Origin of the sequence: Pseudomonas sp. NFX15, from assembly GCF_049132105.1 — a bacterium.
Lineage (GTDB): Bacteria > Pseudomonadota > Gammaproteobacteria > Pseudomonadales > Pseudomonadaceae > Aquipseudomonas.
In genome coordinates this window covers 113881-229223 of record NZ_JAFMPV010000007.1, presented here as the reverse complement: position 1 = coordinate 229223, position 115343 = coordinate 113881, and the positions used below count along the sequence as shown (strand labels likewise).

Genomic DNA, 115343 nt, shown 5'->3' with positions numbered 1-115343 from the left:
CGAGAGCATTGCCGCCGCGCCGATGATCCGCGCCTTGCTGGCGCGTTATCCGGAGCTACCGATCACCGTCACTTGCATGACCCCAACCGGTTCGGAGCGCATTCAGGCCCTGTTCGCCAATGAGCCGCGCATCCAGCACTGCTACCTGCCTTACGACTTGCCTTGCGCCGCCCGGCGCTTTCTTGATCGGGTGCGGCCGATGCTGGCGGTAATCATGGAAACCGAATTGTGGCCCAACCACATCCATCAATGTGCCAAGCGCGGGATTCCCGTGGCGCTGGCCAATGCGCGATTGTCCGAGCGTTCGGCCAGGGGCTACGGGCGCTTTCGCAAGCTGACCCAGCCGATGCTCGCCGAGATGAGTCTGTTCGCGGTGCAGACCGAGACCGAGGCCAGGCGCTTTCTCGATTTGGGCGCGAGGGCGCAGACGGTTGAGGTGACCGGCTCGATCAAGTTTGACCTGACCATCGACCCGCAACTGCTCCAGCGCGCCGTTGAACTGCGCGGACAATGGCAGGCGCAGGAGCGACCGGTGTGGATCGCCGCCAGTACCCACGAAGGCGAAGATGAAGTGGTGCTGGCGGCGCATCGACAGTTGCTGGCCAATCACCCGGATGCCTTGCTGATTCTGGTGCCGCGCCATCCGGAGCGCTTCAACTCGGTGTACGAGCTGTGCCAGCAGCAAGGGTTTGCCACGGTGCGTCGCTCCAGCGCCGAAGCGGTGGACGTCACGACTTCAGTGCTGCTGGGCGACACCATGGGCGAATTGTTGTTTCTCTACGCCTTGGCCGACAGTGCCTTCGTTGGCGGCAGCCTGGTGCCCAATGGCGGGCATAACCTGCTGGAGCCGGCGGCCTTGGGCAAACCGGTGCTGAGCGGACCGCACCTGTTCAACTTCCTCGACATCGCCGCGCAGTTGCGCAGTGCCGGGGCGTTGCAGGAAGTGGAAGATGCCGAAGGGCTGGCGCTGGCGGTGCAGCGGCTGTTCGAACTGCCCCGTGATGCGCAGCGCATGGCCGACGCCGGGTTGAAGGTGATGCGCAGCAATCAGGGGGCGTTGCAGCGGTTGCTGGATGAGTTGGGGCGGTTGATCGAGCGGTAGACCGAGTTGTATTCATTCGCTGGCAAGCCAGCTCCTACAGGATTTGCATATACCTGTAGGCACTGGCTTGCCAGCGAAGCTTTCAGGGTTTAGATCAAGGCCGTGCTTTCAACTGCTCCGCTGCCGCCTCTGCCAAATCCGGTGGCAGGAAGTCCTTGTCCGGGTTGTAGTCAGGCTTGAGCCAGCGGGCCAGGGTCTGCAGGTCACCCGGGTTCAACGTACCGGCCTGTTGTTTCAGGCGCAGGTTGTCGAGGATGTAGTCGTAGCGGGTGTTGTTGTAGTCACGTACCGAGGTGTACAGCTGACGCTGCGCATCGAGCACGTCGACGATATTGCGCGTACCCACCTGGTAGCCGATTTCCGTCGCTTCCACTGCGCTCTGGTTGGAAATGATCGACTGTTTGCGCGCCTGTACCTGCTCGACGTCAGTGTTCACCGCACGGTGCAGGTCGCGGGTGTTTTCCACGACTTGCCGACGCAAGGATTCACGCTGCTGCTCGGTCTGGTCCAGTTGCGAGTACGACTGGCGCACCTGGGAGTTGATCAGGCCGCCGCTGTAGATCGGTATGTTCAGTTGCAGGCCAACGGTCGTTTGCTCGACGTTGCCTCCGTAGGGTTGGCCCAGCGCATTGGGGTTGCTGAAACCCAGTGCATCGTTGTCGCCTTTCTCGTACTTGGCAATCGCATCAACCGTTGGCAAGTGACCGGCCTTACGTTGCTTGAGAGTTTGCTCGGCGGCGCTGACGGCGTAGTTGCTCGCCAACAGGTTGAGGTTCTGCCGGCCTGCTGTTTCGACCCAGGCCTTGGCATCGTTCGGCACCGGCGCCAGGATCGGCAATTTGTGGCTGATGCCCTGGATCGATTTGTACTGCCGGTTGGTCAAGGTGATCAGCGCTTCGAAAGCGTCATCCACCTGGCGCTGCGCAACGATCCGGTTGGCGCGGGCCGTGTCGTAGCTGGCCTGGGATTGCAGCACGTCGGTCTTGTCCGAGAGGCCGACATCGAAGCGCTCCTTGGACTGGTCGAGCTGGCGTTTGAACGCCGCTTCTTCGGCCTTGGTCGAGGCCAGGTTGTCCTGGCTGCGCAGCACGTTGAAATAACTGTTCGCGGTTTGCAGGATCAGGTTCTGCTCGGTCGCCGAGAGTTGCAGGGCGGCCTGTTCGTTGACATCCTTGGCCGCCTGGAACTGGAACCAGCGATCAGCACGGAACAGCGGTTGCGCCAGGGTTGCCTGGTACGAATGCGCATCGCGGTTGGCCGTGCCCGACGGTTGATCAAGCGAGGTGCGGACTTCGGAAACGTTGGCACCACCCGAGAGGTTGGGCAGCAATCCGGCACGAGCCTGGGGGACGACTTCTTTCTGTGCGCCGTATTGGGCGATGGCCGCCGCCAGGTCGGCGTTATTATCCACAGCTTCCTGGTAGACACTGACCAGATCCGTCTTGGTCGATAAGGGCGCTTCTGCTGCCCAGGCCATTCCATTGGTCGCACAAGACACGGCAAGGGCCAGTGAGAGTTTGCGCAGCATAGACGATCCCTAGAATTGATATTACACAGGTAATTTGAGCGCCAAGGCTAAGGCGTTGCTTTTACAGCGTCAATGCGCGGTTAAGCGTAGCGAGTGTAGTTGGGCAATCGGGTGCCAACAATCCCGATACTGCGTGTAATTACGCCATTCATCATGGGGGTGTGAAGCGGGGTTGGCGTTCTTTGCCAGTTGTGTCTAGACTGGCCGGGTTCTTGTCGGGGTGCCTTGCTATGAGGCTGAGATCGAATAATTTCGGATCCCGTTGAACCTGATCAGGTTAGCGCCTGCGTAGGGAACAAGATTTCTCGTCACCCGGCGAGTCCTCTTGTGCTTCGTCCGGGATGTTGTTCGACAATCGAACACCCCTCGAGTACTGAGCACAGCACGGCTGGTTTTCCCCAGCGCCCGTGCGTCCATTCGTTTACAGGTTCGCTCCGACAAAATTCCACTGCCTGGATGCTGTCTGGAGAGCCCGTGATGACCACAAAAGCAAAAATAGCCACCAACTTGAGTGATTCGGCCAAGGTCGACCAACAATCGGTGCAGCCGTTTACCCGCTCGCAAAAAATCTATGTCCAGGGCACCCGCCCCGACATCCTCGTGCCGATGCGCGAAATCAGCCTCGATGTGACGCCGACCGACTTCGGCGGTGAGGTCAACGCACCGGTGGTGGTGTACGACACCTCGGGCCCGTACACCGACCCCAATGTCATCATCGATGTGCGCAAAGGCCTGGCCGACGTACGTTCGCCGTGGATCGAAGCCCGTGGCGATACCGAGCGCCTGAGCGGCCTGAGCTCGAACTTCGGCCAGGAGCGCCTCGCCGATCCGGAACTGACCAAACTGCGTTTCGCCCACGTCAACAACCCGCGCCGCGCCAAGCCGGGTGCCAACGTCAGCCAGATGCACTACGCGCGCCAAGGCATCATCACCGCCGAGATGGAATACGTCGCCATCCGCGAAAACATGAAGCTGGAAGTGGCCCGCGCTGCCGGCCTGCTCGATCAGCAACATGCCGGCCACAGCTTCGGCGCCAGCGTGCCGAAAATCATCACCCCCGAATTCGTCCGTGACGAAATTGCCCGTGGCCGCGCGATCATCCCGGCCAACATCAACCACACTGAACTGGAACCGATGATCATCGGCCGTAACTTCCTGGTGAAGATCAACGGCAACATCGGCAACAGCGCCTTGGGTTCGTCCATCGAAGAAGAAGTGGCGAAACTGACCTGGGGCATTCGCTGGGGTTCGGACACGGTCATGGACCTGTCCACCGGCAAGCACATCCACGAAACCCGCGAGTGGATCATTCGTAATTCGCCGGTGCCGATCGGTACCGTGCCGATCTACCAGGCCCTGGAAAAAGTCGATGGCGTGGCCGAAGACCTGACCTGGGAGCTGTTTCGCGACACGCTGATCGAGCAGGCCGAGCAGGGCGTCGACTACTTCACCATCCACGCCGGCGTGCTGTTGCGCTACGTGCCGATGACCGCCAAGCGCGTGACCGGCATCGTCTCGCGCGGTGGTTCGATCATGGCCAAGTGGTGCCTGGCGCACCACAAGGAAAACTTCCTCTACACCCATTTCGAAGACATCTGCGAAATCATGAAGGCCTACGACGTCAGCTTCTCGCTGGGCGACGGCCTGCGTCCGGGTTCGATTGCCGACGCCAACGACGAAGCGCAGTTCGGCGAACTGGAAACCCTCGGCGAGCTGACCAAGATTGCCTGGAAACACGACGTGCAGTGCATGATCGAAGGCCCGGGCCACGTGCCGATGCAGTTGATCAAAGAGAACATGGACAAGCAGCTCGAATGCTGCGACGAGGCGCCGTTCTACACCCTCGGCCCGCTGACCACTGACATCGCACCGGGCTACGACCACATCACCTCTGGCATCGGTGCGGCGATGATCGGATGGTTCGGGTGCGCCATGCTCTGCTACGTCACGCCCAAGGAACACCTGGGCCTGCCGAACAAGGATGACGTGAAGACCGGGATCATCACCTACAAGATCGCAGCCCATGCCGCCGATCTGGCGAAGGGGCACCCTGGCGCGCAGATCCGCGACAATGCCTTGAGCAAGGCGCGTTTCGAGTTCCGCTGGGAAGACCAGTTCAACCTCGGCCTCGATCCGGACACCGCGCGTTCGTATCACGACGAAACCCTGCCCAAGGATTCGGCCAAGGTCGCGCATTTCTGCTCGATGTGTGGACCGAAATTCTGCTCGATGAAGATCACCCAGGAAGTCCGCGAGTACGCGGCCAACCAACGGATCGAAGCGGTCGACGTGGACGTCGCCCAAGGCATGGCCGAACAGGCTGAGCGCTTCAAGCAGGAAGGCAGCCAGCTGTACCAGAAAGTTTGATGCCATCTGTAGGAGCCGGCTTGCCGGCGATTGCGGCGTCACTGATGCACCGCGTCGCCTTTGATCGCTGGCAAGCCAGCTCCTACAGGACTGTGTAGACCACAACAACAAATGTCCCTCTGAGATAACACCCTTGAGCATTCAACCCAGCACTTACTCTCCCGATATCGCGGTGCCGACCGACAAACGTGTGTTCGGTGGTCGCGATCTGTTTTCCCTGTGGTTTTCCCTCGGCATCGGCCTGATGGTCTTGCAGACCGGCGCATTGCTCGCGCCGGGCCTGGGCTTGTCCGGTTCGTTGCTGGCGATTTTCCTGGGCACGCTGGTCGGCGTGCTGCTGCTGGCCGCCGTTGGCGTGATCGGCAGCGACACCGGCCTGTCGTCGATGGCCGCGCTCAAGCTCAGCCTCGGTGTCAAAGGCGCGAGCCTGCCGGCGGTGCTGAACTTGCTGCAACTGATTGGTTGGGGCTCGTTCGAAATCATCGTCATGCGCGACGCGGCGAGCCTGTTGGGGGCGAAGGCCTTCAGCGAAGGCAGCCTGCTGTCGAATCCGCTGCTCTGGACCCTGGTCTTCGGCGCCCTGGCGACCTTGCTGGCCGTCTCCGGTCCGTTGACGTTCGTACGGCAGATCCTGCGCAAATGGGGCATCTGGCTGCTGCTGGCCGCGTGCATCTGGCTGACCTGGAACCTGTTCGCCAAGGCTGACCTGGCTGCATTGTGGGCCCAGGCCGGTGACGGATCGATGCCGTTCGCCGTGGGCTTCGACATCGCCATTGCCATGCCGCTGTCGTGGTTGCCGCTGATCGCGGACTATTCGCGTTTTGGCAAGCGTGCGAAAAACGTCTTCGGTGGCACCGCTGTCGGGTTCTTCATCGGTAACTTCTGGCTGATGAGCCTGGGCGTGGCCTACACCCTGGCGTTCGCGCCGAGCGGTGAGGTCAATGCCTTGCTGCTGGCGCTGGCCGGTGCCGGTTTGGGGATTCCGCTGCTGCTGATTCTGCTGGATGAATCGGAAAACGCCTTTGCCGATATTCACTCGGCGGCGGTGTCCAGCGCGATTCTGTCGCGTGCCAAGGTCGAACACCTGGCGCTGGCCATCGGCGTCATCTGCACGCTGATCGCCCTGCTGGCGCCGCTGGCTCAGTACCAGAACTTCCTGTTGCTGATCGGTTCGGTGTTCGCGCCGTTGTTCGGGGTGGTGCTGGTGGACCACTTCATCCTGCGCAAGCGCAGCGGCCGGGTGGCCTCGGCCGCATTGCGCTGGCCGGCGTTGCTCGCCTGGCTGGGTGGGGTCAGCACCTATCACTTGCTGGCCAACTTATACCCGGATGTCGGCGCCACCCTGCCGGCGCTAGTCCTGGCAGGGCTGCTGCAACTAGTGCTGGGCCGGGCCTTCAGTGACGGCCGGGAAACAGCTCGGGCCTGAGAATGCCGTTCAGGCGAGGGTAGGGGATCTTCAGTTCGACGTGGCCCAGTGCGTAAGGCGCAATGGTGCTGGTTTCGTACTTGAGGATCACCCCGCCGTAGGTCAGCGCCACGTTCTGGGTTTTCTGGAACGGCCAGCTCTTCACGAACTCCGCTTCCTGATCGAGCTTGGTGCTGATCAGCCAGCTGTTGTGCGCCACCTGCGCGGCTTTCCAGAACGCGTCTTCCTGGCCTGGCAGCAACATGTCCGACAATGTCAGCACTTTATGCTGCTGGCGCGAATAGTTGATGAAACCCCGCCCCGGCGTGCCATGGGCACCGCCGGTGTCCAGGTAGCTGGATAACTCAACGATCACCAAGCCGTCATGCTGCTCGCGTACCTTGGCTTGCAGATAACTGCTGTTGCGTGGGCCGGCGGTGCGCAGGAACTCATCGCGATAGGCTGCCAGGGTCGGCGCGACCGGCGCATCGGGCGAGGTGCGGGTCAATTGCAGCAGGCGTTTTTCGACGATGCCGTCAAGCGCAGGCTCGGCCGGAAAGCGCAGCGTATCGATGTTGACCAGCGGGCAATCCGGGTTGTTGCAACCAGGCTTGAGCTGCTCGGAGGCGTCGCGGGTGGTTTCCAGCGGCGTCCGGTAGTTGGGTTGGAACAGGCTGGCGCAAGCGCCCAGGGTCAGGGCGATAGCGGCCACAGAGGCCATTTTGAAAAGCGACATGGGCGTCCTTTCTGAAAACAGGGGAAGGCAAAAGTACCGGCTTCGACTCTCAACAAAGCAGTCAGTTCGCCACTAAGCTAATTAGAGTGGGTTTCGCCCTCACCGTCTATCCCGCTGACGGTAAAGGGGCTGCATCAAACATCACGGGCGCGTTAGGATGGCGCGAAGTCGAGGCCCAGGAAAAAAACGGCCTTGTTCAGGATATGCAGTCACGAGGATAGTCATGACGGATTTTGCCAACGCCATTCCGACCGCCGTCGATATCGTGCGGCGCGAAAAGTGCTACGAGGGCTTCTACAAACTCGAACGCGTGCACTTGCGCCACGAATTGTTCGCCGGGGGCATGAGCCGCGAGATCAATCGTGAAGTGTTTGTGCGCCATGACGCGGTCTGCATGTTGCCTTATGACCCGCAGCGCGACGAAGTGGTGCTGATCGAGCAGTTTCGTGTTGGCGCCATGGGCAAGACCGACAACCCGTGGCTGATCGAACTGGTCGCTGGTCTGATCGACAAGGAAGAAGTGCCGGAAGCAGTTGCTCACCGCGAGGCGCAGGAGGAAGCTGGGCTGGAAATCGGGGCGCTCTGGCCGATGCTCAAATATTTCCCATCGCCGGGCGGCAGCAACGAGTTCGTCCATTTGTATCTGGGCCGTTGCGACACCACCGGGGCTGGCGGCCTGCATGGGCTGGAGGAAGAGGCAGAAGATATCCGCGTCACGGTCTGGGCGTTCGAAGATGCCCTGCAAGCTGTACGCGACGGACGTATTGCCAACGCGGCGAGCATCATTGCCTTGCAATGGCTGGCTTTGAACCGCGTTGAAGTGAGGGGGTTATGGTCGTAAACAAGCTGCGCGATCGCTATCGGGTCGACCTGGTGGGGCTGCAAGCGTCCTGCGAGGCGAACTACGCGCGCCTGATGCGACTGCTGCCGGACATGCGCAGCGAGCCCGCCGCGCGACGCATCGCCGTGACCCATGGCGACCAGATGCTCGGCGTACTGGCCCTGGAAGTGTTACTGACCTGTCCTTACACCACCACCCTGCAAGTGCGCCAGGAGCACAGCCTGCCTTGGCTGCCGGTGCCGCAACTCGAGGTGCAGGTCTATCACGATGCGCGCATGGCCGAAGTGGTCAGCGCCGAACATGCGCGACGCTTTCGCGGCATCTATCCTTACCCGAACGCCTCGATGCACCAGCCGGACGAAAAGGCCCAGCTGAACATGTTTCTGGGCGAATGGCTGAGCCATTGCCTGGCGCTGGGGCATGAGTACGAAGTAGTACGTTAAATGTGAGGCGTAGTTGTGAACTGCGTCAGGTTCACTGGTTTCCCCTTTCGACCATCCCCCAGCATAATTGCGGCACTTATCCATCCCCGTGATCACGCCCTGGGAGAACGCCTTGCCGAGCGTATCCACATTGTCCACCGCCGATCCGGCGTTGCTGGTGCAACTTTCCGACAGCCACCTGTTCGCCGAGGCGGATGGTGCGCTGCTGGGCATGAATACCCGCGACAGCCTGCAAAGGGTCATCGAGCTGGTGCAGGCGCAACAGCCGCAGATTGACTTGATCCTGGCCACGGGCGATCTGTCGCAGGACGGGACGCTGGAGTCCTACCAGCAATTTCGCGACCAGACGCGCCAGCTCGATGCACCGGCGCGCTGGATCCCCGGCAATCACGATGAACCGCAGATGATGGCCCAAGCAGCGGTGCAGAGCGCTTTGCTCGAGTCGGTGGTGGATATCGGCAACTGGCGAGTCACGTTGCTCGATTCGGCGGTGCCGGGCTCGGTGCCGGGGTATTTGCAGGACGAACAGCTGCAATTGCTCGCCCGTTCGTTGAGCGAGGCGCCGGATCGCCATCATCTGGTGTGTTTCCACCATCATCCGGTGCCCATCGGTTGCGCCTGGATGGAACCGATCGGCTTGCGCAATCCCGAGGCGCTGTTCGCCCTGCTCGACCGTTTCGAACAGGTGCGCGCGGTCTTGTGGGGGCATGTGCACCAGGAAATCGACCAACTGCGCAATGGCGTGCGTTTGCTCGCCTCGCCTTCGACCTGTATCCAGTTCGAGCCAGGCAGCGAAGATTTCAAGGTCGGGGAGCAGGCGCCGGGCTATCGCTGGTTGCGGCTATTGCCGGACGGCGCTCTGGAAACCGGCGTGGAACGCGTCACCGGCTTCAATTTCACCGTGGATTACGGCTCCAACGGCTACTGACCCCCCAAACCCTTGTAGGAGCTGGCTTGCCAGCGAAGAGGCCGTCACATTCAACAAGATTGTTGTTTTGACAGTCCGCCTTCGCTGGCAAGCCAGCTCCTACAGGGTGGTGGTCATTTCCATGGATGCTGGCCCAACACCCCCCGGCACCCTGTAAACTGCGCCTCTTTAGCCGACGCCCAGGGAGCTCAAATGTCCGGTTCGATCCTTTATATCCACGGTTTCAACAGCTCGCCGTTGTCGAAGAAGGCCTGCCAACTGGTCGCGGTGATGGAGCGCATGGGCCTGGGCGAACAATTGCGGGTTCCGGCGTTGCACCATCATCCGCGCCAGGCGATCGCGCAACTGGAGCAGGCGATTGCCGAACTGGGGCGGCCACTGCTGGTCGGCAGCTCACTCGGCGGCTACTATGCCACTCACCTGGCTGAACGCCAGGGCTTGAAAGCCCTGCTGATCAACCCGGCCGTCAGCCCGCACCGGATGTTCGACGGCTATCTGGGGACGCAGAAAAACCTGTATACCGATGAAGCCTGGGAATTGACCCACGACCACGTGGCGGCCCTGGCCGAACTGGAAGTGCCAGCGCCCCGGGATCCGCAGCGTTATCAGGTATGGTTGCAGACCGCTGACGAAACGCTGGACTATCGCCTCGCCCAGCAGTATTACCGGGCCTGTGCCTTGCGTATCCAGGCCGGAGGCGACCATGGTTTCCAGGGGTTTGCCGCACAATTGCCGGCCATGTTGAGTTTTGCCGGCATCGGCGCAGATTTGTATCAGGCAATTGATTTCACGTCTTTGTGATGCATTGCCTGCTTTTATAGCTTTCTCTTTTCACCCAATACTGACGACGAGAACCCATGGCCACTCCCAGCGCTAGCTCTTATAACGCAGACGCCATCGAAGTCCTCTCGGGCCTCGACCCGGTGCGCAAACGCCCCGGCATGTACACCGACACCAGTCGGCCGAACCACCTTGCCCAGGAAGTCATCGACAACAGCGTCGACGAAGCCTTGGCCGGGCATGCCAAGTCGGTGCAGGTGATCCTGCATGCCGACCATTCCCTGGAAGTCAGCGACGATGGCCGTGGCATGCCGGTGGACATTCACCCCGAAGAGGGCGTGTCGGGCGTCGAGCTGATCCTCACCAAGCTCCATGCGGGTGGCAAGTTTTCCAACAAGAACTACCAGTTCTCCGGCGGTTTGCACGGCGTGGGTATTTCCGTGGTCAACGCCTTGTCCAACGAAGTGCGCGTGCGGGTCAAGCGTGACGGCAACGAATACCAGATGACCTTCAAGGATGGCTACAAGGCCTCCGAGCTGGAAATCGTCGGCACTGTCGGCAAGCGCAACACCGGCACCAGCGTATTCTTCGCGCCGGATCCGAAATACTTCGATTCACCGAAATTCTCCATCAGCCGCCTCAAGCACGTGCTCAAGGCCAAGGCTGTGTTGTGCCCGGGGCTGCTGGTCAGCTTCGAAGACAAGGCCTCCGGCGAGAAAGTCGAATGGCATTACGAAGATGGCCTGCGTTCCTACCTGGTCGACGCGGTCAGTGAATTCGAACGCCTGCCGGACGAGCCGTTCTGCGGCAGCCTGGCCGGCAATAAAGAAGCGGTGGATTGGGCACTGCTGTGGCTGCCGGAAGGCGGCGACGCGGTGCAGGAAAGCTACGTCAACCTGATCCCGACCGCTCAGGGCGGCACCCACGTCAACGGTCTGCGTCAGGGCCTGCTGGACGCGATGCGCGAGTTCTGCGAATTCCGCAGCCTATTGCCGCGTGGCGTGAAGCTGGCGCCGGAAGACGTGTGGGAACGCATTGCCTTCGTCCTGTCGATGAAGATGCAGGAGCCACAATTCTCCGGCCAGACCAAGGAACGCCTGTCCTCCCGTGAAGCGGCGGCCTTCGTCTCCGGTGTGGTCAAGGATGCGTTCAGCCTGTGGCTCAACGCCAACCCGGAAACCGGCATGTTGCTGGCGGAACTGGCGATCAACAACGCCGGCCGCCGCCTCAAGGCCAGCAAGAAGGTCGAGCGCAAACGCATTACCCAGGGGCCGGCGCTGCCGGGCAAACTGGCCGACTGTGCCGGGCAGGACCCAATGCGTTCCGAGCTGTTCCTGGTCGAAGGTGATTCCGCCGGCGGCTCGGCCAAGCAGGCGCGAGACAAGGAATTCCAGGCGATCCTGCCGTTGCGCGGCAAGATCCTCAACACCTGGGAAGTTGACGGCAGCGAAGTACTGGCCAGCCAGGAAGTGCACAACATCGCCGTGGCCATCGGTGTCGATCCGGGCGCGGCGGACATGAGCCAGCTGCGCTACGGCAAGATCTGCATCCTCGCCGACGCCGACTCCGACGGCCTGCATATTGCCACTTTGCTGTGTGCGTTATTCGTCCAGCATTTCCGCCCGTTGGTGGATGCCGGTCACGTCTACGTGGCCATGCCGCCGCTGTACCGCATCGACCTGGGCAAGGAAATCTACTACGCCCTCGATGAAGCCGAGCGTGATGGCATCCTCGATCGCCTGGTGGCCGAGAAGAAGCGCGGCAAGCCGCAAGTCACACGATTCAAGGGCCTGGGTGAAATGAACCCGCCGCAACTGCGCGAGACGACCATGGACCCGAACACCCGGCGCCTGGTGCAATTGACCCTGGAAGATTTCGAGGCGACCTCGGAAATGATGGACATGCTGCTGGCGAAAAAACGCGCCGGCGACCGCAAGACCTGGCTCGAATCCAAGGGCAACCTGGCCGAGGTACTGGGCTGATGCGGCTGGGCTTTGCCCTGGCGTGTGGGTTGCTGCTGACATCGCTCACGGTGGTTGCCGAGCCGGTGCCAGAGCTGCGTTTGTTGTCCGAGCACCCTGTCGAGGGCATGCGCGGCGGCAACCTGTCCGGGCTGGCCAGGTGCGGCACCGAGCTGTGGACGGAGTCTGATCGCGACGATGACCAGATCTACCGCCTCGATACCAGCGAAACCGTCTGGCAGGCCGAAACCCTGCACATCGACGTGCCGACGGTGCCGGAAAGCGGATTGCCCTGGGGCCTGAAGTCGCGTGTCTGGGGCGCTTCGTTCGTACGCGGCGGGGATCTGGATTTTGAAGGCATCACTTGCGACGCCGCGGGCAATCGCTACCTGGTCAGCGAGGGTCATGCCGCCGTCTTGCAAGTGCCGCCCACGGGCCCGGCGACCTGGCTGAAAATCACCCCGATGCTGGTGCGTGAGGCGCGTGCCCGTGGTCTGCTTCAGCACTTCAACGCCATTTTCGAAGGGATTGCGGTCAATCCCGCCGGCGATCAGATCTGGCTCGCTGCCGAGCGTCAAGGTCGCGGGTTGCTGATGATCAAGCGCAAGCAGACCGTGTGGGATTGCGACGGAGCCTGCGTGTTGTTGAGCGAGGCCGGTCAGGAAATGCAGCCGCCAGACTTTCCGCACGCCAAGCTTGTTGCCCGGGATTTCTCCGACCTTTCTTTGTACAACGGCAAGTTGTTTACCCTGGAGCGTAACGCCTACCAGATCTGCCGCCGGGACCCGCAGACGGCTGAGGTCGAGCGCTGCTGGTCATACGCGACGGGGCTGTTGAAGGACAAAAATCGCCGTTATCCACAGAACTATGGGCTGGAAGAAGCACTGGTCATCGAAGACGACGGCGCCTTCATTGGCGTCGACAACAACTTTGGCCCGCGCAACGACGGTGAAGTCCGGCCGGTGGTCTGGCGTTTCGCTGCACCGGAAGGTGGCTGGAGCGCCAAACCGTGAAGCAACAAACGCCGGGCCAGCGCATCGGCCGGGTGTTCATGGTGCTGGCCTGGTGCGCGGCGCTGTTTCTGGCCACGCGGTTTTTCGGCCAGTGGGAAGCGCGCCAACAAAATCCGAATGGGGTGGTCAGTTCGCAGCAGGGCGAAGGATTTATTGAAGTGAAACTGGCCAGCAATGTGCAGGGGCATTTTGTCGCCAGCGGCCAGATCAACGGTCAGCCGGTGGACTTCATGCTCGACACCGGGGCGACCGATGTGTCGATCCCGCTGGAGCTGGCCCAGCGCCTGAAGCTCGAAGAAGGATTCGGCGTGACCCTGAGCACGGCCAATGGCCTGAGCCAGGGCTATCGCACCCGTATTGAACGCCTGCAACTGGGCGACATCGTGCTGCACGACGTGCGTGCATTGGTGGCGCCGGGGCTGCATGGCGACCAGGTGTTGCTCGGCATGAGCGCACTGAACAAACTTGAATTTACCCAGCGCGGTGGCACCATGCTGCTGCGCCAGACAACGAACCGATGAGGCCCGCATGAGCGACTCCCTTGATCTCAGCCTGGACGGTGTAGAGCGCCGGTCACTGGCTGACTTCACCGAAAATGCCTACCTCAACTACTCCATGTACGTGATCATGGACCGTGCCTTGCCGCATATCGGCGACGGTCTGAAACCGGTACAGCGGCGTATCATCTACGCCATGAGCGAGCTGGGGTTGGACGCCGATTCCAAGCACAAGAAGTCGGCGCGTACCGTCGGTGACGTGCTCGGTAAATTCCACCCCCACGGCGACTCGGCCTGCTACGAAGCCATGGTGCTGATGGCGCAGCCGTTCAGCTACCGCTACACGCTGGTCGACGGCCAGGGCAACTGGGGTGCGCCGGATGATCCCAAGTCCTTCGCCGCCATGCGTTACACCGAGGCGCGGCTGTCGCGTTATTCCGAAGTGCTGCTCAGCGAACTGGGCCAGGGCACCGCGGATTGGGGCCCGAACTTCGACGGCACCCTGGACGAACCGCTGGTGTTGCCGGCGCGCCTGCCGAACATCCTGCTCAACGGCACCACCGGTATCGCCGTGGGCATGGCCACTGACGTGCCGCCGCACAACCTGCGCGAAGTCGCCACCGCCTGTGTGCGCTTGCTCGACGAGCCGAAAGCCACGGTCGAACAGCTCTGTGAACACATCCAGGGCCCGGACTACCCGACCGAAGCGGAAATCATCACGCCGCGCGCCGACCTGCTGAAAATCTACGAAACCGGTCGTGGTTCGGTGCGCATGCGCGCCGTGTATCACATCGAGGACGGCGACATCATCGTCACCGCGCTGCCGCATCAGGTCTCCGGCGCCAAGGTGCTGGAGCAGATCGCCGCGATGATGCAGGCCAAGCCGTCCAAGGCACCGCAAATTGCCGACCTGCGCGACGAGTCCGACCACGAAAACCCGTGCCGGATCGTGATCATTCCGGGTGCGCGCAAGAACTTCGACCACGATGCGCTGATGCAGCACCTGTTCGCCAGCACTGAGCTGGAGTCGAGCTACCGGGTCAACATCAACATCATCGGCCTGGACGGCAAGCCGCAGCTGAAAAACCTGCGTGCATTGCTGGTCGAGTGGCTGGAATTCCGGGTGCAGACCGTGCGTCGTCGCTTGCAATTTCGCCTCGACAAGGTTGAGCGTCGCCTGCACCTGTTGGACGGTTTGCTGATTGCCTACCTCAACCTGGATGAAGTGATTCACATCATCCGCACCGAGGAGCATCCGAAGGCTGCGCTGATCGAGCGTTTTGCCCTGAGCGAAATCCAGGCCGACTACATCCTCGACACCCGCCTGCGTCAGTTGGCGCGCCTGGAAGAGATGAAGTTGCGGGCCGAGCAGGATGAATTGCTCAAGGAACAAGCCAAGCTGCAAGCCCTGTTGAGCAGCGAAACCAAACTGAAAAAACTGGTGCGCAGCGAACTGATCAAGGACGCCGAGACCTACGGTGATGACCGTCGCTCGCCAATCGTCGAGCGCGCCGAAGCCAAGGCCCTGACCGAACACGATCTGTTGCCGAACGAGAAGGTTACCGTCGTGCTGTCGGAAAAAGGCTGGATCCGCTCCGCCAAAGGCCACGAGATCGATGCCACCGGCCTTTCCTACAAGGCCGGGGACGGTTTCAAGGCGCTGGCCGCCGGACGCTCCAATCAGTTTGCCGTGTTTATCGACTCCACCGGCCGCAGTTATTCGGTGGCCGCTCACACCTTGCCGTCGGCCCGTGGCCAGGGCGAACCGCTGACCGGTCGCCTGACGCCGCCGCCAGGGGCGAGTTTCGAATGCGTGCTGATGCCCGAAGACGATGCGTTGTACGTGATCGCCTCCGACGCCGGCTACGGTTTCGTGGTCAAAGGTGAAGACCTGCAAGCCAAGAACAAGGCAGGCAAGGCGCTGTTGAGCCTGCCGAACAACGCCAAGGTCATGCTGCCGCGCCCGGTGGCCGACCGTGAGCAGAACTGGCTGGCGTCGGTGACCACCGAAGGTCGCCTGTTGATCTTCAAGATCAGCGACCTGCCACAATTAGGTAAGGGCAAAGGCAACAAGATCATCGGGATTCCCGGTGAGCGCGTGGCCAGTCGCGAAGAGTATGTGACGGACATCGCCGTGCTGCCGGACGGTGCAACCCTGGTGTTGCAGGCCGGCAAACGTACCTTGTCACTGAAAGCGGACGACCTCGAACACTACAAGGGCGAACGGGGACGTCGTGGTAACAAATTGCCACGTGGCTTCCAGCGGGTAGATGCGCTGCTCGTCGAAAACCTCAATTAGGCGACTTAGAGGCGCTGATCTACGATTTAACCCGCAGATCGGCGCTTTGGCGCTGGAGTCGGAACGCATATTCACGGATGATATGGCCTTTCAAGCGCCGGCATAGCCGCGCGTTCTTCATATTTATTGAGTATTTTCACTGTGATCAGCCCTTTTGCGATCACCTGGACGGGACGATGACTGCTCTGCGCCTTCCTTTTTTACTTATGCTCGCTGGCGTTCTTGGCCTGGCGGGTTGCAGCGTTCACCAGCCGGTGTCGCTGTATCAACTGGACGCTGGTAGTCCGGTTCAGCCTGCGCAAAGCACAGGCATGGCGGTTTTGTTGGGCCCGGTCACCGTGGCCGATTACCTGCAACGCGAAACCCTGTTGCAGCGTCAGCCGGACGGCAGCCTGCAAGCGGCGACGGACGGTCGTTGGGCGGGTAGCCTTTCGTCGGATATCGATCAATTGCTACTGCGTCAGGTTGCCGGTCATCTGGACAGCCAGCGGGTAGTGTTGGCTCCTGCGACCTTGGGTTTTAACCCGGACGTTCAGGTGTTGCTGACCATCACTCGACTGGATTCGGGTGAAAAACAACCGGCGATCCTCGACGCGCAATGGCGCCTGATCGACCGCCGAGGGCAAGTTCGTGACAACCGCATCATTCATTTGCAGGAACAGCATGCCGGCAACACGGCGGCGCAGGTCCAGGCGCAAGGCGTATTGCTGCAGCGCCTGGCCGAACAGCTGTCGGTAGCCCTCAAGCCGCTGGCCAACCAGCCGCCAATCGCCGAGGCCCCGCGCAAGCAGGCCGCCAAACCGGCCGCGCCGGTGGTCGAGCAGGATAAGCAGCCGAAGATCCCGATGGCTGCGCCGATTCGTACGGATATGGAAGTGTTCCGCTTCTAAGCCGGGATGGATTGCCAACAAAGCCCGCCTTGTGCGGGCTTTGTTGTTTCTGCAGCTGGGAGATCTTCAGGGCCTGTTCTGGCCTCTTCGCTGGCAAGCCAGCTCCTACAGGTTTTGCGTCGTCCACATAATCTGCGTACGACGCGGACACTGTGTGGCTTGCCAGCGAAGGCGTCCGGGCAGGCAACAAAAAAGCCCGCAGACAATTGCTCATCGGCGGGCTTCTTCACATCGGGGTCAAGGCTTACGCCCGACGCTCATGCATCCGCGCCAGTTGCCGCTCCAGCATCGAGGGATACGGTTCCATCAGCCGCTCCACGCAGCACGCACCTTCAGGGCTGGCAATCGGGCGGATCCGCGCACGCTGGCGGATCAACACGTCATCACTGATCTTGCGCTCCACCAGCAGCAGGTTGCGGCTGTGTTGCGACAGGGCCAGGGCGTCCTGTGCAGGGTCGGTCAGCAACAGGTCGATCTGGCTCAGGCCGAACAATTCGTCACCGATGGTCAAGCCCAACTGTAATTGCAGGGTGATGCCGCTGTCCGCGACTTCGATCTGCAACTGGTGGCCCAAGGCTCGCAGCAGCTCGCCACAGCAAATGGCGTTGGTCAGGTAGTCGTCGCCGCTGTCTTCAGTGTGGAATAGCATCAGCGTGCTGCCATCGTTCAGGGTTTCCACTTCGCCTTGATACAGCGAGGCGGCCTGGTCCAGGCAGTCACGATAGCGTTCGAGCAGCTCTTCCAGGCGCGCCCGCGGCAGGCGACGCAGTTGCTCCTGGGAACCCAGTTGCACCGCCAGCACCGCGCTGTGTTGTGGCACGCTCGGCGTGGCCTGGCGAATCGCCGGTTGCGGGTTGCTGGTCAGCGATTCGTCGCGCAGGTCGGCGAACGGGTCTTCGTCATCGTCGTCTTCGACGGTGCTGACGATCTGCCGTGGCGCGGGCTTGAGCGCTGCGACCGGGCGGCTCTCGTCGAAGCTCGGGTCGCGCAGGTTGCGGACTTCGAATTCTGGCTCGTCTTCGACATCGTCGAGTTCCGGCTCAGGCTCCGGCACGGGAGCAGGCTCCGGGGCGAAGTTGGCGTGCAGCTGGCGCGCCAGGTCGCCGATTTCGTCCTGGCGGTCGGTGCCCGGGGTGTACTCGTCGATGTTGCGCAGCCACACCCGCAATTGCAGCAGCGGCGTGGAGAGGTAGCGACCCATGCGCAGGCTCAGGGCCAGGGACAGGGCCAGCAAAATCGCACTCAGGATGCCCATGCTCTGCAGGCTGATGGTCATCGGCTGCTGGAACTGGTCCATGTCCAGGCTGATGCGCAACTGCCCGGCCGTCACGTCCTGGAAGGTAATCTTGCTTTGGTACATGCCCTCGGCTTCGCCCAGCAGCCCGTGTTTCGGGCGCTGGCCGGATTCGGCGAGGATGCGGTTGTCCGGGCTATAGATGGCGGCGTGGGCCACCAGCTTGTTCTTGGTCAGGTTGTTGAGCAGCACGTTGAGGCTGAGGATGTCGTTGGACACCAACAGCTCGGTGGCCGAGGTGGCCGTCTGCGTCGTCAGGCTTTCGCCCAGCGCATCCGCCTGCTCGTGCATGGCCTGCTTGAACTGCAAGCCCATCACACCGGCATAGATGACCAGGGCCAGGGCGACCAGGATCACGTTATGGCTGGCAATGCGCAATGCAATCGGTACACGGCGGTGGCGCAGTGCCCGGAAGATCAGCAGGAAGAAGTTATCGGTTTTTACTGGCGTGGGCCGGTTCACTTGCGCTCGGCTCTTTAGTCCGTGAAGTTGACGCGCAGTATAGCGACAGGCCCTAGACCGTCAAAGCGCTCACGGTGCCCGATGGTCACTGAAAGTGGGTAGAATGCGGTTTTTTTCCACCTGCGGGGGTGCGCCTTGCGCGAAATCGTCCTGATAAACATCACGGGAGTCGACCGTCCGGGTCTGACTGCGGCCATTACCGGCGTTCTGGCCCAGGGTGGTGTGAACATTCTCGACATCGGTCAGGCGGTGATCCACGACACCCTGTCGTTCGGCATCCTGGTTGAAATTCCCGACACCGAGCAAGGCAAGTCCGTGCTCAAGGACATCCTCTTCAAGGGTTACGAGCTCGATCAACAGGTGCGTTTCACGCCGGTGTCCGAGGAGGATTACCAGCAGTGGGTCGGGAATCAGGGCAAAAAACGCCACATCGTGACGTTGTTGACCCGCAAAGTGACCGCCGGGCAATTGCAGGCCGTGAGCTCGATTACCGCTAAATACGGTTTGAACATCGACCACATCGATCGCCTGTCCGGACGCATGCCGCTGGACACCCCGGCCGACAAGGGCAAGGGCTGCATCGAGTTCTCCGTGCGTGGCGAGGCGGCGGATCCGCAGGCGCTGCGGGCCGAATTCCTCAGCGTTGCCCAGGAATTGAACGTCGATATCGCCTTCCAGGAGGATTCACTGTTCCGTCGTAACCGTCGCCTGGCAGTGTTCGACATGGACTCGACGCTGATCGAGGCCGAAGTGATCGACGAATTGGCCAAGGCTGCTGGCGTGGGCGACAAGGTGTCGGAAATCACGGAGCGGGCGATGGCCGGTGAACTCGATTTCCGTGCCAGCTTCAAGGAGCGCCTGGCCTTGCTCAGAGGTCTGGACGTTGGGGTGCTGGACTCCATCGGCGCATCGCTGCGTTTGACCGAAGGCGCCGAAACCCTGTTCGCCGAGCTCAAGCGCCTGGGCTACAAGACCGCAATTTTGTCGGGCGGTTTTACCTACTTTGCCAAGCAATTGCAGGCGAAGCTGGGGATCGACTATGTGTTCGCCAATGAACTGGAAGTGGTCGACGGCAAGGTTACCGGCGTGGCGATCGAGCCGATTGTCGATGCGCAGCGCAAGGCTGATTTGCTGAAGGAGCTGGCACACAAGGAAGGCTTGCGCCTGGAGCAGACCATTGCGGTCGGCGACGGTGCCAATGATTTGCCGATGCTGGCGATTGCCGGGTTGGGCGTGGCATTTCGCGCTAAACCGCTGGTCAAGCAGTCGGCCAAGCAGGCGATTTCGACCCTGGGCCTGGACGGCGTGCTGTACCTGCTGGGCTTGCGCGATCGCGACGGCCAGTTGTAACACGTAAATCTACTGTAGGAGCCGGCTTGCTGGCGATAGCGTCCTCAAAGGCCCCATCGCCAGCAAGCCGGCTCCTACAGGTTTAGCGCAATGGGTTTATGCTTTTGGCGAGCCCATACCCTGGCCCATCTGCACGGCCACACCCGCGGTCATGTCTTCAGCCCACTTCACTTGATCCGGCCCGAACAGCACGACCGCGGTCGAACCCAGCTTGAAGCGACCCAGCTCCGCACCTTTTTCCAGGTGGATCGGTGCACGCGAAGCTTCGTCGTAGCGGAAAGTTTTCAGCTCGCGCTTGGGCGGTGTCACCAGACCGGCCCAGACGGTTTCAATCGAGGCAACGATCATCGCACCCACCAGCACCACGGCCATCGGCCCGCGCTCGGTGTCGAAAATGCACGCCACGCGCTCGTTGCGGGCGAACAGTTCCGGAACGTTTTCCGCGGTGGTCTGGTTGACCGAGAACAGGCGGCCGGGGATATAAACCATTTCGCGCAAGGTGCCGGCCAGCGGCATGTGCACGCGGTGGTAGTCCTTCGGCGACAGGTAGATGGTCGCGAAATCACCGCCCATGAACGGCGCAGCATTCGCCGCATCGCCGCCCAGCAGTTCCAGCACGCTGAAACTGTGGCCCTTGGCCTGGAACACACGACCGTGTTCGATCGGGCCGAGCTGGCTGATCGCGCCGTCGGCCGGGCTGAGGATCGCGCCCGGGGTTTCGTCCAGCGGGCGAGCACCGTCTTTCAAGGCGCGGGTGAAGAACGCATTGAAGTGCTCATAGGCGGTCAGGTCTTCGACCAGTGCCTGTGACATGTCCACTTGATAGCGCTTGGCGAACCATGCGGTGAAGGCATTCTTGAACCAGCGCACACGGCATTCGGCGATGCAGCCGGCCAGTCGTGAAAGAAAATGGTGGGGCAGCAGGTACTGGCTGAGGATAAACAGACGCTTGTTCATTAACTGTCCTTTAAAAACCTTAAATCTCTACGGGCGTGTCGGGGTGGTTGCCCCATTCGCCCCAGGAACCGGCGTAGCCCTTGACCCGCGGATAACCGAGGGACTTGGCCACCAGATAGGTGAAGCCAGACCGATGGTGTGTCTGGCAGTGGGTAATCACTTCTTTGTCTTTGCTGATCCCCAATTGTTCGAGAATCTGCAGCATGTCGGTGCGGATGCGCAGTTGGCGGGCCTGATCCATGCCCGCGGTCCATTCGAAATTGACCGCGCCAGGAATGTGCCCACCCTTGGCTGCCAACACTTTCTGGCCGGAATACTCCAGCGGCCCGCGCGCGTCCCAGATCGCCAGGTCAGCAGCGCCTAGGCGGCTTTGCAGGTATTCGCGGGTGGCCGTGGGTTCGTCATGCAGGGTCAGGTGAACCGGACCACCCACGGCTGGCGGGATCTGGATCGACATCGGCAAACCTTCGGCCAGCCAGGCCGGCAGGCCACCGTCGACGTAGTGGTACTTGTCGTGGCCGATGACATCCAGCAGCCAGATAAAACGCCCGGCCCAACCACCGCCTTCGTCGTCATACACCACGTAAACCGCCTCTGGGTTGTGGCCCAGCTCGCCAAACAGCGCTTCGAGCGCTGCCTGCGGGGGCATCAGCCCTGGCGCGGGTGCCTGGCCGAGCTGCGTGCGTTTCGGGTCGACAAAACGCGCACCCGGAAGGTGCCCTTCGGCGTAGCGGGCGGCACTGGTCAGGTCCACCAGAATCAGTTCGCGGGCGTCGAGGCGAGGGAGCAAGTCGCTCGGCTCGATCACCAGCGGCAAGCCAGAGAAGTCAGACATGTGAGGTCTCCAGAGCACAAAAGGGAGGATTGTAGCGCAGCGTCACTGGCCTCGGGTGCTAAAGCTGTGCAGCGCTTTCTCGATGCACTGCGCGGTTTTGCCGAAGGCTTGCACGGACGTTTCCGAAAAGGCTCCGCCGCCCTGATCGGCCACGACAATCATGATGACCCGACCATTGTTGACCAGTGAGCGCAGCAACAGATGTTCGCCGCTGAACTGCGAACGCAGGCTGTGGGGCAACAAGGCAGAAAACTGCGCATTGTTGGCCGGACTCAGGCGCACTTGCGCCTGTTGCGCGAGCAAACGTTGCAGCACGCTGCTCTGGCTCACGGCAAAATTCAGCCCGGCAGCTTCCTTTGCCAGTCCCGATGTCTGGTGCACCCGCAGGTTGGCATGGGTGCGGTCGGCCATCAGGATCATAACCCGACGCATACCGCAGGCCATCAGGGCATCCCGCGCTGCGATGGTCAGGGACATGGCATTGGAAAAACGGCTGGGCTCGTGAAGCAGTTCGGCGCATTGCTTGCGCCACTTCACCAGGTCGTCGGCGCTGGGCCCTGCGGCTGGCAGCAAACCGGCATGAATGCGGTTCGTGCCCCATGGCCAAAGCAGCGCTTCGGCCGGGTGCCAGAGGTCGGGCATGGCGTGTTGATGGGCGCTGTTGGCGGCTTGTTGGTGCAATTGCTGTTGCAACTCGTCCATCGGCATTTGCAGGTACAGGCCGGTCAAGTACTGCCAGCGCCGACTGTGCGGGCTGTCCCAGGCGTGTTGCGCCGACAGTGCCAGACCGTTGGCCAGCAATACCGTATTGGCCGGCTGATTGAGCCAGCGGCGCAGGGTCGGATCGTCATCCAGGCGGTTCTGCTGGCGCAACGGGTGCGCGTTGTCGCGGGCGATGCGCAGGACTTTCACCAGCTCGCGCTGCTCGGTGAGCAACAGTCGATAACCTTGCTGCACCCAGATCGGCAGGCGCCAGATTTCCACCAGCGCTTGGCCGATGTCGAGCAAGCGCACACCAAACAGTTGCTTTTCGACCTTGCGGGCCGACTCACCTTTATGGATGACCCGCAACTCCCAGTCTTCGAGCAACTTCGGGTGCGTCAGCGCCAATGGCCACAACGGCGACAGAAACAGCAGGCTGCCCCAATGGATGTCCTGCCACAGCCGCGCCAGGCGACTGGCAAAAAAACCGTTGGCCTGTTGCGTGGCGTGCTGGCTGATCATTTGTATCTGCCGCAAGGCTTTGGGAATCTCGGCCTGAGGCATCGCGGGCAATCGCGCCAGCAGTTCTTCGGTGCGTTTGAGTCCGAGGCGATTGATCGCGATCTCGAGGTTTTCCGCAGGCTCGGTCATGACACCATGGGTGTGCCGGTTGGCTTCGCGAATCACGCTCAAGGCCAGGGCCGGGCTGCCTTGCATGAGGTCGGCGATGTCGCGCAGCGAGCTGCGATTATCGCGGATGGCCTTGCAGACCCGGTCGTGGCTGGCTTGCGGGACGGGGAGGCGAACGCCATCGAGAAGCTTGACCCAGCCTTCGAGCGTGGTTGGTTTTGGCGTTGGAACGTTCGTTTCGTTAACCATGGTGGGAGGCGATCATCGTCAACAATACCTGTGCCCGTAGGGGGTCAAATTAGCTTTTCGCCTGAACTGGCTATAGTCTGGCGCAGTTTTGCCGATAAGTAGAAGAAGAGATTTTTTAACTTCCGAATATGACCTTGAACCCGACTCAGTAAGTGCTCTCCTAACCTATGGCTAAAATTATCGGCATCATCGTCGTATTCGCGAGCGTGCTCGGCGGATACGTGCTTTCCCACGGCAAGATTGCCGCCCTGATCCAGCCTTTCGAGGTGATGATTATCGGCGGTGCTGCCCTCGGTGCATTCTTGCAGGCCAACCCCGGCTATATGACGATGCACGTGCTCAAGAAATCCCTGGGCATGTTCAGTTCGCGTTTCAACCACGCCTTCTACCTGGAAGTGCTGGGCCTGATCTACGAGATCCTCAACAAGAGCCGCCGCGAAGGCATGATGGCCATTGAAGGCGACATCGAAGATGCCGCGGCGAGCCCGATCTTTGCCAAGTACCCGACGGTGCTCAAGGACGAGCGCATGACCGCGTTCATCTGCGATTACCTGCGCATCATGTCTTCCGGCAACATGGCGCCCCATGAGCTGGAAGGCCTGTTCGACATGGAACTGTTCAGCCTCAAGGAAGACCTGGAACACCCATCCCACGCGGTCAACGGCATTGCCGACGCCATGCCGGGTTTCGGTATCGTCGCGGCGGTACTGGGTATCGTGGTGACCATGGCTTCGCTGGGTGAAGGCGACCAGAAATCCATCGGCCTGCACGTCGGCGCGGCACTGGTAGGTACCTTCTTCGGTATTCTCGCTGCCTACGGCTTCTTCGGCCCGCTGGCGCATTCCCTGGCCCACGATGCCAAGGAAGAGCTGAACGTCTACGAAGCCATCAAGGCCTCGCTGGTGGCATCGGCTTCCGGCATGCCGCCATCGCTGGCCGTGGAGTTCGGGCGCAAGGTGCTGTACCCGGCGCACCGCCCAAGCTTCGCCGAGCTGGAACAAGCGGTTCGCGGTCGCTAAGCCATGGAAAACAATCAGCCGATAATCATCAAGCGCGTCAAGCGCTACGCCGGCGGGCACCACGGGGGCGCCTGGAAAATTGCCTTCGCGGACTTTGCCACGGCGATGATGGCGTTCTTCCTGGTGTTGTGGCTGCTGTCCACCGCCACGCCGGAGCAGAAGATCGCCATCGCCGGTTACTTCAAGGACCCGATCGGCTTCTCCGAAAGCGGTACGCCGTACATCATCGACCTGGGCGGCACGCCGACCCTGGCACCGGAAAACACCCTCAACCCCGAGGTTAAGTCTCAGCCGCAGCCGGACAAGGTCACGGTCGATACCGATCAGGTCGAAGGCATGGCCGAGCAGGTCGAGAAAGAGCGCCTCGAACTGTTGCTGCAAGAACTGCAAAACAAGGTTGAAGAAAACCCGCAACTGCAGAAGTTCAAGGATCAGATTTCGTTCGAGATCACCCCGGACGGCTTGCGCATCCAAATTATGGACGCGGAAAACCGACCGATGTTCGACTCGGGTTCGGCTCGCTTGAAGCCGTATTTCGAAGACATCCTGCTGGCCATGGCCGACACCATCAAGGCGGTGCCGAACAAGATCAGCATCAGCGGCCACACCGATGCCAAGCCGTACACCGGCACTGGGGACTTCGGTAACTGGGAGCTTTCGGCCAACCGTGCCAACGCCGCACGGCGTGCGCTGGTGGCGGGCAGCTATCCGGAGGCGCAGGTGGCGCGCGTGGTCGGTTATGCCTCGTCGGCGCTGTTCGACCACGAGCACCCGTTCAATCCGGTCAACCGTCGTATCGACATCGTCGTACTGACCAAAAAAGCCCAGCGGGCGATCGAAGGTTCGCAAGGCGCGGAGCCGGCGCCGGACGCACCGCAAGGTTCGACCGCTCCCAACACCGCACCGGCTGCGCCGGCAGATCCGAACGCGTTGCCGGCGGACAGGGAACCACTGCCGGCCCACGAGTTGCGCGAGCGCTTGAACCTGTTCGACGACCCGGCACCGAAACCGGGTGAGCCCGCCAAACCGCCTGAACCACCCAAGCAGTGACCCACAAAAAAGCCGACAGCGATGTCGGCTTTTTTGTGTGCGGTGTCCCGTCCCCTGTAGGCGCCAGCTTGCTGGCGGAGGTCGTCAACGATGACGCGTGCTGACTGGCCCCACGCGGCGAATTCAGATCCTTCGCCGGCAAGCCAGCTCCTACAGAGGTTGGGCTGGGGCGATGTTAGAACCCACGAATGATCCGCGACTTGAGTTCGGCGTGAAAGCGATCCGCATTGGACTTATTGACGCTGCGCGCCGACGCACTACCCGTCACCGACTCCAGCGACATCGAGCGCTTGAGGGTCGATTCATTGCGATAGGCATCGATAAAGAACTCAATATCCCGCTCGCTGGTCAGCTTCGGCCACTTGTCCAGGTACAGCGGCAACTCGGCCGGGCCGGTCTTGAACGAGCAGATGCGCCGGTTGGTGATGGTCGCCTCGCCGATTTCGAAGGGTACCCACCACGACAGCGCGGTTTTCTCCGACACCACCGCCAACAGGTGCGTGCACTCGCTGATGTTGCGGGTGATCACCCCGGTGATGTCGTCGGTGGTCTGGGATTCGGGGTCCAGTACGTCGAGGTAGGTCTTGATGTTGGCCTGCATCAGGCGTGTGTTGATTTTGACGGCGTAGGCGCGGTCCATGTGGCGGTAGCTGATAAACACGGGCATCAGAAGTGTCCCTTGATCGCGAGTTCGCGGTAATAGGCGCCGAGGGCGGTGAGGCGGCAACCGGTGGCGTGGATGGCGGCGTAGTACATGTGTTCGGCGTCCACCGGTTCGATGAGGCTGTGGCGGTTGCACTTTTGCAATTGGGCGAATACCTCGCCGTGTTCCGGGTCGTATTCGGGTTCCGTGGGTTCAAAGCTGGGCGCCAGGGGGTACACCGATTCAGCCTCGGCAAACCATTCGGGGAGTTTGCGCAGGATGTCCTTGGGGATCAGCGGCGACACCTCGCGCAGGGAAATGAACTGCGATACGTTGGTCTTGAACACCGGCCGTTGCTCCCAGGCATCGAGCGCATTGTCGACGAACGAATAGAGGCTACCAGGGGTGATCTTGCCCAGGATGTTTGCCGCGCCGCCGTGCAGGGCCTGGAGCAACAAACCGGTGAACACGCCATGCTGGCCACCCTCCAACGCCGCTTCCTCCTTTTTGCAGGCGGTCAGGATGGTCATGCCTTCGCCGACCACGCTGCCTTCGCTGCGCAAGGCGCGCAATTCGCCGGCCGAACCGCTCTGGCAACAGTCGAGAATGATCACTTTGTTTTTGATCCGGGTGGCTTTGCTCGCCCAGTTGAGGATGTCGCTCAGGCGAATCCCGTCCTTGGCGTTCCGGTAATCCTGCGGGATCAACATGCCTTCATCGGTGTCGTTGTCGAAGCTGCCGTGGCCGGCGAAATACAGCAGCGCGACGTTGCAGTCGCCGCTAAAAAGCTCGCTGATCTGGTTCTCCAGTTTTTCCCGGCCCAGATAGTCCTCGGCGGAGGTCAGTACGATGTTCTTGAAGTTCGGGTCGCCATTGGCGTCGGTCTTCAGCACGGACGCCATGGCCATGGCGTCATTGCAACAACCGCTCAGGCGCGAAACGTGGGTGTAGTCGTTGATGCCGATAAACAGTCCCTTGCGCATGGTTACACCGCCGTGTGCTGGCGAATCGCGCTGATGATGCTGTTGGTGTTCCACGCACATTCGGCGTGTGCAGCGTTGCGTACCACGGTGGAAATGCGTTCTGCGCCGAACGGTTTGATCGCAATGATTACTTTGTCCATGCGCTGGGCAATCTCGATTTCCTTGTTGATCCACTTGCTGTAGGTGGAATACATGCCAGCCATGATCAAAACCGCCGAACACGGGCGGATCTTGTTTTCGATGGCCTCCTCGAGTTGCTTGTCGGTTTTCGCACCGACAATCGGGTTTTCAGGGGGCACCGAAAAATTCTTGTAGGTGAAATCGGGCTTGGCGTTGAGCAGACGCACGAGGTTGTCGTGGGCGTGGGAGTAGTTCCACGAGTGGCTGATGAACAGATGGTAGGTTTGCATGGGTGTCCCTCGATGTCGCTGGAGTGCGAAGAGGGCTTGAACTTAGGCGATTGCAGGGCGGCTACAAGGGGCCGCGGCGGAAAGAGAAATGCCCTACAAGCGAGCGCGATCAACCTTACAGAAAGATCTGACGTTCAAGCCGAGGGAAATCCAGCCGTCGGCCGCGCTGCTGAGGGCAGGGCGGCCGGTTCGTCTGTTTAGTAGCCGTTTTCCGGCAGGCTGGCGATGATCGAGCGGTAGCTGTTCATCCGTTGCTGCTGCACGCGGCCATCTTCAAGGGCCTTGAGCAGGGCGCAACCGGGTTCGCGGTCGTGCTTGCAGTCGCGGAAGCGGCAGGTGCCGAGCAGGTCGTTGAACTCGATGAAGCCGGCTTCGACGTCGGCACGGCTGACGTGGCCCAGGCCAAATTCACGGATACCCGGGGAGTCGATCAGCTCACCGCCGCCGGGGAAGTGAAACAGCCGCGCAGTGGTTGTGGTGTGGGTGCCCTGGCCGGACAGCTCGGACAACGGGCCGACGCGGGTTTCGACATCCGGCAGCAGGCTGTTGACCAGCGACGACTTGCCGACACCGGACTGGCCGACGAACACGCTGATGCGCCCGTCCAGTTGTGCCTGCAATTGTTCCATGCCGTTGCCGTGGTGCGCCGACACTTCCAGCACCGGATAGCCGAGGGTGCGGTAGACCGCGAGCAAGGCATTCAGGGCTGGGGCGTTGTTTTCGTCGATCAGGTCGAATTTGTTCAGCAGCAACAGCGGCTTGATGCCGGCATGCTCGGCTGCGACCAGATAACGGTCGATCAGGTTGGCGTGGGGCTCGGGCAGCGGCGCAAACACGATGACGATCATGTCGACGTTGGCTGCCACCGGCTTGAGCTGGCCGCGACTGTCCGGGCGGCACAGCTCGGTGTTGCGCGGCAATTGCGCCACGATCACGCCGATGCCTTGGTTGCCGGCGCGCCAGACCACCTGATCGCCAGTCACCAGCGCAGGCAGGTTGGCGCGCAGGTGGCAACGAAACACCTGGCCGGCCAGCTCGCCGTCGCGGGCCTCGACCTCGACCTGCACACCGAAGTGCGCGATCACCAGACCGTGCTGTTCCGGGCCCAGATCGCCGCCTTCAAGTGCCTCGACAGCCGAGGACTCGCGTTTGGCGGCGCGGGCAGCGCGTTCGCCCTGAATCTTTTCGATGCGCCAGTTTTGACGACGATTGAGTTGGCGTTTGGCCATGGGTGTTCCGTATAAAGAATGCAGCGATTAGGTAAAACGGCCGCGAGTTTAGCACGCCCGGCCACCGGCCTAGGCTAAACTGCGCAGCATTGCCTAGGAGTCGACACATGCAAAACCCGCAGAACCTGATCTGGATCGACCTGGAAATGACCGGTTTGAACCCGGACACCGACGTCATCATCGAAATGGCCACCATCGTCACCGACAGTGACCTGAACACCCTGGCCGAAGGCCCGGTGATCGCCATCCATCACAGCGACGAGATCCTCGCCGGCATGGACGAGTGGAACACCCGCCAGCACGGCGGTTCCGGCCTGACCCAGCGGGTTCGCGACAGCCGTATCAGCATGGCTCAAGCCGAAGCCGAAACCATCGCCTTCCTGGAGAAGTGGGTGCCGAAGGGCAAGTCGCCGATCTGCGGCAACAGCATCTGCCAGGACCGTCGCTTCCTTTATACCCACATGAAATCACTGGAAAGCTATTTCCACTACCGCAACCTCGACGTGTCCACGCTCAAAGAGCTGGCGGCGCGCTGGGCACCGGACGTGCGCGACAGCTTCAAGAAGGGCAGCACCCACCTGGCGCTGGACGACATTCGCGAGTCGATCGCCGAGCTGCAGCACTACCGCCAGCATTTCATCAAGGCTTGAACCTGAAACACGATCTGTACGAGCTGGCTTGCCAGCGAAGGGGCCCTCGGACACCTTCGCCGGCAAGCCGGCTCCTACAGAGAGCGCGAGCAAGCTCCCTCGTCACAGGTTGTGTCTGCCCTCTTTTGGTGCTCCAGCGAAGTCAGTAGACTGCGCGCCTTTCTGCAAGGACCGCCACCATGCTGCTGATGCTCTACCTGATCGCCATCACCGCCGAAGCCATGACCGGCGCCTTGTCTGCCGGGCGGCGTGGCATGGACTGGTTTGGTGTGGTGCTGATCGCGTGCGTCACGGCGTTGGGCGGCGGGTCGGTACGCGATGTGTTGCTCGGGCACTACCCGCTGACCTGGGTCAAACACCCGGAATACCTGGTGTTGACCACCGCAGCGGCGATGCTCACGGTGTTCACGGCGCGCTGGATGCGGCATTTGCGCTCGTTGTTCCTCGTGCTCGACGCCATGGGCCTGGTGGCCTTTACCCTGATCGGCTGCATCACCGCCCTGGAGATGGGCCACGGCATGTTGGTGGCGTCGGTCAGCGGCGTGATCACCGGGGTGTTCGGCGGCATCCTGCGGGATATTTTCTGCAACGACATTCCGCTGATCTTCCGGCGCGAACTCTACGCCAGCGTGTCGTTTGCGGCGGCCTGGTGCTACATGCTGTGCATCTACCTTCAACTGCCCGGCGAACAGTCGATCCTCATCACCCTGTTCGGTGGTTTTCTCCTGCGGTTGCTGGCCATCCGTTTCCATTGGGAAATGCCCAAGTTTGTCTATAACGACGAACAGTGATTGGTGCTTATCACGGTATGAGGGCGGGCATGCGGTAATTATCTAGCCCTTTATGAGTTGCCGTTCTTCATAAGCTGAAGATTCATTTCGGTTTATAGGCTACTTCCAATGCTTGATGCCCGCTCAGAACATTGCCCCGGTGACAGTCATAAACGATTCATCGAAGACAGAATCCCTGACTGGCTAACGCAGGCGTCGCCCCACCGACGTTTGGCATTACGCCAGGTGGCGGCCGCCCTTCCTGACTGGTACAGAACCGCCTCGGTACAGTCTCACGCCTCCCTCGCTCAAGCCAACAAGCTGGCCTGGCAATCGCAGGCCCGACTGGATCGGGTCTTCGAGCCTCTGGCCAACGTCCGCCGGTTTGCCGAGCCTTTGCTTCACCAGGCGCTGAAAGATCGCTTTGGCATCGATCTGGACGTCACTCGAACTTGCCTGCGGCTTTATCTGCCCACCGGCATTTTGGTTGGCTATCAAGTCAGAACCCTATCGTTGCTTGACGCCGCACTGAACAACTTCGAGCAAAAAGAAACGGCGGCGAATTACTTTGACCATGCCTCCTGTTTTATCAGTGAGCCTGATCCTCGGGGGCACTTCCAGGTGCTGACGCTTAATGGGCAAATAACCATCGATGCCTTTGCGTTGCTGTGCCGTGAGCTGGATATCGGAGGCCAATATTCGCGACAACTGGAAGCCCTGTTGCTGCCGACCGATGCAGTGGCCAAGGCAGGGTTGGAATATCGAGTCAAGAGCAGTCAGAGCGACGCCTTCAGGGTCGCCGTGCTCCTGGCGCGAATGAAAGGGGATATTGGCGCGCAGACTCAGTCAGCACTGTTGAAAATGCTTGATAGCAGCGCAAATCCGGCGCTGCGTTGCTACCAGTTGCAGATCATGACGGCCAGGCTGACCGGCATCATGCTGCTGGCGGGCGACCTGGAGCGTGCGTCCGGAGTCGAGCCGCTGGTGGTCTACATTCCCGACGATCCGCAGCACCCGATCAAGGAGTATCCGTCGACCCTGGCGTTCAAGGCGACATTGACCGAGCAACTGCGCTCACCGGCCTATCAATCGTTCTTTGCGCGGTTTATCGCCCATGGACAGCACGGGCAGTTCTTTACCGCGCTCGACCAGCAGTTGAACGCGATGACGTGGCACTCGGTGCAAGCCGGCGATCCGCAGCCCGCCTGGCGCCGCACGCCGATCGAGCCAACAGCGCTGCGATTTGACGCACAGCGGGTTGAAGGCAATCCATGGCAATGGCTGTACCAGGACAAACTCAACAAAATCCTCAATGACGCCCGCGTCATCGCCGTGCCTACCGCCGATGAAGACCGCCAGTCGCGCTGGGCGCAGTGGGACCGTCTGGAACACGCGGCCTCCGTGGTTTTGCAAGCTGCCGCCCTGCTGGCGATGCCTTTTGTGCCGTTATTGGGCGAGACGATGCTGGCCTACACCCTTTATCAACTGTTGGACGAAACCTTTACCGGGGTCGTCGACTGGGCGGATGGCCAGGTCATCGAGGCGACCGATCATCTGCTGGCTGTTGCCGAAAGCCTGGCGCAGCTGGCCACCCTAGGTGCACTGGGTGTCGCGGCCGGTAAAGTGCTGGCGATGAAGCCTTCGGCATTTGTCGAGGGGCTCAAGCCAGTAGTGCTGGACGATGGTCGCCAGCGCCTGTGGAATCCCGATCTCAAGCCCTATGAGCAACCCGTGGCACTGCCAATCGGGTCCGTGCCTGATGAATCAGGCCTGCATCATCAGGCGGGCAAGACCTTTCTCGTGCTGGAGGGACGTACCTATGAAGTGGGGGCCGACGCTAAAGGCGCGGCTCATCATGTGCGCCACGCGCAACGGCCGAACGCCTACCGGCCACAACTTATCCACAATGGCGTCGGCGCCTGGGCCCATGAGGTCGAGCGGCCGATGGAATGGCGAGGCGCGCAACTTTTTCGACGCATGGGACACACGGTTGCGCAGTTTTCTGACGAGGCGGCGCGACGCATCCTGGCGGTCAGCGGTATCGACGACACGATGTTGCGACACCTGCACGTTCACGCCCGCCGGCCGCCGGCCTTGCTGGAAGACACGATCCGCCGGTTTAAGCTTGATCAGCGCATCCAGGTGTTTCGAGAGCAAATCCTCAGCGCCGATCCGCGCGTCCATGGCACGGCAGACATTCATCTGCAAAAGCGTCTGTTGCACATGCAGCAGGTCAAGCTGCCCGAGGGCCAGGCAGGCGCCGGTCATCCCGTTGAATCCCTGTGGAACGTTCTCGGCGAACGCGAGCAGAAGCGATTGCTCGGCCTGAGCCCCGCACCGGGCGATGCGTTGCCGGCCGTGCATGTCAGAGCCGCATTGCTGCGCAGTCGAATGGCTAGATGGGCAGAGGAGCAGCGGACGTTGCTGTTCACGTCGATGGAGGCGGCGTTCGAATCGGCGGCGGACGCAGAGACGCAGCAGATGCGGCGGATTTTCCCTGAGTTGCCTCGTACCGTGGCGCAAGAGCTATGGCGTGAAGCCAGCACTGGCGAACGACTGCATCTGCGTAACAGGCCCGGCATGCCGCGACGCCTGGCCCAGGAGGCGCTGTTCTATTTGCGCGAACTGCGGCTTAACCGCGCCTGTGAAGGGTTGTACCTGGATACAGTGACCGGCGCGGACACTGACCGCCTGGCGTTGCACATGCTTGAATCGCTCGATGGCTGGATCGCCGATGTTCGCCTGGAGGTACGTGACGGACACTTTGTAGGCCCCCTGCTGGACAGCATCGGCCCGGTCGACGCGCCGATTCGCAAGGTGTTGGTCAAACAACAGGGGCGTTATGAGGCTCATGATGAGCGAGGTGAGCAACTGCATGGGCTCGACGATCTGTTCGGTGCCGCCCTGCACGCACTCCCCCAGGCCCGACGCGAGGCTATTGGCTTGCCCCATGTCGGCCAGGGCCGCGAACTCGAGCAAGCGCTCAGGCGCCAACCGTTGTTGCCTCGAGCTGAACTGAGAGCCTTGTTCGGGCAACCACCGCTGCAACCTGGCAGTCGATCTCCGATGCGGCTCGCGGTAGGCCGGGCGGGTTATCTGTTGGGCGGCGGCGAGCCTGTGCCGACGCAGGCCGGATCCATCACCCAGCGCCTTCGACGGCTGTTTCCCACGCTTGAGGACGAACAACTCGATACCCTGCGCCGGGAGCGATTGGCGACCGATCCATTGCAGGCAGTGGCCCGTCTGGAAAGTGAGTTGCTGACCCTGGTCAATGATCTGGAGGCCTGGGCCGCGGAGGTGCCCACCGTTCATCCGCTGACCGACACGGCCCTGAGCGCGGCCGACATCGCCGAGCAGCGCCGGCGCCGGATGCTGTTTGCGCAAGTCGTTGAGGCGAGTTGGCGCCAGCAGCTGACTGAGCACAATCGTTTCGACACGGGCCGGTTTTTTTCCAGGCTGGACCTGCTTGGTCAACTGCCCAGGCTGACGGGGGATTTCAGCCATGTTTCCGAGTTTTTGCTGATCAATGACAGTCCGTTCCTGCAGGCGGGCGACTTCCTGGAAAGTTTCTCCAATCTGAAATTTCTGACCCTCAGGGGCCTGCGGCTGGACGGGTTTCCTGGCGCTGCATTGCGCATGCGTGAACTGATCAGCCTGAACCTGGAAGGTTGCAATCTGCGGTTGGACGAAGCGACCGTTGAAGGCCTTGCACACATGGAGCAGCTTGAACGGCTCGATCTGGACAACAATCCGTTGGGGGCCACGCCGCATGTGGGGTACATGAAGCGGCTGGAAGAGCTGCGACTGAGGTCGACGGCCCTGAAGTCAGTCCCTGAGGGATTGTTCGATCTGGAAAAACTGCGCTATGCCGACTTGAGCGGTAATGACATCGAGCAACTTCCGGAAGCACTGTTCGACGTTGATGATGCGCGCAACGTCGAATACAACTTTGCTGACAATCCATTGAGTGCGTCGAGCAAACATCGTATTGCCGCATATGATGAAAATTCCAGCCTCGACAGAAAACTGTTGATTCAGATTGAAGTTGAACTCCCGGGTTTTAGTGACGGTGATCCGGAGAGTGGTTCCGACTCTGAAGAGAGTGGCTTTGGCAGTTTCAGCGAAGTGTCTGATGAAGAAGATTGAATCAGCGGAAGATGAAGGGAAACAAAATTAAAGTTAACTGAAATAACGCGAAACAGGTTGTCCGGTGTTTTTTTGGGTAGTTGCTTGAATTGCTCGCCGTCGTCGATTGAAGCGATTCGGTGTATTTGTTATTGGTCGTCAACAACTCGCGCTGTCGAGTTGAATAAAAGTATTGATCAATAACAGGGCGGTTCAATGAACGATATAAAAAAACCAATGGCGGCGGACTATGCAGCCCAAGGGGAAATCAGGGTGTCACGGCTCGAAATGCGGTTTGAAGTTCCCGGGATCGAGTCCAAGAGAATCTTTGCCAATGGCAGGATGCAGGTCCGGGTCTGGGTCATTGTCGTCGCGGTTGACGAGGACGGTACGCCGGTGCCATTGCAGTATTTCCCGGAATTGATCAGCACCCGGCTCGTTCGCTATCAAGATGGCCGGCCATTGGCGCAGGAACCGTATGCGGGCCAGCCGCTGCCGGGTTGGAATGCAAGTTTCATGGAAAATCGATATGCCCATGAGATGCCGGGAGCCACAAATTCGGCGGGAGGATCAGCAGGATCGGCAGGCGTCCCGGTCGAGTTCTGGGTGTCGTCTTCAGACGTTGGGCAATTACAGATTGCTGCGGAGGTGACGGTGCAGGGCAAAGTCTATAGAAGCAATAACACGATCAATCCGGACGGCGCGAAGCTGAATAATAGCGCGGTCATTAGCGCTGAACGGTGCCCCGGCTACAGTCCTGAGTTGTTTTCCTGGAAGTCGCAGGAAGTCTTCGGTGCATGGGGCGGTGCCAGGTTGTTTCGTTATGACCTGGGGTTGTACTCGGGTGGGCAGCAAGTCAAGTTGATTGATTGGGAAACCCATCAGTACGGTGAATCGAGCCGTTGGCCGGTCAAGTTTTGTTATACAGGTATGATCGCGTCGCCCTCGATCGGGCGCTCAAGGTCTTTCACAGGCGTGATGCTGCCCGTACAGGCAACAGAAGTTGATATTATCGGGTTCCGGGTACCTGCCATTCAGGGCGACGGGCAATTGACGGCTTTCAAGGGAATGCCACCGGTGTATGTCCGCAGCCTTGAAGAACCCAGACTCGATCCATTTCGGTTTCAAGTGCTGGACGAATTTGGTAATGCCCATCCTTTGTCATTGATGGTTGATATTCAGAGCAGCGAGTTTCTCTTGGTTAGAGGTTGAGCCGGCCTGTTTGGCGGACTTTATCCTGCCGGAAAGTTATTTATTTATGACATTTGAAAGGAGTTCAAATGACGGCTGCAAAACAGGCAAATATCCACTCCGCAGCGTTCAACTTTGATGAGTTCATGGTCGGGGGCGTCGATCCCCGCACGGGTATTTATACTTGTTCTCTGACGCTGGGCGAGTTGACTTCCGGGAGCATGAACGGCCCCTCACTACCGGTCCGGCTGTTCTTTAGTCCGCTGCAGGGCGAGGACGAAGGCCTGGGGCGGGGCTGGTCGCTGGCATTGACCCGATATGACACGGCCAGCGGCCAGTTGACGCTCTCAGGAGGTGAGCGCTACAAGGCGCGGCAGACCGCCACCCATTTGGTGTTTGACGAACTGAAACTGGAGACGCTCAAAGTACGGCGTCCCGCGCCAGGGCGTTTTGACGTTGTGCATAAAACTGGCCAGCGTGAGGAACTAAGTGTTTACGGCAGCAGCGATCTGGCGGTGCCGACGAAGATCGTTGCCGCCAATGGTGCAGCAATCCTGTTCGACTACACGGCCATCAACGGCGAGCCGGTACTCGCGACGGTACGAGACGTCCATCGGACCTTGCTGAGCATCACTCGCACCGTCGGCCAGGTAACGCTGACCCAGAATCCCGGTACTGCCTGCGAGGCGACCTTCATTCTGAAATTGTCCAACGATGGAGTGTCCTCCATTCGCTTGCCGGAGGGAGGGTTGTGGTCGTTGTCCTACGAACTCATCGGTGGCTTCAACTGCCTGACACACATGACCTCGCCCCTGGGCGCTCGCGAGTTGATCAGCTACCAGAGTGATGGTCACCGTTTTCCACCGGGTGCGCCGGTGCGCGCCATTCCCCAGGTGATTACACACACGCTGTTCCCCGGACAAAAGCAGCCAGCGATCACGACTAACTACCGCTATTCACAAAAGAATTTCCTGGGTTTTGACGACCCCGATATCCGTTGGTCAGACGGCGGTGACACGCTCTATCAGGGGGCGTCCGATTACCAATATGACTCGACCGAAACGCTGATGAACGGGGCCGTCGTGCATCGCTCCATCAAGCGCACCTACAACAAATACCATCTGCTGGTCGCGCAAGTGGCGACGTGCAATCAGAAGGTCACCACGCAATCGATCACCTATCACCTTGAGCCCGGCAAGCGGTTCGAACAGCAGCCAGCGCAGTTTCGCCTGCCAAAGACGCAGACGCTGCGCTATGAAGATCGCAAGACCGGTGCTTTTCGCGAAGAGGTGATCGAGACCGGTTTCGATGCCTGGGGCAATCTGCTCCAGCACGTGGCAGCAGACGGCGTGGTCACCCGGTCGGCGTTTTATCCGGCCGCGGGTGCCGATGGCTGTCCAGCCGACGCATTGGGTTTCGTACGGTTTGAAAAGCACAGAACCGTACTCCCTGCAGCCGGTTTTGCTGACGCCGCGACAACTCAGATGCGATTTCGCTACCGTTCACTCGGGCATGGCGGGGCAGCAGATCACCCTGTCCTCCTTGAACAGAAGACCTGTTACGAGCGGGCGAAGACCGGCGACATCCTGCGTACGCAAACGGACCTGACGTATATCGATCAGCCGACGGATACCCGCCGCCATGGCCTGCCGCAAAAGCAGACCGTCATGTGCAACGGGCAGGCGAGCATCACCGAGTTTCAGTACGTCTTCAGCGATGCGACTCTTTCCCTGCAAACCATTCAGACAGGGTTTGACGGCACCCACAAAACTTCGACTCTTACACTGTCGACGCTCAACGGTTTGAAGTTGGCGGAGCACACGGAGGATGAAGGCAAAGTCGAATACGCCTACGACCGGCTCGGTCGCCTGTTGAGTGAAACGGTCGCAGCCGGAACGCCTTTTGCGGTCACGCGCAGCACGCAATACCAGTTGCCAAAAGTGGGCGGCGCGCCGGCGGCGACGTTGTCTACCGACGTCAACGGCGTACAGCAGAGGACCTGCTACGACGGTCTCGGCCGGGTCATCACCCTCGAAGAGCAGGAAGCCGATCAGGCAGCCCCGGGTGAATTGCGCCAGGTATTTGCCGCCCGCTACGACAGGCTCGGGCAATTGACCGATGAAACCGTGACCGACTGGTGGCCCGGGCAGACACGGGTGCTCAACACCCGTTTCGCGTTCGATGACTGGGGTCGGCTCAACGCCACGCTCTACCCCGACGGCCGCCAGGAACGCTGTGACTACGATCCGGTCAGTCGCCAGGAAACGAACCACCAGCAAGGCATGGGCAAGTCGGTCACCACCTACAACGTCTTTGGCAAGCCGGCCAGTGTTGAGGTGTTCGATCGCGGTGGGCAACCCCAAGGCAAGCACCTGTATGACTACGATGGCCTGGGCCGCAGTGTCGCGCAGACTGACCCGGTCGGTAACCGCACGACCTACGAATATGACGTCTTCAATCGCCTGACCCGAAGCGTTCTGCCCGATGGGCATGCGGTACAGACCGATTACGCCGCACATAGCGATCAGTCACTGCCCATTGAAGTCAGTGTGGCGGGGCGCAGTCTGGGGCAGCAACGCTTCGATGGCCTAGGGCGCCTGGTGCAGAGCCAGTGTGGCGGGCGGGTGACCGAAGCCGGCTACGAGGCCGGTTTAAGCCAGCCAGCATGGAAGCGCATGCCCGCTGGCGAGCGCATCGAATTTCAGTATGAGCAGCCGTTGGGTGGCCGCGTGACGCAGCGCAAGGCCACGGGGTTGCTGGCCAGCTACGAATATCACCCACAGCTCGGCGAGTTGACCAAGTGTGTCGAGCAGCAGCGCGAAGTCCGACTTGAGTACTTCCTGTCCGGGCGCCTCAAGCGCGAGGTCGTGAAGGTGGGGGGCAGTGAAAAGAGCCTTTCTTACACCTATAGCCAGCTCGGCCGGCCGCTTGGTTTTATCGATGCACTCGGTGATGAGCACAAGACTGAATACGACGCGGTCGGGCGCCCGCAATCCTTCGATCAGCCCGCGCTAAAGGCTGCATTCGCCTACAACGCCTTGGGGCAACTGGCAACCATCGATGCGAAAGCCAGCGATGGTCTGGGTTCGATGATCACCCGCCTGGCCTACGATGATCTGGGGCGTGAGGTCGAGCGTACATTTGAAATGGGCGCTGGCATTACACAGACGCTGACATCGAGTTACACCCTGGCCGGCAAACTGGCACAAAGAACCCTCAAACAGGGGGATGAAATACTGCGCAGCGAACAGTTCACCTACGATGCGCGTGGCCGGCTCAAGACATTCGTCTGCACCGGCACACAACGTCCGCGGGATAGCCTGGGCAATGAAATCATCCAGCAGACCTACGTATTTGACGCGTTCGACAACATCGTGTCCCTGGAAACCGACTTTCCAGGCGGGCGCAATCTCGCCTCATTCGATTTCAGCGCCAGTGACCCGACCCAATTGACGGGCATTAACAACAGTCATCCGGATTACCCAGCGCCCGTCGTGCTGCAATACGACGCCAATGGTCATTTGATTGTCGACGAACAAGCGCGCCGCCTCACCTACGATGCGTTGGGCCGCTTGACCCAAGTGGCGAGTGCCACCGGCACGGTGCAGCGCCGGTTTCACTACGATGCACGGGACCAGTTGGTGGAGTTGTCGCAGCCATCCGGCGCGGCGATCCAGCGTTTCTACCGGGCGGGGTGGGCAATCAACGAAATCTGCGGTCCAAACGCCAGCACTTCACTGCGTCAGAACGACCTGCTGCTGGGTCAGGATCGCAAGGGCGAAGCAGCCGGTGTCCGGCTGCTGGGCACCGATCAGCAACAGACCGCGTTGACCGAAGTGCTGGACGGGCAGCATCGCCATCTCGCCTACAGCCCTTACGGCCATCGCCCCGCGGAAGGCGGTCTGTTCAGTCTGTTGCGCTTCGCGGGCGAGCCCTTCGACCCGCTGACCGGTTTGTACCTGCTGGGTAATGGTTATCGGGCCTACAGCCCAGCGCTGATGCGCTTTGTCAGCCCCGACTCGCTGAGCCCGTTCGGTGCCGGCGGCTTGAACCCCTATGCCTACTGTGCGGGCGACCCGATCAACCGCGTGGACCCGACCGGGCACATTTGGCAATCGGTGCTGGGGATCGCCTTGTCGGTCGCCGGCCTGGCCCTCAGCGTGGTCACACTGGGCGCGGCGACGCCCTTGGCGTTGTTGAGTATTTCGTTCGCCGCCGCCTCTACCGCGTTAGCGATTTCTGCAATGGCTGTGGACGAACTCGCACCCGACTCGGGGATCGGTGATGCGCTGGGTTGGGCGAGCGTGGTCACGGGTGGATTGGCGGCGGCCAGCGGATTGGGTGCTGCGGGCAGTAGCGCGGTCAAGGCCGGCAACCGACTCGCCGGGGCCTATAAGGCGGGGTTGAGCAGCGATCCGAAAGCGGCAGCCAAGGCCATGGCCAGCGGGATGGGCAAGGCCAGGAAAGCCTCGGGCATCGTCAAGGGCAAGGGCGCCAAAAAGGCCGCGAAAGCCGCCCAGGCGGGTGAGAGCGGTCCGAGTACGCCGGCCCGCTGGACGCGTACCGGTGTCGGCGATGAAACCATCCCGTCAGACCTGAAAGCGGCGTACCGGGGCGAGTGGGAGAAATTCAAGGACGGTCTGGACCAAGGGCTGCACCCCAAGCAAGCGGCGGAGTTGATGGATGACCCGTTTTTCAAGAAGCTCGGTGGCGCGAGCAATCAATGGACGGTACGTATCGGTGGCAAGGACCGGGTTTCCTTTTCGATCCACGACCGCAGTCATCAAGTGGAGATCCTGCAAATCGGCGGGCATCCCTGAGCAGGGCGGCGCTGGTTACAGCGGCGTGGCCTGTCGTTCGGCATGTTGGCGCAACGCCCACTCGACATGCTCCCTGACCAGCGCCGACGGATAATCGCGCCGCGCCTTCAACGCTTCCAGCACCGGGATCGTTGAAGGCGCATTCCCCAATCCCACGGCCAGATTGCGCAACCAGTTTTCATAGCCGGTCCGGCGCAGCGGTGAGCCTTCGGTGCTACTGAGAAACCTCTCTTCATCCCACAAAAACAATTGCGCCAGCCCGGCGTTGTCCAGGTTATGACGCGGCTTGAAGTCATTTTCTCCAGACGGACGGGCGAAACGGTTCCAAGGACAGACGATTTGACAGTCATCGCAACCAAACACCCGATTGCCGATCAGGGGCCGCAGGTCTTCGGGGATCGCGCCCTTGAGTTCGATGGTCAGGTACGAAATACAGCGCCGCGCGTCCAGTACATAGGGGCCGACGAAGGCATTGGTCGGGCAGATGTCGAGGCACGCACTGCAACGGCCGCAATGTTCGGTGGCGTGGGGTGGGTCGACCGGTAGCGGCAAGTCGACGAACAGCTCGGCGAGGAAGAAATAACTGCCGGCCTTGCGGTTCAGGACCAGGGTGTTCTTGCCGATCCAGCCCAGACCGGCCTGTTCGGCGATGGCTTTTTCCAGCACGGGTGCGCTGTCGACGAAGGCGCGGTAGCCAAACGGGCCGATTTCAGCCTGAATCTTTTCTGCCAGTTGCTGCACGCGCTTGCGGATCAGCTTGTGGTAATCACGGCCCAGGGCATACCGCGAGACGTAGGCTTTTTCCGGTTGGGCGAGCACTTTGGCCATCTGCGTATCGCCGGACAGGTAGTCCATGCGCAGGGAAACCACGCGCAACGTGCCGGGCACCAGTTCTTCCGGGTGTGAGCGTTTGCTGCCGTGGGCGCCCATGTAGTCCATTTCGCCGTGGTAGCCGGCGGCGAGCCAGCGCTCCAGGTGCTGCTCATGCTCGGCCAGGTCGAGGCCGCTGATGCCGACTTGCTGGAAGCCCAGCTCGCGGCCCCAATCCTTGATGGATTGGGCGAGGGCGGGGAGGTCTGTAGGAATAGCAGGCATGAGGCGAGAGAAACCGGAACTGAGGTGCGTATAATTCTGCCAGACATCGGAGCCCAAAGACGCATGCCGCACACTAAAGATGAATTACCCGACGCGCTGTACAGCGCCGCGCAAGTGCGGGCACTCGATGCGAGCCTGATCCCGGCCGGTACGCCGGGCTTCGAATTGATGCAGCGCGCGGCGCGGGCGACCTGGCGGGCGCTGGTGCGGCAATGGCCCACCGCGAATGAACTGAGCGTGCTGGCCGGGCATGGCAACAATGCTGGCGACGGCTATCTGGTGGCCACGTTGGCCCAGCGTGCCGGCTGGACGGTTCGGGTGCTGACGGTAGGGGATCTGCAACGCTTGCAGGGAGACGCTGCGTTGGCCCACGCCGAGGCGCTCTCTGAAAACGTACTCATCGAACCGTGGACAGCACAATCGGGATTGCGCGGCGTGGTGCTGGATGCTTTGCTCGGCACCGGCCTGAGCGGCGAGGTGCGTGAGCCGTATGCCGGCGCCATCGCGGCGATCAATGCCAGCGGGCTGCCGGTCGCAGCGGTGGATATCCCTTCGGGGCTGTGCGCCGACACCGGTCGTATCCTCGGTCAGGCGGTACGGGCCGACCTGACGGTGACGTTCATCGGTTTGAAGCTGGGGTTGTTCACCGGCGAGGCGGCCAATGTAGTGGGCGAGTTGCTGTTCAATGACCTGCAGGCCGACCCTCAGTTGATAGAGGGCGCCGCGTTCACCGCTCGTCGCTTGAACGCTGCCAACCTGCCGCGTCCAGCGGCGCGGGCACCGGCTTCCCACAAGGGTCAATTTGGTCACGTATTGCTGATCGGCGGCGATCGCGGGTTGGGTGGCGCGATCCTGTTGAGCGCGCAAAGTGCGCTGCGCAGTGGGGCTGGCATGGTCTCGGTGGCGACCCGCAGCGAGCACGTGCCCGCCGCGCTGGCACGAATCCCCGAGGCGATGGTGCTGGGTGTGTCGTCGGCCAATCAGCTGATGGGTTTGCTGCAAAAGGTTTCCGTGTTGGTGGTCGGCCCGGGGCTGGGGCAGGCGGGTTGGGGGCGCAGCCTTTTATCGGCCGCCGCCAATGCTCCATTGCCGCAAGTCTGGGACGCCGACGCGCTGAATCTGTTGGCCGAAGAGCGCGTGAGTTTGCCCAGCGATTGCGTGATCACCCCGCATCCTGGCGAAGCGGCGCGCTTGCTTGGAATGAGTACAGCGCAGGTTCAGGCCGATCGACCGGCAGCGGCTCATGCATTGAGTCGTAAGTATTCGGCGGTCGTGGTACTCAAGGGCGCCGGCAGCCTGATCGCCAGCCCCGACGGGCGGCTGGCTGTCTGTCATCAGGGGCACCCGGCGATGGCCACCGCAGGGCTGGGCGATGTGCTGGCCGGGCTGGTCGGCGCGCTGCTTGCCCAAGACATGGCGTCATACGACGCGGCCTGCCTGGCGGTCTGGCTGCACGCCAATGCCGGGGCGCAACAAGGTAAATTCGGCCGTGGACTGGCGGCCAGTGATCTGATTCCAGCCATTCGTCAGTTGTTGGAGGAGCAAGCACCGTGTCTGAAGTAACCCTGTACCTGGCCGACGAGCAGGCCATGACCGACTTTGGCGCACGCATTGCCTGCATTACCCAGGGCCACGGCCTGATCTTCCTGGAGGGCAACCTCGGGATGGGCAAGACCACGTTGTCGCGGGGTATCATTCGCGGCCTGGGCCATGTCGGGGCGGTCAAGAGTCCGACGTTCACCCTCGTCGAGCCCTATGAAATCGGCGCTATCCGCGCCTTTCACTTCGACCTGTACCGCCTGGTCGACCCGGAAGAGCTGGAGTTTCTCGGCATTCGCGACTACTTCGAAGACGATGCCTTGTGCCTGATCGAATGGCCGGGCAAAGGTGCAGGCTTTTTGCCAAAGCCGGACCTGACCATTACCATTAGCCCGCATAACAGCGGTCGTTCGCTGAAAATTTTGCCTCAGGGCTCGCGTGGCGAGGCCTGGAGTGCCGCTTTGGCATTGGAATCCAAATAGATGATGGGGTTAGGTATGCGCTTTCGCGCGTTGGTGGCTGCCGTAGGGGTGTTGTTTTTGGCGGTGACCGTCGACGCCGTGGCCGATACGAAGGTCAACAGCGTTCGCCTGTGGCGGGCGCCGGACAACACACGACTGGTGTTTGACCTGACAGGCCCGGTGCAACACAGCGTCTTTACCCTGACGGCTCCGGATCGCCTGGTGATCGACATCAACGGTGCGACCCTCGGCGCACCGCTCAACGTCAACACCTCGAACACGCCTATTACCGCCATGCGCTCGGCGCAACGCACGCCGACCGACCTGAGGGTGGTCATCGACCTTAAAAAGGCCGTTACCCCGAAAAGCTTCTCCCTGGCGCCCAACGCCCAATACGGCAACCGACTGGTGGTCGACCTGTTCGACAACGCGGCAGATGCCGCACCGCCGCCAACGCCTGCGCCTTCGGTTGCCACGGTGCCGGCGGTGCCTGTCACGCCTGCGGAGCCGGCGATCAAGCTACCTCCGGCCCCGGCCGGCAAGCGCGACATCATTGTCGTGATCGACGCCGGTCACGGTGGCGAAGACCCTGGGGCCTCAGGCTCCCGTGGTCAGCGCGAGAAAGACGTGGTGCTGGCGATCGCCCGTGAACTGCAGCGGCAGGTCAACGGCATGAAAGGCTTCCGCGCTGAACTGACCCGTACCGGCGACTACTTCATTCCGCTGCGCGGCCGTACCGAAATCGCCCGCAAGAAAGGCGCCGACCTGTTTGTCTCGATTCACGCTGACGCCGCGCCGTCCGCTGCTGCGTTTGGGGCGTCGGTATTCGCCCTGTCCGATCGTGGTGCCACTTCGGAAACCGCCCGTTGGCTGGCCGACAGTGAAAACCGTTCCGACCTGATCGGCGGTGCCGGCAACGTCAGCCTCGATGACAAGGACCGTATGCTCGCCGGTGTGTTACTGGACCTGTCGATGACCGCGTCGTTGACCTCCAGCCTGAACGTTGGCCAGAAGGTGCTGAGCAACATCGGTCGGGTCACGCCACTGCACAAGCAGCGGGTGGAACAGGCCGGGTTCATGGTGCTGAAGTCGCCGGACATTCCGTCGATCCTGGTGGAAACCGGCTTCATTTCCAACGCCAACGAGGCTTCCAAGCTCGCCGCGTCGAGCCATCAGCAGGCGTTGGCGCGTTCGATCAGCAGCGGTGTGCGCCAGTTCTTCCAGCAAAACCCGCCGCCGGGCACCTACATCGCCTGGCTGCGCGACTCCGGCAAAATCGTCCAGGGCCCACGTGACCACCGCGTCAGTCCGGGTGAAACGCTGGCCATGATCGCCGTGCGCTACCAGGTGTCGCCAGCGACCCTGCGCAGTGTCAACAAGCTGTCGAGCGATGAGCTTAAGGTCGGTCAGCACCTGACCATTCCGGGCACTGAACTGGCGGCCAAGGAATGAATCAGGTCGTGAACAACGGCGCTCGTATCGAACTGCTCAGCCCGCGCCTGGCGAACCAGATCGCGGCAGGCGAGGTGGTCGAGCGCCCGGCTTCGGTGATCAAGGAACTGTTGGAAAACAGCCTCGACTCCGGCGCCAAACGCATCGACGTCGATGTCGAGCAGGGTGGTGTCAAGCTGCTGCGGGTGCGCGACGACGGTAGTGGGATTTCTGCCGATGACCTGCCGTTGGCCCTGGCCCGTCACGCCACCAGCAAGATCCGCAACCTGGAAGACCTCGAACAGGTCATGAGCCTGGGCTTTCGCGGTGAAGCGCTGGCATCGATCAGCTCCGTCGCGCGGCTGACCCTGACTTCCCGCACCCGCGACGCCGATCAGGCCTGGCAGGTCGAGACTGAAGGCCGGGACATGGCGCCCCGCGTACAGCCTGCCGCGCATCCGGTGGGGACATCGGTTGAAGTGCGTGACCTGTTCTTCAATACCCCGGCGCGACGCAAGTTCCTCAAGACTGAAAAAACCGAATTCGATCACCTGCAGGAAGTGATCCGGCGCCTGGCCCTGGCGCGTTTCGATGTGGCGTTCCATTTGCGCCACAACGGCAAGACCATCCTCAGCCTGCATGAGGCCCATGATGATGCGGCCCGCGCACGGCGAGTGGCGGCGATCTGCGGGCCGGGCTTCCTCGAGCAGGCGCTGCCAATCGAGATCGAACGCAATGGCCTGCACCTGTGGGGCTGGGTCGGGTTGCCGACCTTCAACCGCAGCCAGGCGGATTTGCAGTATTTCTTCGTCAATGGCCGTGCGGTGCGCGACAAACTGGTGGCCCACGCGGTGCGCCAGGCCTATCGCGACGTGCTGTTCAACGGACGGCATCCGACCTTCGTGCTGTTTTTTGAAGTCGACCCGACCGGCGTCGATGTGAACGTGCACCCAACCAAGCACGAAGTGCGCTTCCGTGAGGGGCGCATGGTTCACGACTTCCTGTATGGCACCTTGCACCGGGCCTTGGGCGATGTGCGCCCGGACGATCATCTGGCGGCGCCGGTGGCCACGGCCATCGTCCGGCCCAGCGGGCTCGAAGCCGGTGAATTCGGCCCCCAGGGCGAAATGCGCCTGGCCGCCAATGCGCTGCTGGAGCAGCCTCAGGCTCAGCCTTCGTTCAATGCACCGGCCGGTTCGGGTGCTGGCGCGGGTTATCAGTATCAGTACACACCGCGTCCGCAGTCCGCTGTCCCGGCTGCCGAAGCGCAGGCCGCCTATCGCGAGTTTTTTGCGCCACTGCCCGAAGCCAATGCCAGTGCGCTGCCGGCCGGGCAGGACGACATCCCGCCACTGGGTTACGCACTGGCACAACTCAAGGGCATCTACATCCTTTCGGAAAACGCCCAGGGCCTGGTGCTGGTGGACATGCACGCCGCCCACGAGCGGATCATGTACGAGCGCTTGAAGGTGGCAATGGCCAACGAAGGCTTGAGCGGCCAGCCATTGCTGGTGCCCGAGACCTTGGCCCTCAGTCAGCGCGAGGCCGATTGCGCCGAGGAGCATGTCGCGTGGTTCCAGCGACTGGGCTTCGAATTGCAGCGCCTGGGCCCGGAAACCCTGGCCATCCGGCAGATTCCGGCGCTGCTCAAGCAGGCTGAAGCCAACCGGCTGGTGGGCGACGTGCTCGCTGACCTGATGGAGTACGGCACCAGCGACCGCATCCAGGCGCACCTGAACGAATTGCTCGGAACCATGGCCTGCCACGGTGCGGTACGGGCGAACCGGCGTCTGGCCCTGCCGGAAATGAACGGTCTGCTGCGCGACATGGAAAACACCGAGCGCAGCGGTCAATGCAACCATGGCCGACCGACCTGGACCCAGCTGGGCCTGGACGATCTGGACAAACTGTTCTTGCGCGGTCGTTGATGAGTCAGCTCCCCCCTGCGATTTTCCTGATGGGCCCGACCGCCGCCGGCAAGACCGACCTGGCCATCGAACTCACCAAGGTCCTGCCTTGTGAGCTGATCAGCGTCGACTCGGCGCTCGTCTACCGCGGCATGGACATCGGCACCGCCAAACCTTCGAAAGAGTTGCTGGCGCAGCATCCGCATCGCCTGATCGATATTCTCGACCCTGCCGAGAGTTATTCGGCTGCGGATTTCCGCCGTGACGCCCTGCAAGCCATGGCCGAGATCACCGCACGCGGAAAAATTCCGTTGCTGGTGGGCGGCACAATGCTCTATTACAAGGCTTTGACGGACGGCCTGGCCGACATGCCGGCGGCCGATCCGGATGTGCGTGCGCAAATCGAAGAAGAGGCTGCACGCCTTGGCTGGCAAGCCTTGCACGACCAATTGGCGACCATCGACCCGGTTTCCGCGGCGCGGATTCATCCGAACGACCCGCAGCGTTTGAGTCGGGCACTGGAAGTTTATCGTGTCAGCGGTCAGAGCATGACCGCCCTGCGTTTGCAACAAAGTGCGCAAAGTACTGAAGCAGCCGCTTCGGGACAGCAACAATTGCCCTATACTGTCGCGAACTTGGCCATTGCCCCGGCAAATCGTCAGGTACTTCACGAGAGAATTAAACAAAGATTCACTTTAATGTTGGAACAGGGATTCATTGACGAGGTCGTAGCCCTGCGTAATAGAGGTGACCTGCATGCCGGGATGCCGTCTATACGTGCAGTAGGCTACCGCCAAGTCTGGGATCACCTGGATGGCAAGCTGACGTCAGCCGAGATGCAGGAGCGTGGAATCATTGCCACGCGCCAATTGGCGAAACGCCAGTTCACCTGGCTGCGCAGCTGGACTGATCTGCATTGGCTGGACAGTCTCGATTGCGACAATCTGCCACGCGCCTTGAAATACCTTGGGACCATCTCCATATTGAGGTGAGTCCTTGCAATTGCCGTCTATCCTTGGGGGTGTGGCGGCTAAAGCCATCTGAATTACCTATTTTTTATATTGAATCCTTAAAGGAGTGCGGCACATGTCAAAAGGGCATTCGCTACAAGACCCTTACTTGAATACTTTACGTAAAGAGAAAGTTGGGGTGTCCATCTACCTGGTCAACGGTATCAAACTGCAAGGCACGATCGAGTCGTTCGACCAGTTCGTCATCCTGCTGAAAAACACCGTAAGCCAAATGGTCTACAAGCACGCTATCTCGACAGTGGTACCGGTTCGTCCAATTCGTCTGCCTAGCGCAACCGAATCCGAAGCGGGTGACACTGAGCCAGGTAACGCCTGATAGGAGTCTCCTTTGTTCTTTGAGCGCCACGGTGGTGGTGAGCGAGTCATCCTCGTTCACTTGGATGGACAGGACCCTGAGGCGCGCGAAGATCCGCAGGAGTTTCAGGAGTTGGCTAATTCGGCTGGCGCCGAGACCGTCGCGTTTTTTAACGTGCCGCGTCATCGGCCAACCGCCAAATTCCTGATTGGTAGCGGCAAGGTCGAGGAACTTCGCGACCTGGTCCACACCGAAGAAGCCGATCTGGTGATCTTCAATCACGTCCTCACACCCAGTCAGGAACGTAACCTCGAACGTGTTTTCGAGTGTCGCGTGATCGACCGTACCGGTCTGATTCTCGATATTTTCGCCCAGCGCGCCCGTACTCATGAAGGCAAGCTCCAGGTAGAACTGGCCCAGCTTGACCACATGAGCACCCGGCTGGTTCGCGGCTGGACTCACCTTGAGCGCCAAGGCGGCGGCATCGGCATGCGTGGCCCGGGTGAAACCCAGCTCGAAACCGACCGGCGCCTGCTGCGGGTTCGTTTGCGCCAGATCAAGGGTCGCCTGGAAAAGGTGCGCAGCCAGCGCGAGCAGTCGCGACGCGGCCGCTCGCGTGCGGATATCCCTACCGTGTCTCTGGTGGGGTACACCAACGCCGGTAAATCCACGCTGTTCAATAACGTGACCAAGTCCGACGTGTACGCCGCTGACCAGCTGTTTGCCACGCTGGACCCGACCCTGCGCCGTCTGGAACTGGACGACCTGGGGCCGATTGTCCTGGCCGACACCGTGGGTTTCATTCGCCATTTGCCGCACAAGCTGGTCGAAGCATTCCGGTCTACGCTCGAAGAGTCGAGCAACTCCGACCTGCTGCTGCACGTGATCGATGCGGCCGAACCGGATCGGATGTTGCAAATCGAGCAGGTGATGGTCGTGCTGGGCGAGATCGGGGCCCAGGACTTGCCGATCCTCGAGGTCTATAACAAACTCGATTTGCTTGAAGGCGTTGAGCCACAAATCCAGCGCGACGAAAACGGCAAGCCTCAACGGGTCTGGCTTTCGGCGCGTGATGGCAGTGGTCTGGAATTGCTTGAGCAAGCTATTGCGGAGTTGTTGGGCAGTGAGTTGTTTGTCGGTACGCTGCGCCTGCCTCAACGCTTTGCGCGTCTGCGTGCGCAGTTTTTCGAGCTGGGCGCGGTACAGAAAGAAGAATACGACGAAGAAGGTGTCAGCTTGCTGGCCGTTCGATTGCCGCGCTCGGAGCTCAATCGACTGGTCAGCCGTGAGGGCGTTGTGCCGACGGAGTTCATCGAGCAACACACTTTGCAATAAAAGCCTGAGAAAGCGGTTGTGTCGTGGTGACAGGCATTCTGTAGCATTGGCCGGCGCGCCGTGGGTGCGTCTTTGCTTTATCAGATGGAGAGCGCTATGGCTTGGAATGAGCCGGGTGGCAACTCGAATAATCAGGATCCTTGGGGTGGCAAGCGCCGTAACAACGGCGACCGCAAGGGACCACCAGATCTCGACGAGGCCTTCCGAAAGCTGCAGGAAAGCCTGAACGGTTTGTTCGGTGGTGGTAAGAAACGCGGTGGTGATGACGGCGGTGGTCCGGGCAAGAGTGGCGGCTTTGGCGGCCTGCTCGGCATTGGCCTGGTCGTGCTGGCTGCCGTATGGCTGTACAGCGCGGTCTACGTGGTCGACGAGCAGGAGCAAGCCGTGGTGCTGCGCTTCGGCAAGTACTACGAAACCGTGGGTCCTGGCCTGAATATCTACTTCCCGCCGATCGACAAGAAGTACATGGAAAACGTCACGCGTGAGCGTGCCTACACCAAGCAGGGCCAGATGCTGACCGAAGACGAGAACATCGTCGAAGTGCCCCTGACCGTGCAGTACAAGATCAGCAACCTGCAGGACTTCGTGCTGAGCGTCGATCAGCCGGAAATCAGCCTGCAACACGCGACCGACAGCGCCTTGCGCCATGTGGTGGGTTCCACCGCGATGGACCAGGTGTTGACCGAAGGTCGTGAATTGATGGCCAGCGAAATCAAGGAGCGCCTGCAACGCTTCATGGACACCTATCGCACCGGTATCACCGTCACCCAGGTCAACGTTCAGAGCGCAGCGGCACCGCGTGAAGTCCAGGAAGCCTTCGATGACGTGATCCGTGCCCGTGAAGATGAGCAGCGTTCGCGCAACCAGGCTGAAACCTATGCCAACGGCGTCGTGCCGGAAGCCCGTGGTCAGGCCCAGCGCATCCTCGAGGATGCCAATGGTTACCGTGACGAGACCGTCTCGCGCGCCAAGGGTGAGGCCGATCGCTTCACCAAGTTGGTCGCCGAGTATCGCAAGGCCCCTGAAGTCACCCGCCAGCGTCTGTACCTGGACACCATGCAGGAAGTCTTCAGCAATACCAGCAAGGTACTCGTGACCGGAAACAAGAACGGCCAGAGCAACCTGCTGTACCTGCCTCTGGACAAGATGATCGACAGTGGTCGCAGCACCAGCACTCCGGTGACCAGCGCGGCAGCTACCAGCAATGAAGCGAATGCGCGTGCGGCAGCTGATCTGCAGCAACAGCAAGCACGTACCAGGGAGAGTCGCTGATGAGCAATAAATCGCTGATCGCCCTTATTGTCGGCGTCGTCGTGGCGATCGCTGCCTGGAACTGCTTCTACATCGTGGCTCAGACCGAGCGTGCGGTGTTGCTGCAGTTCGGTCGCGTGGTCCAGGCCGATGTTCAGCCAGGTCTGCACGTGAAGGTGCCTTACGTTAACCAGGTGCGTAAATTCGACGCCCGCCTGATGACGCTGGATGCACCGACACAACGCTTCCTGACGCTGGAAAAGAAAGCCGTCATGGTCGATGCCTACGCCAAGTGGCGCGTGAAGGACGCCGAGCGTTTCTACACCGCGACCTCCGGCCTCAAGCAGATCGCCGACGAGCGTCTGTCCCGTCGTCTGGAATCGGGCCTGCGCGACCAGTTCGGTAAGCGCACCCTGCACGAAGTGGTGTCCGGTGAGCGCGATGCGCTGATGGCCGACATCACGGCTTCGCTGAACAAGATGGCCGAGAAAGAACTGGGCATCGAAGTCGTCGATGTCCGGGTCAAGACCATCGACCTGCCAAAAGAAGTAAACCGCAGCGTGTTCGAACGTATGAGCACCGAGCGTGAGCGTGAAGCTCGCGAGCACCGCGCCAAGGGTAACGAACTGGCTGAAGGCATCCGTGCCGACGCCGATCGTCAACGCCGCGTGCTGCTGGCTGAAGCCTATCGTGAATCCGAAGAGATTCGCGGTGACGGCGACGCCCAGGCCGCTGCGATCTACTCCAAGGCCTACGGTCAGGATCAGGAGTTCTACGCGTTCTACCGTAGCCTGCGTGCCTACCGTGAAAGCTTCGCGAACAAATCCGACGTCATGGTCCTCGACCCAAGCAGCGACTTCTTCCACTACCTGGAAAAAGCCAAGCCTTGATACGACGTTGACCTGAATCACTCCGCCGGGCGGCTAAAAGCGCTGGCGGGGTGATCCTTTGGGAAAACGTGTGTATGATGCGGCAGCCGGGAAATTCCCGGCTTTTTTGCGTCTGCACGTTTGATTGCTGTTTCAAGCAGATGCCGGGCCGATTGGCCTGACAGGTTTTTCGAGGAAAGTGGTTGGCGAAGCCGGAAAAGGCTTTTCGCTTCGTCGCTCATGCGCGGGGTTTGTGCATGGGCCGATCATTTTCTGCTTCACTCAAGGCTCGCCGACAGGCTGGCTGCCCGGAGATAGGGGAAGGCGTAATGGCAACGGTAGACCGCTGGCTTCTGCCAGATGGCATCGAAGAAGTACTGCCACCTGAAGCGGCGCGTATTGAAGTCGCGCGTCGTCAGGTGTTGGATCTGTTCCAGAGCTGGGGTTACGAGTTTGTCGTGACTCCCCATATCGAGTACCTGGAATCCCTGCTGACCGGCGCGGGCCAGGACCTGGATTTGCGCACCTTCAAGGTCATCGACCCGCAATCGGGTCGGCAGATGGGGTTTCGCGCAGACATCACGCCACAAGTAGCCCGCATCGATGCGCACACCCTGCGCCGCGAAGGCCCGAGCCGCCTGTGCTACGCCGGTAGCGTGCTGCATGCCCAGCCTCGCGCCTTGTCGTCCTCGCGCAGCCCGATCCAGTTGGGCGCCGAGTTGTACGGCGACGCCAGCCCGAGCAGCGACGTCGAAGTCATCAGCCTGATGCTGGCCATGCTGCAACTGGCCGATGTGCCGGATGTGCACATGGACCTCGGCCATGTCGGTATCTATCGCGGCCTGGCCCGCGCCGCCGGTTTGTCCGGTGAAGTCGAGCAGCAGTTGTTCGATGCGTTGCAACGCAAGGCCATCGACGAGGTCATTACCTTGACCGAAGGCCTGCCGGCCGATCTGTCGGGCATGCTGCGCGCATTGGTCGATTTGTGTGGTGGCCGCGAAGTGCTGGCCGCAGCCCGTGATCGCCTGGCCAAGGCGCCGGCCCCGGTCCTGGCGGCACTGGACGATTTGCTGGCGATTGCCGAGCGACTGTCCGTGCGCTTCCCGGATCTGCCGCTGTATTTTGACCTCGGCGAGTTGCGTGGCTACCACTACCACACCGGCGTGGTGTTCGCGGTGTTCGTGCCGGGTGTAGGCCAGTCCATTGCCCAGGGCGGTCGTTACGACGACATCGGCGCCGACTTCGGTCGTGCGCGCCCGGCAACCGGTTTCTCTACCGATTTGAAAACCCTGGTGACCCTGGGGCGTGCTGAAATCGAGCTACCGTCTGGCGGTATCTGGATGCCTGACAGTACGGATGCGGCACTCTGGCAGCAGGTTTGCCAGTTGCGCAGTGAGGGTCAGCGTGTCGTTCAGGCGTTGCCTGGACAGCCATTGGCCGCCGCCCGTGAAGCGGACTGCGACCGGCAATTGATCCAGCAGAACGGGCTTTGGCAAGTATCGCCACTGGCTTCTTGAGTTTTCCTGCCGGCTGCCGCCGGCACCAAGTTTGCGCGAATGAGGACAAGTGTTATGGGTAAGAATGTCGTAGTCCTGGGCACCCAATGGGGTGATGAGGGCAAAGGCAAGATCGTTGATCTGCTGACCGAACATGCTGCCGCCGTAGTGCGCTACCAGGGTGGCCACAACGCGGGTCACACCCTGGTGATCGACGGCGAAAAAACTGTCTTGCACCTGATCCCCTCGGGCGTGCTGCGCGAAGGCGTGCAGTGCCTGATCGGTAATGGCGTAGTGGTTGCACCTGACGCCCTGTTGCGCGAGATCACCAAGCTGGAAGAGAAAGGCGTGCCGGTGCGCGAGCGCCTGCGCATCAGCCCTTCCTGCCCGCTGATCCTGTCCTTCCACGTCGCGCTGGACCAGGCCCGTGAAAAGGCCCGTGGCGAGCTGAAGATCGGTACTACCGGTCGCGGTATCGGCCCGGCCTACGAAGACAAGGTCGCACGTCGTGGCCTGCGTGTTGGCGACCTGCTCAACATGCCGCGCTTTGAAGACAAGCTGCGTGAACTGGTGGACTACCACAACTTCATGCTGGTGGGTTACTACAAAGAGCCAGCCATTGAATTCGACAAGACCCTGTCCGAGTGCAAGGAATACGCTGAGCTGCTAAAGCCGCTGATGCTGGACGTGACTGCCGAGCTGCACGACCTGCGTCGCGCTGGCAAGGACATCATGTTCGAAGGCGCCCAGGGTTCGCTGCTGGACATCGACCACGGCACCTACCCGTACGTGACCAGCTCCAACACCACCGCTGGCGGCGTTGCGACCGGTTCGGGCGTAGGCCCTATGTTCCTGGACTACATCCTGGGCATCACCAAGGCCTACACCACGCGTGTAGGTTCGGGTCCATTCCCGACTGAGCTGTTCGACGAAGTCGGTGCGCACCTGGCCAAACAAGGTCACGAGTTCGGCGCCACGACCGGCCGTGCTCGTCGTTGCGGCTGGTTCGACGCTGTTATCCTGCGTCGCGCTATCGATGTGAACAGCATCTCGGGCATCTGCCTGACCAAGCTGGACGTACTCGACGGTCTGGAAACCATCAACATCTGCGTCGGCTACAAGGATGCACAAGGCAATGCTGTTGCGCCGACTGACGCTGATAGCTACGTGGGCCTACAGCCTGTGTACGAAGAAGTGCCAGGCTGGACCGAGTCGACCGTGGGCGCCAAAACCCTGGAAGAGCTGCCGGCCAACGCCCGTGCTTACATCAAGCGCGTTGAAGAGCTGATCGGCGCGCCGATCGACATTATTTCGACGGGCCCGGACCGCAACGAAACCATCGTACTGCGCCATCCGTTTGCTTGATAAGCTGTTGATGTAAAACACAAAGGCCCCTTATTTGGGGCCTTTGTCGTTTATGCCTGCTGAACGGCATGACCTTTGCTGTAAATATCCCGAAAAGAGTGCCATCAATTTAATGGCGTCAAAGTAGAGGGATTCACAGTGTCGGCCGTTCTCTCACTGTTACAAAGCCGTTTGTTGCGGCCCGTGTTCGTTACCCTTGGTATCGCCCTTTTGGTGCAGGTGCTGGTGGCTGTTGCCCTGACCCGGAGCACAGTGACCGCGCTGGAAGCCGATCTGGGCACGCGACTGGGGGCGGACAGTCAAAAACTTTCCGCTGAGCTTGAGCAAGCCGGGCGCGAAGTCACGTCCAGCCTGGACAACCTCTCCAGCAGTACCCGTCAGCGCCTGACGGCCGGTTTGTCCTCGCGACTCGAGGAAGAGCAGGCGCAATTGCGTGCGACGCTGGAAAAGGACCTGAAGGACTCTGCCAGCGACATGGCACAGCTCCTGGCCTCGGTCGCGCCGCGCGCCATGTGGGACAACGACGTGCCGACGCTTTCCGAGTTTGCTCGCCGGGCCCAGCGCAATCCGAATGTGCTGTTCGTGGTGTATGACGACGCCACCGGCCAGCACCTGACGCGCTACCTCAACCGGGAAAACCCGATCAACAAGGCGTTGCTGGAAAAAGGCCAGGGCGAACGTGCGCTGGACAAGGTGCTCGATGCTGCGAAGAACGATCCGTCGGTCTTCTACATCGAGGCCTCGATCAACCCCAACGGGGTGGAAATCGGCAAGGTGCTGATGGGCGTCTCGACCGCTTCGGTAGAGGCCGACCTCGCTGCGCTCGACAAGCGCTTCTCGGCATTGATTGCCAGCAGCGATCAGTTGGTCGGCGACAGCCTCAAGGGTGCGGCTGCCGACAGTGCTTCGGCGATGCGTTCGCGCTTGCAGTCAGCCCAGGCCACGGCGGCAGAAATGAAAGCCAACACCACCAGTACGGTGCAGGAAGCGGCGGCGACTTTGCGCTGGCGCATCGGCGTCTGCCTGGCGGTGGTGGGATTTGGTGTGCTGCTGTTGCTGGCGGTGGTGCTCGGTCGCCGGGTGGTCAATCGCCTGAAAATGCTGATTGTTGCCATGGATGACCTGGCGGCGGGCGAGGGTGATCTGACCAAGCGTGTGCAGATCAACAGCAAGGACGAAATCGGCGACATGGCCTCCGCGGTCAATCGCTTTGTCGATAAGTTGCAACCGATCGTGCGTGAGGCGGGCGATGTGGCCCAGCGTACCGGTGTCGAGATTGGTGCCATGACCCTGCGCAACGCCGGTGCGGATGCAGCAGCGGGGATGCAGCGCGACGAAGTGGCGGAGAGCCTGCGTGCGCTCTCGCAAATGGCTGATGAGGCGCAGTCGGAAAGCCACGCCATGCAGGCGGCGTTGAAACAAGTCGTGGACATTCGCCAGGCCACCGATGAGAACACCCGGACCTCGGCGAAAGTCGGCAGCCTGATCGAAGAGCTGGCGGGGCAGGTCAACACCGGTGCGCAGGTGATCGAGCGCCTCGCGCAGCAAAGTGAACAGATTGAAGTGGTGTTGACGGTGATTCACGGGATCGCCGAGCAGACCAACCTGTTGGCGCTGAATGCTGCCATCGAGGCCGCGCGTGCCGGTGAGACCGGGCGCGGCTTCGCGGTGGTGGCAGATGAAGTGCGGGCATTGGCGAGCAAGACGCAGAGTTCCACTGGCGACATTCAGGCGCACATCGTGGCCTTGCAGCAAGGTGCGCGTGAGGCGGTGGCGGCGATTGGCCAGGCCGGGCGCCAGGCGAACGAAGGCTTGCTGGTGTTGCGTGACAGTGCGCGGTTGCAGCAGTCGGTGCAGGCCTCGGTCGAGCAGGTTCATGCGGCGATTGGTTTGGCCACTCAGGCCGCGGCGCATCAGGCTCAAGGTGCGCAGGCCGTGCGTGGGCGGGTGCAGACCATTCATGCCCAGGCCGAGAAGGCTGCGCAAGCGGTCGTTGAAACCACGGCCAGCGGCAAGGTGCTTGATGGCCTGGCGGCGCAGTTGAAGGCGAGCCTGGGGCAGTTCAGGGCTTGACCTGTTGTCAGTGCCAGCCCCTTCGCGAGCGGGCTCGCTCCTACTATTGAGCAATCACTGTGTGGGAGCCTGCTCGCGAAAGCGGTCTTAACGGCTCAAGTACATCCGTGTTGTCAGCAAATAGACCGGCAACCCCGACACCAGAATCAGCAACGCCGCATAAGGCGCCGCCGCCGCAAACTCGACATTGGCGGTATGCGCCCAGACTTCCGTCGCCAAGGTGTTCAGCCCGGTCGGGCTCAGCAGCAGCGTGGCGGTCAGTTCCTTCATCGCATCCAGAAACACCAGCGCAAAAGCCGCGCCCAACGCCGGGAAAATTATCGGCAGGGTCACTCGGCAAAAAGCACTGAATGACGATGCGCCCAGCGTGCGCGCCGCTTCCTCTAGCTGCGGCGCGGCCTTGTTCAGGGCTGTGCGGATTGGCGCCTGAGCCAGCGGCAAAAAAAGCAAGGCATAGGCGATCAGCAGAAGTGCGGACGTCTGATAGAGCATCGGCACGTAGTGCAGGGCGAAGTACACCAGCGTCAGGGCAATCACCAGCCCCGGCAGGGCATGCAGCAGATACGGCAAGCGCTCGGCCCAGATCGCCAATTGACCTTTGTAGCGCACGACCACCAGGCCGACCGGCACCGCCAGCACCAGGCACAACGCCGCGCCGCCCAGGGACAACGCAAGGGAGGACAGCAGTGCCTCGCCGATGGTCGCTACGGGAAAGGCGGCCGACGAGCCCACCACCAGCCAGTAGACCAGCATGCCCAGTGGAATCCCGCTGCCAATGATGGCCAGCAGCAGGCAGTAAAGTTGTCCCGCTACTGCCCACGGTCCCAAATGAACCTGTTCCGCCTGTCGTGCAGCGCCTTGGCCGGTGCGCACGTGTCGACCTTTGCCACGCACGCGCAATTCCAGCCACAGCAGCGTCAGGCACAGCATCAGTAGCACGGCCGAAAGCATCGCTGCATTGGCGTTGCTGAACTCCAGTTCGAACTGCTGGTAGATCGCCGTGGTAAAGGTTTGCAGGCCGATGATCGACAGGGCGCCGAACTCCACCAGCATGTGCAAGGCGATCAGTAGCGAGCCCGCCAGCAGCGAGGGCCAGAGCAGCGGAAGGGTGACGCGAAAAAACACGCCCCAGCGATTTTGCCCCAGCGTTCGGGCCGATTCTTCCAGCGAAGGATCGAGATTGCGCAGGGTCGCTGCTACCGGCAGAAAAATCAGCGGGTACTTCGACAGGCTCATCACCAGGATCGCCCCGCCAAGCCCTTCGAAATGCGCGCTGAGGGAAACCCAGGTGAAACTGCTGACGAATGCCGGTACGGCAAACGGCAGGCACAGGATCACGCCCCAAATCCGCCGCCCCGCCAGCTGACTACGTTCGAGCAGCCATGCCAGTGACAGGCCGATCACGCCGCAGGTAAAGGTAACACCCAGCATCAACGCAAGCGTGTTACGCAGCAGGCCAAACACATAGGGCCGCCACAACAGGTGCAGGGCTTCGGCCCAGCCTGCCTGCCAGGCTTTGAGACCGACATAGGCCAGCGGCAGGAGGCTGAGGACGACCAGCAGCAATACCGGCAACACCAGTCCAATCGGTGGACGCTTGCGGCGGGGAGCGGTATTGCTGCGCAAGTTGGTTGCAGAAAGCGACGCGCTCATCAGTTCAAGCCAACGTCACGTTCCAGGTCCAGGGCTTCGTCGGCATTGCCGAGGTCGGCTGGCGTCACGTTGGGCGCCTGCAATTCGCTGAAGGGCTTGAGGCCGCGATCAGATTCCATGCCTTTGTGCAGCGGGTATTCGGCGGTGGTCTGGGTGATCACGCGTTGGCCTTCCTCGCTGGCCATAAAGGCGAGCAATTGCTGGGCTTCTTTGGGGTGTTTGCTGGATTTCAGGACCGCTGCGCTGGACACGGTAATGAGCCCGCCAACATCGCCATCGGTGAAGTAGTGCAGCTTCGAATCGAGCTGGCCTTTTTCGCGTTGCAGGGCGAACCAGTAGTAGTTGTTGACCAGCACGGTGGCGACCTCGCCGTTCTCCACCGCTTTCAACGCAACCATGTTGTTGCTGTAGGTCTTGCCGAAGGCGCGAAGGCCCGTCAGCCATTCTTCGGCAGCGTCCCTGCCGTGGACCTTGATGATCGCCACGGCCTGTTCCTGGAAGGCGCCGCTGGTCGGCACGAACCCGACCTTGCCTTGCCATGCCGGGTTGGAGAATTCCATCACCGACTTCGGCAGGTCTTTTTCATCGACCAGTTTTGGGTTGTAGGCGACAACGCGTACCCGGGCGGTTACGCCAATCCAGGTACCGTTGCTGGCGACGTATTCCTTGGGCAGAACCGCTTGCGTGGTGTCATCGGTCTTGGCGAGCAGGCCTTGTTCACCGAGTTTGTTCAGCGGTGGCGACTCTTCGGTGTAGATGACGTCGGCGGGGGAGCGATCGCCCTCTTCGACGATCTGGCTGGCGAGCTGGTTGCTGCTGCCCTTGCGCACATTGACGTGGATACCGGTCCTGGCTTCGAAGGCTTTGGCGACGGCGTCGCCGACTTCCTTGTGTTGGCCGTTGTAGAGGGTCAGCGCAACCGGATCGGCGGCTTGGGTGAGGGGAGTGGCGAGTGCCAGGCCGAGCAGGGTAATGGTCAGACCGCGGCGCAGGGTATTTCGAAACATCATTCGCAGGGTTCCTCACTGTCGCATTGCAAAAACTTGCAACAATGATAAACGATATTGTTTCTCAAACGCGCGTTGCGATGTTGAAGGACGCTTGATAGGTGCGGCGAGCGGAGAGCTTTTGTGGCGAGGGGGCTTGCCCCCGTTGGGTCGCGAAGCGGCCTCAGCGCAAACTTCGCCACACCGCATTTGCCGGGTTTACGACTGCTTCGCAGCCGAACGGGGGCAAGCCCCCTCGCCACATGAATGGTGTTGTTTCGGTTTTTAAATATCAGAAACGCAAAAACCCGCTTTCGCGGGTTTTCGTGAAATCCAAGGTCGCAACCTTGAATTTGAATTGGTGCCCAGAAGAAGACTCGAACTTCCACGACCTTGCGGTCACCAGCACCTGAAGCTGGCGTGTCTACCAATTTCACCATCTGGGCATTCATCGCAAGCGTTGCCGCTGTTGATGTGGCGCACTATACGGAGAGCGTTTTGATCTGTAAACCCCTGATTTTAAAATTAATAAAACCTGGCCTTCAGAATGCAAAAACCCGCTTTCGCGGGTTTTTGTGTGAGCCTTGAAATTGATCTAATCTCAAGCTCGAAATTGGTGCCCAGAAGAAGACTCGAACTTCCACGACCTTGCGGTCACCAGCACCTGAAGCTGGCGTGTCTACCAATTTCACCATCTGGGCAGTATCGACATGCGTCTGCGTCGTCGATGGCGCGCACTATACGGAGCGTCTTTTTAACTGTAAACCCCCGTAATCAAAAAAACCTGGAAAATTTCGCCAGCGGTCTGCAAAACAGCTTTTTGGTATCGATACAGGGCTTTAGACAGGTCGTCTTAGCCTGAAATTTCCCGTTTCATTACGCCTATGCCAAACTAACCCGCATATAGACAAGGTGAAAACTCTCTAATGGCCGATTGGCAGTCCCTCGATCCCGAGGCCGCTCGTGAAGCGGAAAAATATGAAAACCCTATTCCTAGCCGCGAACTGATCCTTCAGCACCTTGCTGATAGAGGTTCGCCTGCTAACCGCGAGCAGCTGGTCGAAGAGTTTGGTCTGACCACAGAAGACCAGATCGAAGCCCTGCGCCGCCGCCTGCGCGCCATGGAGCGCGATGCTCAGCTTATTTACACTCGTCGCGGCACATACGCGCCGGTGGACAAGCTCGATCTGATCCTGGGCCGCATCAGCGGTCACCGCGATGGCTTCGGCTTCCTGGTTCCCGACGACGGCAGTGACGACCTGTTCATGAGCCCGGCGCAAATGCGCCTGGTGTTCGATGGCGACCGTGCCCTGGCGCGGGTTTCCGGCCTGGACCGTCGCGGTCGTCGCGAAGGCATGATCGTCGAAGTGGTGTCCCGCGCTCACGAAACCATCGTTGGCCGTTACTTCGAAGAAGGCGGCATCGGCTTTGTGGTTGCCGACAATCCGAAGATTCAGCAAGAAGTGCTGGTGACGCCGGGCCGTAACGCCAACGCGCAGGTCGGACAGTTCGTCGAAGTGAAGATCACTCACTGGCCGACGCCACGCTTCCAGCCGCAAGGCGACGTGGTTGAAGTGGTGGGCAACTACATGGCGCCGGGCATGGAAATCGACGTTGCCCTGCGTACCTACGACATTCCTCACGTCTGGCCGGACGCCGTGCTCAAGGAAGCCGGCAAGCTCAAGCCGGAAGTCGAAGAGAAAGACAAAGAGAAACGCATCGACCTGCGCCATCTGCCGTTCGTCACCATTGACGGCGAAGATGCCCGCGACTTCGACGATGCGGTGTACTGCGAAGCCCGTCCGGGCAAGCTGCGCCTGTTCTCCGGCGGCTGGAAGCTGTACGTGGCGATTGCCGACGTGTCCAGCTACGTGAAACTCGGTTCGGCGCTGGACGCCGAAGCCCAGGTGCGCGGCAACTCGGTGTACTTCCCTGAGCGCGTGATCCCGATGCTGCCTGAGCAGTTGTCCAACGGTCTGTGCTCGCTGAACCCGCAAGTCGACCGTCTGGCCATGGTTTGCGAGATGACCATCTCCAAATCCGGCGAAATGACCGACTACTGCTTCTACGAAGCGGTGATCCACTCCCATGCTCGCCTGACCTACAACAAGGTCAGCGCGATGCTGGAAACGCCGAAAGCCACCGAAGGGCGCAAGCTGCGCGGTGAATACACCGACGTGGTGCCGCACCTCAAACAACTGTACTCGCTGTACAAGGTGTTGCTGGCGGCGCGTCACGTCCGTGGCGCGATCGATTTCGAAACCCAGGAAACCCGGATCATCTTCGGTTCCGAGCGCAAGATCGCCGAGATCCGGCCGACCGTGCGCAACGACGCGCACAAGCTGATCGAGGAATGCATGCTGGCGGCCAACGTGGCCACCGCCGAATTCCTGAAGAAGCACGAGATTCCTGCGCTGTACCGCGTTCACGATGGCCCGCCACCGGAGCGCCTGGAAAAACTGCGTGCCTTCCTCGGTGAGCTTGGCCTGTCCCTGCACAAAGGCAAGGATGGTCCGTCGCCGAAGGACTACCAGGCCCTGCTGGCCGGTATCAAGGATCGCCCGGATTTCCACCTGATCCAGACCGTCATGCTGCGCTCGTTGAGCCAAGCGGTTTATAGCGCCGATAACCAGGGCCACTTCGGCCTGAACTACGAAGCCTATACCCACTTCACCTCGCCGATCCGCCGCTACCCGGACTTGCTCACGCACCGCGCCATCCGCAGCGTGATCCATTCGAAGCAGAACACCCCGCACGTTCGCCGTGCCGGTGCGATGACCATTCCGAAGGCGCGCATCTATCCGTACGACGAAGCGGCCCTGGAGCAACTCGGCGAGCAATGCTCGATGAGCGAGCGCCGTGCCGACGAAGCGACCCGCGACGTTGTGAACTGGCTCAAGTGCGAGTTCATGAAGGATCGCGTCGGTGAGTCGTTCCCGGGTGTGATCACCGCCGTGACCGGTTTTGGCCTGTTCGTCGAACTGACCGATATCTACGTCGAAGGCCTGGTGCACGTCACCGCGCTGCCGGGCGATTACTACCACTTCGATCCTGTGCACCACCGCCTCGCCGGTGAACGTACCGGTCGCAGCTTCCGCCTGGGCGACACCGTGGAAGTGCGGGTCATGCGCGTCGACCTCGACGAACGCAAGATCGACTTCGAGATGGCCGAAAAAACCATCAGCGCGCCGATTGGTCGCAAAAAGCGCGGTGCAGATAGCGCGGCACCTGCCGCGAAAGTCGAAGCGGAGCCGGCCCCGGCGAAAACCGGTCGTCGTCCTGCCAAAGAGAAGGCTGGCGCTGTAGAGGCTTACCGTCCGAGCGACGCCGCGGCGAAAAATGCCGAAGTGCGCAAAAGTCGTGAAATGAAACAGGCGTTGCTCGCCGGTGCCAAAAGCGGCGGTAAAGCGGCGTCTGGGGGAAAGACCAGTCGGTCGGCGCCTGAAAAGGCCGTCGGCGGCAAGCCAGCCAAACCGAGCAAACATCGTAAAGGCCCGCCAAAAGCGGGCTCCGCTCCAGCTGCCAAAAGCGGCGGGGCGCGTAAACCGAAGGCCAAGTCATGAGTCAGTTGGAAAAGATCTACGGCGTACATGCCGTAGAAGCGCTGTTGCGTCATCACCCGAAACGCGTCAAGCAGATCTGGCTGGCCGAAGGCCGCAATGATCCGCGGGTCCAGACGCTGATTGAGCTGGCCAACGAAAACCGCGTCCAGGTCGGTCAGGCCGAGCGTCGTGAAATGGACGCCTGGGTTGAAGGCGTGCACCAAGGCGTGGTGGCGGACGTGAGTCCGAGCCAGGTCTGGGGCGAGGCAATGCTCGACGAGCTGCTCGATCGCACCGACGGTGCACCGCTGTTGCTGGTGCTCGACGGCGTGACCGATCCGCACAACCTTGGTGCCTGCCTGCGTTCTGCCGATGCGGCAGGTGCGCTGGCGGTGATCGTGCCGAAGGACAAGTCGGCCACGTTGACGCCGGTTGTACGAAAAATCGCCTGCGGTGCGGCGGAAGTGATTCCGTTGGTTGCTGTGACCAACCTGGCGCGCACCCTGGAAAAACTCCAGCAGCGCGGCTTGTGGGTGGTCGGTACGGCCGGTGAAGCTGAAGTCAGCCTGTATGACCAAGACCTGACCGGCCCGACGATCCTGATCATGGGCGCCGAAGGCAAGGGCATGCGTCGCCTGACCCGCGAGCATTGCGACTACCTGGTCAATCTGCCGATGGCCGGTAGCGTCAGCAGTCTCAACGTGTCCGTGGCGACGGGCGTGTGCCTGTTCGAAGCGCAGCGCCAGCGCAGCGTCAAAGCCAAGGCTGCTGCCAAGAAGTCCTGATCAGCGCACGAGCCAATGTAGGCGCTGGCAAGCCAGCTCCCACAGCGTTTTGTGGTGTGGCATAAGTTGGTGGTTGTTCAAATAATCACCAATTACCTTGCGCCCCCCAGTTCCCTTCTCTACAATTGCGCCCCTTGCTGTGATGGCAGGCACCCACGTGTCTAGCGTCCGCAAGTCCATAAGTGTCATTCACTCCTTGTCTGACCGCTTTTGAGCGGCAGGCTACAACCCGTAAGGAGCATTCATGCGTCATTACGAAATCATCTTTTTGGTCCACCCGGATCAAAGCGAGCAAGTCGGCGGCATGGTTGAGCGTTACACCAAGCTGATCGAAGAAGACGGCGGCAAAATCCACCGTCTGGAAGATTGGGGCCGTCGTCAACTGGCCTACGCAATCAACAATGTTCACAAGGCTCACTACGTGATGCTGAACGTTGAGTGCACTGGCAAGGCCCTGGCCGAGCTGGAAGACAACTTCCGCTACAACGATGCAGTGATCCGTAACCTGGTCATCCGTCGCGACGAAGCCGTTACCGGCCAGTCCGAGATGCTCAAGGCTGAAGAAAACCGCAGTGAGCGCCGTGAGCGTCGCGACCGTCCTGAGCACGAAGGCGCTGAAAGCGCTGACAGTGATGACAGCGACAACAGCGATAACGCTGACGAGTAATCCACGGACCTTTTAAGGAGCCTATCAAATGGCACGTTTCTTCCGTCGTCGTAAATTCTGCCGCTTCACCGCTGAAGACGTGAAAGAGATCGATTACAAAGATCTCAACACTCTGAAAGCCTACGTATCCGAGACCGGCAAAATTGTTCCAAGCCGCATCACCGGTACCAAAGCTCGTTATCAGCGTCAGCTGGCCACCGCTATCAAGCGCGCCCGCTTCCTGGCCCTGCTGGCCTACACCGACAGCCACGGCCGCTGAGACCGGGCAGTCGACTCGTAGCAAAGGATTGAATGCATGCGCGCCATAGCTGAGTTCATCATGCGCGGCCGTATGCAGGCCACTCTGGTAGTGGCTGGATGCGCGGCGATGCCGTTGTTGTATTGGTTGGGTGCTGCCGCCGGATGCCTTGTGCTCCTGCGGCGCGGATTGAAGGATGCCCTGGGTGTTCTTGCTCTGGGACTGCTGCCGGCATTGCTCTGGTGGCTTTACTCCGATGACCCACGGGCACTTCTGGTGCTGCTGGGGTCTGCGAGCCTTGCGTTGGTTTTGCGCGCAAGCGAGTCCTGGAACCGCGTGCTGCTGGTCAGCATAGCGATGGGGGTGGTGTTTTCAGTGGTGTTGGGGACAGCTTTTGCTCCCCAGATCGAGATGCTGGCGCAGGCTTTGATCAAAGTCATGCCGTCGCTTCTCGGCGATGTCTACCAGAAGTTGTCGGTAGACGAACAAGCGCGTTTCGCGTCCCTGATTGCACCGGTCCTGACCGGCCTGATTGCGGCGTTGTTGCAAATCGTCAGCTTGCTGAGCCTGCTTGTCGGGCGCTACTGGCAGGCGTTGTTGTACAACCCGGGCGGTTTTGGTCGCGAGTTTCGCGCCATCCGCTTCCCGCTGTTGCCGGCGATGTTGCTGCTGGCGTGCATGCTTCTGGGGCCGAATATCGGTCCGCAGATGGCCATGTTGACGCCGTTGTGCAGCGTACCGCTGGTGTTCGCCGGGCTGGCCCTGATTCACGGGCTGGTGGCGCGCAAGCGACTGGCCAAATTCTGGCTGGTGGGGTTGTACGTAACGCTGTTGCTGTTCATGCAGCTGATCTATCCGTTGCTGGTGGTCCTGGCCATCGTCGACAGCCTGATTGATTTTCGCGGTCGTTCGGCACCGAAAGATGCCGATAACGCGAACGGTGAAGGTTAAAAGTTAAGAGGATTTTCACATGCAACTGATCCTTCTGGAAAAAGTCACCAACCTGGGCAACCTGGGTGACAAAGTGAACGTTAAGGCTGGTTACGGTCGTAACTACCTGCTGCCTTACGGCAAAGCTACCGCTGCGACCCCAGCCAACCTGGCTGCGTTCGAAGAGCGTCGTGCTGAGCTGGAAAAAGCAGCAGCAGATCGTAAATCGTCGGCTGAAAGCCGCGCTGCCCAACTGGCCGAGCTGGAAGTGACCATCACTGCCACCGCTGGCGACGAAGGCAAGCTGTTCGGTTCGATCGGTACTCACGACATCGCTGACGCACTGACCGCCTCCGGCGTTGAAGTGCAGAAGAGCGAAGTTCGTCTGCCGAACGGCACCATCCGCAACATAGGCGAATTCGACGTAGCCGTGCACCTGCACGCCGAAGTTGAAGCCACCGTACGCGTTGTCGTGGTAGCAGCTTAAGCAGCACTTGTCGGCTGGCACCCTCGGGTGCTTGCCGGTAACATCGGGCACGATCCTGTTTACAGGTCGTGCCCTTTGTCTTTCTGGCATCCCCGTTTTTAAATCTGATTCCAAGTGGCCATGAACGAAATTTCCGCTCCCGAGCAATACGATCTGCAAACTGCCGCGCTGAAAGTGCCGCCGCATTCCATCGAGGCTGAACAGGCTGTACTCGGTGGTCTGATGCTGGACAACAACGCCTGGGAGCGCGTGCTCGATCAAGTCTCCGACGGCGATTTCTATCGACATGACCACCGCCTGATTTTCCGTGCGATCGCCAAACTGGCCGATCAGAACTCCCCGATTGACGTCGTGACCCTTGCCGAACAACTGGACAAGGAAGGCCAGACGTCGCAGGTCGGCGGCCTCGGTTACCTCGGCGAACTGGCGAAGAACACCCCGTCGGTCGCTAACATCAAGGCCTATGCGCAGATCGTCCGTCAGCGCGCGACGTTGCGCCAACTGATCGGCATCAGCACCGAGATCGCCGACAGTGCCTTCAACCCGGAAGGTCGCACTGCCGAGGAGATCCTCGATGAAGCCGAGCGCCAGATCTTCGCGATTGCCGAGGCCCGGCCGAAAACCGGTGGCCCGGTGGGTGTGAACGATTTGCTGACCAAGGCCATCGATCGCATCGACACGCTGTTCAACACGGACAACGCCATTACCGGCCTGTCCACGGGCTACACCGATCTTGATGAGAAGACCAGCGGCCTGCAGCCGGCTGACTTGATCATCGTCGCCGGTCGTCCGTCGATGGGTAAAACCACCTTCGCGATGAACCTGGTGGAAAACGCCGTACTGCGCAGCGACAAGGCCGTTCTGGTGTATTCCCTCGAGATGCCAGGCGAATCGCTGGTCATGCGTATGCTGTCGTCCCTCGGGCGGATCGACCAGACCAAGGTGCGTTCCGGTCAGTTGGAAGATGACGACTGGCCGCGCCTGACGTCGGCGGTGAACCTGCTCAATGACCGCAAGCTGTTCATCGACGACACCGCCGGTATCAGCCCGTCGGAAATGCGTGCGCGTACCCGGCGTCTGGCGCGTGAGCACGGTGAGATCGGCCTGATCATGATCGACTACCTTCAGTTGATGCAGATTCCAGGTTCTGGCGGCGACAACCGAACCAACGAGATTTCTGAAATCTCGCGTTCCTTGAAAGCCTTGGCCAAGGAATTCAACTGCCCGGTGGTGGCGCTGTCTCAGCTCAACCGTTCCCTCGAGCAGCGGCCGAACAAACGGCCGATCAACTCCGACCTCCGGGAATCCGGAGCGATCGAGCAGGACGCCGACGTGATCATGTTCGTTTACCGCGACGAGGTGTATCACCCGGAAACCGAGCACAAGGGCATCGCCGAAATTATCATCGGCAAGCAGCGTAACGGCCCGATCGGCTTTATTCGCCTGGCCTTCATCGGGAAATACACCCGATTCGAGAACCTGGCACCGGGCAGCTATAACTTCGATGATGACGAATAACGGCTAACGCCGGGCTCTTGTGGCGAGGGGGCTTGTCCCCGTTCGGCTGCGAAGCAGTCGTCAATCAGCCAACTCGTTTCATCTGGAGAATGGCGACCGCTGGTTTTGGGGTCGCTTCGCAACCCAACGGGGGCAAGCCCCCTCGCCACAGGCTTGTGTGTTGCTCACGGGGGCTGCGCTAAAACAGCTCCCACCAATTTCCGACCACAGCCGTCGGAATTGGTCAAAATTTGTGCTATATTCCGCGCCCGCGAAATTCAATGAAAGCCAACACCGGTTATCGACATGCAAGCAGCCAAGCCGTTATTTGACTATCCCAAATACTGGGCCGAATGTTTCGGGCCAGCGCCATTCCTGCCGATGAGCAGGGAGGAGATGGATCAGCTCGGCTGGGATTCCTGCGACATCATCATCGTCACCGGTGATGCCTACGTCGACCACCCGTCGTTCGGCATGGCGATCATCGGCCGGCTGCTGGAGTCCCAGGGCTTTCGCGTCGGGATCATTGCCCAGCCTAACTGGCAGTCCAAAGACGACTTCATGAAGCTCGGCGAGCCGAACCTGTTCTTCGGTGTCGCGGCCGGCAACATGGACTCGATGATCAACCGCTACACCGCCGACAAGAAAATCCGTTCTGACGACGCCTACACGCCAGGCGGCATGGCCGGCAAGCGTCCGGACCGCGCGAGCCTGGTCTACAGCCAGCGCTGCAAGGAAGCCTACAAGCACGTGCCGATCGTGCTCGGCGGCATCGAAGCCTCCCTGCGCCGCATCGCCCACTACGACTACTGGCAGGACCGTGTGCGTAACTCGATCCTGATCGACGCCAGCGCCGACATCCTGCTGTACGGCAACGCCGAGCGGGCCATCGTCGAGGTCGCCCAGCGCCTGTCCTACGGTCACAAGATCGAAGACATCACCGACGTGCGCGGTACTGCGTTCATCCGTCGTGACACGCCGCAAGGCTGGTACGAAGTCGACTCCACGCGCATTGACCGTCCGGGCAAGATCGACAAGATCATCAACCCGTATGTCAACACCCAGGACACCCAGGCTTGCGCCATCGAGCAGGAAAAGGGCCCGGTTGAAGATCCGCAGGAAGCCAAGGTCGTGCAGATCCTGGCCAGCCCGAAGATGACCCGCGACAAGACCGTGATTCGCCTGCCGTCGGTGGAAAAAGTCCGCAACGATGCGGTGCTCTATGCCCACGCCAACCGCGTGCTGCACCTGGAAACCAACCCGGGCAACGCCCGCGCGCTGGTGCAGAAGCATGGCGAGGTGGATGTCTGGTTCAACCCGCCACCGATTCCGATGACCACCGAAGAAATGGACTACGTGTTCGGCATGCCTTACGCGCGCATTCCGCACCCGGCGTACGGCAAGGAGAAAATCCCGGCCTACGACATGATCCGTTTCTCGGTGAACATCATGCGTGGCTGCTTCGGCGGCTGCACCTTCTGCTCGATCACCGAGCACGAAGGGCGGATCATCCAGAACCGTTCCCACGAGTCGATCATTCGCGAAATCGAAGAAATTCGCGACAAGGTCCCGGGCTTTACCGGCGTGATCTCCGACCTCGGCGGCCCGACCGCGAACATGTACCGTATCGCTTGCAAGACCCCGGAAATCGAATCCGCGTGCCGCAAGCCATCGTGCGTGTTCCCTGGCATCTGCCCGAACCTGAACACCGACCACTCGGCGCTGATCCAGCTGTATCGCAGCGCCCGTGAACTGCCGGGTGTGAAGAAGATCCTGATCGCTTCCGGCCTGCGCTACGACCTCGCGGTCGAGTCGCCGGAATACGTGAAAGAGCTGGTGACCCACCACGTCGGTGGTTACCTGAAGATCGCCCCGGAACACACCGAGGAAGGTCCGCTCAACCAGATGATGAAACCGGGCATCGGCAGCTATGACAAGTTCAAGCGCATGTTCGAGAAGTATTCGAAGGAAGCGGGTAAGGAGCAGTACCTGATTCCGTACTTCATCGCGGCGCACCCGGGCACCACCGATGAAGACATGATGAACCTGGCCCTATGGCTCAAGGGCAATGGTTTCCGTGCCGACCAGGTGCAGGCGTTCTACCCGTCGCCGATGGCTACTGCCACCGCGATGTACCACTCGGGCAAGAACCCGCTGCGCAAGGTCACCTATAAGTCTGACGCGGTGACCATCGTCAAGAGCGAAGAGCAGCGTCGCCTGCACAAGGCGTTCTTGCGTTATCACGACCCGAAAGGCTGGCCGATGCTGCGTGAGGCGTTGACCCGCATGGGCCGTGCCGATTTGATCGGGCCGGGCAAGAACCAGCTGATCCCGTTGCACCAGCCGTCGACCGACAGCTACCAGAGCGCCCGCCGCAAGAACTCGACACCGGCCGGCAGCCATAAAGTGGCGGCGCAAGAGAAGACCACCAAGATCCTTACCCAGCACACCGGTCTGCCGCCGCGTGCCAGTGATGGCGGCAACCCGTGGGACAAACGTGAAAAGGCCAAGGCCGAGGCGTTTGCCCGCAACCAGCAAGCGGCCAAGGAGCGCAAGGACGCGGCCAAGGGCAAGGGGCCGAAGCCGACCCGCAAGCCGGTCGTACCGCGCTAAGCCGCGCTTGAGCTGAACAGAACGCCAACCTTCGGGTTGGCGTTCTGCATTTTCTGGTTGGAAGGATGGGTATGGCTGCTGGCCTCTTCGCTGGCAAGCCAGCTCCTACAGGGATTTGCTGTGAACGCCAAACTGTAGGCGCTGGATTGCCAGCGAAGGGCCCGGAAATGCCAACCAATTTCTTGCTGACCGCCACAAATACGTGCACCCACGCCAAACCATTTTCCCGCGTCGCCCGATTTTGGTGCTGTACTGCCTCAGGCAATCGGGGAAAGCGCTGCGGCTGCTGGATGGCATAAGTCTTGCGCGCTTTCCAATACGTTTAGGGCTCGCAGGAGGCACGCCGTGTCGATTCATGTCGCATTGCACCATGTCACGCATTACCGCTATGACCGCGCTGTCGAGCTCGGCCCGCAGATCGTTCGCCTGCGTCCCGCCGCCCACAGCCGCACGCGGATTCTGTCCTATGCGCTGAAAGTCTCGCCCGAGCAGCACTTCATCAACTGGCAGCAAGACCCTCAAGGCAATTACCTGGCGCGTCTTGTGTTCCCGGAGAAAACCGAGGAACTGCGCATCGAGGTCGATTTGCTGGCCGAAATGGCGATCTTCAACCCATTCGACTTCTTCCTCGAGCCCTACGCTGAAAAAATCCCCTTCGCCTATGCCGCCGATGAGCGCAAGGAGCTTGCGCCGTACCTGGAAACCTTGCCCCTGACGCCAGCGTTCAAGGCCTATCTCGACGGTATCGACCGCACCCCGTTGCCCGCCGTGGACTTTCTGGTCGCGCTCAACCAGCGCCTGAGCGATGACATCGACTACCTGATCCGCATGGAGCCCGGCGTGCAAACGCCGGAACACACCCTGGAACACGCCTCCGGTTCCTGCCGCGACTCGGCGTGGCTGCTGGTGCAATTGCTGCGCAACCTTGGCCTGGCGGCGCGTTTTGTCTCGGGCTACTTGATCCAGCTGACGGCGGACGTGAAAAGCCTTGATGGCCCGTCCGGCACCGACGTGGATTTCACCGACCTGCATGCCTGGTGCGAGGTGTACTTGCCCGGCGCCGGCTGGATCGGCCTGGATGCGACCTCCGGGCTGTTTGCCGGTGAAGGGCATATCCCGTTGGCCTGTAGTCCCGATCCGTCCTCGGCGGCACCGATCAGTGGGCTGGTGGAACCGTGCGAGTGCGAGTTCAGCCACGAAATGTCCGTGGAGCGGATTTGGGAAGCGCCGCGGGTGACCAAGCCCTACACCGAAGAGCAATGGCTGGCGATCCAGACGCTGGGCCGGCAGATCGATGCCGACCTGCTGGAAGGCGATGTGCGCCTGACCATGGGCGGCGAGCCGACGTTCGTGTCCATCGATGACCCGGACGGCGCCGAGTGGAATACCGCCGCACTGGGGCCGGATAAACGGCGGTTGTCCGCCGAACTGTTCCAGCGCATGCGCAAACACTACGCACCCAACGGGCTGGTGCATTTCGGCCAGGGCAAGTGGTACCCCGGCGAACAACTGCCGCGTTGGTCGCTCAATGGCTACTGGCGGCGGGACGGCGTGCCGATCTGGCACAACAGCGCGCTGATTGCCGATGAGCAGCAAGACTACGGCGCGGATGGTGCATTGGCCGGGCGTTTCCTGGCGAGTGTCGCCGAACGCTTGAAGATTGCGACACGTTTTGTGTTTGCGGCCTACGAAGACAATTTCTATTACCTCTGGCGCGAAGGGACCTTGCCGCAAAACGTCAGCGCCGAAGATTCGCGTCTTGAAGAACCCTTGGAGCGTGCGCGACTGCGCAAGGTCTTCAGTCAAGGCCTGGACAAAGTGATTGGCCAAGTCCTGCCGTTGGCGCGCACCCCCAAGGGCGATCAGTGGCAGAGTGGGCGCTGGTACCTGCGCGACGAACATTGCCGGCTGGTACCGGGCGATTCGCCGCTGGGTTATCGCTTGCCGCTGGGTTCACAGCCCTGGGTGAAAGCGGCGGAGTACCCGTTCATTCATCCGCAAGACCCCAATCAGGACTTCCCGGCGCTGCCCGACACCGCACAGCTGCGAAGCCAAAGCACAGGTGCCGAGGTCCAGGAACGCGAGCCAAAGATCGACGAATCCGCCGACTGGCTGACCCGTACGGCCTTCTGCGCCGAGGCGCGGGAAGGGCGGCTGTACCTGTTCATGCCACCGCTGGAACGGCTCGAGGACTACCTCGAACTGGTCGCCGCCATCGAAGCCACTGCCGAAGAGTTGCTGTGCCCGGTGTTGCTGGAAGGCTACGAGCCGCCGAGCGATCCACGCCTGAGTAACTTCCGAATCACCCCGGATCCGGGCGTGATCGAGGTCAACGTGCAGCCGTCCGCGACCTGGGATGAGCTGGTCGAGCGCACCGAATTCCTTTACGAAGAAGCGCGCCAGACCCGGCTGACCACCGAAAAATTCATGATTGACGGCCGCCACACCGGCACCGGTGGCGGCAATCACTTCGTGCTGGGTGGTGCGACGCCGGCGGATTCACCGTTCCTGCGCCGCCCCGATCTGCTGCGCAGCCTGATCAGTTACTGGCATAACCATCCGTCCTTGTCCTACCTGTTTTCCGGCTTGTTCATCGGCCCGACGTCCCAGGCGCCGCGGATCGATGAGGCCCGCAACGATGCCTTGTACGAGCTGGAAATCGCCTTCGCGCAGATGCCTGCACCGGGCGAGGAATGTCCGCCATGGTTGGTGGACCGGCTGCTGCGCAACCTGCTGATCGATGTGACGGGCAATACCCACCGCGCCGAATTCTGTATTGACAAGCTCTACTCACCGGACGGCGCCACCGGGCGCCTCGGCTTGCTCGAGCTGCGTGCGTTCGAGATGCCACCCCATGCCCGCATGAGCCTGGCGCAACAGCTGTTGCTGCGAGCACTGGTTGCTCGGTTCTGGCGCGAGCCCTATGCACCGCCAAAATTGGCGCGCTGGGGTACGCAATTGCACGACCGTTTCCTGTTGCCGCACTTTATCGAACAAGACTTTGCCGATGTTATCGTCGACCTCAACGCTGCCGGCTATCCACTGCGCGCCGAGTGGTTTGCTGCGCATCTCGAGTTCCGCTTTCCCAAGGTGGGCGATTACGCGGTCAGTGGCATTACGCTGCAATTGCGCCAGGCGCTGGAGCCGTGGCATGTGCTGGGCGAAGAGGGCGCCGTGGGCGGCACCGTGCGGTATGTGGACTCTTCGCTGGAGCGTTTGCAGGTCAAGCTCAGCGGCTTGCCGCCCCAGCGTTATCTGCTGACCTGCAACGGCGTCCCGGTGCCCTTGCAGCCCACCGGGCGTGTTGGCGAATTCGTCGCAGGCGTGCGATTTCGCGCCTGGCAACCGGCGAACTGCCTGCAGCCGACGATCCCGGTTCATGCGCCGCTGGTCTTTGATGTGCTCGACACCTGGATGCAGCGCTCGGTGGGCGGTTGCCAGTACCACGTGGCGCATCCCGGAGGGCGCAACTATGACAGCTTGCCGGTCAATGCCAACGAGGCCGAGAGTCGGCGCATGGCGCGTTTCTTCCGCATTGGACACACGCCGGGGAAACTTCCTATACCGATCCTGGAAATTAACGACGAGCTACCGATGACGCTCGATTTGCGACGTTTCTAAATCGTACGCGACGCCCGGATTTTTCGTCTATCCGGGCGTCACGAGCCTGCGTTAGTCTGACGCTTCATTGCTGTCTGCCGAGCTCTCCATGCCTGACCTGCTAGACCGCTACCCGCTGACGGTGGGCACCTATCACGAACTGCTCGACGACAGAGGCGCCGTGCGCCCGCACTGGCGTCGACTGTTCGAGCAGTTGCAGCGCAGTACGCCAGCGCAATTGGCGCAGCGTCAGGCGCTATTGACCCGGCAAATCCAGGAAAACGGTGTCACCTATAACGTCTATGCCGATCCCAAGGGCGCGGACCGGCCATGGGAGCTGGACCTGCTGCCCCACGTGATCGCCGCTGATGAGTGGGAACAGTTGTCGGCCGGCATCGCTCAGCGGGCGCGACTGCTCAATGCGGTTCTGGCTGACTTGTACGGTCCTCAACAGCTGATTGCCGAAGGTCTGCTGCCCGCCGAACTGGTATTCGGTCACAACAACTTCCTCTGGCCTTGTCAGGGCATCAATCCGCCTGACGGGGCCTTTCTGCATTTATATGCCGTGGACCTGGCGCGTACACCCGATGGCCGCTGGTGGGTCACGGCGGATCGCACGCAGGCACCGTCAGGCGCTGGCTACGCGCTGGAAAATCGCACCATCGTGTCCCGGGCGTTTCCCGAGTTGTACCGTGATTTGAAGGTCCAGCACCTGGCGGGTTTCTTCCGCACGTTGCAGGAAACCCTGGCCCGTCAGGCGCCGAGTGACGGCGAAGCGCCGCTGGTGGTGCTGCTGACGCCCGGGCGTTTCAACGAAAGCTATTTTGAACACCTGTATCTCGCTCGTCAGCTCGGTTATCCCCTGGTGGAGGGCGGCGACCTGACGGTGCGCGACGCCACGGTCTACCTGAAGACCCTGAGTGGCCTACGCCGGGTCCACGCGATCATGCGTCGGCTCGACGATGATTTCTGCGACCCTCTGGAGTTGCGTACCGATTCGGCCCTCGGCGTGCCGGGCCTGCTTGAGGCCGTGCGACAGGGACGGGTGCTGGTGGCCAATGCCTTGGGCAGCGGTGTACTGGAATCGCCGGGACTGCTGGGGTTTCTGCCGAAGATCAATCAATGCCTGTTCGGCGAAGAACTGATTCTGCCGTCCATCGCGACCTGGTGGTGCGGTGAGGCGCCGGTACTGGCCCAGGCTTTGGAAAAACTGCCGGGACTGCTGATTAAACCGGCGTTCCCGTCCCAGAGCTTTGCGCCGGTGTTTGGCCGCGACTTGAGCGAAAAACAGCGCAAGGAGCTCGCCGAGCGCATGCAGGCGCGGCCTTATGCGTATGTGGCGCAAGAACTCGCTCAGCTCTCCCAGGCACCGATCTGGCAAGCCGAAGGTGGTCAACTGCAACCGCGCGCCATCGGCATGCGCGTGTATGCCGTGGCCAGTCGCGAGGGCTATCGGGTCTTGCCCGGTGGCTTGACCCGGGTCGCCGCCGACGCCGATGCCGAGGTGGTGTCGATGCAGCGCGGTGGCGCCAGCAAAGACACTTGGGTGTTGGGTGATCGTGCGCCCAACGGCGAACAATGGAAGACCCAGCGCAACATCGGCGTGCATGACCTGATACGACGCGACCCGTACCTGCCATCGCGTGTCGTGGAGAACCTGTTCTGGTTTGGCCGTTACTGTGAACGTTGCGATGACAGTGCACGTTTGCTGCGCATCATGCTGACGCGCTATGTCGATGGCGATGATCCGAAAGCCCTGCAGGCCGCGGTCGATCTCGGCGAACGGCTGATGTTGCTGCCCGATGAGGGCGAGTTGCCCGAACGCCTGTTGGCGGCGTTGCTCGGCGATGACTGGCCGTTCAGCTTGCGCTCCAACCTGCAACGCTTGCAGTGGGCAGCATCCCAGGTGCGCGGCAAGCTCTCGCGGGAAAACTGGCAGGCGCTGGTGGAGTTGCAGCGCGAAGCCATGGAGCTGGAAACCGAGGAACCGGATTTCGGCGAGTTGCTGGATTTTCTCAATCGACTGGTGATGTCGCTGGCAGCGCTGTCCGGTTTTGCCCTGGACGACATGACCCGGGACGAAGGCTGGCGTTTCCTCATGATCGGCCGGCGGATCGAGCGCCTGCAATTTCTCAGCGGTAGCCTGGCGGCGTTCCTGCGCGGCGCCGGGGCGTTCGATCAGTCCGGGCTGGAGTGGCTGTTGGAGTTGGGTAACAGCAGCATTACCTACCGTTCGCGCTACCTGGCGGTGGCGCAGTTGATCCCGGTGCTCGACCTGCTGTTGCTCGACGAACAGAACCCTCATGCGGTGTTGTTCCAGTTGAAACTGGTGACTCGCACCGTCAAACGCCTCAACGACGACTTTGGCGCGCCGCGTGAAGCGGGGTTGCCGCAATTGGTCGAGCGCCTGGCGCGCTTCGACCTGGGCTGTCTGGAAAACTCATTGTTCGGCGACACCAGCGTTCGCGCTGCCATCGAAGGGCTGGCCGCGCTGCTGCAAGAAATCGCCGACGCTAGCGGCCAGGTTTCCGATCGCCTGGCGCTGCGGCATTTCGCCCATGTCGACGATGTCAGCCAGCGCACGGTGTCTGTCTGATGAGCGCCCGCTACCAGATTTTCCATGACACCCATTACCACTACGACAGCCCGGTGTCCCTGGCCCAGCAACTGGCGCACCTGTGGCCGCGACCTTGTGCCTGGCAGCGTTGCACCGACCAGCAATTGCTGATCAGCCCGCAGCCGACCTCGCGTCGCGATGAACTGGATGTGTTCGGCAATCCGCTGACCCGGCTAGCGTTCGAGCGGCCCCACGATGAGCTGTTGGTCAACGCCAGCCTGACGATTGAAGTGCTGCCCCGAACTGTCACGGATTTCCACCGGTCACCGGCGTGGGAATTCACCCGCAGTGCGTTGACCTACAATAGCCAGCCACTGTCGCCTGAGTTGCTCGAAGCCTGCCGCTACCGGTTTGAATCGCCTTATGTGCATTTGAAGCGAAACTTCGTCGAGTTTTCCGAGAGCTGTTTTCCGCCCGGTCGACCGTTGCTGCTCGGCGTGCAGGCACTCATGGAGAAAATCTTCAGCGAGTTCACCTTCGATGCCGAAGCGACCCAGGTGGCGACACCGCTGGTGGAGGTGCTGGAGCGTCGACGCGGGGTTTGCCAGGACTTTGCACACCTGATGCTTGCCTGTGTGCGTTCCCGGGGGTTGGCGGCGCGCTATATCAGCGGCTATTTGCTGACTCAGCCACCGCCGGGGCAGCCGCGACTGATCGGCGCCGATGCGTCCCACGCCTGGGTTTCGGTGTTTTGCCCAGTGCTGGGCTGGGTGGATTTTGATCCGACCAACAATGTGCAACCGGCGCTGGAGCACATCACCCTGGCCTGGGGGCGGGATTTTTCCGACGTGTCGCCGTTGCGGGGGGTGATCCTGGGTGGGGGCAACCATGACCCGGAAGTGCGCGTCACCGTGATGCCGCTGGATTAACGCCGATCAAACTGTAGAAGCGAGGTTGCTCGCGAAAAACTCGAGAGCGCCGGGGTCTATCTGGCTCGCAGCGTTATCGTTGACGACCATCGCGAGCAGGCTCGCTCCTACAGGGGGATTGTGGTGTTTTGAGGGATATTCGATTGGCCTGTGAGGATCGGCAGCGGCGCTGCCAATCCTGGTCACAGATCCGGTGGGCCTGATCAGATCAACCGGCCCGGAGGTTTTCAGGCGTCGGGTGCCTGGTCTTTCGGTGCATCAACATCGTCTTCTGCCGCCACTTCACCCTCAGGGTTCAGTGCCGCTTCTTCAGCTGTAGCTTTCTTGCGCTGAAGCTTTTCCTCTTTCTTCTGCTCCTTGGCCAAGTCTCTCTGACGTTTGGCGAAGGAATAATTAGGTTTAGCCATGGGCGATCCTCTGGGGTCGAAGGTGAGGTGGAGCGGCACATATTCTGCCCTGTATCGGTGCCAAGCCGTTAGCTGGGTTTTTGCTCGGCCCATTTTGGCGCCACGGACGGCTGCCATTTATCCAGTGTATCGAGCAGGGTTTGCGGTGATTCGCTCACTTGCAGCATGTCACGGTGCTGCCCGCGAACGAAGCCTTCGCCGACGATGTGATCAAGAAAAGACGTCAACTTGTCGTAGAAGCCGTTCACTTCCAGCAAACCCAGCGGTTTGCCGTGGTAGCCGAGTTGGCCCCAGGTCCAGACTTCAAACAGCTCTTCCAGGGTGCCAAGGCCGCCAGGCAGCGCGATAAAGGCATCACTGAGCTCGGCCATTCGCGCCTTGCGCGCATGCATGCCATCGACCACTTCGAGGCGTGTCAGGCCGCTGTGGCCGATTTCCTTGTCCTTGAGGCTTTGCGGGATGATGCCGATCACTTCACCGCCGGCCGCCAGGGCTGCATCGGCGACGATGCCCATCAGGCCCACCGCGCCGCCGCCATACACCAGGGTCAGCTTGCGCTCGGCCAAGGCCCGGCCGAGAGTCACGGCGGCTTCGCGATAAGCCGGGTTGGCGCCGGTGCTGGCACCACAAAATACACAAACGGATGTTAAAGACATGCTTTGCTCCAGGGTCGATCAGGACCACAGAGTAAAGGCAGGCGCACGCCACTCCAAGGTCTAGACTTCGCGCTGGGGTGTTTCGTACGTCCCGCTGGCGCCGCAGGCATAGGCGGCGAGCAAACTGCACAACAGACTGTTGATGAACATGATCACGACTCCGGGTTTTGAGGGGCAGTCCGATCATAGGCCCGGGCCAGACGCTTGGCTGGTAGATATTTCGTATCGGTGTCATAGCCCAGAAGTTGTATACAATTTTTGAGTCAAGTCATATGAACTTGCGAAGATTTCAGGCAGTCTTCTGTCCATTCGCGATTCTCGTTAACCCTGCCTTGGAGATTCACCATGTTTGCCAAACTCGTTGCGGTATCCCTGTTGACACTGGCCAGCAGCCAATTGATGGCTGCCGAGTGCAAGACCACCATTGACTCCACCGATCAAATGTCCTTCAACACCAAGGCCATCGAAATCGACAAAAGCTGCAAGACCTTTACCGTCGAGCTGACCCACTCCGGCAGCCTGCCGAAAAACGTCATGGGCCATAACTTCGTGTTGAGCAAAGAGGCGGACATGCAGCCAATCGCCACCGATGGCCTGAACGCTGGCATCGACAAGAACTACCTGAAAGACGGCGACACCCGCGTGATCGCTCACACCAAAGTCATCGGCGCCAAGGAAACCGATTCGGTGACCTTCGATGTGTCGAAGCTGGATGCGGCTGAAAAATACGGTTTCTTCTGCTCGTTCCCGGGCCACATCTCGATGATGAAAGGCACCGTGACCCTGAAGTAACCAGGTTCACCGCGCCATCGTTTTTCGCTGGCAAGCCAGCTCCTACAGAAATAACACATCCCTTGTAGGAGCTGGCTTGCCAGCGAAGAGGCCATCAACATCGACGCATGTTTTGGCCAAAGAAAAGCCCGCTGTGGATCACTCCAAAGCGGGCTTTTTCATTCACTCACGCCTCAAGGCGCAAACGGCATCACGCGCTTGTGGTGGGTCTTGTTGTACGTGTCGACGATGATCTTGAATGCTTCTTCACGCACCGGATTACCGTGCAGGAACGCATCGATCTCGGCGTAGGTCACGCCGTGTGAAGCTTCGTCCGGTTTTCCCGGCGACAGGTCTTCGAGGTCGGCGGTCGGCACTTTCTCCACCAACGACTCCGGCGCACCGAAGCTGCGGGCAATCGCGCGAACCTGGTTTTTCACCAGGCCACTGAGGGGCGCGAGGTCACAGGCACCGTCACCGAACTTGGTGAAGAAACCCATCACCGCTTCGGCTGCATGGTCGGTGCCGATCACCAGGCCATGGGCCGCGCCGGCGATGGTGTACTGGGCGACCATGCGCATGCGCGCCTTGGTGTTGCCGAGCACGAAATCCACCGATACGGCGTGCTTGCCTTCGAACGCGGCTACTTCATTGGCCAGGGATTTCACCGCCGGACCGATGTTCACCGTGTGGCGCTCGTCCGGCTTGATGAAGTCCACCGATGCCTGGGCGTCGTGTTCATCGAACTGGGTTTCGTAGGGCAGGCGCACGGCGATGAATTTATAGGCGGCATCACCGCTGCGCTGGCGCAGCTCACGCACGGCACGCTGGGCGAGCAGGCCGGCGGTCAGCGAGTCGACGCCACCGCTGATGCCCAACACCAGGGTCTTGAGCCCGGCATTGACCAGGCAATCCTGGATGAAGGTCACCCGCCGGGCGACTTCGGCTTCTAGCGCCGCTTCGTCGGCGAATGGCGGCTGGACCTTGAGCTGTTCAGCAATCTCACGCTGTACGGCTTGCATGAATTCACTCCTTGCTTGATGGACTTGAAAGGGCGGCAGGGACTTGGAAAACGTGTCGCAAGTAAGCGACGAAATTCGGGTCTTTGCAGTGCGTCTTGCCGGGCTCGTCGGAGATCTTCGCCACCGGCTGACCGTTGCAGGCGGTCATTTTAAGCACGATGCTCATCGGTTCGACACCTGGAATATCACACGTCAGGTTGGTGCCGATGCCGAAGCTGACATTGATCCGACCGCGCAGCGCGCGGAATATCTCCAGCGCCTTGGGCAGGGTCAGGCTGTCGGAGAAGGTCAGCGTCTTGCTCGTCGGGTCGATGCCGAGCTTGTGGTAGTGGGCGATGGCTTTTTCCGCCCAGATCACAGGGTCACCGGAATCGTGGCGCAAGCCGTCGAAGAGCTTGGCGAAAAACAGGTCGAAATCGCCGAGGAAGGCATCCATGGTGATGCAATCGGTCAGGGCGATTCCCAACAGGCCTCGGTATTCGCGGACCCAGCAATCGAGGGCGGCGATCTGGCTGTCGATCAGTCGCGGGCCGAGTTGCTGGTGGGCCATGATCCATTCGTGGGCCATGGTACCCAGCGGCTTCATGTCCAATTCCCGGGACAGGTGCACATTGCTGGTGCCGACAAAGCGTCCAGGGAAGTCGTGCTTGAGTACGTTCACCACTTCTTCCTGCACGCGGTAGGAAAAACGCCGGCGCGTGCCGAAATCGGCCACCTGCAATTCGGACAATTCGTCGCTGCTGGCGTTGGCGCTCAGCCAGTCGAACTTGCGGTACAGCTGTTCGCGGGCCTGCTCCAGCACCACCTCGCGGTAGCGATAACGGTTGCGCACTTCGCTGACCAGCGCCAGCAGCGGCACTTCGAACAGGATCACATGCAGCCAGGGGCCACGCAGGCGGATGAACAGCTCGCCGTTTTCGATACCGGTGTGGATGTAGCGCAGGTTGAAGCGAAACAACCCGAGAAAGCGCAGGAAGTCCGGCTTGAGGAAACTGATGCGCTCCAGGAAGCTCAGTTGGTCGGCGCTCAGGCTCAATTCGGCCAGGCGCTCGATCTGGAAACGGATCTCCGCCAGGTATGGGCGTAGATCTTCACTGTTACGGCAACGAAACTCCCATTCGACTTCGACGTTCGGGTAGTTGTGCAGCACCGCCTGCATCATCGTCAATTTGTAGAAGTCGGTGTCGAGCAGGTTCTGCACGATGCGATCGGCAAACACACTCTCGCTCATAACGGGAATCTCCAGCGTTGCAGCGGTATTGATCAATGGCGCTAGTGGCGCATATCAAGGACAAGGATTACCAGCATTTTTTCTGGCAAAGCGGACCCTGTAGGAGCTGGCTTGCCAGCGAAGGCGGTCTATCAATCGACATCAATGATGGATGTGCCGGCCCCTTCGCTGGCAAGCCAGCTCCTACAGGGATACATATTCGCAGCGAGATATTTTGTCGGCCCACGCACTGTAGGAGCCGGCTTGCCGGCGAAGGCGTCCTTGAGTTTTGCGCTGAATTGTCGGCAGCATTCGCTAGCAAGCCAGCTCCTACAAGTTGATGGCGTCCGTCAGGTCGCATCCGGGCTGTCAATCTGCTCCAGCATCCACTTCACAAAATCCCGCACCTTGGGCACTTCCGCCGAATGTTCCGGGTACGCCAGGTAATAGGCGTCACTGCTGGGCATTGCATGCTGCCAGGGAATGACCAGTTTGCCGTCGGCCAGTTCTTCTTCCACCAGGAATCGCGGCAACAGCGCCACGCCGCAACCGACCTGGGCGGCGCGGATGCACATGTAGAAGGTTTCGAAGCGCGGGCCGTGGTAGCTGTGTTCGGTGTGGTAACCCTGATGATCGAACCAGTCGTGCCAGGCCTGGGGGCGCGAGGCGTTTTGCAGTAGCACCAGATCGGTCAGTTGCGTGGGATCGGTGAACGGCGTGTCGGGCAGGCTGCCGGGGGCGCATACCGGAACAAGCTCTTCGCCGAACAGCTTCAGGCATTCCGTGCCGGGCCGCGAGCCCTGGCCGAAGTAGAATGCCAGGTCGCTGCGACCTTGCAGCAGGTCGTCCGCTTCCTGTTCGCTGCACAGGTCCAGGTGAATCGACGGATGCCGCAGGCGCCAGCCTTTCAGCCGTGGTACCAGCCAGCGAGCGCCGAAGGTCGGGGGCGTCGAAACCCGCAGGACTTCGGTTTCGCCGCCGTAGGAACGCAGGTAATGGGTCGACATCTCGACCTGGGTGAGAATTTTTCGCACCTCGACCAGGTACAGATCGCCGGCCGGGGTCATCTGCAAGCGCCGGCGAATCCGGCGAAACAGCAGGTGTTGCAACAACTCTTCAAGTTGCGCGACCTGTTTGCTCACGGCGCTTTGGGTCAGGTTCAGTTCTTCGGCGGCCCGGGTGAAGCTCAAATGCCGGGTTACGGCTTCGAAGCACTGCAACGCAGCAATCGATGGCAAGTAGCGTTTATTGAGCATGGGCGGTCCTTTGTTCTTGTTTCTTTATTGCCAGCAATGCACAGCATGAATAAACGGAATGATATCTCTCTTAAAGGTCGTTTGTTGAGTAACCTGCGGGCAGCTAAAACTACAGGTCTGGCCAGTCGTGAAATTGCGGCTGCACGTGTTCTGTCTTTTGCTTGAGGAGTGACCCATGGTTGCCGCATTGCTTGATCGTCTAGGTGTGAACCCGGCCCTGTACCAGAACGGCAAAGTGCCGGTGCATTCGCCGATCGATGGCAGCAAGATCGCCGCCGTGAACTGGGAAGGTGCCGCGCAAGTCGAGCAGCACATCAGTCGCGCAGATCATGCGTTCGAACTGTGGCGCAAGGTGCCGGCACCGCGTCGTGGCGAACTGGTCCGCCAATTTGGCGAAGTGCTGCGTGAATACAAGGCCGACCTTGGCGAATTGGTGTCCTGGGAAGCAGGCAAGATCACCCAGGAAGGCCTGGGCGAAGTGCAGGAAATGATCGACATCTGCGATTTCGCCGTCGGCCTGTCCCGTCAGTTGTACGGCTTGACCATCGCTTCCGAGCGTCCTGGCCACCACATGCGCGAAACCTGGCACCCGATCGGCGTTGTCGGCGTGATCAGCGCGTTCAACTTCCCGGTCGCGGTGTGGGCCTGGAACACCACGCTGGCGCTGGTCTGTGGCAACCCGGTGGTGTGGAAACCGTCGGAAAAAACTCCGCTGACCGCACTGGCCTGCCAGGCACTGTTCGATCGCGTGGTGAAGGATTTCAGCGATGCCCCGGCGAACCTGTGCCAGGTCATCATCGGCGGTCGCGATGCTGGCGAAGCCCTGGTCGATGACCCGCGTGTTGCGCTGATCAGCGCCACCGGCAGCACCCGCATGGGCCGCGAAGTGGCGCCGAAAGTGGCCGCACGTTTTGCCCGCAGCATCCTTGAACTGGGCGGCAACAACGCCATGATCCTTGGCCCGAGCGCCGATCTGGACATGGCCGTTCGCGCCATCCTGTTCAGCGCCGTCGGCACCGCTGGCCAGCGCTGCACCACCCTGCGTCGCCTGATCGCCCATGAGTCGGTGAAAGAAGAAATCGTCACCCGCCTGAAAGCCGCGTACTCGAAAGTGCGTATCGGCCATCCGCTGGAAGGCAACCTGGTCGGTCCGCTGATCGACAAGCAAAGTTTTGAAAACATGCAGGATTCGCTTGAGCAGGCGTTGAGCGAAGGCGGCAAGGTCTTCGGCGGCAAGCGCCAGCTTGAGGACCAGTTCCCGAACGCCTACTACGTGTCGCCGGCCATCGTCGAAATGCCGGAGCAGAGCGACGTGGTCTGCCACGAAACCTTCGCCCCGATCCTGTACGTGGTCGGCTACAGCGACTTCCAGGAAGCCCTGCGCCTGAACAACGCCGTGCCACAAGGCCTGTCCTCGTGCATTTTCACCACTGACGTGCGTGAAGCCGAGCAATTCATGTCGGCCGTGGGCAGCGACTGCGGCATTGCCAACGTCAACATCGGTCCGAGCGGTGCGGAAATCGGTGGCGCGTTTGGGGGCGAGAAAGAAACCGGCGGTGGTCGCGAGTCCGGCTCCGATGCATGGCGCGGCTACATGCGCCGCCAGACCAACACCGTGAATTATTCGCTGGAGTTGCCATTGGCCCAAGGCATTACGTTCGACTGATGGTCCCCTTCGCTGGCAAGCCAGCTCCTACAGGGCATCGCAAACGTCTGTAGGAGCTGGCTTCCCGGCGAAGCTCTTGTTGTTTGTTGGGTTTCTGTTGGAGTCTGGCAATGCCGTTACGCGAAGAGTGTCTGTGGGAAAAACTGACGCCGCAAAGGCCGGACCATTCGGCCCTCAAGGGTGAGGTCACGGTGGATGTCTGCGTCGTCGGTGCCGGGTTTACCGGGTTGTCGGCGGCGGTGCATTTGCTGGAACAAGGCAAGAGCGTGTGTGTGCTGGAGGCCCATCGCGCGGGTCATGGTGGTTCGGGGCGCAACGTCGGCCTGGTCAACGCAGGGATGTGGATTCCCCCGGACGAGATCGAAGCCGGGTTTGGCACCGAGGTCGGCAGCCAGCTCAACCGCATGCTGGGGGCGGCGCCATCGCTGGTGTTCAGCCTTGTGGACAAGTACAACATCGATTGCCAGTTGCGCCGCGAAGGCACGTTGCACATGGCGCACAACGCCCGCGGCGAAGCTGACTTGCGCAGTCGAGAAGAACAATGGAAGCGCCGTGGGGCGCCGGTGGAGTTGTTGACCGGCCAGGCCTGCGAGCAAGCCACGGGCACCAAAAAGATCGCCGCCGCGCTGCTTGATCGCCGTGCCGGCACGCTCAACCCGATGGCCTACACCACGGGTCTGGCCAAAGCCGCCATCGGCCTCGGTGGTCAATTATTCGATCACTCGCCCGTCACCCGACTGGAGCGCCAAGGCCAACGCTGGTCGGTACAAACCGCCCAGGGTTCGGTGATGGCCGAGAAAGTCGTGATTGCGTCCAACGCCTACACCGAAGGCGACTGGACCCAGTTGCGGCGCAATTTCTTCCCCGGTTACTACTACCAGGTGGCCTCCGTTCCGTTGACCGAGGAAGCTGCGCAGCAAATTCTGCCGGGTGGCCAAGGGTCGTGGGACACCCGCCAGGTCCTGAGCAGCATTCGCCGCGATAAAGACGGGCGGCTACTGCTCGGCAGTCTCGGTAATGGCAATCAAAAACCGGCCTGGTTCCTCAAGGCCTGGGCCGACCGGGTGCAGCAGCACTATTTCCCGTACCTCAAACCGGTGGAGTGGGAGTGCACTTGGACCGGTTGCATCGCCTTCACACCCGATCATTTGATGCGTCTGTTCGAGCCGGCGCCCGGATTAGTGGCAGTCACCGGCTACAACGGCCGGGGCGTGACCACCGGGACGGTGGTCGGCAAAGCCTTCGCCGATTACTTGTGTAACGGAAATCCTCAATCGTTGCCGATTCCGTTCGCCCCCATGCAGCCATTGGCCGGGGTGGGCTTGCGCAGCTGTCTGTATGAGGCCGGGTTTTCGCTGTATCACGCAGGCCAGTGCTTGCGGATCGTGATTTGATTGTCGATTTTCACAGTGGGAAGCGGCGCTTTTTCGATCAGCAGCTAGCCTGTAATGGTGCGGGTTGTAGCAGTCCCGCACCAGCAGTGTGCACTTCGGTGACGCACGATGTTACAGGCTGGTTGCACGTCGTTTGGTGCCGCGGTTGCAATGATGGCGCACTAGGGTTGCGCCTCAAAATATGTAGGGTTTCACCTTCCGCGGTTTAGACGGTTGCACGCCCAATGAAAATGGGTCCGAAACAGTCGAAAAAACAATAAAGCAGCGACTTGTTCAAGAATAAAAAACCGATGGCACGGCCCTTGCTCTGAGCAATCAGTGAAGTCGCAGTGCCAACTAAAAAAAACCTTGGAGCACCACCTCATGTCCCATACGTTTTACAAGAAAGGCTTTCTGGCTCTCGCAGTGGCAACTGCGTTGGGTGTTTCTGCGTTTGCACAAGCTGATGTGAAAATCGGTGTGGCGGGCCCGATGACAGGCGCCAACGCGGCATTTGGCGAGCAGTACATGAAGGGTGCACAGGCAGCGGCCGATGCGGTCAACGCAGCGGGCGGCGTCAACGGGGAAAAAATCGTACTGGTCAAGGGCGATGACGCCTGCGAACCGAAACAGGCTGTGACGGTCGCCAAGGACCTGAGCAACCAGAAAGTCGCCGGCGTTGTCGGTCACTTCTGCTCCTCGTCGACCATCCCGGCCTCCGAGATCTACGACGAAGCGGGCATCATCGCGATCACTCCTGGCTCCACCAACCCACAAGTCACCGAGCGCGGCCTGAGCGCCATGTTCCGTATGTGCGGGCGTGACGACCAGCAAGGTATCGTGGCTGGCGACTACATCGTCGACGTGCTCAAGGGCAAGAAAGTCGCGGTCATCCACGACAAGGACACCTATGGCCAAGGCCTGGCGGATGCCACCAAGGCACAGCTGATCAAGCGCGGCGTGACCCCGGTGATCTATGAAGGCCTGACCCGTGGCGAAAAAGACTTCAGCGCCCTGGTCACCAAGATCCGCGCCGCCGGCGCCGACGTCGTCTACTTCGGCGGTCTGCACCCAGAGGCCGGTCCACTGGTTAAACAACTGCGTACCGAAGGCCTCAAGGACGTGAAATTCATGTCCGACGACGGCATCGTGACCGACGAACTGGTGACCACCGCTGGCGGCCCGCAATACGTCGACGGCGTGCTGATGACCTTCGGCGCCGACCCACGTCTGCTGCCAGACAGCAAGACCGTGGTAGACGCTTTCCGCAAGGCTGGCACCGAGCCTGAAGGCTACACCCTGTACGCCTACGCTTCGGTCCAGACCCTGGCCGCTGCCTTCAATGGCGCCAAGTCCAACAAGAGCGAAGACGCTGCCAAGTGGCTGAAAGCCAACCCGGTCAAAACCGTCATGGGCGAGAAGACCTGGGATGCCAAGGGCGACCTGAAAGTCTCCGACTACGTGGTTTACCAGTGGGACAAGGACGGCAAATACCACCAGCTGGAAAAACAGAAGTAAGGGCTGACCCGATCAGGGTACCCCGAGAACCTTTGTAGGAGCCGGCTTGCTGGCGAAGGCGGACTTGCAGTCGACATTTTTGTCGAATGTTCAATCGCCTTCGCTGGCAAGCCAGCTCCTACAGGGGGGTGTGGGACTGCCTGATCGTGGCTGACATTGCTCCGACGTATATCTGTATTTTCCTTAGAAGAACCGCGCAGCCACATGCGCAGGTTCTCATTGCGTGAGATTGCGTTATGGATGGTATTTTCCTGCAGCAACTGGTCAACGGCCTGACCCTCGGGTCGGTCTATGGCCTGATCGCCATCGGCTACACAATGGTCTATGGCATCATCGGCATGATCAACTTCGCCCACGGCGAGGTTTACATGATTTCCGCTTACCTCGCGGCAATCAGTCTGGCTCTGCTGGCTTACTTCGGTATTGAATCCTTCCCGCTGCTGATGCTCGGCACTCTGGTCTTCACCATCGTGGTCACGGGGGTGTATGGCTGGGTCATCGAGCGTATCGCCTACAAACCGCTGCGCAACTCCACCCGACTGGCACCGCTGATCAGCGCCATCGGGATCTCGTTGATCCTGCAAAACTATGCACAGATCGCCCAGGGCGCTCGCCAACAAGGCGTTCCAACCCTGTTGACCGGTGCGTGGCGAATCGATGTAGGGACCGGCTTCGTGCAGCTCACCTACACCAAAGTCTTCATTCTGGTCGCTGCCTTCGTCGGCATGGGCCTGCTGACCTACGTCATCAAGTACACCAAGCTCGGCCGCATGTGCCGCGCCACCCAGCAAGACCGCAAGATGGCCTCGATCCTGGGGATCAACACCGACCGGGTGATTTCCTATGTGTTCATCATCGGTGCAGCGATGGCGGCCCTGGCCGGCGTGCTGATCACCATGAACTACGGCACGTTCGACTTCTACGCAGGCTTCGTCATCGGCATCAAGGCGTTCACCGCCGCCGTGCTCGGCGGGATCGGTTCGCTGCCTGGCGCCATGCTCGGCGGGATCATCCTCGGCATCTCCGAGTCGCTGTTCTCCGGTCTGGTCAACTCGGACTACAAGGACGTTTTCAGCTTCTCGCTGCTGGTCCTCGTTCTGGTCTTTCGGCCCCAAGGCCTGCTCGGCCGTCCTCTTGTGTCGAAGGTGTAAGCGATGTCTTCAACCACTCATAAATCAATCGATATCAAAAAAAGCCTGGTTGACGCGATTCTTGCCGGCCTCATTGCCCTGATCGTGTTCGGACCGATCGTCGGCATCGTGCTCGAAGGCTACAGCTTCAACCTGGAACCGACCCGCGTCGCCTGGATTGTCGCCATTGTCATGGCTGGCCGCTTTGCCCTGAGCCTGTTCCTGCAAACCTCCAAGGGCCTGAAAATCCTCGAAGGCTTCGAGGTCACTGGCTCCGGGGTTCACGTACTGCCGCCTGACTACAAATCCCGCCTGCGCTGGATCATCCCACTGGTCATCCTGATTGCCGTGGTGTTCCCGTTTTTTTCCAACTCCTACTTGCTGGGCGTCGTTATCCTCGGGTTGATCTATGTGCTGCTGGGGCTGGGGCTGAACATCGTGGTCGGTCTGGCCGGCCTGCTCGACCTGGGTTACGTGGCGTTCTACGCCATCGGTGCCTATGGCCTGGCACTCGGTTATCAATACCTGGGCCTGGGTTTCTGGACGGTACTGCCACTGGCGGCGATCACCGCGGGCCTGGCCGGTTGCATCCTCGGCTTCCCGGTCCTGCGCCTGCACGGTGACTACCTGGCCATCGTGACCCTGGGCTTCGGTGAAATCATCCGCTTGATCCTCAACAACTGGCTGTCGCTGACCGGTGGCCCGAACGGCATGCCGGCGCCACTGCCGACCTTCTTCGGCCTGGAGTTCGGCAAGCGGGCGAAAGATGGCGGGATCCCGTTCCACGAGTTCTTCGGCATCGCCTACAACCCGGACGTGAAGTATTACTTCATCTACGCGGTGCTGTTCCTGGTGGTGCTGGCCGTGCTGTACATCAAGCATCGCCTGGTCAAGATGCCAGTCGGCCGCGCCTGGGAAGCCCTGCGTGAAGACGAGATCGCTTGCCGCTCCATGGGCCTGAACCACGTACTGGTCAAGCTCTCGGCGTTCACCATCGGTGCCTCGACAGCCGGCTTGGCCGGGGTGTTCTTTGCCACCTACCAGGGCTTCGTCAACCCGACCTCCTTCACCTTCTTCGAATCGGCCCTCATCCTCGCCATCGTGGTACTCGGCGGTATGGGCTCGACCATCGGCGTGGTGATTGCAGCCTTCGTGCTGACCGTCGCCCCGGAACTGCTGCGCGGCTTTGCGGAATACCGCGTGCTGCTGTTCGGCATCCTGATGGTGTTGATGATGATCTGGCGACCGCGCGGCCTGATTCGGATCAGCCGTACCGGTGTGACACCGCGTAAAGGAGTAGCGCCATGAGCGAAGTCGTACTCTCGGTAGAGAAGCTGATGATGCACTTCGGCGGCATCAAGGCGCTGAACGATGTCAGCCTGCAGGTCAAACGCAACTCGATCTTCGCCTTGATCGGCCCCAACGGCGCCGGCAAGACCACCGTTTTCAACTGCCTGACCGGGTTCTACAAGGCCTCGGGCGGCAAGATCGAACTCAGCGTGCGCGGCGAGAAAACCAATGTAATCCAGTTGCTGGGTGAGAGTTTCAAACCCACCGATTTCGTTTCGCCGAAATCCTTCGCCAGCCGCCTGTACTACAAGATGTTCGGTGGTACCCACCTGGTGAACCGCGCCGGGCTGGCGCGCACGTTCCAGAACATTCGCCTGTTCAAGGAAATGTCGGTGCTGGAAAACCTGCTGGTGGCCCAACACATGTGGGTCAACCGCAGCATGCTCGCCGGCATCCTCAACACCAAGGGCTATCGCAAGGCTGAAAGCGATGCGCTGGACCACGCGTTTTACTGGCTGGAAGTGGTGGACCTGGTGGACTGCGCCAACCGTTTGGCCGGTGAGTTGTCCTATGGCCAGCAACGCCGTCTGGAAATCGCCCGCGCCATGTGCACGCGTCCGCAGATCATCTGCCTGGACGAACCGGCCGCCGGCCTCAACCCTCAGGAAACCGAAGCGCTGAGCGCGATGATCCGTCTGCTGCGTGACGAGCACGATCTGACCGTGGTGCTGATCGAACACGACATGGGCATGGTGATGAGTATTTCCGACCACATCGTGGTGCTGGACCACGGTATTGTGATCGCCGAGGGCGGTCCCGACGCGATACGCAACGATCCGAAAGTGATTGCCGCCTACCTGGGCGCTGACGAAGAGGAGGTGGTATGACCGCACCTATCCTCGAACTCAAGGAACTGGACGTTTTCTACGGGCCGATCCAGGCCCTGAAAAAAGTCTCGATGCACATCAACGAGGGGGAAACCGTCAGCCTGATCGGCTCCAACGGCGCCGGCAAATCGACCCTGCTGATGTCGATCTTCGGCCAGCCCCGGGCCGCCGACGGGCAGATCCTCTATCAGGGCGTGGACATTACCCACAAGTCGTCCCACTACATCGCTTCCAACGGCATCGCCCAATCGCCGGAAGGGCGGCGGGTGTTCCCCGACATGACCGTCGAGGAAAACCTGTTGATGGGCACGATCCCGATTGGCGACAAGTACGCCAAGGAAGACATGCAGCGTATGTTCCAGCTATTTCCGCGGCTTGAAGAGCGGCGTACCCAGCGGGCGATGACCATGTCTGGCGGCGAGCAGCAAATGCTCGCCATCGCCCGTGCGTTGATGAGTCGCCCCAAGTTGTTGTTGCTGGATGAGCCGAGCCTGGGCCTGGCGCCGATCGTGGTGAAGCAGATCTTCGCCACCCTGCGGGAACTGGCCAAGACCGGCATGACCATCTTTCTGGTGGAGCAGAACGCCAACCACGCGCTGCGCTTGTCGGATCGGGCGTACGTGATGGTCAACGGCGAAATCCGCATGACCGGCACTGGCAAGGAGTTATTGGTCAACGAGGACGTGCGTAACGCCTACCTCGGCGGGCACTGAGTTTCAGCGGTTATGCACAAGCCCCGGCGCGCAATCGCCGGGGCTTTTTTACCCCTCCAATTCACCACAACCCCGGTAGGAGCGAGCCTGCTCGCGAAGCTCCCCTGGGCAACGCGTTTATCCAGAATGTTCGCGTTATAGTTGACGACCATCGCGAGCAGGCTCGCTCCTACAGGGGTTTGTGACGGCTTTGGTAAAATTGTGGAAAACAAATTCCCCACGCTCTCAAAGCGCGACATAAAGCCGCTGCAAATAGTTGTTTTGTCACGGTTTTGACTTGTCCCCGTTTGCTGTGGAACCGGCTGTGAATAACATGGGAGTAGCTGGCTGGGCGCCTTTGAAACCGTGGCCTCCAGAGGTGTGGTTGTTTTTTGATCAGGCGTTTTTGCGCAGCTTGAAGGCTACTTTGTCAACCTTTTTGTTGGTCACGAAAGTGGGCAAAATCGTCGTGGATTAACCTGTGGATAAGTCTGTGGTTAAACTCTGGAAAGACCCGGCTGAAGGCCGTGGTTACTGGCTCGGCGCCATCGCTGCCTTGACTCGTCGGTCATGAAAATCGCCCGGGGCTGCACAGCGCGAGCGTGAGGGTCAAGCAAAAAAGTTTCGAAACAGCGCGCAAAGCCTTGTGCTCAGCGGCTTTCAGCTTTTCCACTTGCCCCCAAAGACTGTGGACCGGCCTGTGGATAACGTGCGCGCACATGGCTGTAGGCCACACGGGGCAAGGGCTTGCAGGTATTGAGTGTTTTTTGAACAGCTTGAACGGTGGTTGCCGCTGTGAGCAAGGCCGGGCATGCTGCCTGCTGATTTTCTATTTCAAGGGCTGGCGATCAGCCGCAGCTAGGAGAACACGATGTCCAACACCCTGTTTATTACCGGAGCGACCTCCGGTTTTGGTGAAGCCTGTGCCCGTCGTTTTGCCGACGCTGGCTGGAAACTGGTGCTGACGGGCCGTCGTGAAGAGCGCCTCAACGCGCTGTGCGCCGAGTTGTCGAAGCAGACCGAAGTGCATGGCCTGGTGCTCGATGTGCGTGATCGCAAGGCCATGGAGGAAGCGATTGCCAATCTGCCGCCTTCTTTCGCCAAACTGCGCGGCTTGATCAACAACGCCGGGCTGGCCCTGGGCGTCGATCCGGCACCCAAGTGTGATCTGGACGACTGGGACACCATGGTCGATACCAACGTCAAAGGTCTGATGTACAGCACCCGTCTGCTGCTGCCACGCCTGATCGCTCACGGCCGTGGTGCGGGCATCGTCAACCTCGGTTCCATCGCTGGTAACTATCCGTACCCGGGCAGCCATGTGTATGGCGCGACCAAGGCATTCGTCAAACAGTTCTCCCTGAACCTGCGCTGCGACCTGCAGGGCACCGGCGTGCGTGTCAGCAACATCGAGCCGGGCCTGTGCGAGAGCGAGTTCTCGCTGGTGCGTTTTGCCGGCGACCAGGAGCGCTACAACGCCACCTACGCCGGTGCCGAGCCGATCCAGCCGCAAGACATCGCCGAGACCATCTTCTGGGTACTCAATGCGCCTGCGCACATCAACATCAACAGCCTGGAGCTGATGCCGGTGAGCCAGACCTGGGCCGGGTTTGCCATCGAGCGCAAGGCTCAAGACTGAGTAACGGCTCATCGCGAGCAGGCTCGCTCCTACAGGGAATTCGTTGAACCTTGTAGGAGTGAGCCTGCTCGCGATGGCGTCGGCTCAGCCAGTACAAGACATCAGCTAGACTCCTCACCTGTTAATACCGCTACATCTAGCGGGTTAGAGGTGTTCGAGGAGAACAAGTGCGTAATCGAGAAGAGCAGCTCCTGCTCAAGCAATCCACCTTCCTGATGCTCGCCGTGACAGTCGCCGGGATCATCACCGGGTTTGTTTCCGGCGCCCAATCCATCCTGTTCGATGGTTTCTTCTCGCTGATCGCGGCGTTCATCAAGGTCCTGATGTTGATCACCGCCAGGCTGATCGCCAAGGAAAGCAATCAGCGCTTCCAGTTCGGTTCCTGGCACCTTGAGCCCATGGTGTTGGTAATCGAAGGCAGCTTCATTTTCCTGGTGGCTATCTATGCCTTTCTCAACGGTGTGTTCGGCATCCTCCGTGGTGGTCGCGAAGTCGAGCTCGGGCTGGTGATCTTCTACGCGGCGTTCTTCACGGTCGTTGAGCTCATCTACTACTTCTACGTCCGCCATCGCAATCGCACGCTCAATTCATCACTGATCGGCTTCGACAACATCAGTTGGCTGGTGGACGCGATGCTCTCGGCAGGCTTGCTGGTGAGCTTTCTCATCGCGCTGCTGCTCAAGACCCAGGGTTATGACGAATGGGCGGTGTATGTCGATCCGATGATCCTGATCCTGCTGGCCCTGGGCATGCTGCCGCCGGCGTACAAAATCCTGGGACCTGCCTTGCGCGATGTGTTGGGCATTGTCCCGGACCAGCTCGATGACAAGGTGCATCAGGTAATGGAAGTGGCGAAGGTCGAGCATGGTTTCGACGACTACATTTCCTACGTGCAAAAGCACGGCCGGGCTTGTTTCATCGAGATTCACATCGTCTTGCCGAAGGATTACTGGCTGGACGGCGTGGGGCAACTGGACAGCTTGCGCGAGGAGATATCCACAAAGCTGGGTGAACCGGATGCAGCACGATGGCTGACCATCAGCTTTACCGGGGATCGCAAGTGGATTGAGTGATGAGGCGACCTCTTCGAGGTCAATCGCGAGCAGGCTCGCGAAAGCGGTAGATTAGTCAGCCGAGATATTGCGCCAACCCGCGATAACAAGTCGCCAGGTGATAGGGCGTTGTCGATGGCATGTCGCGGCGGCTGACTTCACCGTGCTCGTCACGGCATTCGTACCAGCCGCCGGCATGCAGCGAGCGCTGCTGCAACGCCTGCAACTGGCGCAGTACATCTGCTTCGCTGTGCGGTCGCAGCGTCAACGCGCGCAGGTACTCGGCGTGAGCCCAGATACGCTGCGTGGCGTCCCGGACGCCGCCATCCAGTGCGAAGTCGAGCATCGCCCGCACGGCGCCAGTCTGCTGATCGACGCCCACTTGCTCGGTAAAGGCGAAGGCTCGCTCCAGATCGGCATGCAGCGCCGAATGGCGTAACAGCGCCGAGGATTCCAGCAGGAAATACCACTCGAACTGATGCCCCGGTTCAAACCAGTTATCCACAGACCCCAGCGGCTTCTCCATCAATACACCGTGCTGTGGATCGATAAAACGCGCGTGCATGGCTGCGCATAACTCGACGAGCGCCTGTTGCACGTCGAGGTCCTCACGCACCGACAGGGTGGCAAGAAACGCTTCGGCCAGGTGCATCAGCGGGTTTTGCAAAGGGCCGGTGTCCAGCGACGCCCAGTCGCGGTCGAGGGTGGCTTCGTACAGACCGTCCTCCGTGGCGAAGCGCTGCGCGATCACTTCCAGGGAGGCATTGAGCACCGACTCCACCAGTGGCTCGCGGACCTTGTCCCAGTAATGGGCGCAAGCGAACAGGATGAAAGCGTGGGTATAGAGGTCTTTACGCTGATCCAGCGGCGCACCTTGTGCATCGACGCTGTAGAACCAGCCACCGTGCTCGGCATCGTGAAAATGCCGCTGCAGCGAGCGAAACAACGCGGCGGCCCGCTCTTCGGCGCCCGGCACCTGGCCGATCAGGCTGGCGAACAGATAGAGCTGTCGCGCACAGGCCATGGCCCGGTAGCGTTGCGGGGGCAGGGGTTGGTGTTCGGCATCCAGGGCTTCAAACGGCAACGCCATGTTGGCATTCCAGCCCGGACCTTGCCAAAGTGGCACGATGACGTTCAGGAAGTGCTGTTGCACCGAGGCGAACAGGGCGGTCAATTCAGGCTGGGAGGCGGAGCGGGAAACAGGCGGCATTGGCTGGCGTCGTCACGGCAGGGGCGATTGCGCGACATGTTAGCAGGCCTGAACGCTGTGGTGTCTGTCAGGCCGCCTCCGCGGGCTTGCCCGCTCCTACACGGTTCGCGCAATATCTGTAGGAGCGGGCTTGCCCGCGAAGAGGCCTTCACAGGCGCTAGAGAATCAACCCGCCAGTAACCACACCCCGATCGCCGCCGAAGCCGCACCCGCCAGCCGCACCAACGGTGCCGCCGCTTGCGGCAACACCCGCACCAGCGCATAGCCGGCCGCATGCAGCACCGCTGTCGCCGCGACAAAACCTGCGGCATAGGCCCAAGGGCTCAACATGTCCGGCAACTCCAGGCCATGCGCAACGCCATGAAACAGCGCAAATAACGCCGTCGCGCCAACCGCCAGGGCCAGCGGTGGACGTACTGCCAGGGCAACCGCCAGCCCCAACGCCAACACCGAAGCGGCAATCCCGCCCTCCAGCGCCGGCAGGTTCAGCCCTTCAAAACCCAACAGCCCGCCAATCAACATAGTGCCGACAAAGGTGCATGGCAACGCCCAACGCGCTGCACCTTGTTGCTGCGCCGCCCACAGGCCCACCGCGAGCATCGCCAGCAGGTGATCGAGACCGCCCAGCGGATGGCTGATACCGGCGATCAAACCGTTGTCGCCATGCCCCGGGTGGGCAAAGGCGAGGGCCGGAGTCAGCAGCAGGGCCAGGGTGCCGAGAATGCGTTTGAGTGTCATGGATAAGCTTCCTTGTTGATAAGTCGTGATCAGGCCGCCGTCAGCAAACCCTGTCGTTCGATGAAGGCGATGATCTCTTGCAGACCCTGGCCGGTTTTCTGGTTGCTGAACACGAACGGCTTGCCGTTGCGCATGCGCTGGGTGTCGCTGTTCATCATCTCCAGCGAGGCCCCGACCAGCGGCGCAAGGTCGATCTTGTTGATCACCAGCAGGTCGGACTTGCAGATCCCCGGCCCGCCCTTGCGCGGCAGCTTGTCGCCGGCCGAGACGTCGATCACGTAGATCGTCAGGTCGGACAGTTCCGGGCTGAAGGTCGCGGACAGGTTGTCGCCACCGGACTCCACCAGGATCAGGTCCAGGCCCGGGAAGCGGCGATTGAGCTGGTCCACGGCTTCGAGGTTGATCGAGGCATCTTCGCGAATCGCCGTGTGCGGGCAGCCGCCGGTCTCCACACCGATGATGCGCTCCGGTGCCAGCGCTTCGTTACGCACCAGAAAGTCGGCATCCTCGCGGGTATAGATGTCGTTGGTCACCACGGCCAGGTTGTAGCGCTCGCGCAGGGCCAGGCACAGGGCCAGGGTCAGGGCGGTCTTGCCGGAGCCGACCGGGCCGCCGATGCCGACGCGCAGAGGTTGTGTGTTCATGTGATTCTCCAAAGTAACAGGCCCTAGGAACGGAACAGACGGCTGTACTGGCGTTCATGGGCCATACACGCCAGGGACAGGCCGAAAGCGGCGCTGCCGTAATGGTCGGGGTCGATTTGAGTCGCGTTTTGCTGCGCTTGTTGAAGCAATGGCAACAGTTCGCTGGTCAGGCGTTGGGCAGCTTGTTGGCCGAGGGGCAGGGTTTTCATCAGCACCGCCAACTGGTTTTCCAGCCAGCTCCACAGCCACGCGGCAAGGGCGTCCTGCGGGTTGATGTGCCAGGCGCGTGCGGCCAGCGCCCAGCCCAGCGCCAGGTGGGGCTCGTTGCGCTGTTCGAGGAAGACGCGGGCAGGCGCGTCGAGTTCCGGCAAGCCGTTGAGTAGCTGTTGCAACGAGTAGCCCATCTGCCGGCTCTCCTGATGCAACTCGCGTGTTTCACGACTGGCGCGGTGTTCTTCGCAGCGTTGCAGCAACGCGTGCCAATTTTCTTCATGGGCAGCCGTGCAATGGGCGAGCAGCAGCGGCGCTTCGAAACGTGCCAGGTTGAGCAGCAACTGATCGCTAATCCAGCGCCGGGCGCTGCCGGCATCGTGAACACGACCGTTATCCACCGCCATTTCCAGCCCTTGGGAGTAGCTGTAGCCGCCAATCGGCAATTGCGGACTGGCCAGGCGCAGCAGCGCCCAGGCCGGGTTCATGGGCGGACGCCGAACTGGTGCAGTTTCGGCGCGTAGTTGAAGGCTTCATCGCCGTGGCGCGAATGATGATGACCACCGCCGTAGGCGCCATGCTCCGGCTGGAAGGGCGCCTCGATGGTTGACGCAACGGCGCCGAGTTGTTCGAGCATGGCCTTGAGCACGTAATCGTCGAGCAGGCGCAACCAGCCGTCGCCGACTTGCAGCGCGACGTGGCGATTGCCCAGGTGATAAGCCGCACGGGTCAGCTCGAAAGCGTTGGCGCAGGTGACGTGCAGCAACTGTTCTGGGCGGGCGCAGATGCGCACGATCCGGCCGTCTTCGGCCTGCAGGCATTCGCCGTCATGCAGCGGTGGCTGACCGCGCTCCAAAAACAACCCGACGTCTTCGCCCTCGGCACTGAAACAGCGCAAACGGCTTTTGCTGCGGGCTTCGAACGTCAGATGCAGTTCGGCGGCCCAAACGGGTTGAGGGTCGATTCTGCGATGAATCACCAGCATCGGAAGGCTTCCAGCAATGGACAATGCAGAGGCTAGAGCAAGGGGCTTGCCAATCGACGGGATATGTAGGAAATGCCTGTCGGAAGTGTAGGGGGTGGTACTTGTGAATGAGATTTTTGGGTGAATTTGGTGCGCTGTTTTTGTGTTGCGCACCAAGTTGAAGCGACATCGGTGCACTGTAGGAGCAAGCTTGCTCGCGAAAGCGCTTTGCCTGTCACATCAATGCTGAAAGTCATGCCCTCTTCGCGAGCAAGCTTGCTCCTACAAGGGATAGGTGGGCTTTGTGGGTTACTCGGTGCTGCCGAGCCCCTGCCAATGCTTGAGGCCGATAAAGATAAATCGCAGCTGTTGGGTGATTTTCGCTTGGGGCGTCAGGTGTTCCGGCAGGGCTTCGGCGGGCGGGTCAATGATGTCCGGCAGCGTGGCGAACACGCTTTTGACGATCAGGTCGGCCATGACGCTCAGCCCGGCGATGTCCAGGTGTTGCAGTTTGGGCATCAGCGACAAATCGGCCGCCAGGTCGGCACTGATGTTTTCGCGCAGGCGACCAATGGCCATGCGCACCGGCAGCGAGCCGCCGTATTGCTCGCGGGCGAGAAACAAAAACTGCGATCGGTTGGCGCTGACCACATCGAGAAAGATCCGCACCGAGGCATCGATGATGCCGCCCATCACGAATTCGTTGTGTCGCACCAGGCGAATGGTTTCGCGAAACGTCTGGCCGACTTCGCTGACCAGCACCAGGCCCAGTTCATCCATATCGGCGAAGTGACGGTAGAAACCGGTGGGCACGATGCCGGCGGTTTTTGCCACCTCACGCAGGCTCAGGCTGCCGAATCCTCGGCCGCCGTCCATCAGATGCCGGGCAGCATCCATCAGGGCATGACGGGTTTGTTGTTTCTGTTCGGCGCGGGGCAGCATCGCAAGGACGTTTTCTGGACGAGGACGCGGCGCACTCTAGCAAATCGGCTTTGCTGGCGTCGAACGACGTTGGGCGATCAAGCGGGGAAGTGTGACATTCATCAAGCGGACCGCTGAAAAGTCAAAAGCCCAATCCGGGAATTGGGCTTTTTTTCAGGGCTGCCATGGCGGTTAGCTCAGGGCGCTGTTGCGTTCGATCACACGATCACCACCGCCTTCGGCGAGGGTCTGGCCTTGTGGGGTGCGATCCGAACCGTCGGCAGCCAGGGTCTGGCCTTGTGGTGTGCGATCCGAACCATCAGCCGCCAGGGTCTGGCCTTGTGGGGTGCGATCCGAGCCATCAGCCGCCAGGGTCTGGCCTTGTGGGGTGCGCTCCGAGCCATCAGCCGCCAGGGTCTGGCCTTGTGGTGTGCGATCCGCACCATCAGCCGCCAAGGTCTGGCCTTGTGGGGTACGGTCCGAGCCATCTTGGGTGATCAGGCCTTTCTCTTTCAGGCGATCGTTACCGCCTTCGGCCAGGGTCTGGCCCTGTGGAGTGCGGTCGGAACCATCGGCGGCAACGGTTTGGCTGAATACCGAGTGGCTTTGTTTCACTTGTGGCGTGGCTTGTTCAGAGGCTGGCAGGGCAAAGGCGGTGCTGGCCAGCATCGAAAGGGTAAGGCTGAGTAGTAATTGGCGTTTCATGATTGGGTTGCTCCTGAGGAGTGCTTAAAAGTGGGTACGAGGGCAATGCTACTCTCGATAAGTCGATATAAAAGTTCATAAACGCAATGGTAATAATCAACAGAATTGATTGTTCGCGGCGGAGGCTCTAGAACGGGCGTTTCAGGCGGGCGGTTTTGCACCGATGTGGGTATTTTCGACTCACCCGTGATGCGTAAACGTGCGGGGGTGGTAACGCTGGATGACTGCCTGGTCTGCATTGGACTGGGAGAATTCAGTGAAATCGGTCTTTCGATTAAACCTGCGCGGGGTTTTTCAGTCGTAGACTTCATGGCGGGCCGCTTTCGGCTCACCATTTCAGCTGTGCGTCGCCGTCGGGGCGCCCGGTCGTATCAGGAGCCCTGTGCAATGACGCGCACTCATAAAATACTCGTCTGGTCCTTTTCCACCTTCCTCACTTTGTTGGCCGTGCTGGTGCTGATCATCGTGTTTTTCGACTGGAACCGGATCAAACCCACCCTCAATGCCAAGGTTTCCGAAGAGCTGCACCGTGCGTTCGCCATCAATGGCAACCTGTCGGTGGTCTGGCGGCCCGAGCCCGATGAAAGCGGCTGGCGCGCCTGGGTACCGTGGCCGCACGTTGTGGCCGAAGACTTGAGCCTGGGCAATCCCGATTGGTCCAAGCAACCGCAGATGGTCACCCTCCGGCGTGTCGAACTGCGCATCTCTCCGTTGGCACTGCTGGCGCAGCGGGTGGTCATCCCGCGAATCGATCTCACCGAACCCAATGCCTGGTTGCAGCGCCTGGCTGATGGACGCGCCAACTGGACCTTTAAATTTGACCCCAAGGACCCGAACGCGGAACCGTCGAGCTGGGTGGTGGATATCGGCGCGATCGGTTTCGACAAGGGCCACGTCACCCTTGATGACCAGAACCTGAAGACTCAACTCGATGTGCTGATCGATCCGTTGGGCAAGCCGATCCCGTTCAGCGATATCGTCGGCGACAAAGCGGCGAAGGCTGCGCAGGATCAGGGCCCGGCGCCCCAGGATTATGCGTTTGCGCTCAAGGTAAACGGCCAGTACCACGGCCAAAAACTCGCCGGCCAAGGCAAGATCGGCGGGCTGTTGGCGCTGCAGGACGCCGCACGACCGTTTCCATTGCAGGCACAAGTGAAGATCGCCGATTCCAGCGTTGAGCTGGCCGGCACCCTGACCGATCCGCTGAATCTCGGGGCTCTGGACCTGCGCCTGAAACTGGCCGGCACCAGTCTGGGCAATCTCTACCCGCTGACCGGTGTGACATTGCCGGACACGCCGCCCTATGCCACCGACGGCCATCTGGTCGCCAAGCTCCACGAGGCCGGTGGTGCGGTGTTCCGTTACGAAGCCTTCAACGGCAAGATCGGCGAGAGCGACATTCATGGCAATCTGACTTACGTCGCCAGCCAGCCAAGGCCCAAGCTCAGCGGCTCGCTGCTGTCCAATCAGTTGCTGTTCGCCGACCTTGCGCCGCTGATCGGTGCCGACTCCAATGCCAAGCAGCAGGCCCGGGGCGGCGATAGCAAGCAACCGGCAGATAAAGTGCTGCCGGTCGAGGCGTTCAAGACCGATCGCTGGCGTGACATGGACGCTAATGTCGAATTCACCGGCAAGCGCATCGTGCACAGCGAAAAATTGCCCTTCAATGACCTTTATACCCACTTGGTGCTGACCGATGGCGTACTCAGCCTCGAGCCGCTTCGCTTCGGCGTAGCCGGCGGCAAGCTGGATGCGCAGATTCGCCTGAACGGCCATACCGAACCACTGGAAGGCCAGGCAAAACTGACCGCCCGCGGCTTCAAGCTCAAGCAGCTGTTCCCGGGCTTTGAACCGATGAAAACCAGTTTCGGCGAACTCAATGGCGATGCGGATATCAGCGGGCGCGGCAATTCGGTGGCCAAGCTGCTGGGCAGCGCCAATGGCAATCTGAAAATGCTGATCAACGATGGCGCCATCAGTCGCGAGTTGATGGAACTGGCAGGCCTGAACGTCGGTAACTATGTGGTCGGTAAGATCTTTGGCGACAAGGAGGTGAAGATCAACTGCGCAGCTGCCGACTTCGGGATCAAGTCCGGTCTGGCGAGTACCCGTTTGTTTGTGTTCGATACCGAGAACGCCATTATCTATATCGATGGCACGGCGAACATGGCGACCGAACAACTGGACCTGACCGTCACCCCGGAATCCAAGGGTTGGCGCCTGATTTCATTGCGCTCGCCTCTGTATGTGCGTGGCAAGTTCATCAAGCCCGATGCCGGGGTCAAGGCGGTGCCGTTGATGCTGCGCGGGGCCGGGATGGTGGCGCTGGGCGTGATCGCCGCGCCGGCGGCAGGGTTGCTGGCGTTGGTGGCGCCGAGTGGGGACGAGCCGAACCAGTGCGCGCCGTTGTTACAGCAGATGAAAGAGGGCAAGGCGCCGAAGACGGTAAAAAACTGAAGGATGTGGGTAACGGTTCAAGCGCCCCGACGCAGGGGCGCTTGAAGTCTTGCGAGGCCTGAATTTTCAACTCAACCGGAGGCGGCAGTGATGTGCAACAGCTTTGTTTCAATGTTGCGCCCCAGTTTCTTGAGGACATCGGCTCGTACCTGATTGTAATGACGCCCATCCAGTAAGCTGCTCAGTTGCCAACTGTTGGTCCGGTCATTCCCGATGGCGTTCAATACCGGCTGGTCCAGAAGGTCGCTGTCCAGGCAATGGGTCGTTTCAAATGTCACTTGCAGGGTCACAACGGTTTTATCGTTGCGAATGATTGTGAGCATTGCACCTGTTGAAACGGCCGAGATGTTGCTGGATTCACTCACGGTAGCGCTTCGTTGAAGCTTATCGATAATGGCCGTGATCGCCGGTGAATCAGGCTGGAGTTTTGTCAGTTCAGCCCATGCATCGGCGAGCGCCTGTTGTTCATCCTTTGGCAAGTCACTCCCAGCGCATTGTCCAACGAGCGTCAGCAGATTGCGGTTGTCAAAGTCGAGGCGCTGGTTGCCTCGGCTATTGACCATCCAGCCAATTTTTTGAACGGTTTCTGTATAGATGGGCCAGTTCACCTCAGGGTTCGCACTTTTTTGTGAGGCCACCAGTTCTCCCAATAGGCTGGACGACAAAATATCTTTTTTAAATTCGTCAGCGTGCGATCCACAAAAGATCGTTATGTTTCCATTGACCAGCCAAGTGTCGAAAGTTGTTTTTTTCATGTGTTGTCCCACGCGAGAGTGTGCACAGGAGGAAGTTTAAAGCGGCACGTTAGTGCCGATTTAAACGTGTCAGTGACAGTTAGAAATCAGGCAGGTCGATAATGAATTTCTTGCCGCTGTCGCTGAACTTGTTGTACAGGTCACCACGCAGGCCGGAAAACACCTTGGTGTCCAGATAAGTCCGGACCGCGCCGGTTTTTATCGTGGTGGATTGCCGGGTCGACTTCCAGAACAGAATGCCACGGGTGCTCTCTCTCGCATCCAGGGAAATGCAATTGAGGACCATGTTCGGTTGCCTGCTGTTGTCCAGCCAAACGGGTGCAATATCGAACTTTGCCTGAGTGCCAAGCTTTTGATTGCGATCAAAGATCTGAATGGCCCCCGGATTTTTTTGTACAGCCTCGACGGCCTTTTTCGCAACATCGGCCAGAATCTGCGCGGCACTGCTGCCGATCAGCCCTGCGGTCACTTCCAGTGCAACCTGATCCATCGTCAGACCCGTTCTACGGATCGTGACTTCCTGGATATTGCGGTTTTGCGCGACCCAGCCCAGTTTGCTCAGACCGTCGACATAGTAGCGGTACCATTCGAAAAGTTGTGCATCTTCAGGGAAGAGTTTGGTGGCGGCGTTTTGCATGACCAGTTTGCACAAGTTGACGTCGTCAATAATGTCCTGCGAGACACCGGGCAGGAAGGCATCGATCGTGTCGGGCATGACGCTGGCTGTTGGTTTGTTGACGTCGTGATCAGGTAGGTTTGCAATGACGCCTTGTACGGGCACGGACAGGGTCGCCAAACGCTGTACCTGAGGGGCTAAAGAGGGGAGTGAGTCAATGAATTCAAGTCGTTGTTCAATGTGCATGGTTCTAGTCCTTTATGGTTAAAAACAGACTTCTTGTCTGTGGCGTTAATATAAATAAGCGGCGCGGTAAGTCCAGTGAGTGTTTGTAACTCGATGCTGTTGTTTTGGGTGTTTTAATAAAAGCCTCAAGGCAAACTAGTTGCCGTAAGGCTTTGTAAGTTATTACAGGTCTTTCAGGATGTCCGCCATATCATCCGCATGCTCTTCTTCCTGCGCCAGAATTTCTTCAAAGATGCGTCGGGTCGTCGGATCTTTTTCGCCGATGTACTGAATGATTTCTCGGTAGCTGTCGATGGCAATTCGCTCGGCGACCAGGTCTTCATAGACCATCTCCTTGAGCGTGTGGCCGGCCACGTATTGGGCATGGGCGTTTTTCGAGAGGGTGTCGGGGTTGAACTCTGGCTCGCCGCCCAGTTGCACAATGCGTTCGGCGAGCTTGTCGGCGTGTTCTGCTTCCTGTGTGGCGTGTTCGAGGAACTGGTCAGCGGCAACCTGGGCCTTGACGCCCTGGGCCATGAAGTAGTGGCGCTTGTAGCGCAATACGCAGACCAGTTCGGTGGCCAGCGATGCATTGAGCAAACGCAACACTTCTTGGCGGTCGGCGCCATAGGTTTCGGTCACGGCACCGTTTTCGACATTCTGGCGGGCGCGCTCGCGAAGGGTTTTTACATCAGACAAATGCATGTCGCTCATCTCGATCTCCTGGAGGCTAGTCCGGTTTGCGTCACCTTCTGTGGGAGTGATCGCTACCTGAGTTGTGAGTCATGAACGGCGCAAAAAGTTTAGGAAATCTGCCAGCCAGCCGTCCGCCCATTACGCCAAGGCATGCCCGGACAACAGGGCCTCTTCACGCAACCAGGCAAAAAACGCCCGCACCGGCGGATGCCGTTCGCGCCCCGGTACGCAGAGTGCGCTGTAGCCGGCGCCATCGACCTGAACGTCTGCGCGGTACGGCATCAACAAGCCACTGGCGACGCTTTGCGACACCAGGATGTTGCTCGCCAGCACCAGGCCTTGGCCGGCAATCGCCGCTTGCAGGGCGTAATGTTCTTCATCGTATTCACGCACGGCGGGCCGTCCGTTCAACCAGGTTTCACCGGAGCGCGCACACCAGGCCTTCCAACCGTGGGCATACAGCTTGGAGTTGTGCCAGCACACGCTGATCAGTGTCGGGGTGCGCACGGCGGCCAGGTTGACCTGTTCCGGCGAGCCGTAGACGCCGAAGGACTCATCGAACAGGCACTGGCCAAACAGGCTGGGGTAGTCATCGAGGCTGTAGCGCAGCACCAGGTCGACACTGGCGTCCTGATGCAGGTCGATGACTTCGCAATGAGTATCCAGGCGTACGTTGATGTTCGGGTGCCGGGCGTAGAAACGTCCCAACCTCGGCACCAGCCACAGGGCGGCGAAGGCGGCAGTGGTGGAGACTGTCAGGTTGGCGCCGCTGCGCTGCGGGCGCAGGGTATCGACACTTTGCGCCACCTCCAGAAAAGCGCCGTGCAGGCTGCGGAATAACCGTTCGCCGCATTCGGTCAGGCGCACCTGGCGTGGCAGGCGTTCGAACAGCGGCACGCCAAGCCAGGTTTCCAGGGAGCGGATCTGATGCGAAACCGCCGTCGGGGTCACCGACAGTTCTTCGGCGGCGGCCTTGAAACTCAGCAGGCGTGAGGCGGACTCGAAGGCGCGCAGGGCGGTCAACGGCAGCGAAGCAAACATGAAAACTCCATGGGTGAAATGTATTCATCCAGACTGATTTTTGCTCATTTGAGGAGAACGGGCGGCCAGCTTCAAGCTGCGAGCCACAAGCCGTTTGAGTTTAGTCCCGAGGAGATTCAGATGAGTAAAATTCTTGCCGTTCATGCCAGTCCCCGTGGTGATCGCTCGCACTCGCGGCGTTTGGCCGAAGTGTTCCTGTCGGCCTGGCAGGCCCGTTATCCGCATGCGCAATTGACCCGTCGCGAAGTCGGTCGGGCATTGATTCCCCCGGTCAACGAAGCGTTCGTGGCCGCTGCGTTTTACCCCGAACCCAACGCTCGGCCGCTGTCGATGCAGGCTGACCTGGCGCTGAGCGACGAACTGGTCGGCGAATTGCTGGGCCATGACGTGCTGCTGATTTCCACGCCGATGCACAACTTCAGTGTGCCCAGCGGCCTCAAGGCGTGGATCGATCAGATCGTGCGCGTCGGGGTGACCTTCGATCACACCCTGGACAATGGCGTGGCCCAATACCAACCGCGGGTGCAGGGCAAAAAAGCACTGATCATTACCAGCCGTGGCGGTTTCGGGTTTGGTCCGGGCGGCGAGCTGGAGGCCATGAATCATGCCGACACGCTGCTGCGCACGGTGCTCGGATTCATCGGCATCACCGACGTCACCGTGGTGGCTGCCGAAGGCGAAGAATCTGCCGAGCGCTCCTTTGCAATTTCCGCCGCTGAGGCCGAGCAGCGCTTGCTGGCGCTGGCCGGGGCGTTCTAGGTGGCCTGGCTGTTCCTGCTGGTGGCGGCCGGGTTCGAAGTCACCTTCGCCATGGGCATGAAGTACGCCGAGGGCTTCACCCGGTTTTGGCCCTCGCTGATCACGGTGGTGGCCGCCGTGGGCGGGATTTATTTCCTGACCCTGGCCCTGCGCGAGTTGCCGGTGAGCATCGCTTACCCGATCTGGACCGCCATCGGTTCGCTGGGCACGGTGTTTCTCGGTTTCGCGCTGCTGGGTGAAAGCCTGACCGCGATCAAGCTGGTTTCGGTCGGGTTGATCGTGGCGGGCGTGGTGGGGTTGAAGTAGGGCGCATGGCATAGACTTGTCGTCGAGTTGTCATCGTCGCGGGCGTAGCTTGGCGGATGTCTTGCATCCCGCCTTGCGTCGCTCACTGTTCACAAGGATGTTCGCCCATGTCGCAAGGTTCTGCTCCGCGCTATCCGCTGGTGCTGGTCCCGGGAATGCTCGGGTTCATCCGCCTGGTGCTTTACCCGTACTGGTACGGGATCGTCGAGGCGCTGCGCCGTGGTGGTGCGGTGGTGTTCGCGGTGCAGGTGTCGCCACTGAACTCGAGCGAGGTGCGCGGAGAGCAATTGCTGGCGCGTATCGACGAAATCCTGCGCGAAACCGGGGCCGACAAGGTCAACCTGATCGGTCACAGCCAGGGCTCGTTGACCGCCCGTTATGCCGCGGCCAAGCGCCCGGATCGGGTGGCTTCGGTGACTTCGGTGGCGGGACCGAATCACGGGTCCGAGCTTGCCGATTACTTGCACACGCATTATCCCCACGACAGCGCCCGTGGGCGTCTGCTGAGCTTCTTGCTGCGGATGGTCGGCGCATTGATGGGTTTTTTGGATACCGGCTATCGCGGGCCGAAGCTGCCGGTGGACATCCCTGCCTCCCATCACTCGCTTACCAGCGCTGGCGTGGCGCTGTTCAACCAGCGCTATCCACAGGGCTTGCCGCAAACCTGGGGCGGTCACGGACCGGAAGAGGTCAATGGCGTGCGTTATTACTCGTGGTCCGGCACCTTGCAGCCGGGCATCACCGATCGCGGGCGCAATCTGCTGGACGGCACCAATCGCAGTTGCCGGCTGTTCGCCAGGACCTTCGTCCGCGAAGCCGGGCATTGCGACGGCATGGTCGGGCGCTACAGTTCGCACCTGGGAACGGTGATTGGCGATGAATATCCGTTGGATCACTTCGATATCGTCAACCAGTCGCTGGGGCTGGTGGGCAAGGGGGTCGAGCCGGTCCGCTTGTTTGTCGAGCATGCGGCGCGGCTGGCGGCGGCCGGGCTCTAGACCGACCTGTGGCGAGGGAGTCAGGCGCGACCCAACACCGTGGTCCAACGCTCCGAAACAATCACCCCACCCAACGTCAGCAGCCCGCCCACCAGGTGGTACAGCGCCAATTGTTCATGCAACGCCACCGCCGCAATCAAGGCGGTAATCAACGGCAGCAAATTGAAGAACAGCGTGGTCCGGCTCGGCCCCAGGCGCACCACGGCCTGCATCCATGCCAGCGGCGCAATCATCGAGGCCAGCAAACAGGCGTACAAAACCAGCGGAATGTTGTGCAGGGTCAGGCCAACTTTCGGTGACCCAAGGAACAACGGAAACAGCACCACCACCGCTACCAGCACCTGCAAATACAGGAGCACCAGCGGCGGCAGTTTCAGCTGCCATTTTTTCAGCAGGGTGCTGTAGACCGCATAGGCCAGCGTGGCGATCAGCATCATCGCGTCGCCCAGGTTGACCCCGTGTTCCAGCAACACGCCGAGGCTGCCGGACGACACCACCACCAGCACACCGGCAAAGGACAACGCCGCACCGGCCAGGGCACCCAGGGTCAGGCGCTGGCCAAGGCTGATGATCGCCATGGCCAGCGACATCAGCGGCATCAGCGACAGGATGATGCCCATGTTGGTGGCCGAGGTCATGGCGGCTGCGAAGTACGCCAGGCTTTGATAGACCGCCATGCCGAGCACGCCGAGGACAAAGATCTTGCCCAGGTTCGGACGGATCAGCGGCCAATGCTTGATCACCGGTTTGAGCATGAATGGCGTAAACAGCAACCCGGCCAGCAGCCAGCGGTAGAAACCGATCTCGGCGGGGAAGATCGCCCCGGCCGACATTTTGGTGATAACGGTATTGCCGGCCCAGATAAAAATGGCCAGCAGGGGATAAGCGTATTGCATCGGGAAAAACCAGAACGTTAATGATGGGCAATTATCCGCTTGTCTGGATGAAAGCCTATACTTTTATCCAGACAACCGGCCCCTGATGACGGACATCATGAGCAGCAAACACATCGACCTGCTGGATGTCAGCGAACTGCCGTCGGCGGTGTACTTTCGCTACGCCGATTTCGACGCCCACGAATATGCCGCGCCCCACCGACATCCCTGGGGCACGCTGGAGTACGCCGCCCACGGCGTGCTGCACATGGACGTCGCGGGCAGCCGCTTCATGTCACCGCCGCAATACGCGGTGTGGGTGCCGCCGCAGATCGAGCACAGTTTCTACAGCCACCAACCGGTCAACTATCGTGCGGTGTGCCTGGCGCCCAGGGTCTGCACCGATATGGGCTACAGCACCGGCTCGGCGTTTATCGCGATGTTCCAGCGCCAGGCCGGGTGCACGCCGGAGCAGTATCGGCGCAGCCACCTGGAGAACAGGAAGGTGTAACAGGGGTTGTCTACACTCCTGTACAAGGCCGCGCCCCTCGGTGTGGCGACCAGGAGAAAACTCCATGAAGATGTTGCGTGCCCCTTTGTTGATGATCGGTTTACTGCTGTGCTCCCAGGGCTTCGCCGCCAACACGGCCCAGCAGGAAAAAATGACCACCTGCAACGCCGACGCTACGACCAAGAGCCTCAAGGGCGACGAGCGCAAAGCGTTCATGAGCACTTGCCTGAAGGCGACGCCAGCGGCAAACGATGCCGGTAAAGCCTTGACACCGCAGCAGGAAAAAATGAAAACCTGTAATGCCGACGCTGCCACCAAGGCCCTCAAGGGTGACGAGCGCAAGACGTTCATGAGTGATTGCCTGAAGAAGAAATAGACCCGCAAACCTGCGCCGAGCGTGCCGGCCCCTTCGCGGGCAAGCCCGCTCCTGCAAGGTATCTGTGCGGCGAGATCCCTGTAGGAGCGGGCTGGCCCGCGAAGGGGCCCGAAAGAACACTGAACGTCTTGCCTGGGTCCCTCGACCAAGGTCGACCCACACAATCCTAGTGCTCGCCTCGGATCGCTGGCAGACTGCCAATCCTTTTTACGCCGTTCGTTTTTGAGGCTGTATGCCAACGTTTTCTCAGCGTCAAGTTTTGCTGGTCATCAGCTGGGTCATTATTTTTGGCGGGCTGCTGCTGGTCCTGCCGCTGCGATTGCTGCCAAGCCTGCTCGCCGGGTTGCTGGTATTCGAACTGGTCAACATGCTCACCCCGCAACTGCAACGGCTGATCGAAGGCCGGCGCGCGCGCTGGCTGGCGGTGGCGCTGCTCGGGACGCTGATTGTCAGCGTGCTGTCGCTGATCTTTGCCGGCGCCATCAGCTTCCTGCTGCACGAGGCGGAAAACCCCGGTGCTTCCCTCGACAAATTCATGGGGGTAGTGGACCGCGCACGCGGGCAACTGCCGCCGTTCATCGACGGCTACCTGCCGGCCAGCGCCGCCGAGTTTCGCGTGGCGATTGGTGAATGGGTCAGCAAACACCTCAGTGAGTTGCAACTGGTGGGCAAGGACGCGGCGCACATGTTCGTGACTTTGCTGATCGGCATGGTGCTGGGTGCGATCATTGCCTTGCAGCGCGTGCCGGACCTGACCAAGCGCAAACCCCTGGCGGCGGCTCTGTTCGACCGCCTGCACCTGTTGGTCCAGGCGTTTCGCAACATCGTGTTCGCGCAGATCAAGATTTCCTTGCTCAACACCTTCTTCACCGCGATTTTCCTCGCGGTGATCCTGCCGATGTTCGGCATCAAGCTGCCGCTGACCAAGACCCTGATCGTGCTGACGTTCCTGCTCGGCCTGCTGCCGGTAATCGGCAACCTGATGTCGAACACCCTGATCACCATCGTCGGGTTGTCATTGTCGATCTGGGTGGCCCTGGCGGCGCTGGGTTACCTGATTTTTATCCACAAGCTCGAATACTTCCTCAACGCGCGCATCGTCGGCGGGCAGATCAGTGCCAAGTCGTGGGAGTTGTTGCTGGCGATGCTGGTGTTCGAGGCCGCGTTCGGCCTGCCGGGGGTGGTGGCGGGGCCGATTTACTACGCGTACCTGAAGAGTGAGTTGAAGCAGATCGGGATGGTTTGATCTCTAAGATTGATGTTGCTTGATCTGACGCTTTCGCTGGCAAGCCAGCGCCTACACGGGCGATGCAATCCTGTAGGAGCTGGCTTGCCAGCGAAGGGGGCACCACTGAAATCGGATCAGTCCATCGAACCGTAACGCTTGGCCGCCTCGATCGCCAAACCGCTACCGATACTGCCAAAGATGTTGCCTTCCACATGCCGCGCCTTCGGCAGCATTGCCGAAACGCTGTTGCGCAGCGCCGGAATCCCGCTCGAACCGCCGGTGAAGAATACCGTGTCGACCTGATCGACCCGCACATCGGCGCTGGTCAGCAGTTGCGTGACGCTGTCGCGCACTCGCTCCAGCAGGCTGTCGATGGCCGACTCGAACAACACCCTGCTCAAGTCCACGCTCAAACCCGCTTCGATGCGGTCCAGCGGCACATGGCGATTGTCGGCGTGGGTCAGCTGGATCTTGGTTTCTTCCACTTCCATCGCCAGCCAGTGCCCGGCGCGCTGTTCGATCAGCTTGAACAGGCGGTCGATGCCGCCAGTGTCCTCGATGTCGTAGCGCATGCTGCCCAGGGCCAGTTGCGACTTCTGCGAGTACACCGAGTTGATCGTGTGCCAGGTCGCCAGGTTCATGTGGTGACTGGTCGGCATGTACGCACCGCTCTTCATCCGGCTGCCGTAGCCGAACAACGGCATCAGGCCTTGCAGACTCAACTGTTTGTCGAAGTCGGTCCCGCCGATGTGCACGCCACCCGTGGCGAGGATGTCGTCCTGGCGGTTGTCCAGGCCACGACGCTCCGGCGACAGGCGTACCAGGGAGAAGTCGGAGGTACCGCCGCCGATGTCGACGATCAGCACCAGCTCTTCTTTTTCGATGGTCGACTCGTAGTCGAATGCCGCCGCAATCGGTTCGAACTGGAACGAGACTTCCTTGAAACCGATTTTGCGGGCCACATCGACCAGAGTGTCTTCGGCTTCCTTGTCGGCCATCGGGTCGTCATCGACAAAGAACACCGGGCGACCCAGTACCACTTCTTCGAACTCCCGACCGGCGGCGGCCTCGGCGCGGCTCTTGAGCTGGCCGATGAACAGCCCGAGCAGGTCCTTGAACGGCATCGCCGTACCCAGGACGCTGGTGTCGTGCTTGATCAGCTTGGAACCCAGCAGGCTCTTGAGCGAGCGCATCAGGCGACCTTCGTAGCCTTCCAGGTACTCGTGCAGCGCCAGCCGGCCGTACACCGGGCGGCGTTCTTCGATATTGAAGAAGACCACCGAAGGCAGGGTGATCTTGTCGTCCTCCAGCGCAATCAGCGTTTCCATGCCGGGACGCAGCCAGCCGACGGTGGAGTTGGACGTGCCAAAGTCGATGCCCACGGCACGGGCTGGAGAGGCGTTGTTCATGTCTTTCAGGTTCCGGTTAAAAAACGGCCGCGCAGTGTATGCCAGTGCGCGCCAGATTCGAAGGCCGGTTATCTGCTAATTCTTCGCCGGCCATGCCTTGAAAGATCGGCCATCCCCCCCAAACTACCCTGCATCAACCGGCCCGCCGCGGCGCTACTCGCAAGAAGCCCCGCCGGCTGCCGATAAACTTCTGGTGCGCCGCCCGGTCACAACTTTGAGATCGGTCAAACCAATGGCTGCAAACAAGCGCATGCTGTGGCCTGTGGCGCGATTTTGATAACGGATGGTGATTCCCGCGATGGATTTCAAAGACTATTACAAGATTCTCGGTGTGGAACCGACCGCAGACGACAAGGCGATCAAGGCCGCCTATCGCAAGCTGGCGCGTAAATACCACCCCGATGTCAGCAAGGAAAAGGACGCCGAGGCCAAGTTCAAGGACGCCTCGGAAGCCTATGAAGCGCTGAAAAACGCCGACAAGCGCGCCGAATACGACGACTTGCGCCGTTATGGCCAGCATGGCCAGCCGTTCCAGGGGCCGCCGGGCTGGCAGAGCCGTGGTGGTGGCGGTTTCGGTGGCGGCCAGGAATCGGGCGATTTCTCGGACTTCTTCAGTTCGATCTTCGGTAACCGTGGGCCAGGCTTCAGTGGTGGAGAACAGTCGCGTCGCAGTACCGGGCGTAGAGGGCAAGACGTGGAAATGGAGCTCGGGGTTTTTCTCGAAGAAACGCTGTCGACCGAATCGAAGAAGGTCACTTTCCAGGTGCCGCAGTACAACGCGGCCGGCCAGCATGTGAGCAACACCAGCAAAAGCCTCAACGTGAAAATCCCCGCTGGCGTAACCGACGGCGAGCGCATTCGCCTCAAGGGCCAGGGTGCCCCGGGCGTGGGTGGCGGTGCGAATGGCGATCTGTACCTGACGATCCGTTTTGCCCCGCACCCGAAATTCGACGTCGAAGGCGAAAACCTGATCATCACCTTGCCGCTGGCCCCGTGGGAGCTGGCGCTGGGTGCTGAAGTTGCCGTACCGACCCTGACCGGCAAGATCAACCTCAAGGTCCCGGCCGGCAGCCAGAACGGCCAGCGCATGCGCGCCAAGGGCCATGGCCTGATGAACAAGGCCGGTGAGCGCGGTTATCTGTTCGTGCAACTCAAAGCCGTGATGCCGAAGAAATCCGACGATGACATCAAGGCGCTGTGGCAGGAACTGGCAAAAAAAGCCGCGTTCGATCCGCGTGAGCATTTCTGATCCGATGGAACCAAGGAGTCACTGACTATGAGCAGTCCCCTGATCGTTCAACTGGACATGGCAGAATTCTGTGAGGCGACCGAGCTGTCGGACGTCTACGTGATCGAAATCGTCGAGCACGGCATCCTCGAACCTCAGGGTGCGCAACCCAAGGACTGGGTGTTCAACGACTACGAACTGGCCCTGGCCAAGCGCGCCGCGAAGCTGCGGCGCGACCTTGAACTGGAATGGGAAGGCGTCGCCCTGGCGCTGGACCTGCTCGAGGAAGTGCAGCAACTGCGGGCCGAGAACCGCATGCTCAAGCAGCGGTTGGGGCGGTTGTTGGTCGAATAGTTCTAAGAGTGGCACCCAACTTGTGCCGAGGGGGCTTGCCCCCGTTGGGCTGCGGAGCAGCCCCATAAGCGCGATTGGGCGACCGCTGCGCGGTCGAACGGGGGCAAGCCCCCTCGCCACAAAAAGCCGCTCTAGACGTTCCTCGGTAACACCACGCTGAACGTCGTCCCGTCGCGCTCATTGGAGCTGACCTCAATCGTCCCCCGATGGGCATCGACCACTTCCTTGACGATAAACAGCCCCAACCCGAGGCTGGTGGTGGGCTCGCCCAGTTCTTCGCTGGCGCTGCGCACTAACGGGTCGAAAATGTTCGGGATCGCATCGGCGGGGATCGGCATGCCGTCGTTGTGCACAGTCAACCTGACGCTGTCGGCTTCACCGCTGAGGGTCAAGGTAACTTCGCGTTTGCTGGAGCCATGTTGCAAGGCATTGCCGATCAGGTTTTGCAGCAACTGATCGAGCCGGCGTGGGTCCCATTGGCCGCGAGTATCGCCGTGCACATTCAGGGACGGGTCGCATTCCGGTTGACCGGCACAGGCCCGGGCAATCGCTTCGCGCGTGGCGTCGGCCAGGTCCATGGGCCCAGGTTCTACAGGCAGGTGCTTGCCCAGGCGGCTGCGCACCAGTTCGAGCAAGTCCCCGACCATCACCGCCAGGTGCCCGCTGCTGCGCTGGATGTTCATCGCGCACTTGAGCGCATCACCTTCCAGCGGGGCTTTTCGCAGCAGAATTTCGGTGGACATGCTGACCGCTTGCAAGGGCGCCCGCAGGTCATGGCCGAGGATCGCCAGAAAGATGTCCCGCGAGCGGTTGACCCGCTCGGCGTAAGTGGCAGTGGATTCGGCCAGGGCCTCGTCGATGGCTTCATTGAAACGGATCATGTCCTGGAAATAGGCCAGGTCGGGTGATTGCAGGCTATCGACCCACAGGCGAATGACGCAGGCGCGCAAATGACGGAATTCGCTGGTCATCTGCACCAGGTCAAAACCCACGGTATGGCGCAATTCACCGTGGCTGGCACCGGCCTCGTCCAGGCTCGGGGTTTTCTCCGGGCCTTCGCCGCGGGCCTTGGCCGCTTGTTCGGAGGGGGTCTGGGGCTTGCACATGTCGCGGGCTGCGGCCAACAGGATCGAACGGGCATGGTCGCGTAATGCGGGGCCGTCCATCGTGTCGGCAGCCGGGGTGATGGTTTTGGCGAAATGCTCCCACTCATCGACGATGCGATCAACGTTTTTGACGATGAATTCGGAAAGGCGCATGGCAATTACCTGGGCGTGAAACCGGGGGGCAGCGAATCGAATAGTAGCCTCTTTGCCGGAAAAAACACGACCGCTCATGCCGATGCACGACTCGAGGCCTTTGTGGCGGTACTTATCTATTTTCGACTCTTGCTTTATTGACCGATGGGGCCTTTGTCTGCGCGGGGTTGAACAGTTTTTTAGTCTTTTGTTTCGGGGGAGGGTGAATAAGCTGAGGGTTCTTTTCCTGTCATCAAGGTGTTTCAAAAGTGTCTGATTTGCATGGAAGCAATTCGCAGGCGATCCCCGTCATCGTGCCCGCGCAAAACAACGGCGTGCACTATCAACGTGTACTCAACGGGATACCAACTGCATTAAAAAATGCGTCACCGGCGAGGTTGCAAAACCTACCCGCGCTCAAGCCAAAAATGCCCGAATGGTATGGCTATGCACGAGAGATCGATCGTCAGTACCTCAAGACGCTGATTGACGAGCGCTGGCGCTTGCAAGGGGTTCTCGACAAGACGCTCGGTGACTTGCAGCACGACATCAACGCCTTTGCCGAACCGTTGCTCAAGACGGCGATGCAGACGACTTTCGGCGCGGCCTTGAACATCAATGACCTGCGCGTGCAACTCGAGGTGCCGAGCACGATCATCTTCGGCATCGATACCGGAGCCAGTCGTGTGCGGCATTCCACCTTGATGAACGCGGCGCTGCACAACTTCGAAACTTCCGAGACCGAAGAGGGCACCTTCCGTAACAGTTCCGGCGTCTACCGCCAGGAAGGTGGCGGTAGCCTGCGCCTTGAACCGTCCGTCACGCTATCGCAGTTTGCCTCGTTATGCCGGCGGCTGGACATCGGCGGCCAATACCAGCGGCATATAAAATCGGTGTTGCTGCCCACCGCCCCCGACGCGCAACGGACTCTAATGAGCAATTCGGTGGCCAGTGAGAAAGCCGCTTTTCATCTAGCCGCATTGGTCGCCCGGTTGAAGGGCGACATCAGCGACCATGCGTTCGGCGCGCTTGGACACGTGCGCGAGGGCCTGGCCAACATCACGCTGTACGATCAACCGCTACGCAGCCATCGTTTGTCGCTGATGGGGTTCAGGCTGACGGGCATCGTGTTGTTCAGTGCGGTAACGGAGCCCTTGCAGGTCAAGCGCGAAATCGACGGATTGACGCCGGCCCTGCTCAGGTTCTGGATCGATTGGTCACGTCGTATCCCCGTGCTGCCAGGTCAGGAATACGATCGGTTCAAGCTGTTGCAGGCCTTCTTCGCCAATGGCCCGCAGGGTCTGACGGACGAGGTTCTGCGCCGGGAAGACATTCACTTGCAAAGTCGCTTGTCCGGGCCGTTGATTGCCTATGTGCCGGACGACCCGGAGCATCCCCTGAAGGAATACCCCTCGCTGACGGCGTTCATGAAAACGCTGATTGGTCAGTTGAGAGGCACCGAGTACCAGGCTTTTTTCAGCCGGTTTGTCGCGCAGAAGGACAAAGGGACTTTTTTCAC

Annotated in this window: 95 protein-coding genes, 2 tRNA genes and 1 riboswitch (2 of these 98 only partly in view); of the genes, 63 read left to right on the top strand and 34 right to left on the bottom strand. The window is 60.6% G+C overall.

The genetic code is table 11. From position 1 onward, the window contains the following. Positions 1 to 1102, top strand: the 3' portion of a protein-coding gene (gene waaA / locus J1D76_RS10725) for a lipid IV(A) 3-deoxy-D-manno-octulosonic acid transferase (RefSeq protein ID WP_421138298.1). Its footprint begins 176 nt before the window's first position; 1102 of the gene's 1278 nt are visible here — the last part of the coding sequence; its start codon lies beyond the left edge, outside the window; it ends in the stop codon at positions 1100 to 1102. Positions 1103 to 1196: 94 nt separating this feature from the next. Here waaA and J1D76_RS10720 read toward each other — a convergent pair whose 3' ends face one another. Further along, on the bottom strand, positions 1197 to 2630 hold the full coding sequence (locus J1D76_RS10720; protein WP_421138297.1) for a TolC family outer membrane protein: 1434 nt from the start codon (positions 2628 to 2630) through the stop codon (positions 1197 to 1199). 206 nt (positions 2631 to 2836) lie between these two features. Continuing rightward, positions 2837 to 2942, top strand: a riboswitch (TPP riboswitch). Positions 2943 to 3107: 165 nt separating this feature from the next. On the opposite strand from J1D76_RS10720, the gene thiC reads away from it, so the two are divergent. Beyond that, positions 3108 to 4997, top strand: a complete 1890-nt coding sequence (gene thiC, locus J1D76_RS10715; RefSeq protein WP_421138296.1) for a phosphomethylpyrimidine synthase ThiC — start codon at positions 3108 to 3110, stop codon at positions 4995 to 4997. Positions 4998 to 5130: 133 nt separating this feature from the next. After that, entirely contained in the window at positions 5131 to 6423 is a 1293-nt protein-coding gene (gene cytX / locus J1D76_RS10710; protein ID WP_421138295.1) for a putative hydroxymethylpyrimidine transporter CytX, read from the top strand. Here cytX and J1D76_RS10705 read toward each other — a convergent pair. Further along, positions 6392 to 7138 carry an RsiV family protein gene (locus J1D76_RS10705; protein WP_421138294.1) on the bottom strand — a complete coding sequence of 249 codons (747 nt, stop codon included), beginning with the start codon at positions 7136 to 7138 and terminating at the stop codon, positions 6392 to 6394. The two genes, cytX and J1D76_RS10705, sit on opposite strands and share 32 nt — an antisense overlap. Positions 7139 to 7361: 223 nt before the next feature. Between J1D76_RS10705 and J1D76_RS10700 the strand changes: the two genes are divergently transcribed. From J1D76_RS10700 to J1D76_RS10660, 9 genes are all read left to right on the top strand, one after another. Continuing rightward, positions 7362 to 7979, top strand: a complete 618-nt coding sequence (locus J1D76_RS10700) for an NUDIX domain-containing protein (protein WP_421138293.1) — start codon at positions 7362 to 7364, stop codon at positions 7977 to 7979. After that, positions 7970 to 8422 carry a DUF1249 domain-containing protein gene (locus J1D76_RS10695; protein ID WP_007977461.1) on the top strand — a complete coding sequence of 151 codons (453 nt, stop codon included), beginning with the start codon at positions 7970 to 7972 and terminating at the stop codon, positions 8420 to 8422. The genes J1D76_RS10700 and J1D76_RS10695 overlap by 10 nt, the downstream gene beginning before the upstream one ends. Before the next feature lie 112 nt (positions 8423 to 8534). Continuing rightward, positions 8535 to 9350 (top strand): 3',5'-cyclic-AMP phosphodiesterase, encoded by an 816-nt coding sequence (gene cpdA, locus J1D76_RS10690; RefSeq protein WP_421138292.1) that lies wholly within the window; start codon positions 8535 to 8537, stop codon positions 9348 to 9350. A gap of 192 nt (positions 9351 to 9542) precedes the next feature. Then, positions 9543 to 10151 carry a YqiA/YcfP family alpha/beta fold hydrolase gene (locus J1D76_RS10685; protein WP_421138291.1) on the top strand — a complete coding sequence of 203 codons (609 nt, stop codon included), beginning with the start codon at positions 9543 to 9545 and terminating at the stop codon, positions 10149 to 10151. A 56-nt stretch (positions 10152 to 10207) separates the two neighbouring features. Continuing rightward, entirely contained in the window at positions 10208 to 12112 is a 1905-nt protein-coding gene (parE, locus tag J1D76_RS10680) for a DNA topoisomerase IV subunit B (RefSeq protein WP_421138290.1), read from the top strand. Next, positions 12112 to 13104 carry an esterase-like activity of phytase family protein gene (locus J1D76_RS10675; protein WP_421138289.1) on the top strand — a complete coding sequence of 331 codons (993 nt, stop codon included), beginning with the start codon at positions 12112 to 12114 and terminating at the stop codon, positions 13102 to 13104. The genes parE and J1D76_RS10675 overlap by 1 nt, the downstream gene beginning before the upstream one ends. Further along, entirely contained in the window at positions 13101 to 13625 is a 525-nt protein-coding gene (locus J1D76_RS10670) for a retropepsin-like aspartic protease family protein (protein WP_421138288.1), read from the top strand. Before J1D76_RS10675 ends, J1D76_RS10670 begins: the two co-directional genes overlap by 4 nt. Positions 13626 to 13632: 7 nt before the next feature. Then, positions 13633 to 15900 (top strand): DNA topoisomerase IV subunit A, encoded by a 2268-nt coding sequence (parC, locus tag J1D76_RS10665; RefSeq protein WP_150727899.1) that lies wholly within the window; start codon positions 13633 to 13635, stop codon positions 15898 to 15900. A 176-nt stretch (positions 15901 to 16076) separates the two neighbouring features. After that, on the top strand, positions 16077 to 16790 hold the full coding sequence (locus tag J1D76_RS10660; RefSeq protein ID WP_421138287.1) for a PqiC family protein: 714 nt from the start codon (positions 16077 to 16079) through the stop codon (positions 16788 to 16790). Positions 16791 to 17034: 244 nt separating this feature from the next. Here the strand turns inward: J1D76_RS10660 and J1D76_RS10655 are convergent, their stop codons facing one another. Continuing rightward, positions 17035 to 18546 carry an AhpA/YtjB family protein gene (locus J1D76_RS10655; RefSeq protein WP_421138286.1) on the bottom strand — a complete coding sequence of 504 codons (1512 nt, stop codon included), beginning with the start codon at positions 18544 to 18546 and terminating at the stop codon, positions 17035 to 17037. A 135-nt stretch (positions 18547 to 18681) separates the two neighbouring features. Between J1D76_RS10655 and serB the strand changes: the two genes are divergently transcribed. Continuing rightward, a complete protein-coding gene (gene serB, locus J1D76_RS10650; protein WP_421138285.1) occupies positions 18682 to 19896 on the top strand; it encodes a phosphoserine phosphatase SerB in 1215 nt (404 codons plus the stop codon). 96 nt (positions 19897 to 19992) lie between these two features. Here the strand turns inward: serB and asd are convergent, their stop codons facing one another. The 3 genes from asd to J1D76_RS10635 are packed head-to-tail and all read right to left on the bottom strand — an operon-like array spanning position 19993 to position 23269. Further along, positions 19993 to 20853, bottom strand: coding sequence for an archaetidylserine decarboxylase (gene asd / locus J1D76_RS10645; protein ID WP_421138284.1), 861 nt, complete (start codon positions 20851 to 20853; stop codon positions 19993 to 19995). A gap of 19 nt (positions 20854 to 20872) precedes the next feature. Next, positions 20873 to 21688, bottom strand: coding sequence for a thiosulfate sulfurtransferase (gene rhdA, locus J1D76_RS10640; protein ID WP_421138283.1), 816 nt, complete (start codon positions 21686 to 21688; stop codon positions 20873 to 20875). A 42-nt stretch (positions 21689 to 21730) separates the two neighbouring features. Beyond that, positions 21731 to 23269: an HDOD domain-containing protein gene (locus J1D76_RS10635; protein WP_421138282.1), complete on the bottom strand. Its 1539-nt coding sequence runs from the start codon at positions 23267 to 23269 to the stop codon at positions 21731 to 21733. A gap of 167 nt (positions 23270 to 23436) precedes the next feature. Between J1D76_RS10635 and motA the strand changes: the two genes are divergently transcribed. Together motA and motB are read left to right on the top strand one after the other, a co-directional pair. Further along, entirely contained in the window at positions 23437 to 24288 is an 852-nt protein-coding gene (gene motA, locus J1D76_RS10630; RefSeq protein ID WP_046039800.1) for a flagellar motor stator protein MotA, read from the top strand. A gap of 3 nt (positions 24289 to 24291) precedes the next feature. Further along, the gene (gene motB, locus J1D76_RS10625; RefSeq protein ID WP_421138281.1) at positions 24292 to 25338 is read left to right on the top strand and encodes a flagellar motor protein MotB; all 1047 of its coding nucleotides are present in this window, start codon (positions 24292 to 24294) and stop codon (positions 25336 to 25338) included. A gap of 175 nt (positions 25339 to 25513) precedes the next feature. Here the strand turns inward: motB and J1D76_RS10620 are convergent, their stop codons facing one another. The 4 genes from J1D76_RS10620 to rsgA form a co-directional block, all read right to left on the bottom strand. Beyond that, a complete protein-coding gene (locus J1D76_RS10620) occupies positions 25514 to 26005 on the bottom strand; it encodes a toll/interleukin-1 receptor domain-containing protein (protein ID WP_421138280.1) in 492 nt (163 codons plus the stop codon). Next, the gene (locus tag J1D76_RS10615; RefSeq protein WP_421138279.1) at positions 26005 to 26964 is read right to left on the bottom strand and encodes a caspase family protein; all 960 of its coding nucleotides are present in this window, start codon (positions 26962 to 26964) and stop codon (positions 26005 to 26007) included. Before J1D76_RS10615 ends, J1D76_RS10620 begins: the two co-directional genes overlap by 1 nt. A gap of 2 nt (positions 26965 to 26966) precedes the next feature. Then, positions 26967 to 27374: a TIR domain-containing protein gene (locus J1D76_RS10610; RefSeq protein WP_421138278.1), complete on the bottom strand. Its 408-nt coding sequence runs from the start codon at positions 27372 to 27374 to the stop codon at positions 26967 to 26969. A 197-nt stretch (positions 27375 to 27571) separates the two neighbouring features. Beyond that, a complete protein-coding gene (gene rsgA / locus J1D76_RS10605; RefSeq protein ID WP_015093224.1) occupies positions 27572 to 28603 on the bottom strand; it encodes a small ribosomal subunit biogenesis GTPase RsgA in 1032 nt (343 codons plus the stop codon). Positions 28604 to 28710: 107 nt separating this feature from the next. On the opposite strand from rsgA, the gene orn reads away from it, so the two are divergent. From orn to J1D76_RS10580, 5 genes are all read left to right on the top strand, one after another. Next, positions 28711 to 29253 (top strand): oligoribonuclease, encoded by a 543-nt coding sequence (gene orn / locus J1D76_RS10600; RefSeq protein WP_421138277.1) that lies wholly within the window; start codon positions 28711 to 28713, stop codon positions 29251 to 29253. A 179-nt stretch (positions 29254 to 29432) separates the two neighbouring features. Further along, positions 29433 to 30044: a trimeric intracellular cation channel family protein gene (locus J1D76_RS10595; protein ID WP_421138276.1), complete on the top strand. Its 612-nt coding sequence runs from the start codon at positions 29433 to 29435 to the stop codon at positions 30042 to 30044. 108 nt (positions 30045 to 30152) lie between these two features. Then, entirely contained in the window at positions 30153 to 34169 is a 4017-nt protein-coding gene (locus J1D76_RS10590; RefSeq protein ID WP_421138275.1) for a dermonecrotic toxin domain-containing protein, read from the top strand. 195 nt (positions 34170 to 34364) lie between these two features. Then, positions 34365 to 35360, top strand: coding sequence for a hypothetical protein (locus tag J1D76_RS10585; protein WP_421138274.1), 996 nt, complete (start codon positions 34365 to 34367; stop codon positions 35358 to 35360). 68 nt (positions 35361 to 35428) lie between these two features. Further along, on the top strand, positions 35429 to 40159 hold the full coding sequence (locus tag J1D76_RS10580) for an RHS repeat-associated core domain-containing protein (RefSeq protein ID WP_421138273.1): 4731 nt from the start codon (positions 35429 to 35431) through the stop codon (positions 40157 to 40159). Positions 40160 to 40174: 15 nt separating this feature from the next. Here J1D76_RS10580 and queG read toward each other — a convergent pair whose 3' ends face one another. Continuing rightward, positions 40175 to 41254: a tRNA epoxyqueuosine(34) reductase QueG gene (gene queG / locus J1D76_RS10575; RefSeq protein WP_421138272.1), complete on the bottom strand. Its 1080-nt coding sequence runs from the start codon at positions 41252 to 41254 to the stop codon at positions 40175 to 40177. A 63-nt stretch (positions 41255 to 41317) separates the two neighbouring features. Here queG and J1D76_RS10570 point away from each other — a divergent pair, with 63 nt between their 5' ends. The 12 genes from J1D76_RS10570 (at position 41318) to J1D76_RS10515 (ending at position 56307) form a co-directional block, all read left to right on the top strand. Then, positions 41318 to 42817 (top strand): NAD(P)H-hydrate dehydratase, encoded by a 1500-nt coding sequence (locus J1D76_RS10570; protein WP_421138271.1) that lies wholly within the window; start codon positions 41318 to 41320, stop codon positions 42815 to 42817. Continuing rightward, on the top strand, positions 42805 to 43275 hold the full coding sequence (gene tsaE, locus J1D76_RS10565; protein WP_421138270.1) for a tRNA (adenosine(37)-N6)-threonylcarbamoyltransferase complex ATPase subunit type 1 TsaE: 471 nt from the start codon (positions 42805 to 42807) through the stop codon (positions 43273 to 43275). Before J1D76_RS10570 ends, tsaE begins: the two co-directional genes overlap by 13 nt. Beyond that, entirely contained in the window at positions 43276 to 44706 is a 1431-nt protein-coding gene (locus J1D76_RS10560) for an N-acetylmuramoyl-L-alanine amidase (protein WP_421138269.1), read from the top strand. Further along, positions 44703 to 46613 (top strand): DNA mismatch repair endonuclease MutL, encoded by a 1911-nt coding sequence (gene mutL, locus J1D76_RS10555; protein ID WP_421138268.1) that lies wholly within the window; start codon positions 44703 to 44705, stop codon positions 46611 to 46613. The genes J1D76_RS10560 and mutL overlap by 4 nt, the downstream gene beginning before the upstream one ends. Further along, positions 46613 to 47584 (top strand): tRNA (adenosine(37)-N6)-dimethylallyltransferase MiaA, encoded by a 972-nt coding sequence (gene miaA / locus J1D76_RS10550; protein WP_421138267.1) that lies wholly within the window; start codon positions 46613 to 46615, stop codon positions 47582 to 47584. The genes mutL and miaA overlap by 1 nt, the downstream gene beginning before the upstream one ends. Positions 47585 to 47678: 94 nt before the next feature. Continuing rightward, on the top strand, positions 47679 to 47939 hold the full coding sequence (gene hfq, locus J1D76_RS10545) for an RNA chaperone Hfq (protein ID WP_057397732.1): 261 nt from the start codon (positions 47679 to 47681) through the stop codon (positions 47937 to 47939). Positions 47940 to 47951: 12 nt separating this feature from the next. Further along, on the top strand, positions 47952 to 49253 hold the full coding sequence (hflX, locus tag J1D76_RS10540) for a ribosome rescue GTPase HflX (RefSeq protein ID WP_421138266.1): 1302 nt from the start codon (positions 47952 to 47954) through the stop codon (positions 49251 to 49253). A gap of 96 nt (positions 49254 to 49349) precedes the next feature. Beyond that, positions 49350 to 50525: an FtsH protease activity modulator HflK gene (hflK, locus tag J1D76_RS10535; RefSeq protein WP_421138265.1), complete on the top strand. Its 1176-nt coding sequence runs from the start codon at positions 49350 to 49352 to the stop codon at positions 50523 to 50525. After that, complete coding sequence (gene hflC / locus J1D76_RS10530) at positions 50525 to 51394, top strand: protease modulator HflC (protein WP_224535688.1); 870 nt, start codon at positions 50525 to 50527, stop codon at positions 51392 to 51394. The genes hflK and hflC overlap by 1 nt, the downstream gene beginning before the upstream one ends. A gap of 308 nt (positions 51395 to 51702) precedes the next feature. After that, a complete protein-coding gene (locus tag J1D76_RS10525; protein ID WP_421138264.1) occupies positions 51703 to 52890 on the top strand; it encodes an ATP phosphoribosyltransferase regulatory subunit in 1188 nt (395 codons plus the stop codon). A 54-nt stretch (positions 52891 to 52944) separates the two neighbouring features. After that, positions 52945 to 54234 (top strand): adenylosuccinate synthase, encoded by a 1290-nt coding sequence (locus J1D76_RS10520; RefSeq protein ID WP_421138263.1) that lies wholly within the window; start codon positions 52945 to 52947, stop codon positions 54232 to 54234. Between the two features lie 138 nt (positions 54235 to 54372). Further along, on the top strand, positions 54373 to 56307 hold the full coding sequence (locus J1D76_RS10515; RefSeq protein ID WP_421138262.1) for a methyl-accepting chemotaxis protein: 1935 nt from the start codon (positions 54373 to 54375) through the stop codon (positions 56305 to 56307). Between the two features lie 87 nt (positions 56308 to 56394). Here the strand turns inward: J1D76_RS10515 and J1D76_RS10510 are convergent, their stop codons facing one another. The 4 genes from J1D76_RS10510 to J1D76_RS10495 all read right to left on the bottom strand — a co-directional run bounded on the left by J1D76_RS10510 (position 56395) and on the right by J1D76_RS10495 (position 59647). Next, entirely contained in the window at positions 56395 to 57960 is a 1566-nt protein-coding gene (locus J1D76_RS10510) for an ABC transporter permease (protein WP_421138261.1), read from the bottom strand. Further along, complete coding sequence (locus tag J1D76_RS10505; protein ID WP_421138260.1) at positions 57960 to 58970, bottom strand: extracellular solute-binding protein; 1011 nt, start codon at positions 58968 to 58970, stop codon at positions 57960 to 57962. The genes J1D76_RS10510 and J1D76_RS10505 overlap by 1 nt, the downstream gene beginning before the upstream one ends. 335 nt (positions 58971 to 59305) lie before the next feature. Further along, positions 59306 to 59392 (bottom strand) — tRNA-Leu (locus J1D76_RS10500). 168 nt (positions 59393 to 59560) lie between these two features. After that, positions 59561 to 59647 (bottom strand) — tRNA-Leu (locus J1D76_RS10495). 225 nt (positions 59648 to 59872) lie between these two features. On the opposite strand from J1D76_RS10495, the gene rnr reads away from it, so the two are divergent. The 11 genes from rnr to J1D76_RS10440 all read left to right on the top strand — a co-directional run bounded on the left by rnr (position 59873) and on the right by J1D76_RS10440 (position 76791). Further along, the gene (gene rnr / locus J1D76_RS10490; protein WP_421138259.1) at positions 59873 to 62509 is read left to right on the top strand and encodes a ribonuclease R; all 2637 of its coding nucleotides are present in this window, start codon (positions 59873 to 59875) and stop codon (positions 62507 to 62509) included. Beyond that, positions 62506 to 63273, top strand: a complete 768-nt coding sequence (gene rlmB / locus J1D76_RS10485; protein ID WP_007973273.1) for a 23S rRNA (guanosine(2251)-2'-O)-methyltransferase RlmB — start codon at positions 62506 to 62508, stop codon at positions 63271 to 63273. The genes rnr and rlmB overlap by 4 nt, the downstream gene beginning before the upstream one ends. Positions 63274 to 63517: 244 nt before the next feature. After that, complete coding sequence (gene rpsF, locus J1D76_RS10480) at positions 63518 to 63940, top strand: 30S ribosomal protein S6 (protein ID WP_008048087.1); 423 nt, start codon at positions 63518 to 63520, stop codon at positions 63938 to 63940. A gap of 28 nt (positions 63941 to 63968) precedes the next feature. Further along, a complete protein-coding gene (gene rpsR / locus J1D76_RS10475) occupies positions 63969 to 64199 on the top strand; it encodes a 30S ribosomal protein S18 (RefSeq protein ID WP_002551829.1) in 231 nt (76 codons plus the stop codon). A 36-nt stretch (positions 64200 to 64235) separates the two neighbouring features. Further along, positions 64236 to 65129 (top strand): hypothetical protein, encoded by an 894-nt coding sequence (locus J1D76_RS10470; RefSeq protein WP_421138258.1) that lies wholly within the window; start codon positions 64236 to 64238, stop codon positions 65127 to 65129. A 19-nt stretch (positions 65130 to 65148) separates the two neighbouring features. Next, the gene (gene rplI, locus J1D76_RS10465; RefSeq protein WP_421138257.1) at positions 65149 to 65595 is read left to right on the top strand and encodes a 50S ribosomal protein L9; all 447 of its coding nucleotides are present in this window, start codon (positions 65149 to 65151) and stop codon (positions 65593 to 65595) included. Between the two features lie 120 nt (positions 65596 to 65715). Further along, positions 65716 to 67113 carry a replicative DNA helicase gene (dnaB, locus tag J1D76_RS10460; protein ID WP_053153720.1) on the top strand — a complete coding sequence of 466 codons (1398 nt, stop codon included), beginning with the start codon at positions 65716 to 65718 and terminating at the stop codon, positions 67111 to 67113. A gap of 285 nt (positions 67114 to 67398) precedes the next feature. Then, positions 67399 to 69705: a YgiQ family radical SAM protein gene (locus tag J1D76_RS10455; RefSeq protein ID WP_421138256.1), complete on the top strand. Its 2307-nt coding sequence runs from the start codon at positions 67399 to 67401 to the stop codon at positions 69703 to 69705. Between the two features lie 345 nt (positions 69706 to 70050). After that, positions 70051 to 73326: a DUF2126 domain-containing protein gene (locus J1D76_RS10450; RefSeq protein ID WP_421138255.1), complete on the top strand. Its 3276-nt coding sequence runs from the start codon at positions 70051 to 70053 to the stop codon at positions 73324 to 73326. Between the two features lie 88 nt (positions 73327 to 73414). Beyond that, entirely contained in the window at positions 73415 to 75901 is a 2487-nt protein-coding gene (locus tag J1D76_RS10445) for a circularly permuted type 2 ATP-grasp protein (RefSeq protein ID WP_421138254.1), read from the top strand. After that, entirely contained in the window at positions 75901 to 76791 is an 891-nt protein-coding gene (locus J1D76_RS10440) for a transglutaminase family protein (RefSeq protein WP_421138253.1), read from the top strand. Before J1D76_RS10445 ends, J1D76_RS10440 begins: the two co-directional genes overlap by 1 nt. 227 nt (positions 76792 to 77018) lie before the next feature. On the opposite strand, the gene J1D76_RS10435 is transcribed toward J1D76_RS10440, so the two are convergent. Next, positions 77019 to 77198, bottom strand: coding sequence for a hypothetical protein (locus J1D76_RS10435; RefSeq protein WP_419712283.1), 180 nt, complete (start codon positions 77196 to 77198; stop codon positions 77019 to 77021). A 68-nt stretch (positions 77199 to 77266) separates the two neighbouring features. Continuing rightward, complete coding sequence (locus J1D76_RS10430) at positions 77267 to 77854, bottom strand: TIGR00730 family Rossman fold protein (protein WP_421138252.1); 588 nt, start codon at positions 77852 to 77854, stop codon at positions 77267 to 77269. Positions 77855 to 78199: 345 nt separating this feature from the next. On the opposite strand from J1D76_RS10430, the gene azu reads away from it, so the two are divergent. After that, positions 78200 to 78646 (top strand): azurin, encoded by a 447-nt coding sequence (azu, locus tag J1D76_RS10425; RefSeq protein WP_421138251.1) that lies wholly within the window; start codon positions 78200 to 78202, stop codon positions 78644 to 78646. 173 nt (positions 78647 to 78819) lie between these two features. Here azu and nadE read toward each other — a convergent pair whose 3' ends face one another. From nadE to J1D76_RS10410, 3 genes are all read right to left on the bottom strand, one after another. Further along, entirely contained in the window at positions 78820 to 79647 is an 828-nt protein-coding gene (nadE, locus tag J1D76_RS10420) for an ammonia-dependent NAD(+) synthetase (RefSeq protein ID WP_421138250.1), read from the bottom strand. A 4-nt stretch (positions 79648 to 79651) separates the two neighbouring features. Continuing rightward, complete coding sequence (gene pncB, locus J1D76_RS10415) at positions 79652 to 80878, bottom strand: nicotinate phosphoribosyltransferase (protein ID WP_421138249.1); 1227 nt, start codon at positions 80876 to 80878, stop codon at positions 79652 to 79654. A gap of 329 nt (positions 80879 to 81207) precedes the next feature. Further along, on the bottom strand, positions 81208 to 82113 hold the full coding sequence (locus tag J1D76_RS10410; RefSeq protein ID WP_421138248.1) for a LysR family transcriptional regulator: 906 nt from the start codon (positions 82111 to 82113) through the stop codon (positions 81208 to 81210). A 175-nt stretch (positions 82114 to 82288) separates the two neighbouring features. Between J1D76_RS10410 and J1D76_RS10405 the strand changes: the two genes are divergently transcribed. The 9 genes from J1D76_RS10405 (at position 82289) to J1D76_RS10365 (ending at position 93381) form a co-directional block, all read left to right on the top strand. Next, positions 82289 to 83779, top strand: a complete 1491-nt coding sequence (locus tag J1D76_RS10405) for an aldehyde dehydrogenase family protein (RefSeq protein ID WP_421138247.1) — start codon at positions 82289 to 82291, stop codon at positions 83777 to 83779. A gap of 110 nt (positions 83780 to 83889) precedes the next feature. Continuing rightward, positions 83890 to 85173, top strand: coding sequence for an NAD(P)/FAD-dependent oxidoreductase (locus J1D76_RS10400; protein ID WP_421138246.1), 1284 nt, complete (start codon positions 83890 to 83892; stop codon positions 85171 to 85173). Positions 85174 to 85536: 363 nt separating this feature from the next. Then, a complete protein-coding gene (locus J1D76_RS10395) occupies positions 85537 to 86670 on the top strand; it encodes an ABC transporter substrate-binding protein (RefSeq protein ID WP_421138245.1) in 1134 nt (377 codons plus the stop codon). Between the two features lie 236 nt (positions 86671 to 86906). Then, the gene (locus J1D76_RS10390) at positions 86907 to 87821 is read left to right on the top strand and encodes an ABC transporter permease subunit (RefSeq protein WP_421138244.1); all 915 of its coding nucleotides are present in this window, start codon (positions 86907 to 86909) and stop codon (positions 87819 to 87821) included. A 3-nt stretch (positions 87822 to 87824) separates the two neighbouring features. After that, positions 87825 to 89108, top strand: a complete 1284-nt coding sequence (livM, locus tag J1D76_RS10385) for a high-affinity branched-chain amino acid ABC transporter permease LivM (RefSeq protein WP_421138243.1) — start codon at positions 87825 to 87827, stop codon at positions 89106 to 89108. Then, positions 89105 to 89977 (top strand): ABC transporter ATP-binding protein, encoded by an 873-nt coding sequence (locus tag J1D76_RS10380; RefSeq protein WP_421138242.1) that lies wholly within the window; start codon positions 89105 to 89107, stop codon positions 89975 to 89977. The genes livM and J1D76_RS10380 overlap by 4 nt, the downstream gene beginning before the upstream one ends. Beyond that, positions 89974 to 90690, top strand: coding sequence for an ABC transporter ATP-binding protein (locus J1D76_RS10375; protein WP_421138241.1), 717 nt, complete (start codon positions 89974 to 89976; stop codon positions 90688 to 90690). The genes J1D76_RS10380 and J1D76_RS10375 overlap by 4 nt, the downstream gene beginning before the upstream one ends. An 850-nt stretch (positions 90691 to 91540) precedes the next feature. Next, positions 91541 to 92308, top strand: coding sequence for an SDR family oxidoreductase (locus J1D76_RS10370; RefSeq protein ID WP_421138240.1), 768 nt, complete (start codon positions 91541 to 91543; stop codon positions 92306 to 92308). Between the two features lie 167 nt (positions 92309 to 92475). Further along, complete coding sequence (locus J1D76_RS10365; protein ID WP_421138239.1) at positions 92476 to 93381, top strand: cation diffusion facilitator family transporter; 906 nt, start codon at positions 92476 to 92478, stop codon at positions 93379 to 93381. 55 nt (positions 93382 to 93436) lie between these two features. Here the strand turns inward: J1D76_RS10365 and J1D76_RS10360 are convergent, their stop codons facing one another. From J1D76_RS10360 to J1D76_RS10330, 7 genes are all read right to left on the bottom strand, one after another. Beyond that, positions 93437 to 94570: an AGE family epimerase/isomerase gene (locus J1D76_RS10360; RefSeq protein WP_421138238.1), complete on the bottom strand. Its 1134-nt coding sequence runs from the start codon at positions 94568 to 94570 to the stop codon at positions 93437 to 93439. 165 nt (positions 94571 to 94735) lie between these two features. After that, the gene (locus J1D76_RS10355) at positions 94736 to 95308 is read right to left on the bottom strand and encodes a HupE/UreJ family protein (RefSeq protein WP_421138237.1); all 573 of its coding nucleotides are present in this window, start codon (positions 95306 to 95308) and stop codon (positions 94736 to 94738) included. Positions 95309 to 95337: 29 nt separating this feature from the next. Then, on the bottom strand, positions 95338 to 95952 hold the full coding sequence (gene ureG / locus J1D76_RS10350) for an urease accessory protein UreG (RefSeq protein ID WP_421138236.1): 615 nt from the start codon (positions 95950 to 95952) through the stop codon (positions 95338 to 95340). 23 nt (positions 95953 to 95975) lie between these two features. Then, complete coding sequence (locus J1D76_RS10345; RefSeq protein ID WP_421138235.1) at positions 95976 to 96650, bottom strand: urease accessory protein UreF; 675 nt, start codon at positions 96648 to 96650, stop codon at positions 95976 to 95978. Then, positions 96647 to 97147 (bottom strand): urease accessory protein UreE, encoded by a 501-nt coding sequence (ureE, locus tag J1D76_RS10340; protein WP_421138233.1) that lies wholly within the window; start codon positions 97145 to 97147, stop codon positions 96647 to 96649. Before ureE ends, J1D76_RS10345 begins: the two co-directional genes overlap by 4 nt. Positions 97148 to 97435: 288 nt before the next feature. Beyond that, on the bottom strand, positions 97436 to 98068 hold the full coding sequence (locus J1D76_RS10335; protein WP_421138231.1) for a TetR family transcriptional regulator: 633 nt from the start codon (positions 98066 to 98068) through the stop codon (positions 97436 to 97438). A 171-nt stretch (positions 98069 to 98239) separates the two neighbouring features. Further along, on the bottom strand, positions 98240 to 98752 hold the full coding sequence (locus J1D76_RS10330; protein ID WP_421138230.1) for a hypothetical protein: 513 nt from the start codon (positions 98750 to 98752) through the stop codon (positions 98240 to 98242). Between the two features lie 387 nt (positions 98753 to 99139). Between J1D76_RS10330 and J1D76_RS10325 the strand changes: the two genes are divergently transcribed. After that, complete coding sequence (locus tag J1D76_RS10325) at positions 99140 to 101209, top strand: AsmA family protein (RefSeq protein ID WP_421138228.1); 2070 nt, start codon at positions 99140 to 99142, stop codon at positions 101207 to 101209. Positions 101210 to 101280: 71 nt separating this feature from the next. Here J1D76_RS10325 and J1D76_RS10320 read toward each other — a convergent pair whose 3' ends face one another. The 4 genes from J1D76_RS10320 to J1D76_RS10305 all read right to left on the bottom strand — a co-directional run bounded on the left by J1D76_RS10320 (position 101281) and on the right by J1D76_RS10305 (position 104542). Further along, the gene (locus tag J1D76_RS10320) at positions 101281 to 101964 is read right to left on the bottom strand and encodes a hypothetical protein (protein ID WP_421138226.1); all 684 of its coding nucleotides are present in this window, start codon (positions 101962 to 101964) and stop codon (positions 101281 to 101283) included. 79 nt (positions 101965 to 102043) lie between these two features. Next, a complete protein-coding gene (locus tag J1D76_RS10315; protein WP_421138224.1) occupies positions 102044 to 102826 on the bottom strand; it encodes a hypothetical protein in 783 nt (260 codons plus the stop codon). 162 nt (positions 102827 to 102988) lie between these two features. Next, a complete protein-coding gene (locus tag J1D76_RS10310; RefSeq protein ID WP_421138222.1) occupies positions 102989 to 103519 on the bottom strand; it encodes a ferritin-like domain-containing protein in 531 nt (176 codons plus the stop codon). 120 nt (positions 103520 to 103639) lie between these two features. Further along, a complete protein-coding gene (locus J1D76_RS10305; protein ID WP_421138220.1) occupies positions 103640 to 104542 on the bottom strand; it encodes a LysR substrate-binding domain-containing protein in 903 nt (300 codons plus the stop codon). A gap of 120 nt (positions 104543 to 104662) precedes the next feature. On the opposite strand from J1D76_RS10305, the gene J1D76_RS10300 reads away from it, so the two are divergent. The 3 genes from J1D76_RS10300 (at position 104663) to J1D76_RS10290 (ending at position 106605) form a co-directional block, all read left to right on the top strand. Then, positions 104663 to 105301, top strand: coding sequence for an FMN-dependent NADH-azoreductase (locus J1D76_RS10300; RefSeq protein ID WP_421138218.1), 639 nt, complete (start codon positions 104663 to 104665; stop codon positions 105299 to 105301). Then, on the top strand, positions 105302 to 105607 hold the full coding sequence (locus J1D76_RS10295; protein WP_421138216.1) for a DMT family transporter: 306 nt from the start codon (positions 105302 to 105304) through the stop codon (positions 105605 to 105607). Positions 105608 to 105714: 107 nt separating this feature from the next. Further along, positions 105715 to 106605 (top strand): alpha/beta fold hydrolase, encoded by an 891-nt coding sequence (locus J1D76_RS10290; protein ID WP_421138214.1) that lies wholly within the window; start codon positions 105715 to 105717, stop codon positions 106603 to 106605. 20 nt (positions 106606 to 106625) lie between these two features. Here the strand turns inward: J1D76_RS10290 and J1D76_RS10285 are convergent, their stop codons facing one another. Further along, positions 106626 to 107501 carry a DMT family transporter gene (locus J1D76_RS10285; RefSeq protein WP_421138213.1) on the bottom strand — a complete coding sequence of 292 codons (876 nt, stop codon included), beginning with the start codon at positions 107499 to 107501 and terminating at the stop codon, positions 106626 to 106628. A gap of 97 nt (positions 107502 to 107598) precedes the next feature. On the opposite strand from J1D76_RS10285, the gene J1D76_RS10280 reads away from it, so the two are divergent. The 3 genes from J1D76_RS10280 to J1D76_RS10270 all read left to right on the top strand — a co-directional run bounded on the left by J1D76_RS10280 (position 107599) and on the right by J1D76_RS10270 (position 109613). Further along, positions 107599 to 107991: an AraC family ligand binding domain-containing protein gene (locus J1D76_RS10280; protein ID WP_421138211.1), complete on the top strand. Its 393-nt coding sequence runs from the start codon at positions 107599 to 107601 to the stop codon at positions 107989 to 107991. 64 nt (positions 107992 to 108055) lie between these two features. Beyond that, positions 108056 to 108367 carry a PsiF family protein gene (locus J1D76_RS10275; protein WP_421138210.1) on the top strand — a complete coding sequence of 104 codons (312 nt, stop codon included), beginning with the start codon at positions 108056 to 108058 and terminating at the stop codon, positions 108365 to 108367. A gap of 232 nt (positions 108368 to 108599) precedes the next feature. Beyond that, on the top strand, positions 108600 to 109613 hold the full coding sequence (locus J1D76_RS10270; RefSeq protein WP_421138209.1) for an AI-2E family transporter: 1014 nt from the start codon (positions 108600 to 108602) through the stop codon (positions 109611 to 109613). Positions 109614 to 109729: 116 nt separating this feature from the next. On the opposite strand, the gene J1D76_RS10265 is transcribed toward J1D76_RS10270, so the two are convergent. Further along, a complete protein-coding gene (locus J1D76_RS10265; RefSeq protein WP_421138207.1) occupies positions 109730 to 111004 on the bottom strand; it encodes an Hsp70 family protein in 1275 nt (424 codons plus the stop codon). A 298-nt stretch (positions 111005 to 111302) separates the two neighbouring features. Between J1D76_RS10265 and J1D76_RS10260 the strand changes: the two genes are divergently transcribed. Beyond that, a complete protein-coding gene (locus J1D76_RS10260; protein ID WP_421138206.1) occupies positions 111303 to 112253 on the top strand; it encodes a DnaJ C-terminal domain-containing protein in 951 nt (316 codons plus the stop codon). Positions 112254 to 112280: 27 nt separating this feature from the next. Beyond that, on the top strand, positions 112281 to 112586 hold the full coding sequence (locus J1D76_RS10255) for a chaperone modulator CbpM (protein ID WP_421138204.1): 306 nt from the start codon (positions 112281 to 112283) through the stop codon (positions 112584 to 112586). Positions 112587 to 112717: 131 nt separating this feature from the next. Here the strand turns inward: J1D76_RS10255 and J1D76_RS10250 are convergent, their stop codons facing one another. Next, a complete protein-coding gene (locus J1D76_RS10250; RefSeq protein ID WP_421138203.1) occupies positions 112718 to 113845 on the bottom strand; it encodes a sensor histidine kinase in 1128 nt (375 codons plus the stop codon). Positions 113846 to 114093: 248 nt separating this feature from the next. Here J1D76_RS10250 and J1D76_RS10245 point away from each other — a divergent pair, with 248 nt between their 5' ends. Continuing rightward, positions 114094 to 115343, top strand: the 5' end (the start) of a protein-coding gene (locus J1D76_RS10245) for a dermonecrotic toxin domain-containing protein (RefSeq protein WP_421138202.1). It continues 4021 nt past the right edge of the window; the window shows 1250 of its 5271 coding nt (coding positions 1-1250); it begins with the start codon at positions 114094 to 114096; the stop codon falls past the right edge of the window.

Coding starts and splice junctions, on each gene's coding strand:
- J1D76_RS10720 (WP_421138297.1), bottom strand. CDS start 2,630: ATGCTGCGCAAACTCTCACTGGCCCTTGCCGTGTCTTGTGCGACCAAT.
- thiC (WP_421138296.1), top strand. CDS start 3,108: ATGACCACAAAAGCAAAAATAGCCACCAACTTGAGTGATTCGGCCAAG.
- J1D76_RS10705 (WP_421138294.1), bottom strand. CDS start 7,138: ATGTCGCTTTTCAAAATGGCCTCTGTGGCCGCTATCGCCCTGACCCTG.
- J1D76_RS10700 (WP_421138293.1), top strand. CDS start 7,362: ATGACGGATTTTGCCAACGCCATTCCGACCGCCGTCGATATCGTGCGG.
- J1D76_RS10695 (WP_007977461.1), top strand. CDS start 7,970: ATGGTCGTAAACAAGCTGCGCGATCGCTATCGGGTCGACCTGGTGGGG.
- J1D76_RS10685 (WP_421138291.1), top strand. CDS start 9,543: ATGTCCGGTTCGATCCTTTATATCCACGGTTTCAACAGCTCGCCGTTG.
- parE (WP_421138290.1), top strand. CDS start 10,208: ATGGCCACTCCCAGCGCTAGCTCTTATAACGCAGACGCCATCGAAGTC.
- J1D76_RS10675 (WP_421138289.1), top strand. CDS start 12,112: ATGCGGCTGGGCTTTGCCCTGGCGTGTGGGTTGCTGCTGACATCGCTC.
- parC (WP_150727899.1), top strand. CDS start 13,633: ATGAGCGACTCCCTTGATCTCAGCCTGGACGGTGTAGAGCGCCGGTCA.
- J1D76_RS10660 (WP_421138287.1), top strand. CDS start 16,077: ATGACTGCTCTGCGCCTTCCTTTTTTACTTATGCTCGCTGGCGTTCTT.
- asd (WP_421138284.1), bottom strand. CDS start 20,853: ATGAACAAGCGTCTGTTTATCCTCAGCCAGTACCTGCTGCCCCACCAT.
- rhdA (WP_421138283.1), bottom strand. CDS start 21,688: ATGTCTGACTTCTCTGGCTTGCCGCTGGTGATCGAGCCGAGCGACTTG.
- J1D76_RS10635 (WP_421138282.1), bottom strand. CDS start 23,269: ATGGTTAACGAAACGAACGTTCCAACGCCAAAACCAACCACGCTCGAA.
- motA (WP_046039800.1), top strand. CDS start 23,437: ATGGCTAAAATTATCGGCATCATCGTCGTATTCGCGAGCGTGCTCGGC.
- motB (WP_421138281.1), top strand. CDS start 24,292: ATGGAAAACAATCAGCCGATAATCATCAAGCGCGTCAAGCGCTACGCC.
- J1D76_RS10620 (WP_421138280.1), bottom strand. CDS start 26,005: ATGCCCGTGTTTATCAGCTACCGCCACATGGACCGCGCCTACGCCGTC.
- J1D76_RS10615 (WP_421138279.1), bottom strand. CDS start 26,964: ATGCGCAAGGGACTGTTTATCGGCATCAACGACTACACCCACGTTTCG.
- J1D76_RS10610 (WP_421138278.1), bottom strand. CDS start 27,374: ATGCAAACCTACCATCTGTTCATCAGCCACTCGTGGAACTACTCCCAC.
- rsgA (WP_015093224.1), bottom strand. CDS start 28,603: ATGGCCAAACGCCAACTCAATCGTCGTCAAAACTGGCGCATCGAAAAG.
- orn (WP_421138277.1), top strand. CDS start 28,711: ATGCAAAACCCGCAGAACCTGATCTGGATCGACCTGGAAATGACCGGT.
- J1D76_RS10595 (WP_421138276.1), top strand. CDS start 29,433: ATGCTGCTGATGCTCTACCTGATCGCCATCACCGCCGAAGCCATGACC.
- J1D76_RS10590 (WP_421138275.1), top strand. CDS start 30,153: ATGCTTGATGCCCGCTCAGAACATTGCCCCGGTGACAGTCATAAACGA.
- J1D76_RS10585 (WP_421138274.1), top strand. CDS start 34,365: ATGAACGATATAAAAAAACCAATGGCGGCGGACTATGCAGCCCAAGGG.
- J1D76_RS10580 (WP_421138273.1), top strand. CDS start 35,429: ATGACGGCTGCAAAACAGGCAAATATCCACTCCGCAGCGTTCAACTTT.
- queG (WP_421138272.1), bottom strand. CDS start 41,254: ATGCCTGCTATTCCTACAGACCTCCCCGCCCTCGCCCAATCCATCAAG.
- J1D76_RS10570 (WP_421138271.1), top strand. CDS start 41,318: ATGCCGCACACTAAAGATGAATTACCCGACGCGCTGTACAGCGCCGCG.
- J1D76_RS10560 (WP_421138269.1), top strand. CDS start 43,276: ATGATGGGGTTAGGTATGCGCTTTCGCGCGTTGGTGGCTGCCGTAGGG.
- mutL (WP_421138268.1), top strand. CDS start 44,703: ATGAATCAGGTCGTGAACAACGGCGCTCGTATCGAACTGCTCAGCCCG.
- miaA (WP_421138267.1), top strand. CDS start 46,613: ATGAGTCAGCTCCCCCCTGCGATTTTCCTGATGGGCCCGACCGCCGCC.
- hfq (WP_057397732.1), top strand. CDS start 47,679: ATGTCAAAAGGGCATTCGCTACAAGACCCTTACTTGAATACTTTACGT.
- hflK (WP_421138265.1), top strand. CDS start 49,350: ATGGCTTGGAATGAGCCGGGTGGCAACTCGAATAATCAGGATCCTTGG.
- hflC (WP_224535688.1), top strand. CDS start 50,525: ATGAGCAATAAATCGCTGATCGCCCTTATTGTCGGCGTCGTCGTGGCG.
- J1D76_RS10525 (WP_421138264.1), top strand. CDS start 51,703: ATGGCAACGGTAGACCGCTGGCTTCTGCCAGATGGCATCGAAGAAGTA.
- J1D76_RS10520 (WP_421138263.1), top strand. CDS start 52,945: ATGGGTAAGAATGTCGTAGTCCTGGGCACCCAATGGGGTGATGAGGGC.
- J1D76_RS10510 (WP_421138261.1), bottom strand. CDS start 57,960: ATGAGCGCGTCGCTTTCTGCAACCAACTTGCGCAGCAATACCGCTCCC.
- J1D76_RS10505 (WP_421138260.1), bottom strand. CDS start 58,970: ATGATGTTTCGAAATACCCTGCGCCGCGGTCTGACCATTACCCTGCTC.
- rnr (WP_421138259.1), top strand. CDS start 59,873: ATGGCCGATTGGCAGTCCCTCGATCCCGAGGCCGCTCGTGAAGCGGAA.
- rlmB (WP_007973273.1), top strand. CDS start 62,506: ATGAGTCAGTTGGAAAAGATCTACGGCGTACATGCCGTAGAAGCGCTG.
- rpsF (WP_008048087.1), top strand. CDS start 63,518: ATGCGTCATTACGAAATCATCTTTTTGGTCCACCCGGATCAAAGCGAG.
- rpsR (WP_002551829.1), top strand. CDS start 63,969: ATGGCACGTTTCTTCCGTCGTCGTAAATTCTGCCGCTTCACCGCTGAA.
- J1D76_RS10470 (WP_421138258.1), top strand. CDS start 64,236: ATGCGCGCCATAGCTGAGTTCATCATGCGCGGCCGTATGCAGGCCACT.
- rplI (WP_421138257.1), top strand. CDS start 65,149: ATGCAACTGATCCTTCTGGAAAAAGTCACCAACCTGGGCAACCTGGGT.
- dnaB (WP_053153720.1), top strand. CDS start 65,716: ATGAACGAAATTTCCGCTCCCGAGCAATACGATCTGCAAACTGCCGCG.
- J1D76_RS10455 (WP_421138256.1), top strand. CDS start 67,399: ATGCAAGCAGCCAAGCCGTTATTTGACTATCCCAAATACTGGGCCGAA.
- J1D76_RS10445 (WP_421138254.1), top strand. CDS start 73,415: ATGCCTGACCTGCTAGACCGCTACCCGCTGACGGTGGGCACCTATCAC.
- J1D76_RS10440 (WP_421138253.1), top strand. CDS start 75,901: ATGAGCGCCCGCTACCAGATTTTCCATGACACCCATTACCACTACGAC.
- J1D76_RS10435 (WP_419712283.1), bottom strand. CDS start 77,198: ATGGCTAAACCTAATTATTCCTTCGCCAAACGTCAGAGAGACTTGGCC.
- J1D76_RS10430 (WP_421138252.1), bottom strand. CDS start 77,854: ATGTCTTTAACATCCGTTTGTGTATTTTGTGGTGCCAGCACCGGCGCC.
- azu (WP_421138251.1), top strand. CDS start 78,200: ATGTTTGCCAAACTCGTTGCGGTATCCCTGTTGACACTGGCCAGCAGC.
- nadE (WP_421138250.1), bottom strand. CDS start 79,647: ATGCAAGCCGTACAGCGTGAGATTGCTGAACAGCTCAAGGTCCAGCCG.
- pncB (WP_421138249.1), bottom strand. CDS start 80,878: ATGAGCGAGAGTGTGTTTGCCGATCGCATCGTGCAGAACCTGCTCGAC.
- J1D76_RS10410 (WP_421138248.1), bottom strand. CDS start 82,113: ATGCTCAATAAACGCTACTTGCCATCGATTGCTGCGTTGCAGTGCTTC.
- J1D76_RS10405 (WP_421138247.1), top strand. CDS start 82,289: ATGGTTGCCGCATTGCTTGATCGTCTAGGTGTGAACCCGGCCCTGTAC.
- J1D76_RS10400 (WP_421138246.1), top strand. CDS start 83,890: ATGCCGTTACGCGAAGAGTGTCTGTGGGAAAAACTGACGCCGCAAAGG.
- J1D76_RS10395 (WP_421138245.1), top strand. CDS start 85,537: ATGTCCCATACGTTTTACAAGAAAGGCTTTCTGGCTCTCGCAGTGGCA.
- J1D76_RS10390 (WP_421138244.1), top strand. CDS start 86,907: ATGGATGGTATTTTCCTGCAGCAACTGGTCAACGGCCTGACCCTCGGG.
- livM (WP_421138243.1), top strand. CDS start 87,825: ATGTCTTCAACCACTCATAAATCAATCGATATCAAAAAAAGCCTGGTT.
- J1D76_RS10380 (WP_421138242.1), top strand. CDS start 89,105: ATGAGCGAAGTCGTACTCTCGGTAGAGAAGCTGATGATGCACTTCGGC.
- J1D76_RS10375 (WP_421138241.1), top strand. CDS start 89,974: ATGACCGCACCTATCCTCGAACTCAAGGAACTGGACGTTTTCTACGGG.
- J1D76_RS10370 (WP_421138240.1), top strand. CDS start 91,541: ATGTCCAACACCCTGTTTATTACCGGAGCGACCTCCGGTTTTGGTGAA.
- J1D76_RS10360 (WP_421138238.1), bottom strand. CDS start 94,570: ATGCCGCCTGTTTCCCGCTCCGCCTCCCAGCCTGAATTGACCGCCCTG.
- J1D76_RS10355 (WP_421138237.1), bottom strand. CDS start 95,308: ATGACACTCAAACGCATTCTCGGCACCCTGGCCCTGCTGCTGACTCCG.
- ureG (WP_421138236.1), bottom strand. CDS start 95,952: ATGAACACACAACCTCTGCGCGTCGGCATCGGCGGCCCGGTCGGCTCC.
- J1D76_RS10345 (WP_421138235.1), bottom strand. CDS start 96,650: ATGAACCCGGCCTGGGCGCTGCTGCGCCTGGCCAGTCCGCAATTGCCG.
- ureE (WP_421138233.1), bottom strand. CDS start 97,147: ATGCTGGTGATTCATCGCAGAATCGACCCTCAACCCGTTTGGGCCGCC.
- J1D76_RS10335 (WP_421138231.1), bottom strand. CDS start 98,068: ATGCTGCCCCGCGCCGAACAGAAACAACAAACCCGTCATGCCCTGATG.
- J1D76_RS10330 (WP_421138230.1), bottom strand. CDS start 98,752: ATGAAACGCCAATTACTACTCAGCCTTACCCTTTCGATGCTGGCCAGC.
- J1D76_RS10325 (WP_421138228.1), top strand. CDS start 99,140: ATGACGCGCACTCATAAAATACTCGTCTGGTCCTTTTCCACCTTCCTC.
- J1D76_RS10320 (WP_421138226.1), bottom strand. CDS start 101,964: ATGAAAAAAACAACTTTCGACACTTGGCTGGTCAATGGAAACATAACG.
- J1D76_RS10315 (WP_421138224.1), bottom strand. CDS start 102,826: ATGCACATTGAACAACGACTTGAATTCATTGACTCACTCCCCTCTTTA.
- J1D76_RS10310 (WP_421138222.1), bottom strand. CDS start 103,519: ATGAGCGACATGCATTTGTCTGATGTAAAAACCCTTCGCGAGCGCGCC.
- J1D76_RS10305 (WP_421138220.1), bottom strand. CDS start 104,542: ATGTTTGCTTCGCTGCCGTTGACCGCCCTGCGCGCCTTCGAGTCCGCC.
- J1D76_RS10300 (WP_421138218.1), top strand. CDS start 104,663: ATGAGTAAAATTCTTGCCGTTCATGCCAGTCCCCGTGGTGATCGCTCG.
- J1D76_RS10290 (WP_421138214.1), top strand. CDS start 105,715: ATGTCGCAAGGTTCTGCTCCGCGCTATCCGCTGGTGCTGGTCCCGGGA.
- J1D76_RS10285 (WP_421138213.1), bottom strand. CDS start 107,501: ATGCAATACGCTTATCCCCTGCTGGCCATTTTTATCTGGGCCGGCAAT.
- J1D76_RS10280 (WP_421138211.1), top strand. CDS start 107,599: ATGAGCAGCAAACACATCGACCTGCTGGATGTCAGCGAACTGCCGTCG.
- J1D76_RS10275 (WP_421138210.1), top strand. CDS start 108,056: ATGAAGATGTTGCGTGCCCCTTTGTTGATGATCGGTTTACTGCTGTGC.
- J1D76_RS10270 (WP_421138209.1), top strand. CDS start 108,600: ATGCCAACGTTTTCTCAGCGTCAAGTTTTGCTGGTCATCAGCTGGGTC.
- J1D76_RS10265 (WP_421138207.1), bottom strand. CDS start 111,004: ATGAACAACGCCTCTCCAGCCCGTGCCGTGGGCATCGACTTTGGCACG.
- J1D76_RS10260 (WP_421138206.1), top strand. CDS start 111,303: ATGGATTTCAAAGACTATTACAAGATTCTCGGTGTGGAACCGACCGCA.
- J1D76_RS10255 (WP_421138204.1), top strand. CDS start 112,281: ATGAGCAGTCCCCTGATCGTTCAACTGGACATGGCAGAATTCTGTGAG.
- J1D76_RS10250 (WP_421138203.1), bottom strand. CDS start 113,845: ATGCGCCTTTCCGAATTCATCGTCAAAAACGTTGATCGCATCGTCGAT.